Below are 115,343 nucleotides of genomic sequence, written 5' to 3' on the forward strand. Positions count from 1 at the left end.
AAATATAAATACAACTCTTTTTTATCCGAAAATTGAGAAGTGTAACTTTAGGGAATACCTGAGCTAAAGCTCATGCATAAGAACCACTAATCTCAATAAATTGAGAAGTGGTTCTAAAAAGTTAATGACTTAATGAGTACATCAATATGGGGTTTGAGTTTGGAAAGAGGGATACCTCCAAATCCGAGTATGAATTTTGCTGATTGTTCTGTCGGATCATATTTGGTGAAGGGTGTAATTTTTAGATTGTATTTCTCAGCATTTTTGAGGCATTGTTCTAGAGTTAAACCATTTGTAACTGTTAATGTAAAATGCATTCCAGCTAAGGCACCATCAATTTCTAGTTGGTTTTGAAAGGGTTTAAGTTCATTTAAAATAAATTTTAATTTTTCACTATAAACATTTCTCATTTTATTCAAATGTCTCTCGAAGCTTCCTGACTCCATAAAGTTTGCAACCATCTTTTGTATATGTGCAGGAACAGTATTGCCTTCTTTGTTAGGTAATATATTATAAAGCGCTAATAAATTTTGAGGCAGTACAAGATACGCAATTCTACAACTTGGAAATAAAGATTTAGAAAAGGTACTGATATAGATAACCTTATCTTGAGTATCTAAACTTTGTAATGCAGGAATAGGTTTACCAAAGTAACGAAACTCTGAATCATAATCATCTTCTATAATATATCTATCTTTACTTTGCTGTGCCCAATTTATAAGTTGCGTACGTTTTTTCAAATTCATTACATAGCCAGTAGGAAACTGATGTGATGGTGTGACATAGGCAATGTTGTTATCAAATTCATTAAAGTAATGCAATTCAATACCAGTTTGATTTACAGGTATTTGTTGATATTTAAATTGTTTTTTATCTAAGACTTGTTTAATTGGAGGATAGCTTGGATTTTCAATATAAAACTGAGCATCATTTAGGATATCAGTTAATAAATTAATGAGTTGCTCTGTGGATGACCCAATGATAATTTGGTCTGGATGACAAGATACACCACGACTATTAAATAAATAACGTGCAATTTCTTGTCTTAGTCCCCATTGTCCTTTAGGGTTTGTGTGCTGTAAGAGATTTAATTGATTGTCTTCAAAAGCGTCTCGTGCATATTTTCTAAATTGTTGCATTGGAAAGTACTCAGCGTCTATTTCTGATAAATTAAATGCAAAATCATATGTATGATTAACATTATTTTCGAAATAATCAGAATTAGATAGATTTGAAGTGTGTCTATTTCTATTAATAATAGGTAAGGTTTCTATGTCTGATACAAAATAGCCAGAACGCGGTTTAGAATATATGTAACCCTCATCTAATAGAAATTGGTATGCATGCTCAATTGTTGTATTACTGACTGAAAGATGTTCGCTTAGCGCACGTTTTGAAGGGAATTTATCCCCAGAATTATATTGTCCTTCGATGATTTGTCTTTTTAAATTTTCATATAAATCAATATAGAGATGTTTTTTAGCCATTTTATTCTGACCCCTTAAATTATTTTGAAATTGTCCCTTTTTAAATACCAGTTTATCTTTTAAAATGAATTTAATCAACTAAGTAAAGGGGTAAAATAAATATGTCTAAAGTTACTGGATCCGAAAGAGTTAAAAGAGGAATGGCAGAAATGCAAAAGGGCGGCGTTATCATGGACGTTGTTAATGCAGAACAAGCTAAGATTGCTGAAGAAGCAGGAGCTGTTGCTGTAATGGCATTAGAACGTGTACCATCTGACATAAGAGCAGCTGGCGGTGTTGCAAGAATGGCCAATCCTAAAATCGTAGAGGAAGTTATGAATGCAGTGTCTATACCTGTAATGGCTAAAGGACGTATCGGCCATATTACTGAAGCACGTGTTTTAGAATCGATGGGTGTTGACTATATTGATGAGTCAGAAGTATTGACGCCGGCTGATGAAGAATACCATTTACGTAAAGATACTTTTACAGTTCCATTTGTATGTGGTTGTCGTAATTTAGGTGAAGCTGCGAGACGTATTGGTGAAGGTGCTGCGATGTTACGTACCAAAGGTGAACCAGGTACAGGTAATATTGTAGAAGCTGTGAGACATATGCGTCAAGTCAATTCAGAAGTAAGTCGTTTAACTGTTATGAATGATGATGAAATTATGACTGAGGCTAAAAATATCGGTGCTCCATATGAAGTATTAAAAGGTATAAAAGAAAATGGACGTTTACCAGTTGTTAATTTTGCTGCTGGCGGTGTGGCAACACCTCAAGATGCAGCATTAATGATGGAATTAGGAGCAGATGGCGTATTCGTAGGGTCTGGTATCTTTAAATCAGAAGATCCTGAAAAATTTGCGAAAGCAATTGTACAAGCGACAACGCATTATCAAGATTATGAATTAATTGGCCGTTTAGCTAAAGAACTTGGTTCTGCTATGAAAGGTTTAGATATCAATGAATTATCATTAGAAGATCGTATGCAAGAGCGTGGATGGTAATATGAAAATTGGTGTTTTAGCATTACAAGGTGCTGTCAGAGAACATATACGTCATATTGAACTTAGTGGTCATGAAGGCTTAGCAGTTAAACGCGTGGAACAACTAAATGAAATTGACGGTTTAATATTACCTGGTGGAGAATCAACGACTTTACGTCGCTTGATGAATCTATATGGCTTTAAAGAGGCATTACAACAATCTACATTACCTATGTTTGGTACCTGTGCTGGACTTATTGTAATGGCTAAGCATATTGCTGGAGAAGAAGGGTATTTAGACAAATTAAATATCACCGTCGAAAGAAATTCGTTTGGTAGACAAGTAGATAGCTTCGAAAGTGAACTAGATGTTAAGGGGATTGCTAAGGATATTGAAGGTGTGTTTATTAGAGCCCCACATATTGCCGAAATACATGAAGGTGTAGAATTACTTAGTACAGTTGGTGAAAAAATCGTTGCTGTGCAAGAAGGTCAGTATTTAGGTGTATCATTCCATCCAGAGTTGACTGATGATTATAGAGTGACACAGTATTTTATAGATCATATTGTAAAATCAGCGCTCACTGAAACAGTGTAATCAAGATTCAGAAGTACTTGAATGTATGGTATATGTATAAGGGGACTTTAGTTTAATATACTTTGATGCATACTTTTAATAGTAAACATAAACAGAGCATGTAAGGTTTATAAACCTTACATGCTCTGTTTTGTATTAAATAAAGAATCCAGCAATTGCTGCTGAAATAAATGAAACGAGTGTAGCACCGAACAATAGTTTTAAACCAAAGCGTGCGACCATATCGCCTTTTTCATTGTTAAGTGACTTAATTGCCCCCGAAATAATACCGATTGAACTGAAGTTTGCAAATGAAACTACGAACACTGAAATAACGCCTTTTGCGTGATCACTCATATCTTTAACAGTGCTAAGACTTTGCATAGCCACAAATTCATTTGATAATAATTTCGTTGCCATAATTGAACCTGCTTGTACCGCATCGTTCCAAGGTATCCCAATTAAGAATGCAAATGGTGCAAATACAAAACCGATAAGCGTTTGGAAATCCCAAGTAATGCTTCCTCCCGAAAGGCCTGTAAAAATAGCACTTACTACGCCATTAAGTAATGCGATAATGGCAATGTAACCTATTAACATTGCCCCGACAATGATTGCGACTTTAAATCCATCTAAAATGTATTCGCCTAACATTTCGAAGAAAGATTGTTTCCCAGATTCACTTTCTTCAACAATTAACTTATCTTCTTTTGCTTCTACTTTATAAGGATTAATGATAGAAGCGATAATAAAGCCACCAAAGAGATTTAAAGCTACTGCTGTCACGACATAACGAGGTTCAATTAACGTGAAGTATGCACCAATAATTGAAGCAGAAACAGTAGACATAGCCGAAGCAGTTAATGTGTAAAGACGTTGTCTTGGTATATGTGCTAATTCTTTTTTCAATGAAATGAACACTTCTGATTGTCCCAAAATAACTGCTGCAACAGCATTGTATGATTCTAAACGGCCCATGCCGTTAATTTTAGATATTGCTAAACCTAATACATTGATAATCCATGGAAGAATACGTGTATATTGTAAGATACCAATTAACGCTGAAATGAAAACAATTGGTAGTAATACATTAAAGAAAAACGGTGGGTTTTTCGGATCGACAAATTCAAATCCGCCAAACACAAAATTTACACCTTCTGCTGCTTTTGCTAACAAATAATTAAATCCTTCTGAAATTCCACCAATGACAGTGATACCAAATTTTGTTTTTAGCAAAATAAAGGCAAAAACAAGCTGTATTACGAGTAAAAGACCTACGTATTGCCAGCGAATATTTTTTCTGTCGGAACTAAAAAGAAACGCTAGGCCGAGAAATACTGCAATACCGATCAAACCTATGATAATATGCATAATTACTTCATCCCTTTTATTTTTTCTTAATACCTATAATACAACAAATTAAGGACGTCTAACATCCATAATTAAAAATTTTTGAAACATATTGGTTGAAAAAGGTCAAAGTTGGTCATATAATATAGTCAAAGAAGGTCAAAAGAGGTGATAATCATGCACAACATGTCTGACATCATAGAACAGTACATTAAGAAATTATTTGAAGACGCCAATGAAGACGTTGTAGAAATTCAGCGTGCAAATATAGCACAACGCTTTGACTGTGTGCCTTCACAATTGAATTATGTAATTAAAACACGATTTACAAATGAACATGGCTACGAGATTGAAAGTAAAAGAGGTGGCGGTGGCTATATTAGAATCACGAAAATTGAAAATAGAGACGAAACAGGTTACATTAATCACTTACTTCAACTTATAGGACCATCAATATCTCAGCAACAAGCGTACTATATTATAGATGGTTTACTGGATAAAGAATATATCAACGAAAGAGAAGCGAAAATGATTTCGGCTGTGATTGATAGAGAAACATTAAAAATGGATGTATTATCGAGAGATATTATACGGGCTAATATTTTAAAAAGATTATTGCCTGTAATAAATTATTATTAAAAAGTGAGGTGTTTAGTCGTGCTATGCGAAAATTGTCATTTAAACGAAGCAGAAGTAAAAGTAGCTGTGAAAGGACAAGAAGGCGTTAATGAAAAATGGGTCTGTCCAACATGTGCGCAAGGAGGTAACCCTTGGACACAGAATCAACATATACAGTCCCAAGATGACATTGAAGGTGCTTTTGTTGTAAAACAAATATTACAGCACTTAGCTGCTAAACATGGTATTGATTTTGATGAAATTGCTTTTAAAGAAGAAAAAAGATGTCCTACTTGCCGCATGACTTTGAAAGATATTGCACATGTCGGTAAATTTGGATGTGCAGATTGCTATGCTACATTTAAAGATGACATTATCGATATTGTACGACGCGTGCAAGGTGGCCAAATTGAGCACATTGGTAAGACACCTCGATCTTCATATAGAAAGTTAGCTTTAAAAAAGAAAATCGAAGAAAAAACAACACATTTAAACCAACTTATAGAAGATCAAAACTTTGAAGAGGCAGCCGTTGTTCGAGACGAAATCAAAGCATTAAAAGAAGACAGCGAGGTGAGTAGTGATGAGTGAAAATAATATCAGCGCATATATGAGTGAATGGATGCGCGATAAAGATGAAAGCCCAATCGTAATGTCTTCAAGAATACGATTAGCTAGAAATTTAGAAAATCATGTTCATCCGCTCATGTTTCCGTCCGAGCAAGAAGGTTTTAGAGTAATTAACGAGGTTCAAGATGCACTTCCAGATTTGTTTATACAACGTTTAGACACTATGGATCAACAAAGCAAATACAAACTGGTAGCCAAACATCTTATCAGCCCAGAACTTATTAGACAACCTGCTTCTGCAGTGTTATTAAATGAAGATGAATCTTTAAGCCTCATGGTCAATGAAGAAGATCATATTCGTATACAAGCAATGGGCAATGATTTATCATTACAAACCTTATTTGAAAAAGCTTCTACATTAGATGATACTTTAGATAGTGAGTTAGACATTAGCTTTGATGAACATTTAGGTTATTTAACGACGTGTCCAACTAATATTGGTACAGGAATGCGAGCGAGTGTGATGTTACATTTACCTGGTCTAACAATTATGAAGCGTATGAATCGTATTGCTCAAACAATTAACCGATTTGGTTTTACAATAAGGGGTATATATGGTGAAGGATCGCAAGTTTATGGTCATATATATCAAATTTCAAATCAACTGACTTTAGGTAAAACGGAAGAAAATATTATAGAAAGTTTAACCGAAGTTGTTCAGCAAATTATTAACGAAGAAATGCAAATTCGTGAACGTTTAAATGAACACAATCATACCGAAACGTTAGACAGAGTATATCGTTCGTTAGGAATATTAAAATATAGTAGACTAATATCTATGGAGGAAGCTTCTCTGAGGTTAAGTGAAGTTAAACTTGGCATTGATTTAGGCTATATTGAATTAGAAGATTTCAAATTTAATGAGTTGATGATTGCGATACAGTCACCATTCTTATTAGATGATGAAGATGAAAGAGTAGTAAATGAAAAAAGAGCAGATATTTTAAGAGAACATATAAATTAGGAGGTCATGCTATTATGCTATTTGGTAGACTGACAGAACGTGCACAGCGCGTACTAGCACATGCTCAAGAAGAAGCAATTCGCTTAAATCATTCAAATATTGGAACAGAACATTTACTTTTAGGATTGATGAAAGAACCTGAAGGTATTGCAGCAAAAGTATTAGAGCAATTCGATATTACAGAAGAAAAAGTAGTAGAAGAAGTAGAAAAGTTAATCGGTCATGGACAAGAGCAAATGGGTGCATTACATTACACACCTAGAGCGAAGAAAGTAATCGAATTATCAATGGATGAAGCAAGAAAATTACATCATAATTTTGTAGGTACAGAACACATTTTACTTGGCTTGATTCGTGAAAATGAAGGCGTAGCTGCACGTGTATTTGCTAATTTAGATTTAAATATCACCAAAGCACGCGCACAAGTAGTTAAAGCTTTAGGCAGTCCTGAAATGAGTAATAAAAATGCGCAAGCGAATAAATCAAATAACACACCAACATTAGATGGTCTTGCACGTGATTTAACTGTTATTGCAAAAGATGGCACGTTAGATCCTGTGATTGGTAGAGACAAAGAGATCACTAGAGTTATTGAAGTATTAAGCCGTCGTACTAAGAACAACCCAGTGTTAATCGGTGAACCTGGTGTAGGTAAAACTGCAATTGCAGAAGGTTTAGCTCAGTCAATTGTGAACAATGAAGTGCCTGAAACGTTAAAAGGTAAACGTGTGATGTCACTTGATATGGGTACAGTAGTAGCTGGAACTAAATATCGAGGCGAATTTGAAGAACGTCTTAAAAAAGTAATGGAAGAAATCCATCAAGCAGGAAATGTGATTCTATTTATTGATGAATTACACACATTAGTAGGTGCTGGTGGAGCTGAAGGTGCTATTGATGCATCCAATATTTTAAAACCAGCGCTTGCACGTGGAGAATTACAATGTATCGGTGCAACAACTTTAGATGAATATCGTAAGAACATTGAAAAAGACGCTGCGTTAGAACGTCGTTTCCAACCCGTTCAAGTTGCTGAACCAACAGTTGAAGATACTATTGAAATTTTAAAAGGGTTGCGTGACCGTTATGAGGCACATCACCGTATTAATATTTCTGATCAAGCATTAATTTCAGCTGCAAAATTAAGTGACCGTTATGTATCAGATCGTTTCTTACCTGATAAAGCTATCGATTTAATTGATGAAGCTAGTTCTAAAGTGAGATTGAAAAGTCATACAACACCGCCAAACTTGAAAGAAATCGAACAAGAAATCGAACAAGTTAAAAATGAAAAAGATGCTGCAGTACATGCACAAGAATTTGAAAATGCAGCTAACCTTCGTGATAAACAAACTAAATTAGAAAAACAATACGAAGAAGCAAATGACAAATGGAAGAACGCGAAAAACGGTGAAAATACTTCTTTATCTGAAGATGATATCGGTGAAGTTATTGCAGGATGGACTGGTATACCATTAACTAAAATTAATGAAACAGAATCAGATCGTCTACTTAATTTAGAAGATACACTTCATCATAGAGTCATTGGTCAACAAGCTGCGGTAACTTCAATAAGTAAAGCAGTAAGACGTGCACGTGCTGGATTAAAAGATCCTAAGCGCCCAATTGGCAGCTTTATTTTCTTAGGTCCTACAGGTGTAGGTAAAACTGAATTAGCACGTGCTTTAGCAGAATCTATGTTTGGTGAAGATGATGCAATGATTCGTGTTGATATGAGTGAATTCATGGAAAAACATGCAGTCAGTCGTTTAGTTGGTGCCCCTCCAGGCTATGTAGGTCATGATGATGGTGGACAATTAACTGAAAAAGTAAGACGTAAACCATATTCAGTAATCTTATTTGATGAAATTGAAAAAGCGCATCCCGATGTCTTTAATATACTTTTACAAGTATTAGATGATGGGCATTTGACTGATACGAAAGGACGTCGTGTTGATTTCCGTAATACTGTAATTATTATGACATCAAATGTTGGTGCACAAGAGTTACAAGATCAGCGTTTTGCAGGATTTGGTGGAGCTTCAGAAGGCGAAGACTACGAAACAATCCGTAAAACAATGATGAAAGAATTGAAAAATGCTTTCCGCCCTGAATTCTTAAACCGTGTAGACGATATCATTGTATTCCACAAACTTTCTAAAGATGAATTGAAAGAAATTGTTACAATGATGGTTAATAAACTTACTAAACGTTTATCTGAGCAAGATATAAACATCGAGGTTTCAGAAGCGGCTAAAGAAAAAATTGCAGAAGAAGGCTATGACCCAGAATATGGTGCTAGACCATTAATTCGTGCAATTCAAAAAACAGTAGAAGATAACTTGAGTGAATTAATTTTAGATGGTAACCAAATCGAGGGCAAAGCAGTTAAAATTGATCATGATGGTAAAGAATATAAATATGATATTCAAGAAAGACAAGCACCATCAAAAGATAAAGAAATAACAGAATCATAATATTAAAATATGTGAAAAAGTGCGCTTCTCAAATGTATAAAATTCATTTGGGGAGCGTATTTTATTATGCGTATTTTGAGAATAATTATTTAGAAAATGTGTATGTTAGTGTGCTATTAATATGTACACTTTATAAAGAAGAGTATGCTATATTTCCCGGTAAATATATATAATATTGTTGGTACTATTAAGGAAAGCGTGATATTTTATTTAAATAGTTATTGTAGATAGTCATACATCAACAAAGTGCAAATATATCTCACGATAAAAGCGCGTAAATTAAAAACAAAAATAATATGTACATGATTAAAATTTGTTTTTAATCAAAGAGAAGTATAAAATAGATTTGTTCAAAGAAAGATGGAGGTGCAATTTTGGCCAAAAAGAAAGTGATTTTCGAATGTATGGCTTGTGGTTATCAGTCACCAAAATGGATGGGAAAATGTCCAAACTGTGGTGGTTGGAATCAAATGGAAGAAGTTGTCGAGCAAAAGACAGCGAGTCCGAAGCACGGCGTACGAACTCGCGATAATGTTTCTAAAGTGCAGAAGTTAAATGACATCAAACAAGAAACTACACCGCGTGTTAAGAGTAAGTCAGATGAATTTAATCGCGTGTTAGGTGGCGGGATTGTGAATGGTTCATTAGTCTTGATTGGTGGAGACCCTGGTATAGGGAAATCCACATTATTACTACAAATTTGTGCAGCGTTATCGCAGTCACATAATGTTTTATACATCACTGGTGAAGAATCATTAAACCAAACGAAATTGAGAGCAGAAAGATTGGATGAGGATTCAAGTCAGTTAAATGTGTTTGCTGAAACAGATTTGGAAATTATACATGAAACCGTAAAACAATTAAAACCAGATTTGCTTGTTGTCGATTCTATCCAAACTATATTTCATCCTGAAATTAACTCAGCGCCTGGTTCCGTTTCGCAAGTCAGAGAAAGCACCCAAAGCCTTATGAATATTGCTAAGCAAATGAATATCGCAACATTTATTGTCGGGCATGTTACAAAAGAAGGTCAAATTGCTGGTCCGCGCTTATTAGAACACATGGTTGATACTGTTCTTTATTTTGAAGGCGATGAGCATCATGCCTATCGTATTTTAAGAGCGGTAAAAAACCGTTTTGGTTCTACAAATGAAATGGGTATTTTTGAAATGAAGCAAAGTGGATTAAAAGGCGTTGCAAACCCTTCTGAAATGTTTTTAGAAGAACGTTCAACTAACGTGCCAGGTTCTACAATTGTTTCTACTATGGAAGGTACGAGACCGTTATTGATAGAAGTACAAGCGTTAGTCACTCCTACTACTTTTAATAATCCACGACGTATGGCTACAGGTATTGATCATAATCGCTTGAGTTTACTCATGGCTGTATTAGAAAAGAAAGAAAATTATTTACTTCAACAGCAAGATGCTTATATTAAAGTTGCTGGCGGTGTAAGATTAACCGAACCTGCAGTCGACTTAGGAATCGTTGTAGCCACAGCTTCAAGCTTTAAAGATCAAGCCGTAGATGGTTTAGACTGCTTTATCGGTGAGGTCGGTCTGACCGGCGAAGTAAGACGTGTATCACGTATTGAACAACGTGTACAAGAGGCGGCAAAATTAGGTTTTAAACGTGTCATTATTCCAGAAACAAATATAGGCGGTTGGCAATTCCCAAGCGATATTAAAGTTATAGGTGTCAAAAGTGTAAACGACGCTTTGAGATACGCTTTAGCTAAATAATAAGGCATATAATAAATTTAAGAGCTTACAGATGACTCAAGTTAAGTCTGGCTAGTTTGCTTGAGAAGGGAGAATTAAAACTTGAATATGTTAAGACTCATTGTAATCTTGTGCTATATTATTTTAGGTGCAAGTTTAGGTGTATATTTCATCCCTGAAATCACAATTGATGCTGGTTTAGCTGACTATACACTATTAACGAATAACTATTTCAATGGTCTACTAGGGATTTTAATATTCTTTTTAATCTTTGGATGGTTTATAAAAAGAGCAACTTTAGCATTTAAAGAATTAGAACAAACAATTATGCGTCAAAGTGCTGTAGAAATTTTATTTGCTACAATTGGGCTGATTATTGGTTTGCTTATTTCTGTTATGATATCTTTCATTTTTCAAATAATCGGCAACACTGTATTAAATCACTTTGTACCCATTATAATTACAATTATTCTAGGTTATCTAGGATTCCAATTTGGCTTACGCAAGCGTGATGAAATGTTGCTATTTTTACCAGAAAATATGGCGCGCTCAATGTCTATTAATGCTAGAAATGCAGTGCCTAAAATTATCGATACAAGTGCTATTATAGATGGTCGTATTTTAGATATTATTGAATGCGGATTTATTGATGGAGAGATATTGATTCCGCAAGGTGTTATTAACGAATTACAAGTTGTTGCAGATGCGAATGATAGTGTGAAACGTGAAAAAGGTCAGCGTGGGTTAGATATTTTAAATGAACTTTATGATACAAATCACCCTACGAGAATTATACATCCGACTAAGTCACATAGCGACATTGACGCAATGTTAATTAAGTTAGCGCAACACTATAGAGCGCACATTATTACCACAGACTTTAATCTTAATAAAGTGTGCCATGTGCAAGGGATTCAAGCACTAAATGTTAATGATTTATCTGAAGCTATTAAACCGTCTGTACACCAAGGTGATCGTTTTAGTCTATTACTTACGAAAATGGGTAAAGAATCGGGACAAGCTGTAGGATACTTGGATGATGGGACAATGGTAGTAGTGGATAACGCTAAGAAACATATTGGGGAGCATATTGATATTGAAGTTATCAGCTTATTACAAACTTCATCAGGAAGAATTATTTTTGCTAAAAAGCTAAACTAGATGAGTTATTAAGGTTTCAAATGAATTGGTTACTATAAATTCATTTGAAACCTTTTTATTATTGAGAAAGAGTGAATTTAAGCACAGTGATATCATAATAGGCCTTAAAGTGCTACAATAGATAGCGAAATTGTATTACTATATGATGTGTTGAAATCATAAAATGAAGTGTTAATAGATTGTATAGTAGTGCTTTAAAAAAATATAAGCTATGGTATTATTAATAGGCGGCAAGATAACAACTTTATGAAGCGTTAGTACTAAATTTATTATAAATTTTCAATGTTTTATGTTAAAAATCATTTAACTTAACAAACCAGAATATGTAATGAGTTTCAAAACGCAATATGCTATTAAAATTACTAATAATATTATTAAACAGGAGTGAACATAATGAGTGATCGTGTAAGAGTTAGATATGCACCAAGTCCAACAGGCTACTTGCATATTGGTAATGCAAGAACTGCATTATTCAACTATTTATTTGCTAAACATTATGATGGGGATTTCGTAATTCGCATTGAAGATACGGATAGTAAGCGTAATTTAACGGATGGTGAGTCTTCTCAATTTGAAAATTTAAAATGGTTAGGTATTGAATGGGATGAATCTATCGATAAAGATAAAGGTTATGGTCCATACCGTCAGTCTGAACGTGCTGAAATATATAATCCGTTAATTCAACAATTATTAGATGAAGATAAAGCTTATAAATGTTATATGACTGAAGACGAATTAGAAGAAGAACGCCAACAACAAATTGAACGTGGAGAAATGCCTCGTTATGGCGGTAAACATGCACACTTAACAGAAGAAGAACGCCAACAGTTTGAAGCTGAAGGACGTCAACCTTCGATCCGTTTCCGTGTCCCTAAAGATACTACATTCTCATTTGACGACATGGTTAAAGGTGAAATTTCATTTGATTCAAATAACATTGGTGATTGGGTTATTGTTAAAAAAGATGGCATTCCAACGTATAACTTCGCAGTAGCAATTGACGATCATTATATGGAAATTTCGGATGTTATTCGTGGAGATGACCATATTTCGAACACGCCAAAACAATTGATGATTTTTGAAACATTTGGTTGGGAAGTGCCAAGATTCGCGCACATGTCACTTATTGTTAACGAAGAACGTAAAAAGCTAAGTAAACGTGATGGACAAATCTTACAATTTATCGAGCAATATCGCGATTTAGGATACTTACCAGAAGCTTTATTTAATTTCATTACGCTATTAGGGTGGTCACCAGAGGGTGAAGATGAAATTTATTCTCAAGAAGAATTTATTAAAATCTTTGATGAAAAACGTTTATCAAAATCACCAGCGTTTTTCGACAAACAAAAATTAGCATGGGTTAACAACCAATATATGAAACAAAAAGATACTGAAACGGTATTTGATTTAGCATTACCACATCTTATTAAAGCAGAACTACTTCCTGAAAATCCTAGTGAAGCAGAATTAGAGTGGGGTCGTAAACTAGTTGCACTGTATCAAAAAGAGATGAGTTATGCTGGAGAAATTGTTCCACTTTCAGAGTTATTCTTCCGTGATGAACAAATATTAGGAGAAGATGAGCAAGAAGTCATTGAAGGTGAGCAAGTACCTGAACTAATGACGCACCTGTATAGCAAACTAGAAGCGCTTGAACCATTTGAAGCGGCAGAAATTAAGAAAACAATTAAAGAAGTTCAAAAAGAAACAGGTATTAAAGGTAAGCAATTATTTATGCCGATACGTGTTGCTGTTACTGGCCAAATGCATGGGCCAGAACTACCTAATACTATCGAAGTATTAGGCAAAGACAAAGTGTTGTCACGTTTGAAAAAATACGTTTAAATAATTTCGGTATGTAACGTAAAAGTATTGGGGAGTTAATACTTGAAAAATTACAACAAACCACCTATTATTAAAACTGAAAATAGCAAAGGATTAGTAGGTAATGGATTGTGTCAAGAGAGTGTGCGGATGCTGTGAGCACACCACAGAAATTACGGAATGCACCTTTGTATGAATATCAATTAAATAACTTTGATGAGTGAATATGAGTTGGGAAGCAATGATTAAATCATAGATATGGTTTATAGTGAGGACTTGTATATAAAAATAAGAGTGGAACCGTGCAAAAGCGCCTCTAACAAGTGAGTTAGGGGCGCTTTTTTTAATAGGGAGGTAGCAACCTTGTTTAAGATTTTGAAAAGAGTAAAAGATGATGTAAATATGGTGTTCGAACAAGATCCAGCCGCACGTACGACATTGGAAGTTATTACTTCATATGCAGGCATACATGCAGTGTGGAGCCACCTCATCGCACACGAATTATATAAAAAAAAGAAATATGTTCTAGCGAGGTTGATTTCTCAAGTCACTCGCTTTTTCACTGGAATTGAAATACATCCAGGTGCTCAGGTTGGTAGACGTTTATTTATTGATCATGGTATGGGTGTAGTTATTGGGGAAACGTGTAGAATTGGAGATAATGTCACAATTTATCAAGGTGTCACATTAGGTGGTACGGGTAAAGAAAAAGGTAAACGTCATCCTGACATTGGCGACAATGTTTTAATCGCTGCTGGTGCCAAAGTATTAGGCAATATTAAAATTGAATCTGACGTAAATATAGGCGCTAATTCTGTAGTATTAAGTTCAGTACCAAGCTATTCTACTGTAGTTGGCATACCAGGTCATATTGTTAAACAAGATGGCAGACGCATAGGTAAAACATTTGACCACCGCAATTTACCAGATCCGCTTTTCGAGCAATTAAAAGAATTAGAGAAACAACTTGAGAAAACAAGAAATGGAGAGATACAAGATGATTACATTATATAATACGCTAACACGTCAAAAAGAGACGTTTGAGCCTATTGAACCAGGAAAGGTTAAAATGTATGTTTGTGGACCTACTGTGTACAATTACATTCATATAGGTAACGCAAGACCAGCTATCAATTACGACGTAGTAAGAAGATACTTTGAATATCAAGGTTACGAAGTGATCTTTGTATCAAATTTCACAGATGTTGATGATAAATTAATCAAACGTTCTAAAGAATTAAATGAATCTGTATCAGATATTGCCGATAGATATATTGAAGCATTTTATGAAGATGTTGGCGCACTAAATGTAAAGAAAGCAACTTCTAATCCACGTGTAATGAATCATATGGATGACATTATTAAGTTTATTGAGGATTTAGTAAATGAAGGTAATGCGTATGAAAGTGGCGGAGATGTTTATTTTAGAACACGTAAATTTAAAGAATACGGCAAGTTAAGTCATCAATCTTTGAATGATTTAAAAGTCGGTGCACGTATAGAACAAGGCGAACAGAAAGAAGATGCATTAGATTTCACGTTATGGAAAAAGGCGAAGCCGGGTGAAATCAGTTGGGATAGTCCATTTGGTGAAGGTAGACCTGGATGGCATATCGAATGTTCAGTAATGGCTTATCATGAATTAGGAGCAACGATTGATATTCATGCAGGTGGTGCTGACTTACAATTCCCACACCATGAAAATGAAATTGCGCAATCAGAAGCACACAACCACGCTCCGTTTGCTCATTATTGGATGCATAATGGCTTTATCAATATTGATAATGAAAAAATGAGTAAATCATTAGGTAACTTTGTATTAGTTCATGACATCATTAAGCAGATAGATCCAGATGTTTTACGTTTCTTTATGATTAGTGTGCATTATAGAAGTCCAATCAACTATAATGTGGAATTAGTTGAAGCAGCAAAAAGTGGCTTAGAGCGTATACGTAACAGTTATAAAGCGATTGAAGATCGTGAAGCAATTGCGACAGATATTGCAGAACAATCAGCATATATCGATGACATTAATGCTGTATTAGAACAATTTGAAACTGTCATGGATGATGATTTTAATACTGCTAATGCTATAACTGCATGGTATGATTTAGCGAAATTAGCTAATAAATATGTGTTAGAGAACACAACATCTACAGAAGTGATAAGTCGTTTCAAAGAAGTATACAAAATTTTCAGTGATGTACTAGGTGTGCCATTAAAAGGCAAAGAAAGTGACGTTCTGTTAGATGCAGATATCGAAGCGCTTATAGAAGAAAGAAATAATGCTAGAAAGCAAAAAGATTTTGCACGAGCTGACGAAATCCGTGATGAACTAAAAGCGCAGAATATCATTTTAGAAGATACGGCACAAGGCGTGAGATTTAAACGTGGTTAATATGGATAATAAATTATTAAACCCTTTGACATTAGCATATATGGGCGATGCTGTATTAGATCAACATGTAAGAGAATATATCGTGTTGAAGCTAAAGGCGAAACCTAATCGATTACACCAAGAAGCGAAGCGCTATGTTTCAGCTAAAAGCCAGGCACAAACACTTGAATATCTTATGGAGCACAATTGGTTCAGTGAAAGTGAACAGGATATTGTTAGACGTGGTAGAAATGCTAAAAGTTATACCAAAGCTAAAAATACAGACATACAAACATATAGAAAAAGTTCAGGGCTAGAAGCGGTCATTGGATTCTTATATTTAGAAAAAGAGTACGACCGCCTATCAGCGTTGTTAGAGACTATTATACAAAATGTAAATGAGAGGAAGTGATCCTGTGGAAGATATAGTTATAGTTGGTCGTCATGCAGTAAAAGAGGCGATTGTCTCAGGGCATACTATTAATAAAATTTTAATACAAGATACTATTAAAAAGGGACAAATAAATGAAATTTTAAAATTGGCAAATAGTCATAAAATCATCGTTCAATCAGTACCAAAATCAAAAATAGATAATTTGTCAGATGCGCCACATCAAGGCATCGCGGCGTATATTGCCCCGTATGAATATACGGAATTTGATGATTTTTTAGCTTCACAAAAGACGAAAGACGACTTGTCCACGGTCTTGATATTAGATGGCTTAGAAGATCCTCATAATTTGGGGTCTATTTTGAGAACTGCAGATGCTTCTGGTGTCGATGGAGTGATTATACCTAAAAGACGTTCAGTAGCGCTGACGCAAACAGTTGTTAAAGCTTCCACTGGTGCAATTGAACATGTGCCAGTTATTCGGGTAACTAACCTTGCTCAAACTATTGAAGAATTAAAAGACAACGGGTACTGGATAGTTGGTACAGAAGCGGAAAATGCTACAGATTATAGAGAAATGGATGCGGCAATGCCTCTAGCGATAGTTATAGGAAGTGAAGGGCAAGGCATGAGTCGTTTAGTTAAAGATAAATGCGATTTCTATATTAAAATTCCAATGGTTGGACATGTGAATAGCCTTAACGCTTCTGTAGCTGCTAGCTTAATGATGTACGAAGTATATCGTAAACGTCACCAGATTGGAGATAAGACATGAAAGATCGTTACTTAATCATTGATGGTTATAATATGATTGGACAGTCGCAGGAGCTCAGTCGCATAGCTAAAGATAATCTTGAAGAAGCGCGCGATCAATTACTTACTGCAATCGCAAACTACAATGCTGTTATAGCAGATGAAGTTGTTTGCGTATTTGATGCTTATGAGCAATCCGGCGCTCATTCAGAATATATGTACCATGGGGTTAAAACGATATTTACGAAAGAAAAAGAAACTGCCGACAGTTACATTGAACGATATGTTTATGATTTATATGATAAACATACGCGACACATAACGGTTGTAACGAGTGATATGAGTGAGCAACATGCAATATTTGGCGCGGGGGCTTACCGTGTTTCTTCAAGAGAAATGTGGAGAGATTTGAGAGAAAATGAAATATCAGTATCAAAAGAGCTAGATGGTTTTAATGAACAAAAACCACGTACACGCATAGAACTGTCAAATGAGATACTTGAAGAATTTGAAAAATTAAGACGCGGTAACAATCATAAACACTAGTATTGAAGTCTTGATTTTTGGTGTGCAACTATGTATCCTATGTTTACTTTTAAGGAAAGGATACAAGTCATGTTTGAAAGTTTACACAACAACGAACTTACCTCACAAACACCATGCGATTTTAAAAATACACAAGTAACACTTAAAATGATTGAGCCTGTCTTACCTATGATAAAGCAAAGGCTAAATCATTTTACTATTCATCCGAATGATAAAGAAGATTTGTGTCAAGAAGTGCTATTAAAATTATTAAGAATACTGAGTGATTTTGATTTCACTAAAAGTACGCCATTTGAGCATTATGTGAATCGAATTATTACAACGGTAAAAAACGACTATCTTCGTAAAAAAGTGTACACACAGCAACGACATGAATTATTAGTGAACGAGTTCAAAGTTAAGTATCAATATGCGACAACTATATATTTAACAGAACAACAGATTATAGCTGATGAAATTTCTAATGACTTATACCGTGGGTTAGAAAAGTTGACTGAACTTGAACAAAGTGTGATGATTTATATTTTTAGAGAATATAAACCACAAGAAATCGCCCAAATATTAAATGTAAAAATCAAAGTAGTTTACAATACGATACAGCGTTGTAAAATGAAAATAAGACATTATTTGAAGTGATACACACATCCACGAAACATGAAAAACGACGTACTATGATTACAAAACAGTGTACTTTACTATACGAGCGAAGATTGACAATTGACTTCAAAGTTATGTATAGTAGATTGGTATTATAATGAGTAAGGTGAAGACAAATGAAAAAAGTACCAATGAATTGTGAAGTGTGTGGCAGTAGAAATTACAATATTCCGAAACAAAGCAATCTTACATCGAGATTGGAATTAAAAAAATACTGTCCGAGATGTAATGCACATACGTTGCATAAGGAATCGAAGTAATTAAGACGACATATTTAGTGTGATCGGTTGAGTAAATATATCATTCCAACTAAGTTGAGAGTATTGTATTTGCTTGATTTGTTGTATGGAATAAGCAAATAAGGAATAACGAAATAATACGGAGGTCTTGTTAATGGCTAAAAAAGAAAATTTCTTCCAAGGCGTTAAGTCAGAAATGGAAAAGACAAGTTGGCCAACGAAAGAAGAATTGTTTAAATACACAGTCATTGTTGTAGCTACGGTAGTATTTTTCTTAGTATTCTTCTATGCCTTAGACTTAGGAATTGGTAGAATTATAGAGTTAATTAAATAGTTAGGAGTGACGACATGTCTGAAGAAGTTGGCGCAAAGCGTTGGTATGCTGTGCATACTTATTCTGGTTATGAGAATAAAGTTAAAAAGAATTTAGAAAAACGTGTTGAATCTATGAATATGACTGAACAAATATTCAGAGTTGTAATACCTGAAGAGGAAGAGACACAAGTTAAAGATGGTAAGTCTAAAACTTTAACTAAAAAAACATTCCCTGGTTACGTCTTGGTTGAATTAGTAATGACTGACGAATCATGGTATATAGTAAGAAATACACCTGGTGTTACTGGATTTGTTGGCTCAGCAGGCGCTGGTTCTAAACCTAATCCACTACTTCCTGATGAGGCACGTTTCATCCTTAAACAAATGGGCATGAAAGAAAAAACTATTGATGTTCAACTAGATTTAGGTGAACAAGTTAGAATTAAATCAGGTCCTTTTGCAAATCAAGTAGGCGAAATTCAAGAAATTGAAGTAGAAAAATTCAAACTTACAGTTCTTGTAGACATGTTTGGTAGAGAAACGCCAGTAGAAGTTGAATTTGATCAAGTAGAAAAATTATAATAATAAAAAGGAAATAAAAATATAATATTAGTTCGAAAATAACAAATCAACTATTGATTTATAACTCGAATTAGTGTTATAATACTGTGGTCGCGCTTTTAGAGCGTTCATTTCGTCACGAAATGTAGAAGAGTGGGAGGGCAAAACTTAGTCCTGTGACCACATCACGATATCAAGGAGGTGCACATCGTGGCTAAAAAAGTAGAAAAAGTAGTTAAATTACAAATTCCTGCAGGTAAAGCGAACCCAGCACCACCAGTTGGACCAGCATTAGGTCAAGCAGGTGTGAATATTATGGGATTCTGTAAGGAATTCAACGCACGTACACAAGAAGACGCAGGTTTAATCATTCCGGTAGAAATCAGTGTTTATGAAGATCGTTCATTTACATTTATTACAAAAACACCACCGGCTCCAGTATTACTTAAAAAAGCAGCAGGCGTTGAAAAAGGTTCAGGCGAACCTAATAAAAACAAAGTTGCTTCAGTAACTAAAGATCAAGTACGTGAAATTGCAAACCAAAAAATGCAAGATTTAAATGCTGCAGACGAAGAAGCAGCTATGCGTATTATCGAAGGTACTGCACGTAGTATGGGAATCACAGTTCAATAATTATAACAGTAATGAAATCATAGATAGACGAAGTAGCAGATGACGGAAATGACAAACATGATGACAGCGTTCAATATTGTCGTAGTATGAGGGGAAATGTCATTTATTTAGGATTTATTCCTATGATAAAATACAATTTTATACCTCACTGTCATCTGCTCTTAACTTGTGAAAACAAGTAAACGTGGGAGGAAATTCCGCTAAAACCACTAAAGGAGGAACATGAAATGGCTAAAAAAAGCAAAAGATATCAAGAAGTAGCTAGTAAAATCGACCGCACAAAACAATATGATGTTGAAGAAGCAGTTGCACTAGCTAAAGAAACAAGCATTGCTAACTTTGACGCTTCAGTTGAAGTAGCATTCCGTTTAGGTATTGATACTCGTAAAAATGACCAACAAATCCGTGGAGCAGTAGTGCTTCCAAATGGTACTGGTAAATCACAACGTGTATTAGTATTCGCAAAAGGTGACAAAGCAGCTGAAGCAGAAGCAGCAGGTGCAGATTTTGTCGGTGAAGGTGAATATGTAGAAAAAATTCAACAAGGTTGGTTCGACTTTGATGTCGTAGTAGCTACACCAGATATGATGGGCGAAGTTGGTAAATTAGGTAGAGTATTAGGACCTAAAGGTTTAATGCCAAACCCTAAAACTGGAACAGTTACAATGGACGTTAAAAAAGCTGTTGAAGAAATTAAAGCTGGTAAAGTTGAGTACCGTGCTGAAAAATCAGGTATTGTTCACGCGTCAATTGGTAAAACATCATTTGATACAGACAAACTTGTTGAAAACTTCAGAACGTTACAAGACGTTTTATTAAAAGCGAAACCATCATCAGCTAAAGGTACTTACTTCAAATCCGTTACTGTTACAACAACAATGGGTCCTGGAGTTAAAGTTGATACTTCAAGTTTCAAACTTTAATTTTTTAAAAATTAAAACTAAAGACTGAAGATTTAATGCTTCAGTCTTTAAATAAAATATTGACATAATACATGAGACCAGTTATATTGGTTAATGTATTATTTTACCTAAGACAGTAGGAGTTAGAAATAACTTAAAAAGTAAAATCCTGCCGAGGCTAAAATTGACTTGAACGTGAAGATTTCAGATCTTTCAAGCACTTTTTGCCACGGGTAGAAAGTGCTTTTTTTATTGAGCGTTGAGCATATAGTTTACACTGCATGGCAATGTTTCAAGATTAAAAGCACCAAATTAAAATCAATGGAGGTGTCTAAATGTCTGCTATCATCGATGCAAAAAAACAAGAAGTTGATATTATTGCTGAACAACTTAAAAACTCAGTATCTACAGTTATCGTTGACTATCGTGGTCTTAGCGTTGCTGAAGTAACTGAATTACGTTCACAATTACGTGAAGCTGGTGTTGAGTATAAAGTATACAAAAACACAATGGTTCGCCGTGCAGCTGAAAAAGCTGGTATTGACGGATTAGATGAATTCTTAGTAGGTCCTACAGCGGTTGCAACATCAAGTGAAGATGTTGTTGCTCCAGCAAAAGTTATTGCAGGATTTGCAAAAGAACATCAAGCTTTAGAAATTAAAGTTGGTGTTATGGAAGGCAGTGCTATCTCAGCAGAAGAAGTTAATACTGTTGGTACATTACCATCACATGACGGTCTTGTTTCTATGCTTTTATCAGTATTACAAGCTCCAGTACGCAATTTCGCTTATGCGGTTAAAGCTGTTGGAGAAGAAAAAGAACAAAACGAAGAAAGCGCTGAATAATTGCGCGTAACTATTAAAAATTAATGGAGGAATATTAAAATGGCTAATCATGAACAAATCATTGAAGCAATTAAAGAAATGTCAGTTTTAGAATTAAACGACTTAGTAAAAGCAATTGAAGAAGAATTTGGTGTAACTGCAGCAGCTCCAGTAGCAGCAGCAGGTGCAGCTGGCGGCGCAGACGCAGCAGCAGAACAAACTGAATTCGATGTTGAATTAACTTCAGCTGGATCTTCTAAAATCAAAGTTGTTAAAGCAGTTAAAGAAGCAACTGGTTTAGGATTAAAAGACGCTAAAGAATTAGTAGACGGAGCTCCTAAAGTAGTTAAAGAAGGTTTATCTAAAGAAGATGCTGAAGCACTTAAAGAACAATTAGAAGAAGTTGGCGCTACAGTAGAATTAAAATAATTCTTGCTGGCTAACAGTTAATAATTATATATTGAAGGTTATTTAAGTGATTTAACACATTAACTGCTTCGGTACGTTAATCTTAAGTCGAGAATACCTGAAATCTTTGAGAAATGAAAACCCCGTTATCACTATAACGGGGTTTTATCTTATTTGATCTATATCTAGTAAAGCAAGTCCTAGTTTTATAACTATTTTACTTATCAAATTGGGTATAGTATTAATCTGAAACGAATAAGATTAAAAGAGGTGTAGTCATGAGTCACTATTATGATGAGAATCCTGAAGTAGAAAGTGATGAGTCGCTTTTTACATACTCCTACGATAACCATAATTTAGAACTAATATCAGATGCGGGTGTATTTTCGAAAGGGAAAATAGACTTTGGGTCCGATTTATTAGTGAAAACTTTTTTGAAAACATATCCCCCAGGTCCTACGAAAAATATCATAGATGTTGGTTGTGGCTATGGTCCTATTGGTTTAATGATTGCTAAAGTTTCCCCACATCACGAAGTAATGATGGTTGATATTAACCAACGTGCATTATCATTATCTAGAAAAAACAAAAAAAAGAACCGAATAGAAAATGTGGAAATCAAAGAAAGTGATGGTTTATCACAGGTAGAAGATAAAGCTTATGATTTTGTGCTTACTAATCCACCGATTAGAGCAGGAAAAACAGTTGTTCATAGCATTTTAGTAGATGCTTATGAAAAGTTGAAAGATGGTGGTGCACTTTGTGTTGTAATTCAAAAAAAACAAGGTATGCCGTCTGCAAAACAAAAAATGCAAGACACATTTAATAACGTGGAAGTATTAGAAAAAAGTAAAGGCTATTACATTTTAAGAAGTGTAAAAGGTTGAATTAAGTGCTGGCTTCTGATATAGTTATAGAATGTAAAAATTTATGTTCAATAAGTGTGTACTTTTACGTACGAATTAACATAGTATATAAGATAGAATTGAAAATGGTGTCATCAGGTGTGCTACCGTTTTCTTTTTGTCTAATTATATTTGGTATTTCAGTAAAAGTAAACACACAATTTTTGAGGGGTGAATCTGTTTGGCAGGTCAATTTGTCCAATATGGAAGACATCGTAAACGTAGAAACTATGCGAGAATTTCAGAGGTATTAGAATTACCGAATTTAATTGAGATTCAGACTAAGTCTTACGATTGGTTCTTAGAAGAAGGTTTATTAGAAATGTTTAGAGACATTTCTCCGATTGAAGATTTCACAGGCAATCTTTCTTTAGAGTTTGTAGATTATAGACTCGGAGAACCGAAATATGATTTAGAAGAATCGAAAAACCGTGATACAACGTATGCTGCGCCTTTACGTGTGAAAGTACGTCTAATCATCAAAGAAACTGGCGAAGTGAAAGAGCAAGAAGTGTTTATGGGTGATTTCCCATTAATGACAGATACAGGTACATTCGTAATTAACGGTGCTGAACGTGTTATCGTATCACAATTAGTTCGTTCACCATCCGTATACTTCAATGAAAAACTAGATAAAAACGGTCGTACAAACTTCGATGCAACAATCATTCCTAACCGTGGTGCATGGTTAGAATATGAAACTGATGCTAAAGATGTTGTTTATGTACGTATTGATAGAACAAGAAAATTACCATTAACTGTATTGTTACGTGCTTTAGGTTTCTCTACTGATCAAGAAATTGTTGATTTATTAGGTGAAAGTGAATATTTACGTAATACATTAGAAAAAGATGGTACAGAAACTACTGATCAAGCATTATTAGAAATCTATGAGCGTTTACGCCCTGGTGAACCACCTACAGTTGAAAATGCTAAAAGTCTTTTATATTCACGTTTCTTTGATCCGAAACGTTATGACTTAGCAAGTGTAGGTCGTTATAAAGCTAATAAAAAACTTCATTTAAAACATCGCTTATTTAATCAAAAATTAGCAGAACCTATTGTTAATACTGAGACAGGCGAAATTGTTGCAGAAGAAGGTACAGTCCTAGACCGTCGTAACTTAGATGAAATTATGGACGTATTAGAAGCTAATGCTAACAGTGAAGTGTTTGAGTTAGAAGGCAGTGTTATTGACGAACCTGTTGAAATACAATCAATTAAAGTTTACGTTCCGAATGACGAAGAAGAACGTACAACAACAGTGATTGGTAATGCGCTTCCAGATACAGAAGTGAAATGCATTACACCAGCAGATATCATTGCGTCTATGTCTTACTTCTTTAACTTATTAAGCGGTATTGGCTTTACAGATGATATTGACCATTTAGGTAACCGTCGTTTACGTTCAGTAGGTGAATTGTTACAAAATCAATTCCGTATTGGTTTATCAAGAATGGAACGTGTTGTACGTGAAAGAATGTCAATTCAAGATACAGAATCAATCACGCCACAACAATTAATCAATATTCGTCCTGTTATTGCATCAATCAAAGAATTCTTTGGTAGTTCTCAATTATCACAATTCATGGACCAAGCGAATCCATTAGCTGAGTTAACACATAAACGTCGTTTATCAGCATTAGGACCGGGTGGTTTAACACGTGAACGTGCCCAAATGGAAGTACGTGACGTTCACTACTCTCACTATGGCCGTATGTGTCCAATTGAAACACCAGAGGGACCAAACATTGGACTTATCAACTCTTTATCAAGTTATGCGCGTGTAAATGAATTTGGTTTCATTGAAACACCATACCGTAAAGTTGATCTTGAAACGCATTCCATCACAGACAAAATTGATTACTTAACTGCTGACGAAGAAGACAGCTATGTAGTAGCACAAGCAAACTCTGTTTTAGATGAAAATGGTCGTTTCGTAGATGATGAAGTTGTATGTCGTTTCCGTGGTAATAATACTGTTATGGCTAAAGAAAAAATGGATTATATGGATGTATCGCCTAAACAAGTTGTTTCAGCTGCGACAGCATGTATTCCTTTCTTAGAAAATGATGACTCTAACCGTGCTTTAATGGGTGCAAACATGCAACGTCAAGCGGTGCCATTGATGAACCCAGAATCACCTTTTGTAGGTACTGGAATGGAACACGTGGCAGCACGTGATTCTGGTGCAGCAGTAGTAGTTAAACGCAAAGGCCGTGTTGAACACGTTGAATCTAATGAAATCCTTGTTCGTCAACTTATTGAAGAAGACGGTCAAGAATATGAAGGCGAATTGGATCGTTATCCATTAGCGAAATTCAAACGTTCAAATACTGGTACTTGTTATAACCAAAGACCAATTGTAAGTGCTGGAGACGTAGTGACTAAAGGCGAAATTTTAGCTGATGGTCCGTCTATGGAACTTGGTGAAATGGCTCTAGGTAGAAACGTAGTTGTTGGTTTCATGACTTGGGACGGTTATAACTATGAGGATGCTGTAATCATGAGTGAGCGCTTAGTTAAGGATGATGTTTATACTTCTATTCATATCGAAGAATATGAATCTGAAGCACGTGATACTAAACTAGGGCCTGAAGAAATTACTCGTGATATCCCTAATGTTTCAGATAGTGCACTTAAAAACTTGGATGACCGTGGTATTATATACGTCGGTGCCGAAGTTAATGATGGCGATATCTTAGTTGGTAAAGTAACACCTAAAGGTGTAACTGAATTAACTGCAGAAGAACGTTTATTACACGCAATCTTCGGTGAAAAAGCTCGTGAAGTTCGCGATACATCATTACGTGTACCACATGGTGCAGGCGGAATTGTTCTAGATGTTAAAGTCTTTAACCGTGAAGAAGGAGACGATACATTATCTCCAGGTGTTAACCAACTCGTACGTGTATATATTGTTCAAAAACGTAAAATACACGTTGGTGACAAAATGTGTGGTCGTCATGGTAACAAAGGTGTCATTTCTAAGATTGTTCCAGAAGAAGATATGCCTTATTTACCAGACGGTACACCAATTGACATCATGTTGAATCCACTTGGTGTTCCATCACGTATGAATATCGGACAAGTATTAGAGCTACACTTAGGTATGGCTGCTAAGAACTTAGGTATTCATGTAGCATCACCAGTATTTGATGGTGCCAGTGATGAAGATGTATGGTCAACTATTGAAGAAGCTGGTATGGCTCGTGATGGTAAGACAGTATTATATGACGGTCGTACGGGTGAACCATTCGATAACCGAATTTCAGTCGGCGTTATGTACATGCTGAAACTTGCACACATGGTTGATGATAAATTACATGCACGTTCAACTGGACCATACTCACTTGTTACGCAACAACCACTTGGTGGTAAAGCACAATTTGGTGGACAACGTTTCGGTGAGATGGAAGTATGGGCGCTTGAAGCTTACGGTGCCGCATATACACTTCAAGAAATCTTAACTTATAAATCTGATGATACAGTAGGTCGTGTTAAGACATACGAAGCTATTGTTAAAGGTGAAAATATTGCTAAGCCTGGCGTTCCAGAATCATTCAGAGTATTGATGAAAGAATTACAAAGTTTAGGATTAGACGTTAAGATTATGGACGAGCATGACAATGAAATTGACATGCACGATACAGAAGAAGAAGAAGTTGTTGAACGTAAAGTAGATCTTCAACAAAAAGAAGCTCCAGAATCACAAAAAGAAATCACTGACTAATCGCATTTAAGTTTATAAGGGTATAAACCAAATTGAGGTGTGTTACATGACTGTAATCATCTCAATATTGGTTATTCCATTTATTGATATAGAGCAATCAATCAATTTGCACAGCTAATCTAAATTGAAGGAGGTAGGCTCCTTGATTGATGTAAATAATTTCCATTATATGAAAATAGGACTTGCTTCACCTGAAAAAATCCGTTCATGGTCTTTTGGTGAGGTTAAAAAGCCAGAAACAATTAACTATCGTACTTTAAAACCAGAAAAAGATGGTCTTTTCTGTGAAAGAATATTCGGACCTACAAAAGATTGGGAATGTAGTTGTGGTAAATACAAACGTGTACGTTATAAAGGTATGGTTTGTGACAGATGTGGAGTTGAGGTAACTAAATCTAAAGTGCGCCGTGAAAGAATGGGCCACATTGAATTAGCTGCACCAGTATCACACATTTGGTACTTCAAAGGTATTCCAAGTCGTATGGGTCTATTATTAGATATGTCTCCAAGAGCATTAGAAGAAGTTATTTATTTCGCTTCTTATGTTGTGGTTAAGCCAGGTCCAACTGGATTAGAACAAAAGACATTGTTATCTGAAGCAGAATTCAGAGACTATTACGACAAGTTCCCAGGCCAATTCACGGCTAAAATGGGTGCTGAAGGTATTAAAGAATTACTTGAAGAAATAGACTTAGATGCTGAACTTAAATCACTACGTGATGAGTTAGAGTCAGCAACAGGTCAAAGACTTACTCGTGCAATCAAACGTTTAGAGGTAGTTGAGTCATTCAGACATTCTGGAAATAATCCAGCGTGGATGATTTTAGATGTACTTCCAATTATCCCGCCTGAAATCAGACCAATGGTTCAGTTAGATGGTGGACGTTTTGCTACAAGTGATTTAAATGATTTATATCGTCGTGTTATTAACCGTAACAATCGTTTAAAACGTTTATTAGACTTAGGTGCTCCTGGCATCATAGTTCAAAATGAAAAACGTATGTTACAAGAAGCTGTTGATGCACTTATCGATAATGGTCGTCGTGGCCGTCCGGTAACAGGACCAGGTAACCGTCCGTTAAAATCACTTTCACATATGTTAAAAGGTAAACAAGGACGTTTCCGTCAAAACTTATTAGGTAAACGTGTTGACTACTCAGGTCGTTCAGTTATTGCAGTTGGACCGAGCTTGAAAATGTATCAATGTGGTCTACCTAAAGAAATGGCGCTTGAATTGTTCAAACCTTTCATTATGAAAGAACTTGTACAACGTGAAATTGCTACTAACATTAAAAATGCTAAGAGTAAGATAGAGCGTATGGATGATGAAGTTTGGGATGTATTAGAAGATGTTATTCGTGAGCACCCAGTACTTTTAAACCGTGCACCTACACTTCACAGATTAGGTATCCAAGCATTTGAACCAACATTAGTTGAAGGGCGTGCAATACGTCTACACCCACTTGTAACAACAGCTTACAACGCGGACTTTGATGGTGACCAAATGGCTGTCCATGTACCGTTATCTAAAGAAGCGCAAGCTGAAGCACGTATGTTAATGTTAGCTGCACAAAACATCTTGAACCCTAAAGATGGTAAACCAGTTGTTACACCATCACAAGATATGGTACTTGGTAACTATTACCTTACTTTAGAGCGTAAAGATTCAGTCAATACTGGTACAATTTACAATGATACGAACGAAGTATTAAAAGCTTATGCCAATGGTTATGTTCACTTACATTCTCGTATTGGTGTTCATGCTGGTTCATTCAACAATCCAACGTTCACTGAAGAGCAAAACAAAAAGATCTTATTAACTTCTGTTGGTAAAGTGATATTCAATGAAATCATTCCAGATTCATTTGCTTATATTAACGAACCAACTCAAGCTAATTTAGAAGGCGTAACACCTGATAAATATTTTATTACTGCTACTGAACTTGGGGAAGATGGATTGAAAGCCTACTTCGATCAAGCGCCGTTAATTGAACCATTTAATAAAAAATTCTTAGGTAATATCATTGCTGAAGTATTTAACCGTTTCAGCATTACAGATACTTCTATGATGTTAGACAGAATGAAAGACTTAGGTTTCAAATTCTCATCTAAAGCAGGTATCACTGTTGGTGTATCTGATATCGTGGTTTTACCAGATAAAAAAGATATCTTAGATGAGCATGAAAAAATTGTTGATAATATAACTAAACAATTTAACCGTGGTTTAATCACTGAATTTGAACGTTATAACGCAGTAGTTGAAACTTGGACAGCTGCTAAAGATCAAATTCAAGGTGAATTAATGCAATCACTTGATAAAACCAACCCAATCTTTATGATGAGTGATTCCGGTGCCCGTGGTAACGCATCTAACTTTACACAGTTAGCTGGTATGCGTGGACTAATGGCAGCACCATCAGGTAAGATTATAGAATTACCAATCACATCTTCTTTCCGTGAAGGTTTAACGGTATTAGAGTACTTCATCTCTACCCATGGTGCGCGTAAAGGACTTGCCGATACAGCACTTAAAACTGCCGATTCTGGTTACCTTACTCGTCGTCTTGTTGATGTTGCACAAGATGTTATCGTACGTGAAGAAGATTGTGGAACTGACCGTGGTTTATTAGTTTCTGATATCAAAGAGGGTACAGAAATGATTGAGCCATTTATCGAGCGTATCGAAGGTCGTTATTCTAAAGAAACAGTTCGTCATCCAGAAACTGATGAAATTATCATCAAACCAGATGAATTAATTACTGCAGAAATAGCGAAACAAATTACGGATGCTGGTTTTGAACAAATGTATATCCGCTCAGCATTTACATGTAATACACGTCATGGTGTATGTGAAAAATGTTATGGTAAAAACCTTGCAACTGGTGAAAAAGTTGAAGTTGGTGAAGCAGTTGGTACAATTGCTGCCCAATCAATTGGTGAACCAGGTACACAGCTTACAATGCGTACATTCCATACAGGTGGTGTAGCAGGTAGTGATATCACACAAGGTCTTCCACGTATCCAAGAGATTTTCGAAGCACGTAACCCTAAAGGTCAAGCAGTGATTACTGAAATCGAAGGTGTCGTAGATGACATCAAACTTGCGAAAGACCGTCAACAAGAAATCGTAATTAAAGGTGCAAATGAATCAAGATCATACCTTGCTTCAGGTACATCAAGATTGAAAGTTGAAATTGGTCAAAGCGTTGAACGCGGTGAAGTTCTAACTGAAGGTTCTATCGAGCCTAAGAACTATTTATCTGTTTCAGGTTTGAATGCAACAGAAAGTTATTTACTAAAAGAAGTACAAAAAGTTTACCGTATGCAAGGTGTAGAAATTGATGATAAACACGTTGAGGTTATGGTAAGACAAATGTTACGTAAAGTACGTATCATTGAAGCTGGAGATACTAAGTTACTTCCAGGTTCATTAGTAGATATTCATAACTTTACTGATGCAAACCGTGAAGCATTTAAAGAGCGTAAACGCCCTGCAACAGCTAAACCAGTATTATTAGGTATTACAAAAGCGTCTCTTGAAACAGAAAGTTTCTTATCAGCAGCTTCGTTCCAAGAAACAACACGTGTACTTACTGATGCTGCAATTAAAGGTAAGCGTGATGACTTACTCGGTCTTAAAGAGAATGTTATCATCGGTAAATTAATTCCAGCTGGTACTGGTATGAGACGTTATAGCGACGTTAAATACGATAAAAAAGCACCTGAACAAACAGTTACTGAAGAAGTTCAAACAACTGAAGTATAATTTTAGTAAGTGCTCAAACAATGTGATCGAAATAATATATTTCGGTCACTTGTTTTTTTAATTTTTTTCAAAAATAATAGCAATAGAAGTTGACTCAAAGGTAACTAAGATGTTATTATTGTTAAGGTTGATGCAAGCAGAGCTTTGGAGGATATTTTGATGTCTAATGAAAAAGTTGCACGCTTTAACAAACAACATCATGTTATTGGTCTTAAACAAACGCTTAAAGCTTTGAATAAAGATCAAGTTACATCATTGATTATCGCTGAGGACGTTGAAGTTCATTTATTGACTCGCGTGTTAAGCCAAATCAATCACAAACCCATACCTGTTTCATTTTTCGAAAGCAAGAAAGCTTTAGGAGAATATGTAGGTATAAACGTTAGTGCAACAATTGTTGCATTATTGAAATGAGATTAGTAAGAATTGTTCTTACTAAATTTTATTTACCCTTAAAATGAACCACCTGGATGTGTGGGATTATAAATCAAGAGAGGAGGAACATTCAATGCCAACTATTAATCAATTGGTACGTAAACCAAGACAAAGCAAATCAAAAAAATCTGATTCACCAGCATTAAACAGAAATTTCAATAGTAAACAGAAGAAATTTACTACTTTGAATTCTCCACAAAAACGTGGCGTTTGTACTCGTGTAGGTACAATGACACCTAAAAAACCTAACTCAGCGTTACGTAAATATGCTCGTGTACGTTTGTCTAACAATATCGAAATCAATGCGTATATCCCTGGTATCGGACATAATTTACAAGAACACAGTGTTGTACTTGTACGTGGTGGACGTGTAAAAGATTTACCTGGTGTACGTTACCACATCGTACGTGGTGCACTTGATACTTCAGGTGTTGATGGACGTAGACAAGGTCGTTCATTATACGGAACTAAAAGACCTAAAAAATAAGGTTAAGATTGCGTAAATTTTCGCATTGAAAATTGAAAATATATTATAATAGGAAGGGAGGATTTACATTATGCCTCGTAAAGGATCAGTACCAAAAAGAGACGTATTACCAGATCCAATTCATAACTCAAAATTAGTTACAAAATTGATTAACAAAATCATGTTAGATGGTAAACGTGGAACAGCTCAAAGAATTCTTTATTCTGCCTTCGACCTAGTTCAAGAACGTAGTGGTCGTGAAGCTGTAGAAGTATTTGAAGAAGCTATCGACAACATCATGCCTGTATTAGAAGTTAAAGCTCGCCGTGTAGGTGGTTCTAACTATCAAGTACCAGTTGAAGTTCGTCCAGAACGTCGTACAACATTAGGTCTTCGTTGGTTAGTTAACTATGCGCGTCTTCGTGGTGAAAAAACTATGGAAGAACGTTTAGCTAACGAAATCTTAGATGCAGCTAACAACACTGGTGGTGCAGTTAAGAAACGTGAAGACACTCACAAAATGGCTGAAGCAAATAAAGCATTCGCTCACTATCGTTGGTAGGATAGAAGCTTTCTCCCTGAGCATGTTCCGTATTGGTAGATTACTATCATTGGCGCATGTTTAGGGTATCGCCATATTTATAGTATTTATTCGCAGTTATACTGGAAGGAGAAAAATACATGGCTAGAGATTTTAGTTTAGAAAGAACTCGTAATATTGGTATCATGGCTCATATCGACGCTGGTAAAACAACTACGACTGAACGTATTCTTTACTACACTGGACGTATCCACAAAATTGGTGAAACTCATGAAGGAGCTTCACAAATGGACTGGATGGAACAGGAGCAAGACCGTGGTATTACAATTACTTCTGCCGCTACTACAGCGCAGTGGGATGACCACCGTGTAAACATCATTGATACACCAGGACACGTAGACTTCACTGTTGAAGTTGAACGTTCATTACGTGTACTTGATGGTGCGGTAACAGTACTTGATGCACAATCAGGTGTTGAGCCTCAAACTGAAACAGTTTGGCGTCAAGCAACAACTTATGGTGTACCTCGTATCGTATTCGTAAACAAAATGGACAAATTAGGTGCTAACTTTGAGTATTCAGTAAGTACTATTCATGACCGTTTACAAGCGAATGCACAACCAATCCAATTACCAATTGGTGCGGAAGACGAGTTTGAAGCAATCATCGACTTAGTTGAAATGAAATGTTTCAAATACACAAATGACTTAGGAACTGAAATTGAAGAAATTGAAATTCCTGAAGATCATAAAGAAAGAGCTGAAGAAGCTCGTTCAGCATTAATTGAAGCTGTAGCTGAATCTAATGATGAATTAATGGAAAAATATCTTGGTGACGAAGCAATTAGTATTGATGAATTGAAAAATGCTATTCGTCAAGCAACTAACGACGTAGAATTCTACCCAGTTCTTGTTGGTACTGCTTTCAAAAACAAAGGTGTTCAATTAATGCTTAATGCAGTAATTGACTACTTACCATCACCATTAGATGTTAAACCAATTATTGGTCATCGTGCTGAAAACCCAGAAGAAGAAGTTATCGCAAAAGCTGATGACAATGCTGAGTTCGCTGCTTTAGCGTTCAAAGTTATGACTGACCCTTATGTTGGTAAATTAACATTCTTCCGTGTTTATTCAGGTACATTATCATCAGGTTCATATGTTAAGAACTCAACGAAAGGTAAACGTGAACGTGTAGGTCGTTTACTACAAATGCACGCTAACTCTCGTCAAGAGCTTGATACAGTATATGCAGGAGATATCGCAGCTGCGGTAGGTCTTAAAGATACTGGAACAGGTGATACTTTATGTGGTGAGAAAAATGACATTATCTTGGAATCTATGGATTTCCCAGAGCCTGTTATTCACTTATCTGTTGAACCAAAATCTAAAGCCGACCAAGATAAAATGACTACAGCGTTAGTTAAATTACAAGAAGAAGACCCAACTTTCCATGCACACACAGACGATGAAACTGGACAAGTTATCATTGGTGGTATGGGTGAGCTTCACTTGGATATCTTAGTAGACCGTATGAAGAAAGAATTTAACGTTGAATGTAATGTTGGTGCTCCAATGGTTTCATACCGTGAAACATTCAAGCAATCAGCTCAAGTTCAAGGTAAATTCGCTCGTCAATCTGGTGGTCGTGGTCAGTATGGTGACGTTAAAATTGAATTCTCACCTAATGAAACAGGTGGCGGTTTCGAATTCGAAAACGCTATCGTTGGTGGTGTAGTTCCTCGTGAATACATTCCATCAGTTGAAGCAGGTCTTAAAGATTCAATGGAAAACGGTGTATTAGCTGGTTACCCATTAATTGATGTTAAAGCTAAACTTTATGATGGTTCATACCATGATGTCGATTCATCAGAAATGGCCTTCAAAGTTGCAGCATCATTAGCACTTAAAGAAGCAGCTAAAAAATGTGAACCAGTTATCTTAGAACCAATGATGAAAGTAACAATCGAAATGCCTGAAGAGTACATGGGTGACATCATGGGTGACGTAACATCTCGTCGTGGACGTGTTGATGGTATGGAACCTCGTGGTAATGCACAAGTTGTAAATGCTTTTGTACCACTTTCAGAAATGTTCGGTTATGCTACATCATTACGTTCTAACACTCAAGGTCGCGGTACGTATACTATGTACTTTGATCACTATGCTGAAGTTCCAAAATCAATTGCTGAAGAAATTGTTAAGAAAAACAGTGGAAATAAAGGCGAATAATTAAACTTGTGTCGTACGACATCTGTCTGTACAATACATTTAAAGCTTAGTTATGTAGCTTACAGTTTATCAATTGATTTTTTGGGAAAAATGCATTATAAAGGTACTATATGGTCCTTTATTCCAAAAAATGAAAGATCTTCTCATGATGGTGAGAAACTGTCATGAGAGATAAATTCAAAAATTAATTTTCTAACAGAATAGGAGAGATTTTATAATGGCTAAAGAAAAATTTGATCGCTCAAAAGAACATGCCAATATTGGTACTATCGGTCACGTTGACCATGGTAAAACGACTTTAACAGCTGCAATTGCAACTGTATTAGCAAAACATGGTGACTCACTTGCTCAATCATATGACATGATTGACAACGCTCCAGAAGAAAAAGAACGTGGTATTACAATTAATACTTCACACATTGAGTATACAACTGAAAAACGTCACTATGCTCACGTAGACTGCCCAGGACACGCTGACTATGTTAAAAACATGATCACTGGTGCTGCTCAAATGGACGGAGCTATCTTAGTAGTATCTGCTGCAGATGGTCCAATGCCACAAACTCGTGAACACATTCTTTTATCACGTAACGTTGGTGTTCCAGCATTAGTAGTATTCTTAAACAAAGTTGACATGGTTGACGATGAAGAATTATTAGAATTAGTAGAAATGGAAGTTCGTGACTTATTAAGCGAATATGACTTCCCAGGTGACGATGTACCTGTAATCTCTGGTTCTGCATTAAAAGCTTTAGAAGGCGACGCTGACTATGAGCAAAAAATCTTAGACTTAATGCAAGCTGTTGATGATTTCATCCCAACACCAGAACGTGATTCTGACAAACCATTCATGATGCCAGTTGAGGACGTATTCTCAATCACTGGTCGTGGTACTGTTGCTACAGGCCGTGTTGAACGTGGTCAAATCAAAGTCGGTGAAGAAATCGAAATTATCGGTATCACTGAAGAATCAAGTAAAACAACTGTTACTGGTGTAGAAATGTTCCGTAAATTACTAGACTACGCTGAAGCTGGTGACAACATTGGTGCGTTATTACGTGGGGTTTCACGTGACGATGTACAACGTGGTCAAGTTTTAGCTGCTCCTGGTACTATTACACCACATACAAAATTCAAATCTGAAGTTTACGTTTTATCAAAAGATGAAGGTGGACGTCATACTCCATTCTTCACTAACTACCGCCCACAATTCTATTTCCGTACTACTGATGTAACTGGTGTTGTAAGTTTACCAGAAGGTACTGAAATGGTTATGCCTGGCGATAACGTTGAAATGGAAGTTGAATTAATTTCACCAATCGCTATTGAAGATGGTACTCGTTTCTCTATCCGTGAGGGTGGACGTACTGTTGGATCAGGCGTTGTAACTGAAATCATTAAATAATCTCTATTCTAAATAGAATTTTTGGAGTCTCCTTTGGGGGACTCCTTTTTTTATAGGGCACCTTATCTCTATAGAACTCTGCTTTAATAAAATGAGAGTTCTATAGAGGTTAGGTGCCCTTAATGCAATAGCAAAGGCTATTGTAAACCCAAGCCAAAAAACTATAGAACTTAGTTTTAATAATGAAATAGCGAAAGCAATATGTAAGTTTAAAACAAGGATGTTAGGTCATCTTTACAGATGAGTGATTAAAATAACTTGAATAAAAAAGCAAAGCACTCATTGAGTGCTTTGCTTTTTTAAATTAAAATATGATGAAATTTTTATTGTTTAGGTTCTATAAAAACGTTCTCTAATTCTAATATTTTTAAAAATTCACTTACTGCATATTTCATCGCTTTTTCATCAATATCAAACTTAGGACTATGGTGAGGATAGTCTGTGCCTTTTTCTGAATTGCCACAACCCGTTAAAAAGAACGCGCCTGGACGTACTTTCAAATAATGTGAAAAGTCTTCACCAACCATCATTAGTTCTGATTCATTGTAGCGAAGGTTAATATCATTCGCTGCTTGTTTAATGACATCTGAACAATAAGGATTATTGTTTACAGGTAAGTAACCTTTAATATAGTCCATAGAATATGTGATATCATTTGCGAGTGATAAGCCTTGTAATATTTTATCGAGTTTCGTCATAACGTGATTTTGAATTTCTGTATCAAATGTACGCACAGTACCTCTACAAATTGCTGAATCTGGTATAACATTATCTGCAGAGCCTGCTTGAATCATACCAAAACTTACTACTGCTTGTTTTACAGGGTCAATCGTACGTGAAACGATTTTTTGTGCACTCATAATAAATTCAGCCATAATTACGACCGGATCGATGGTTTCATGAGGTTTTGCACCGTGTCCGCCCTTACCATGTATGGTAATGTTAAATTCATCTGGTGATGCCATCATTGGGCCTGAGCGGGAATAAATCGTACCAGTTGGATAACCGCTCCACAGGTGATTACCATATATTCTATCTACATCTTGCAAACAGCCGTCATCAATCATTTCTTGTGAGCCACCAGGCATAATTTCTTCACCATATTGGAATATAAGTACTACATTGCCATTTAGTGATTGTAAGTGGGATTCTATAATTTCTGCGACGCCAAGTAAGATAGCAGTATGACCATCATGTCCACAAGCATGCATTACACCAGCATTTTTAGATTTGTATGAAACATCATTCAATTCATCAATAGGTAGTGCATCAAAATCAGCACGTAAAGCGATTGTTGGTCCATCGCCACGACCTGTAAAAGTTGCTACTATTCCATTGCGTCCAACAGGCGAGCGCACTTCGCATGACAATTGACTCAATTGATTCATAATGTAGTCGTGTGTATGATGTTCTTCAAATGATAATTCAGGATATTGATGTAAATAACGGCGTACTTGCACCATTGTATTTTCTTTGTCATTTGCTAGTTGAAACCAATCAAACAACGTCAACCCTTCTTCCTTATACTTTTTAATTAGTATACCATTTAAAATTACTTAACTGTAGAGACAAATCGGATTCTTAAATAGAATCAAAGGAAAGGCTTTCTTCTCAAATGTTATTCTACTTTCCTCAAATATCAAAATAGGTTATGATTAGATTAAACACAAAGACAATTCAAAGGGGGACTTGCAGTGGTTCAATCACTACATGGCTTTTTAGATGAAAATATTCAATATTTAAAAGATAACGGTTTATATAATGAAATTGATACGATTGAAGGCGCAAATAGCGCTGAAATTAAAATCAACGGGAAAAGTTATATTAACTTGTCATCAAATAATTATTTAGGACTAGCAACAGATGAAGATTTAAAGCAAGCTGCTAAAGACGCAATTGATACGCATGGTGTAGGCGCAGGTGCAGTACGCTCAATTAATGGTACTTTAGATTTACATGATGAATTAGAAGAAACACTTGCGAAATTTAAAGGTACAGAAGCAGCAGTAGCGTATCAATCAGGTTTTAATTGTAATATGGCCGCAATTTCTGCGGTAATGAATAAAAATGATGCTATTCTTTCTGATGAACTTAACCATGCTTCAATTATTGATGGGTGCCGTTTATCTAAAGCAAAAATTATTCGTGTGAATCATTCTGATATGGAAGATTTGAGAGCTAAAGCAAAAGCAGCAGTAGAATCAGGTGAATATAATAAAGTTATGTATATCACAGATGGTGTATTTAGTATGGATGGAGATATTGCTAAATTACCAGAAATCGTTGAAATTGCTGAAGAATTTGGTTTGATAACATATGTAGATGATGCACATGGTTCAGGTGTTATGGGTAACGGTGCAGGCACTGTAAAACACTTTGGTTTACAAGATAAAATTGATTTCCAAATTGGTACTTTATCTAAAGCAATTGGTGTTGTTGGAGGTTATGTAGCAGGTACACAATCATTAATTGATTGGTTAAAAGCCCAATCAAGACCGTTCTTATTTTCAACATCATTAGCTCCTGGAGATACTAAAGCTATTACAGAAGCAGTTAAAAAATTAATGGCTTCTACAGAGTTACATGATAAACTTTGGGAAAATGGCAATTATTTAAAAGCTGGACTAAAATCATTAGGGTTTGATATCGGTAACTCAGAATCACCAATCACGCCTGTTATTATTGGTGATGAGAAAGAAACTCAAGAATTTAGCCGTCGCTTAAAAGATGAAGGCGTATACGTGAAATCTATCGTATTCCCAACAGTTCCTAAAGGCACAGGGCGCGTGCGTAACATGCCAACTGCAGCGCATACGAAAGAAATGTTAGATCAAGCTATCACTGCTTTTGAAAGAGTTGGAAAAGAGTTAGGTACAATATAAGCATAGAGCATATAATGCTTATATGAAAAGACCAATTTAAATACAAAAAAGTTCGAGGCTTAACTGTCTTCGGGCTTTTTTTCATAATAGTGGGAGTGTATTAATGACGAAATTCATTATTATTAGAGGTAATTCTGGCAGTGGCAAGACGGTTATTGCAAGAAATTTACGCAATGTAGTAGGAGGACGTGTCTTATTAATAGAGCAAGATATGGTTCGCAGACACATGTTAAATGTGCGTGATAGACCAAACAATATGGCTATTCAATTAATTGAGACAATAACTTTATACGGTTTTATACATTGTGATTATGTGATTTTAGAAGGGATTCTAAATAAGAAAAAATATGGAGATATGTTAAGGGGATTAATAGAATATGAAGGTATAGAAACATATGCTTACTATTTTGATTTGTCTTTCAAAGAAACTGTACGCAGGCATCTAATGAAAAAAGAAACTGATTTTGATGAAGAAAAACTGGCTGAGTGGTTTGTTGCTAACGACTTTTTAGGCTTAAATCATGAAAAAGTTATTACATCAGAAATGAGTGAAGAGGATATTATCTTGAAAATTCAAAATGATATAAAAATAAATAGTAAAAACGATAAACAAAAACCATGAGGCATAAAATGGCCAACATGGTTTTGAAAGTATGAATGCCTAACCTAGATATAGCATGCTTGATAATGACTTAGTTATGATACACTAACTAGCTTGTTAACTTTTTGCGTTTGTTTTTTAAGTCTTCTTGTTTTTCTTTATTTTGCATAAATGGAATAGCAAACCATAAGATATGAATCATGATTGCTAAAATCAGCAGTATAATTGGTATAAATATTTCGATGATGCTAATATCAACAACAAATGAAATGATTATAAACGCTGCAATAGAAGGCAGGGCACATACAACAACTACAGTTAATAGCACAAACTGCATGATTTGAGTAGCCGTTGTACTATAAATATCAAGTACTAAAATCCCAATATAAAAAAGTGTAATTAATACCAGTAATACAACAACCCAATTTGTAGATAAACCACTTTGACTTTCGATATGCTTTTGGTAAGGTGTTAAAATAGGCAAAATAAATAATATCATCGTTGATAACCATGCTAAAATTCCGAAAAAGGTGAAGAGTAATTTAGATGTATTACTATTCATAGTAACAACCTCCTTAATATAAAAAATCCGCTCATCCTACGTTTAATAGAGGTGATTTTATGCTAAAGGCAAAATCTAAATAAAGAAGTACGAGCTTCAAATGATAATGCTTTCATATAATATATATACCCATATACATAAATTTAACGCAAAGCGGAACAAGACGTATAAATACATAAAATATAGCTATGTAAAATTCTACGAAGAGAGATGAAGGATATGTTAAAGCCTATAATTTACTAATAAATGGTGTTATAGTTTGTATAATAAGTTTGTGCTTGAAGGGGATTTTAAATGACTAAAAATTTAAGGTTGCATTTCACTACACAACGTCTTATCATTAGACCGTTGGAAGAAAATGATTACGAATCATGGCTTGGTGGTTTTGTAAACCGTAAGCCATCGCAACACAAACATGACAGAGGTCACATTGATATGTCCGAAGCAACAGAGCCGTGGTTTGCTGCGCTTGTAGAACGTCAACGACAAGAGATTAAAGCAGACGATTTATACATCTTTGGTATATTTGATAAAGTATCAAAGCAGCATATAGGCATGTTAGATATTAAGAACTTGAGCAGAGATAACTTTCAATGGGGCGAAATGGGATACTTTATACACAATCAATTTTGGCGCCAAGGATATGCTTTTGAAGCATTAACAGAATTAGTTAAACAAGCACGAGATACTTTGCAATTTCATAGGATTGAAGCGCATATCAATTTAGATAATCCACAGTCGTTACATTTAATAGAGAAATTAGGCTTTCAATTTGAATGTATACGAAAAGGATTTATATTTGAAAATGGTTCGTGGACGGATCAATATGTATACTATCTTAATACACACAACAATACATTAAATGAGTATTTGTAAAGGAAAGGAGTGTCAACATGGTTGAATTTAGAGAATTAACAATGGGTGACGAATCGTTATATTGTGATTATATGGGTGAGTGGATTGATCACGATGAAAAAATAGTTCCTGCTATAACAAACATTACTAAGTATAATGATTTTGAAGAATTAGTACATGAATTAGCAGATAATAAATCACATGATGAAACCGTGGATAATACGACGTTATTTTTAATCGATGATGATGAAATCATTGGTGCTGCAAATATTCGTCATAATTTAAATGACAAACTAAAAACAGTAGGCGGCCATGTTGGCTACGGCATTCGAAAGAAATATCGTGGCAAAGGTTACGGTAATAAACTTTTAAAAAAATCACTAGACTATCTATCAAGAATAGGTGTTCAAGAAGCATTAGTCACATGTGATAAAGAGAATGAAGCTTCAGTAGCAGTAATTAAGCATAATGGTGGAGAAGAAATTGAGCCATCTACATTAGAAGATGGTACAGTAATACGCCGTTTCCAAATTGAAATAGCTTAAATCATTGATAGCAATGCTTATGATGGCGTTAACATGATATAAAGATTGTGACATAAAGTACTGCACTTAAAAAGCACACCTCCCTTTAAAAGGGAGGTGTGCTTTTTTATGGTTATTTTCAAAGTAGAGCGATTTTGAGAATGTGTTTGAGCATTTACTCTCTTAGTTAAAAGACTCAAGTCTTGTAATCCTTGATACTATTCCTCGATTGGCACATTATCAGCAAAATAGATAGTGATACATCGTCCTAACCACTTTTGTGGAAATAAGCAAAAGTATGATTTAAAGAATTCAATTCCGTTTTCAAGTATAATCAGATTTAGTACTAGGTATTAAAAACTTAAGATGAAACGAGGGTTATTATGTCGAAAGTAATAGAAGATATAAATATGGCGTTTGATGGTTTAAATGATGGTATGACAGTATTAGCTGGGGGGTTTGGCTTATGTGGCATACCTGAACATGCGATAGAAGCGATACGTATGAAAGGTACGAAATACCTTACTGTTGTTAGTAATAACTGTGGCGTAGATGATTTTGGTTTAGGACGTTTATTAGAGAAACAACAGATTAATAAAATGATAAGTTCTTATGTAGGTGAAAATAAAATATTTGAACAACAATTAATAAATGGAACGTTAGATGTAGAGTTAACGCCTCAAGGAACTTTAGCTGAAAAATTACGTGCGGGTGGTGCAGGTATTCCGGCCTTTTATACACAAACTGGTGTGGGAACGCTTATTGCTGAAGGCAAAGAAGCACGTGAATTTGATGGTGAAATGTATATTATGGAACGGGCTATTAAGGGAGATTTTGGAATAGTTAAAGCACAGAAGGCAGACACTTTTGGTAATTTAGTATTTGAAAAAACAGCACGCAATTTCAATCCATTATGTGCGATGGCTGCTAAAACTACAGTAGTTGAAGTTGAAGAATTAGTGGAATTAGGCGATATTGATCCAGATGAAGTACATATGTCAGGTGTATATGTAGACTATATCTATTTAGGAGAAAAATTTGAAAAAAGAATTGAAAAGCGTACGGTTAAGGAGGATGTTCATGGATAAACATATAAAGCGTAAAAATATTATTCAGCGTGCAGCACAAGAGATTAAAAGTAATATGGTAATTAATTTAGGTATTGGAATGCCCACTCTTGTAGCTAATGAGATGAACGACCATGTAGAAAATGTATTCTTTCAATCTGAAAATGGTTTGTTAGGTATCGGTCCATATCCTACTGATGCAGAAGTAGATCCAAACCTTATTAATGCAGGAAAAGAAACTGTAACAGCAGCGAAAGGCGCTTCTTATTTTGATAATGCTGAATCCTTTGCTATGATTCGTGGCGGACATATTGATTTAGCTATTTTAGGTGGAATGGAAGTATCAGAAACAGCAGATTTAGCTAATTACATGATTCCAGGTAAATTAGTTAAGGGTATGGGAGGCGCTATGGATTTAGTTGTTGGAGCCAAGAAAGTTGTAGTAATCATGGATCATATGAATAAGCATGGTGATTCTAAAATTAAATCGCAATGTGAACTTCCTCTAACAGGAGTAGGCGTAGTAAACACACTAATTACAGATTTAGCTGTATTTCAATTTGAAAATAGCGTGATGAAGCTTGTAGAATTACAACCTGGTGTAACGTTAGAACAAGTTGAAGCACATACAAATGCACGCTTTGAAAATCATTTAAAGTAGGTGGAATAATGGTAGAAGATAAGGTAATGATTATGACTGGAGCTGCAAGTGGGATAGGTTTAGGGATAGCAAAAGCCTTTTTAAATAAAGGTGCAAAAGTAGTCTTAGCGGATCTAGATAAAGATAAGTTAAACCAAGAAGTAGCGCAATTAAAGATACAAGGCTTTGATTGTATAGCTATAGAAGTTGACGTTACAGAGGAAAATGAAATGGCACAAATGATAGAAGAAACAATGAGGCACTATGGCCGTTTAGATATACTATTTAATAATGCTGGTTTACAACATGTGACTCCTATCGAATCATTTTCTACAGAAAAATTTCGACAAATGGTTGATATCATGCTTACTGGCAGCTTTATCGGGACAAAACATGTTTTACCTATTATGAAAGAACAAGGATATGGTCGAATATTAAATATGTCATCTATTAATGGAGTCATCGGTTTCGCTGGCAAAGCTGCTTATAATAGTGCAAAACATGGAATCATTGGATTGACGAAAGTAGCAGCACTGGAAACAGCAACAGAAGGCATTACTGTTAATGCCCTTTGTCCAGGATACATCGATACACCACTTGTACGCAATCAGATGGAAGATTTGGCCAGCCATAGAGGCGTGTCTTCTGAACAGGTATTAGAAGAAGTATTATTTCCATTAATCCCACAAAAACAACTCATCGACATACAAGATGTTGCAGACTATGCGTTATTCTTATGTAGTGATGGCGCAAAAAGTGTGACAGGGCAAGCAATCTTAATTGACGGTGGTTATACAGCTCAATAATGAACGCATAGAATAATTATGAACAGACAATCATAAGTGAACTTAAAGTATGTTATGGCTGATATGTTTAAAGAAACTAATGATGAATAGAGGTGCTACTTATGCTATTTATAGATGAAAAGGAACAAGCTGCTTTATTAAATATGGAAGAAGTTGTCGAAGTAGTTGCAGAATCATTACGCGCATATTCAGAAGGTAAGACGGATACGCCTTTGAGATATGTTTTACCATTTAACGAAGCAAATCGTTATTTAGTCATGCCGGCCTTATCAGATGAATTAAAAGTTGTAGGATTAAAAACAGTAACAGTTGCGCCTAATAATGCTAAATCAGGTAAAAATACCATAGTAGGTTCTGTCATTTTATCAGATTATGAAACAGGAGAAACTTTAGCGGTGCTTGAAGGTTCTTATCTAACTAAAATTCGAACAGGGGCTATTACAGGCGTAGCAACGCAATATCTCGCACGCCAAAATGCCGAAACATTATGTGTGATAGGCACTGGCGATCAAGCCCAAGGCATAATAAAAGCAGTATTAGCGGTCAGAGATATTAAACGTATCCAATTTTATAATCGCACATATGAAAAGGCAATTCGTTTTGCGAAGCAAGTTCAAAGCGAATATACAAATATAGATGTAGAGGTATTTGATCATGTTGATAAAGCTATTGAGCATGCAGATGTGATTGTTACTGCGACGAATGCTACGCACCCCGTATTTAATCGCGCATTAGAACCAGGGGTCCATGTTAACGCTGTTGGATCATTTAAACCTGACATGCAAGAGTTGCCATCACATGCGATTGCCAAGGCAGATAAAGTCATAGTTGAAGCGGTAGATGTAGCAATGGAAGAAACAGGTGACCTCATTACACCAGTGTCAGAAGGTATATTCACTAAAGCAGATTTACATGGGGAATTAGGAAATATTGTAGCATCTAAAATAGAAGGGCGTTTAACTGAATCAGAAATCACTGTATTTAAATCAGTAGGTGTAGCGATTGTAGACATTGCAGTTGCCAATTATTTCTATCAAAAAGTGCTAGAACAACAAAAGTAAATATAAAACATAGGTTAGGGCTTATTTAAAAAGTCCTAACGTTTTTTTGAATTTAAGGATAAATAAAAATATGTTGAAAATAGATAGTAACATTATATTTTTTAAATAAAAAATAGCTATTGAAATTGATAAGTAGCGTAGTAATATAGTGTTAAGATGTAAAAATGAATAGGAGTGATATGTTTGAATAAAATCACAAAATATACAGCAGTATTAACATTAGCTAGTGCTATGACTTTCGCGTCCACATCAACTGCTCAAGCAACTACTGAGGTGCTAACACAAGCATCTCAACAAACACCACAACAGGTAAATCTGGGTTCTGAAAATATTATGGCAGTGGCATGGTATCAAAATTCGGCAGAGGCTAAAGCCCTTTACTTACAAGGCTATAATAATGCAAAGACTAATTTAGATGAAGCACTCAAAAAACATAAAGGAAAAGAAAAGTTAGCCATTGCACTTGATATTGATGAAACAGTCTTAGATAATTCACCATATCAAGGATACGCAGCATTACATAATCAACCTTATCCTGAAGGTTGGCATGAATGGATTCAATCCGCTCAAGCTAAGCCTGTATACGGAGCGAAATCATTTTTAGAATATGCAGATAAGAAAGGCATTGATATTTACTATATTTCTGATAGAGATAAAGAAAAAGATTTTAAAGCGACGAAACATAACCTTAAATCAGAAGGTTTGCCACAAGCTAGTGATAAACATATTATGCTTAAAGATAAAAATGATGAAAATAAAGCATCACGAAGAGAAGCGGTTAAAAAGGACCATAGATTGATCATGTTATTTGGAGATAATTTATTAGACTTTGATGATCCTAAGCAGCCGACGCAACTATCCCGAGAAGCATTAGTAAACAAACATAGTAAAGATTTCGGTAAGAAATATATTATTTTCCCAAATCCAATGTATGGTAGTTGGGAGTCTACACTTTATGAAAATGATTTTAGCAAGTCAGATACATATAAAGATCAATTACGCAGACAATCAATACAATATTTTGATCCTGACACAAAAGACGTTAAGCAGGATAAATAATTTAAAGCTAAAAAGAGGGAGCGTAAGCCCTCTTTTTTATTTAGTCTATGTATAGCTATATCATATAGGTTGTGTTATTTTTAAATTATTAGTAAGTTATTGTTTTTATAAAGGGGGACATAGCATGAAATCTATATTACTTATAGGGCAGTCTAATATGGCTGGACGTGGGTTTATTGATAACGTGAAGCCGATTATTGATGAGCGAATTCAAGTATTGAAAAATGGTCGATGGCAAATGATGGATGAACCTATTCATAGTGATCGTACAGTAGCAGGTATTGGACCGGCAGCTTCTTTTGCCAAATTATGGTTAGATGAACACCCAGAGGAAACGATTGGATTAATTCCATGTGCAGATGGTGGGACATCTATAGACGATTGGGCAGAGGAACAACCCTTAACTAGACATGCAATTTCAGAAGCAAAGTTTGCGATGGAAACAAGTGAACTTATAGGAATATTATGGCATCAAGGTGAAAGTGATAGTATGGATGGTAAGTATCAAGATTATGCCCCTAAACTTAGCCGATTAATACAACATTTCAGAGATAGATTAAATGTACCAACTGTACCTTTTGTCATGGGATTATTAGGCGATTATTTAGGGCGTGAAGGTTTTGGTCAAAGTGCTACAGAATTTGCACAAATTAACGCGCAAATTATAGCTGTAGCGACAAAACAGTCTAATTGTTATTACGTAACAGGAGAGCAATTGTTAGCCAATGCTGATGGTATACATATTAACGCGCAATCTCAACGATTATTAGGCATGAGATATTTCGTAGCCTTTTCGAAAGAACGAGATGTGACTGTACCATTGCCAGAAGAAGCATACGCAGAGCAACTTTTATATAAACATGAATATACTAAAAATGAAAAGATGTATCAGCTTGTTGCTGAATTTTCTCAAAATAAAATATCCTTTGAAACGTTTGGGGAACGTATGACAAAATTACAGCAAACGTAGTTAGAGATATAGTTTACAGATATATTGCTTATGTGGAAGTCATTTAATAAAGTGAAGAATTTTTAAGAGGAAATAAATACTAAATATGGATAAAAATGATTCTAAGACCTCCACTAAAGTACAGGTCTTAGAATCACTAGGGGATATTATTTAGATAGATCTAATAAAACTAATGAAGTCATCTAAAACATGATATAACTGGTACTGAAATAAGCCTTTCAAAATCATCAGCAAATGTGATTTATTGAAAGGCTTATTTTTGAGTAATCGAATAGGTCAAATTAGAAGATAGGGCCATGCGTGATTTTTGTTAATGTCTCGTTAATTGTAAATATCTTAGCATTGACTTCGTTTACACCTATTGATGCGAGACGCTTAGAATGCATTGTCAGATAGTTTTGAGCATCGTTCTCAGTTTCAAATGCATAGATACCACCAGCCTCTTTGCTATATTCATTTTCGGTCCATATTTTCCATAAAAAACCAGGTTCTTTATTAATGGACTTAGCTAAATCTGAAAATTGATGAGCCATTTCTTCACTAAAAGGTCCTTCCATAGAAAAATCTACTTGTAAAATATATATCAAAATAAACATCCTTCCTAAAAAATGATATAATCATCAATTTTAGAGTAAATTATATTTTAAATCAATAAAGCGGTTTCATATAAACGATGTAATAAGATAAGAAAAACTTGCAATTGTCCTAAATAGGAGTATGATTAAGATGAAATATTACACAACTATATTTAGTTATCAAATCCCCCAAAAAATAGCTATTTCCATGAATTTGTTAAAATTATATTGAATCTAGTTATTTTACCAAGATAATTAAAGTACAAAGTAAGTGTAATGACAATAAGCATGTGGACTGTATGAGATAAGTAGATTTTGTCGGATACATTAAAGGGGAATGAAATATTTTCATAATAAAAGTAACATATTTGTAGATAATGAGCGCATTAAATAAGCTGTTTTTATAGTCAATAGGGATACTACAAAATGGGGAGTGATTTACTATGAACAAAATTGTTAAAGTATTGTCTTCAACAGCCATTGTATCAGCACTTGTCGTAGGTTCTTCCGCAGCATATGTATCAACGAATGGTCATGAGGCGCAAGCGGAGCAAAAAGTAAATAAAGAAGCAACTTGGGGTTACGGTAAGAGTGGTATGAGTCTGAAAGCAGAAATTCCGTGGTATAAATATGAAGGTTATACAACTTATAATGCAGCATTTACACAAGATTATAATTTTGTAAGAGCATTAAAATACGATAATGTCACAATGAATGGTTATAAAGTAGATCAAGACGCTAAAAAAGAATTCGATCATACTAAGGAACTATATGATACTTCAGTCAGTTTTAATAGTGATGATGAAGTAGTACAAATCACTTTCTTTACTAAACCTAATACTGTATCCAAAGCAACATTTAAGGATGCACACAGTTCAAATAAAATCATCGAAGAAGGTAAACTCGGTAATGAAGACGGCACATATGTAACTTATGAGACAAATGATGGCAATTACACAGCATTCTTTAATCCAAAAGGAAATTTGATGGAAGTAACAATTGCTTAATAAGTGAAGCGACAAAAAGTGAATAGCAATGCTTGAACCTCCACTATTGATCATAGTTAATGTGGAGGTTTTGCTATGATAAAAAAGACATAACATTCATTGTAATCTATCGTAGTGATAACTATAATGAATTTAAATCAAGAAATTATTTTTGAAGGAAATAAAATAAAAGGGGATGTACCATGAAAAAAATATTATATAGTGCATTAATTTGTTTATCCGTTGCTACTTTAAGTACTAAAGTTGCTTCAGCCAATGAATTCGATCAGTTGGAAAAAGAAAATAGCACGACAGTAGGGGTCTATGGGATTAATACTGAAAGCGGAAAAGAAATTAAGCATCATTCGGATGAAAGGTTTGGATATGCATCTACATTTAAAGCGATAGCTAGCGGCGTCTTATTAAATAATTATACTGAGAAAGAAATAAATAAAAAAATACAAATTCAGCAAAAAGATATTGTGGCATATTCACCAGTAACGGAAAAATATGTAGGGAAGCAAATGACTCTTAAAGCATTAATAGAAGCAGCGATGTTAAAAAGTGATAATACTGCTAATAATTATATTATAGGAGAGATAGGTGGCATTTCGTCCTTTAAAGCAGCTTTACAACATTTGGGTGACCATGTCTCAGACCCGCAACGACTGGAACCTAACCTAAACAACTATGACCCGACAAATACGGCAGATACAACAACACCAAGAGCGGCAGCCCACACATTAAATGAATTGTTAACAAGTAATCAAATGGATACTAAAAATTTAAAATTACTTAAACGTGTGATGATAGAGAATGAGACGGGAGACCAATTAATTAAAGCTGGTGTGCCTAATCACTACTTAGTAGGAGATAAAAGTGGGCAAGGCACAACCTATGCGACTCGAAATGATATTGCATTTATTTATCCTAAAAAAGGCGATAAACCTATCATCCTCGCAGTATATACTAAAAAAGATGATAAAGAAGGAACACCAGACGATAAAGTCATAGCAAAAGCAGCACAAATTGCGATTAAACAAATAGAATAAATTGTTAGCTGCATAATATGATTACATTTGAACACGCACTACTTAAAATTCGATTTGAAGATTATGGAGTAATTCTGAGGAGCATCATATGGAAATAAAACAAATGAAATATTTTGTAGAAGTCGTTAAAAACGGTGGAATGACTCAAGCTTCAGAACACTTATTTATAGCACAATCTACAATCAGTAAAAATATTAAAAGTATAGAAGATGAATTTAATATTACGTTATTTGATCGAAGTAAAAAACGTATTGTCTTGACAGATGTAGGACGTGTTTTTTATGAAAAATGTCAAAAAGCCATGGCAGCGCTCGATGATTTGTCTCTTGAGATGGGTGACGTTACCAATCTGGAAAGAGGGCATATTCGAATAGGTATCTCTGCTATTATGAATGTCAGGTTATTTACTGAAAGCCTAAACCAATTTCATCATAGATTTCCGAATGTTACTTATGAAGTGATTGAAGGTGGTGGTAAAGCAGTGGAATTTTATTTGAATAATGATGAAATCGATGTAGGTATCACGACATTGCCAGTTGATGATGACATATATCATGCCATTCCATTGTACAAAGAAAATTTACTGCTTGTTGTAGCTAAAAATACTGAATTAGCAAGTCATACATCTGTGTATCTCGGTGATTTAAAGAGAGAAAGTTTCGTTATGTTTCATGATGATTATTATTTAAAAGATCAAATTATAGAAAGTTGTAGAAAAGTGGGGTTTCATCCTAAAACTGTAGCTAAGATGTCTCAAATCACTTTCATAGAAAACATGATACGTGATGGCATAGGCGTGAGTATACTACCGGAAAGTATCGTGAACGTATTGAGTGAAGATGTTGTTGGTGTTCCGCTTCATGGAGCAGATGTATCGTGGAATTTAGGCGTGATTTGGAAGAAGGAAAGTTATATTAATTATGTCACTGATGAATGGATTAAATTCTTAAATGACATAAGACGATAGCATGGATATGAAAATTATAGAGCTTCGAAGTATTCCTCTGAGGAATTTAAAATATTCCAACTATGTATTTTAATCATACAATATACAGTAATATAATAGATAATGTAGAGGGTTATGAGTGCTGATGCATTGTCATTAGATATTGATGAAGTAAGTATTTCGAGGCATATTAATATCATAGTAGAGTAAATACGTGTGTTTATATCGCAAACATAAGTTAACTATCAGGACTCATAACTGAAACATTTGAATGATACTAAAGGAGTCTTTTAGAGAAGAAGCAATATATTTAGAAATACGCACAGGTTAGAGATGGTGCATTGAACCTTTGCGCGTTGATGATATATTGATAACCTCAGAGCTATAGATGAATCATGATTATAGGTAGTAACACTATATAAGCCTTGAAAGTCAGTTGGCTATGAGTGAAAGACAATAATTAAATGATTCTATGTAATGTTTTTAAATACTTATAAATCAAGTAGAACAATAAGATATTAGACTAACCCTCTAGATAAATATCTCTCTCAAATAAAGCGACTATAACTACACCGTCCAATGTAGTTATAGTCGCTTTGTTGAATTGTAAACAAGTGTATAATGTGATTAGTGCGTATCTTGTAATGTAGGATGTAAATGGTAAGTCTGTTCTGTTGGTAAGTCATTAATGACTTTATCTAAAGTATCCACAATGGCTTGCGCTATAACACTTGTTGGTACACCAATTGCGTGAACAGGGTAATCCAATTTTTTTATTTGAGGTATATTGTCATATGAGTAAATGATTGGTCGTTGTGTTGTGCCCATCGCATTAATTGTACCTACTGTAATGTCATAGCTCCCACAAATAACGCCTGGTGCAAGTGTGTCGTGTTGTAGGAATTTTTTAATCGATGCTTCAGCTTCTATGGCGTTTAAGCCGTTTGAAGCAATAATCCTATGGTTGATATTTTGTTGCTTACAATATTGCAAAACGGCATCTTTTTTAGCGATTTGGCGCACATCTGTAGTATCAACCGCGCCAATATAATCAATTTGTTGTACACCATGCGCTAATAAACGTTTAATAGCCATAATCATCGCTTCAGCGTGATTGACATTAATGATGGGATAAGGTGTTACTCTATCTACACCATAAGCGACAACAGGTATATTATTGTAAATTTCAGGTGGCAAATTTGTATGATCTCCTTCATCAAAAATAACAATACCATCGCAGCCGAATTCTACAAATTTCTTTGATGCAACTGACACATCATCAATAGATACAAACATGACATAACCTAAGGCTTTAATAGCATGATTGATCTCTGATATTAGATGTGTTACGGCTACACGATCTACAGAAGGCCATATTAATCCAATGGTACCACTTTTCTTAGAAACAAGCGCTCTTGCAGATTGATTGGCAATATAATTCATTTCTAGTGCCTTTTGTTGAATCATTTGTTTCGTTTCAGGTTTAACGAGTTGAGAATTTTTCAATGCTTTACTGACTGTGGAATAGCTGACACCACAGGCTTCGGCAACATCTTTTAAAGTCACAGCCATAAAACTTCTCCTTGATATTAATTGATTTAATTTAGAATTAATTATACCATAGTGATAAGTCATACAATATTTTTTTGACTAAAAATAACAACGTTGTTATTTTTAAAAATGTAATTAGATACTACTATAACTCATAAGGGGATGAAGATATGAAATCCACGAAAGTCTTGAAAATGATTCATGAAGGTCAGCATATTGCAGTTATGCGTACAGATCATGCTGAATCATTCTTAGATATTGCTAATATCATTATCGACCAGGGGCTTAATATTATTGAAGTTACCCTAACAACGCCAGACGCGATGCATATCATTGCACAATTATCGAAAAGAGAAGATGCTTTAATAGGTGTAGGCACTGTACTTGATAGCGTATCTGCGAGAACAGCTATATTAAACGGCGCTAAGTTTATTGTCAGTCCTTCCTTTGATGAAGAAACAGCAAAAATCGCTAATTTATATGATGTACCCTATATTCCTGGCTGTATGACAGTTAAAGAAATGGTTGAATCGTTACAATTTGGTTGTAAAGTATTGAAATTGTTCCCAGCAACACAGTTTTCACCTAATGCGCTTAAAGACTTTAAGGGGCCATTACCTCAAATTGAAATTATACCAACAGGCGGTATTGGCAAAAATAACCATAAAGCATGGTTAGATGCGGGTAGCTTTGCTGTAGGAATAGGAAGTGAAATCACTAAAATTTATACACAAGAAGGAAAATTAGCATTAGAACAATATATTTCAGGATTGAAAAGTGAGGTATAACAATGACAATATATGGATTTGGTGAAATATTATTACGCTATACGCCACCGCAGTATGAACAATTAAAAGATGCACACAACTTTAGTGTGAAGGTGGGTGGTACAGAGCTGAATGCACTCGTAACATTGGCCCAATTTGGTCATCAAACTGAAATCGTTACAGTATTACCCCCTCATGCATTGGGAAATATTGCTTCACAAAAAATAGTTCAATCAAATGTTGGTGCGCAATTTGTAAAAAAAATGGACGGACGTATAGGAACTTACTACATGGAAGAAAGTTTTGGTTTCAGAAGTGGCAATATAATTTATGATCGCGAAAATTCTACCTTTGCCCAACACGGGGACTTAGCATTAAACGAATTAAATAGGAATATACAAAGTGGTGATCATTTTGTATTTACAGGTGTTACACTTGCAGTAAATGAGAGTTTTCGTAATCAAATTGTACAAATACTTACAACATTAAAACAACAAGGTGTTTTCATTGTCTTTGATATTAACTATAGAAGTAATTTATGGTCAAAATCCGAAGCAGTATCAGTTATTCAATCAGTGTTACCGTTAGTTGATATATTATTTTTCGGGGAAAAAGACGCTACACATTTATTAGAAATTAATTCAATGGATGATGATATTAAAGTTTGTGCGAAAACAATCCAAGATCAATATGAGATACCAATCATCGCTTCTAGTAATAGGGACATTGAAGAGAGTACGCTCCAAGGTATTATATTATCTGATGAAAATTACATTCAAGGACAAGCATATACTTATACAGTACTTAATCGCATAGGTGCAGGCGATGCATTTATGGCAGGGGTCTTACACGGTTTAATTCATCGATGGGGGTTGAAAGAAACGATAGACTTTGCGACAAAATGTTCTGTAATGCAACATACAACAACTGAAGATGCGTTGTCTGTTAGTGAAAATGATGTGTTAAAATTATCCTCACATTTTGGGGAATTAAAACGATAAAGTGATGGCATAAAATAGTGTAGAAGATAGAAAAAATTTTTTGGTATATTTTGTAAGCGCATACACTACCGAAGAAAGTAGCACCTAATAAATTTTAAAATAAGTAATAGTAAGGAGAAAAATTATGGCGTTAATTAATGATAATTTTTTATTGAACAGTAAAACAGCTATTAAATTGTATAAAAAAGTAAAAGAGATACCGATTTGTGATTTTCACTGTCATTTAGACCCAAAAGAAATTTATGAAAATAAAAATTATGATAATATCACACAATTATGGTTAGGAGGAGATCATTATAAGTGGCGTCTAATGAGAGCATACGGTATTGAAGAGGATTATATTACTGGAAATGCAGACGATTATGATAAATTTAAAGCATTTATGCAAATGTTACCTTATGCTGCTAGTAATCCGATGTACCATTGGTGTTCGCTAGAATTAAAACGTTATTTTAATCAAGATACAAATCTAGATCAAGTAAATATTAAAAAGCTATATAAATCTTTGAATCGCACATTAGCAAAGTCGACACATACACCACAAGCATTGATTAAGCGGAGTAATGTTTCTGTAGTATGTACCACTGACGATCCATGTGATGAATTGAAATACCATCAATTGTTAAATCAAGATAAAAAAGTAACATTTAAAGTGTGTCCTACATTTAGGCCAGATAGTTATATATTTTTAAACGACACATCCGTTAAGGATAAAGTTGAACAACTAGACAAGGTAACAGATTGTACGATTAATAATTTAGAAAGCTATATTAATGCACTTAAATCACGAGTATATTATTTTGACAGACAGGGTGCTAAAAGTGCTGATCAGAGTTTTGAAAAAATCCCATTAATGATCATGACAAGTGAAAAAGCGAACCAAGCCTTTGAAGATTTAGTAAATGGACAAAGCATATCAGAAACACAGCAATACGAACTTGCAGGATACATTTTAACAGAAATTAGTAAAGTCTATAAAGAACTAGACTGGGTTGTACAATTCCATTTAGGACCAATTAGAAATAATAATTCGAAAATGTTTCAACTCGTTGGTGCAGATAGTGGTTTTGATAGTGTTGGTGAGCAGTTGAGTGCGAAAGCATTAAACGCAATGTTAAACCATCTTGAACACCATCGCGCATTATCTAACACCATTATTTATCCTAATAATGGTAACGACCATTTGATGGTTCAAGCGACTGCAGGTAATTTTACAAATAGTGAACATAAAATTCAATTAGGTGCAGCATGGTGGTTTAATGATACTAAAGAGGGCATGGAACAACATCTCATAGATTATGGAAATATAGGATTGTTGTCACAATTCGTAGGTATGTTAACAGACTCGCGAAGCATGATTTCCTATACGCGACATGAATATTTCAGAAGAATATTATGTAATTTTATTGGAAGTAAAATTGAAAAAGGTGAAATTGCATTGTCTGAAGATACAGTAGAAGCAATGCTGAAAAATATTTGTTATAACAATGCCTTAAATTTATTCAAAATTGAAGGCATTAAGGAGGTATAAATATGGAATTATCATTTCGTTGGTATGGCGTAGATGACCCAGTAACATTAGCATATATTAAACAAATACCTGATATGAAACACATCGTCTCAGCGATATATGATGTGCCAGTTGGAGAGGTTTGGACAAAATCCAAGATTGCGCAATTAAAAGCAACTATAGAAACAAGTGGATTAAAATTTGAAGTCGTAGAAAGCTTACCTGTTAGTGAATCAATTAAATTAGGCACACCACAGCGTGATGTACTTATAGAAAACTATAAAACATCTTTAGCTAATTTAGCAGCGCATGGTATAAAAACTGTGACATATAATTTTATGCCTGTATTTGATTGGACTCGATCCCAATTAGATTATCGATTTGCTGATGGTTCAAATACATTAATTTATAAGCATGACCAAATTAAAGACATTGACCCATTAACTACTGATTTAAATTTACCTGGCTGGGATGAAAGTTATACACGTGAAGAGATGAATCAGCTTATTTCCGCGTATCGTGAAATGTCTGATGATCAATTATGGGATAACTTAAAATATTTCTTAGAAGGTGTCTTACCAACAGCAATTGAACATGATATTAATTTAGCTATACATCCAGACGATCCACCGTGGTCTATTTTTGGAATTCCACGTATTATAAAAAATAAAGAAAGTTATCATCGTTTGTTATCAATTAATAAAGACACACATAATGGTATTTGTTTCTGTACAGGTTCACTTGGATCACTTGCAGAAAATGATTTACCAGCAATGATTAGAACGTTTGGAGACTATATTCATTTTGTACACATGCGTAATGTGAGGCGATTAGATGAATATTCATTTGTAGAAACAGGCCACTTATCTAAAGATGGTTCTGTTGATATGAAGGCGGTGGCAGAAGCATTAAGAGATATTCATTTTAAAGGAACAATTAGACCAGACCACGGTCGTATGATTTGGGGAGAAACTGGAAAAGCTGGCTACGGATTATTTGATAGAGCGTTAGGTGCAACATATATAAATGGTTTAATTGAAGGAGTGAGTAAATCATGACGTTACAATTTAAAGATGTGAATGTAGTGATCACTGGTGCGACTGGCGTTATAGGTTCTACGTTTGTGAGGGCGCTAGTTGCTAAAGGTGCCAATGTGGGTATCTTAGGACGCTCTGAAGACAAAATGATTCAACTACAAGATGAAATTGATAAAGATAGAATACAAACGGTTAGGTTAGTAGCAGATGTTTTAGATAAGACAGCACTCGTTCAAGCTAAAGCGAACTTTAATGATAAGTTTGGTAAAGTCACAGTTCTTATTAATGGTGCCGGTGGTAATGATGCAAATGCGACTACTAATGACGAAACGTATGATGAAACGGGAGATCATACTTTCTTTGATTTGACTGAAGAGGGTGTTGATAAAGTATTTAAATTAAACTACTCAGGCACATTTTTGCCAGCACAAATCTTTGGTAAAGATGTCGTAGAATCTGAAAAGGGTACAATCATTAACATATCTTCAATGAATGCATTCACACCGCTAACGAAGATACCAGCTTATAGTGGTGCTAAGGCTTCAGTAAGCAATTTCACACAATGGTTAAGCACGTATTTTGCTGGTAAAATACGGGTAAATGCCATTGCTCCTGGTTTTTTTGAAACAAACCAAAACAAAGCGTTATTAAGAAATAAAGATGGCTCTTATTCAGCGCGAGCCGCCAAAATTCTATCGCAAACGCCTATGAATCGATTTGGTGAACCTGAAGAAATTTTAGGTACTTTATATTGGCTGATGGATTATGATATGAGCGGGTTTGTCACAGGCATTGTAGTACCAGTAGATGGTGGATTTTCATCATATTCAGGTGTATAAGCCACCATTAGCTTTGGGCTAGTTGATATTGATTTATAAATAATGCCTCACATAACATAAATGAATGAGACAGTGATAAATAGCTGGCAGTGACTTAATTTGGGCAAGACTCGAAAAGATGAACTGTCGGCTATTATTTATATATCTTGATACAACTTGTCAACCTGTTAATGATGCCTGAAATAAAGCATATTTAAAGCAATCATTATTTGGAACTATGTGTATATTGGATTTAGTGGATACCGTGGTTTGTTATATCAATGATGGACAACTCAATAGTGTTTGGCGAAACGTGATACAACGTTACTTGACTATGCTTAGTATTATCCATAAGGATCTAGAATGCTTTCGCTTGTTTAAGCAACTCTATTTTTGAGATAATATTAATCAATATTTAAGAAAGCGTTTTCTATAAGCCGTGGAGTTGGAGTGATAAGATGACTTTTAGTATAGGTGTAGATTTTGGTACGAGTTCGGGACGCGTGTTTCTTGTAAATACTGAAAATGGGGAAATTATAAGTAAATATATTAAAAGGTATTCACATGGGGTAATTGAAGGAGAACTAAATGGAAGGGAATTACCATCGAGTTATGCATTACAAAATGCCAATGATTATATGGAAGTAATTGAAGCGGGCATTCCAATAATTTTAGAAGAAGCAAATATCGCACCTTCTGAAATTGTCGGTATAGGCATTGATTTTACTTCATCTACAGTTATGTTTGTTGATGAACATATGGAACCAATACATAACAAATTAGAATTTCAAAATCATCCCCATGCTTATGTGAAATTATGGAAACATCATGGTGCGCAAGCAGAAGCTGATTTGTTATTTCAAACAGCATTAGCGGAAAAAAAGCGATGGTTAGGTTACTATGGTTTCAATGTAAGCAGTGAATGGATGATACCTAAAATAATGGAAGTGAATAATAAAGCACCAGAAATCATGGCTGAGACAGCTGATATTATGGAGGCTGGTGATTGGATAGTAAATAAGTTAACAAATCAAAATATTAGGTCTAATTGTGGTTTAGGATTTAAAGCGTTTTGGGAAGAAAAATCAGGATTTCATTATGATTTATTCGACAAAGTGGATGATAAACTTTCTGAAATTATAAGATCAAAAGTCGATGCTACTATCATCAATATAGGAGAGTCTGCAGGTACAATTAGTGAAACGATGGCTCGAAAATTGGGGCTTTCTCCAGATACCCAAGTCAGTCCATTTATAATTGATGCACATTCGAGTTTATTAGGTATTGGCTCAACTCAAGAAAAAGAGATGACTATGGTTATGGGAACGAGTACATGTCACCTTATGCTAAGTAAAACGCAACATAAAGTACCGGGTATTTCAGGATCAGTTAAAGGTGGTATTATACCAGAATTATATGCATATGAAGCAGGGCAAACAGCTGTCGGAGATTTATTTGAATATGTAGCCGAACAAGCACCATATGAATACGTCATAGAGGCAAATAGACGCGGTATTTCTATATTGGAATTTTTAACTGAGAAAGCAGAGAGATTATATCCTGGAGAAAGTGGTCTCATCGCATTAGACTGGCATAATGGAAATCGCAGTGTATTAAGCGATAGTCATTTAAAAGGTTGCTTATTTGGAATAGGATTACAGACAAAACATGAAGAAATTTATCGAGCATACATGGAAGCAACTGCTTTTGGAACAAAGATAATTATGAATCAATACCAAGAGTGGAATATGGAAGTCGATCGTGTTTTTGCTTGTGGTGGTATTCCAAAAAAGAATAAATTACTTATGGATATCTACGCGAATGTATTAAATAAGTCGATTACTATTATGGATAGTGAATATGCGCCTGCTATTGGTGCTGCTATTTTAGGCGCGATAAGCGGCGGTACATATCGCACGTTTAATCAAGCGATTGATGCAATGAAAGAGCCAGTTTTATATACAGTAGAGCCAGAACAACAAAAAGTAAGTCGCTATGAACAACTATTTTCTGCTTATAAAGAACTTCATGACTTGCATGGCTATAAAAAAGTACGCATTATGCGTAACGTGAATCAATTAAAGTGAAAGTGTAAAAATACAGATTATTAACAATAAGCTTATGGTCTAAATATTCATTTGAACATGGACTATTATCACGATTTAAGATATTAAAATTAAAAGTAAGTGAACTATGCTAAAACAGCGCAGTTTCACTTACTTTTAATTTATGGTTTGTATTTATAATACTAGGGACTTAGTTTTTTAAATTAAGTAAAAATTAGGGTTAGGAAATCATCATATTTAAGGAATCAACGAGACTGTATAAACCTAAGAATGATACTACTAAAACAACGAACCCGCCTATAATATTGAGCCATATTGTATTGACATAATGACCCATTAAATTCTTTTTATTGATAATAATAAAGATGAGTATAGCTATTACAGGTAATATAATACCATTTAGCGCTTGTGCCACAAGTAATACTTGAAGTGGCTCGAAACCTAAAGCAGATGTGATGATTCCGATAATAATAATTATAGTGAATACATATTTATATTTTTTACTTTCCATGCCACCTTTCCATCCTAATAAACTACTGATTGTGGCAGCAGCTCCAGTCGGAGAAGCAATTGCGGAAGATAATCCTGCTGCAAATAGACCAATACTAATTGTCACAGGTGCAGCATCTCCGAGGACAGGCTTTAAAGGCCCGGCAAGTTGTATGACACTTGTGATTTCTTTTCCATGCATGAGTGTCGCGGCTGCAATTAAGATTGCAGCTGAAATAATACCGCCTATGGTAATTGAAATAATTGTGTCCCATCTCGCAAACTTTAATGCTTTGATATCACCAAAACGTTCATGCACAGCTGTTGAGTGTATAAAAAAATTATATGGAACTACTGTTGTTCCGATTAAGGCAATGACTGTAATAATAGAGCCATTTGGAATTGTAGGGACGAAGATACCTTTTAGAATACCTAAGATATCGGGTTTAATGACAACCATTGTGGTTATAAATATGACTCCCATGACGACCATAAGAAAAATCATAATTTTTTCTAAGAAACGATAATTTCCAAATAGACCAATAAGTAAAATGATTACACCAATAATTGGCGCAACAATATTTTCGGGTATATTAAGTAAATAGGAGGCACCAAGAGATGTACCAATCAAATCTCCGCTAATATATGCAGCACAACCTATCGTAACAGCAATTAAAGTGAACCATACAATCATCAGTTTACCAATTTTATTTGAAAATAATTCTTGAATCGCTTCACCTAACCCTTCACGTGTCACAAGAGATAAACGAATAATCATTTCTTGAAGTACAATTGTGGCAATGATTGAAAAGACCACAGCCCACAGCAGACTATATCCAAATCCGGCGCCACCTTGAGACATTGTAGTGACTGTACCGGGGCCAATGAATGAAGCAGTGATAATCATACCAGGACCAATTGATTTTAAAATCTTTCCTGCATTTTTAAACATGCCAACCACTCCTTGGGTTATTTGATGTTATTGAGATAATCGACGTGGCCAGCAAGTACATACAAGACTGCTGTAGATACAAAGTGTGCAGAATTTTGATTTGGATCTTTCATTGGATAGACTTCTACATAATCCATACCACAAAGACCTAGAGATGCAAATTCGTAAATCATTGTTAGTAATTCATAAGAAGTTATACCATTGCCATCGACCGGTCCACCCGGATTAAAAGCGAAGTCTAGCACATCACTACATATAGTTAAATATACAACATCAACTTCCTCACTTGCTTGATTATAGATATCACGGGAAAATTGTTTTAAATCTTTTGCATTACGAATATCGTTAATGGTTAATGTAACAGCACCAGATGCTTGTGCGAAACGACCAGTTTCAGGTTTGTTTCTAGGACCATGAATGCCTGTATGAATAATACTTTCATTACGTACACCTTCAGTTTCATAGAGTCTCATAAATGGCGTATTACGTGCATAAGTTTCACCTTCATAATCTGGCATGTTGTCATAGTGAGCATCTAAATGAATAATACCGACTTTTTTACCTGTTTCAGTTAAGGACTTGAGAATAGGATAAGTCACCCCGTGTTCTCCACCCAATCCTACTAAAAATTTATTACTTTCCCATAATGGTTTAGTGAAGTCAGCTATATTGTCATAGCTTTGTTTATTGTCATGCGCAACAAACGGCACATCGCCTACATCGCCAATAGTTAAATGTTCACTGATATCAATATGATTGAGTTCAGGTAAATACTGACTATAACGCGCTGAAGATACTCTGATTTGTTTAGGGCCAAGTTCGACACCTGTATAATCACCCCAAGTGCTTTCTCCTTCAAATGGAGCACCATAAACAATGACATCTGTATCGAGTGTGTTAGATTGTGCTAAGTTTTTACTATTTAAAAAGCATGGTACATTACCGTAAATATTATTTTTCATTATGTAAATCATCCCCTTTATTGTAAATAATTATATAGAGTAATCTTTAGTATTTCAAATAAATCTGAAAATTCTAATATTTAATATAATAATATGATAGAAAAATTAGTTATAATTTTAGGGAAAGTTAGAAGCTCTAAATTGTATTTTTAGGGATATCGTCAATAGTTTTTTTCATAGAAAGGGTGTATTCTATAAAAAAACCAAACGCTTTTTAACGTTTGGTTTTCTAAGTTTTGAGCGGTATTCGTATAAATCATTCTAATCATTTGTGCGAGTGTTTTAGTTATAAGGTTATGCCCACCCACGAAAACGAGAAGCTTCAGCTGTACGTTTAATACCTATCACGTAAGCAGCTAAGCGCATATCTATTTTTCTGTCATGTGCTAAATCATATATATTATTAAAGGCATCAACCATTTTATGACGTAGTTTAGTATTTACTTCTTCTTCGGACCAATAATAGCCTTGGTTATTTTGCACCCATTCAAAGTATGATACAGTAACACCACCAGCACTAGCGAGAACATCAGGGATTAATAATATACCACGTTCATTTAAAATACGTGTGGCTTCCTGAGTTGTAGGGCCGTTCGCCGCTTCTGCAATAATATTAGCTTTAATATCATTGGCATTGTCAGCAGTAATTTGATTTGATAATGCAGCCGGTACAAGAATATCACAATCTAGTTTTAGTAAATCCTTATTAGAAATAACGTCATCAAATAAATGTGTTACTCGACCATGTTGTTCTTTAAGTTCGATTAAATGGTCTATATCTAAACCATTTGAATCGTAAAGGGCGCCATAACTTTCGGAAATTGCAACAATCTTTGCGCCCATATCGTGTAGAATTTTAGCGATAAAGCTACCCGCATTCCCAAATCCTTGAATGACGACACGAGAATTATTAATAGAAATATTTCGACGTTTTGTAGCTTCTTCGATAGTAATGACTGCACCAAGTGCAGTAGCACGGTTACGACCTAATGAGCCACCTAAAGCTAATGGTTTACCAGTAATGAATGCGAACGCGTTTGAGCGATTAATCATACTATATTCATCCATCATCCATGACATAATTTGGGGATTGGTATAGACATCTGGTGCCGGTATATCGCTTGAAGGACCTACAAATTGCGATATGGCTCTAACATAAGCGCGCGATAAACGTTCAAGTTCTTGGTTACTCATTTGTCTAGGATCACAAATAATACCGCCTTTACCGCCACCATAAGGTAAATTTGCAATGCCACATTTTAAAGTCATCCACATTGAAAGGGCCTTGACCTCTTCTTTAGTGACATCTGGGTGAAAACGAATGCCACCTTTAGTAGGTCCGACCGCGTGATTATGTTGTGCGCGATAACCTGTAAAGGTTTGCATAGTTCCATCATCCATACGGATAGGGATTCGTACTTCTAAAAAGCGTAAGGGTTCTTTAATTAATTCATACATACCTTCCTCGAATCCTAATTTATTTAAAGCTTCCTTAGTAATCTGTTGTGTTGAAGATACTAAGTTATTATGATCTACCATAGTTATTCTCCTTAATGCGTAATTATTATATATGTACTTACTATTAGAATGTTATCTTTATTGAGAATTAAAATCAATAAAGAAATCTAATTTTTATAAATATTTCGAAAATTCAGACTTGTAAACAACGATTATATTATAGACGTAAACTATATACACCAAGGGATTAAGGTTGATTATAATATTGTTATCATAAAAATGTAAAATGTATGAAATTATCGAATAATGAATATATATAAGTTTTGTATTTTTAGAAAGCGTTATATAAATCTTTGAAATACATTTGACTAATGTACATTTTAATAACTGATACCTTAACTTTATTAAAGTATCTTCTGTAGTAGTCATTTATTTACTATTGACTAAATTTTCAGAAATAAATAGAATGATTAATTATACTCAAATTTTTTATAAGTATTGAGTGCTTAAAGATGAGGAGAAGAGATATATGGAACAAACAACGTTTAAACGTGCCATGAAACAACGTCATCTAATGCTATTGAGCTTTGGTGGCGTAATTGGTACAGGCCTATTTTTAAGTTCTGGATACACATTGCAACAAGCAGGGCCGTTGGGGACGGTCTTATCTTATGTTATTGGTTCTATTTTAGTCTACCTAGTCATGTTATGTTTAGGGCAATTAGCGATAAAACACCCAGTGACAGGAGGGTTTCATGTATACGCTAGTAAATACATACATCCTGCAGTTGGTTACATCGTTGCATGGTTCTATTGGTTAACATGGACAGTAGCACTGGGGTCTGAATTTACAGCTGTCGGTTTGTTGATGCAAAAATGGCTTCCAGATATACCTGTATACATATTTGCAACTATAGCAATTATTTTAGTATTAGTATTTAATATTATATCGACACGTTTTTATGCAGAAGTCGAATTTTATTTCTCACTAGTTAAAGTAATCGCAATTATAGTGTTTATCCTTCTAGGTATTTTAGTCATTATAGGATTGATTCACTATACTGGATATCAAGGTTTACATACAATTACGCAACGATATACAAACCCTACGTTCCCACATGGACTAGGCTCTGTATTTTTAACAATGTTGGCGGTCAATTATGCTTTTAGTGGTACGGAATTGATTGGTATAGCAGCGGGGGAAGCTGAAGAACCTGAAAAAGTTATACCGAAAGCAATTAGAGCAACTTTATGGCGCTTGATTGTCTTCTTTATAGGAACAATCATTATTATTTCTATTTTAATTCCTAGTTATCAAGTTAAATCATTAAAAAGTCCTTTTGTAGTTATTTTTCAAGAAATGGGTATCCCGTATGCTGGTGACATTATGAACATAGTTATCATCACTGCTTTGCTTTCTGCTGCCAATTCAGGTTTGTATGCAGCAAGTAGAATGATTTGGAGTTTATCCAATGAAGGTATGTTCCCAAAATGGTTTGGTCATCTCAATAAATATCAAATGCCAATTAGAGCAACATTATTTAGTATGATTGGTGGTTTGTTAGCATTATTATCAAGTGTATATGTAGCAGATTCATTGTACGTAGTCCTCGTGTCGATAGCTGGATTAGCAGTTGTGATTGTCTGGATGAGTATCTGTGTTTCATATTTTAATGCTAAAAGAATAGATCAAAGTTTGAAAATACACCAAGCTGTTCCTATTATCGGTTTTACGCTGTGTCTTGTTTCATGTATCGGTATGATTTTTGACCCGAATCAAGCCCCTGCGTTATACTTTGGTTTACCATTTGCAGTACTTGCTTTAGCCTATTACTATATTAAATATAATAAAAAAGGAGACGCATAAATGCGCTTATTAGAAAAATTAACTGCACAACGTCCTATTATATTAGACGGTGGTCTTGCTACCACATTAGAACAAGCAGGTTGTAATTTAAACTCATCTTTATGGTCGAGTGAAGTATTGCGACATCAACCAAACAAAATTCAACAAGCCCACAGTGCTTTTACAGAAGCAGGCGCTGATATTATATTAACAAGTACATATCAAGCCAGTTATGATACTTTTTCAGATATTGGTTTAAAGGTAGAAGAAATTGAACAATTATTTTCAACTGCTGTGGAAGAAGTTAACAAGGCCACATATGATAATCAGGTTGTAGTAGGTAGCTTAGGGCCTTATGGGTCATATTTAAGTGATGGTTCTGAATATACGGGGAACTATGAGCGAACTCAAGAAGATTACTATCATTTTCATAAGGCAAGAATCGATGCACTGATCTCTAGGGGGATTAATGATTTTGTATTTGAAACTGTGCCAAATTTTAGTGAAATTAAAGCGATAGCCGAATACATTATTCCTCGTTATAGTAATACACAAACGTTTTGGTTATCAGTGACTGTTGACGAACAAGGGGATTTGTCAGATGGCACAGCATTTGAAACATTATGCGAATATATGACACATCATAGCCAAACGCTCCCTATATTTGGCATTAATTGCTCAACAGTAGAAGGTATTAATCAAGCTATGAATAAAGGTCTAAAGGACTTGTCACAAACTATTGCACTATATCCAAATGGTGGTGCGCATTATGATGCAGAAACTAAGCAGTGGGAAAATGAAGGGAATAGTAGTCAAATTATAGACCAATTACCTAGTTGGATTGAACAGGGTGTTAGAATTGTGGGCGGTTGTTGTCAGACAACGCCAGAAGATATTAAAGCGATTAAAACATTACTTATTGAAAAATAGCGAGAGTCAGAAAAGCATAGTCTCATAAAAAGGAACACCTACTAGAAAGTAGGTGTTCCTTTTTGAATTGTTGTACTTAGCACTCAATTAGCGTTGTGATTGTGCGCGTGGTATTTTATATTTTTTTGAAAACTCTTTAAAAGTAATGAAACGTTTATGACTTTCATCATACAATTTAAACTTCAATGAAGATAGACTTTCGATAAGTGTAATTGAAGTTGCATGATGCAATGGTTTAACATTTTCATGTGTAGCTTCTAAAGCATAGTTAGGAATTCTAGGATTTAGATGATGTACGTGATGATATCCTATATTTCCAGTAACCCATTGAATAAATTTTGGTAATTTATAATAAGAGCTACCATCTATTGCTGCTTTAACATAATCCCACTCAGAAGCTTCTTCGAAATAAGAATCTTCGAAGGTATGTTGGATATAAAATAACCATATACCGAGCATGCCAGAAATAAATACCATAGGTGCAATCATAGCGAAAAATTGCCCTGGGCCTAAAATAAATATAAGACCACCATGTAATATAATTAAGAAAATATTATTGAGGTATGTGTTTAGACGTTCATTCCATTTAGCATCTTTTGAATTAAAACGATTTGACACAAAGACTAAGAAAAATGGGCCAATTACAAACATCACAAAAGGATTACGATAAACCCTGTAAGATAAACGTGTAAACTTAGATGAAGCTTGGTATTCTTCAACAGTCATTACCCAAATATCACCGATGCCACGTTTTTCTAAGTTACCACTACCCGCGTGGTGTATGAGATGTTCTCTACGCCATTTTCTGTATGGAAAGAATGTGAGGAATCCAGTAATATTTCCTAGTAAATCATTGTGCTTTTGTTTTTTTAAATAAGATCCATGACATGCATCGTGAAAAATAATAAATGTTCTAATTAAAAATATTGAAGCAAAAATACTACAAATGATTGCTAATGACCAATGTACGTTGTATAAAAGGCCGCCCAAAACAATGAGTGCAAAAAGAGGTAGTAATGTATTTATAATTTGAATTGTACTTTTTGTATAACTTGTCTTCGCGAATGGCTTAACCATTTTGTGTAATAATTTCTTTTTATCTTTTTCCATATTCACCAAACTTTCTTTACTTAAAAAGTCAAAAGGATCATTTCAGACTTTTAAGCATTTAATTTATTGTATATAATTCCCGTGTCGATTACAAATATTTGCAAGAAAAGTTTGAATAATTTAAATGAATATATAATGGTTATTGAATCTATCAGCTACTTTAAGAATAAAATAAATTATTTCACTTTATTTACTGTATGATAGTTGAACAATTCTAAATTGAACGCAACTTAAAATGTTTTAATGTATTAAGGTATTCATACGGCTAAGTTAATACAATTATTTCTGTATTTCTGTATTTGTAATTATGGTCTTATTTATTACATCAAATATGCATATAGGCGTAGTGGTATCACCACTACGGTTTATCTTTTTAAGTATTGCTTATGTAAAGTAAAAAAATAACTCAAAAATTCCAAATAATTTCAAAAGAAAATGGGTAGAATATAATAAAGAAAGTCAGGAATAGTCATCGGAGTGTTAAAAGCACAACTTCATGATATTTCTGGCTTATTTTTATGAGATATAAGGAGTGGTATGTAAATGATGAAAGTAGAATATGATAAAGATCATAATGGGGTTTACCAAACGCTCATAGTATCTATAAATAAGACAGCGTCAAATATTTTCAATTATCTAAGTACAACAGAAGGGATACAACAATGGTTTCCACAATTAGAAATATGCGAAAGAAAAAAAGATGGCAAAATTTTATTTCATTTAGATGGTGAAGAATATAAAGAAATGTACATTACTGATTTTGAGCATAATAAAGAGATTGGTTATACTTGGGATCTTGGACAAGTAAAATTTGATCTGAATCAGGATGAAGCAACAACTGAGCTCATATTCAAGGAATTTTTACCATATGAGTTTCTACATATTGGACTGGATTTTGCTGGGTGGCAATTTCAAATGGAAAAACTAAAAGCGCTTATAGAAAATAATGAGAAATTGGCCCAACAACCAGCTGATTTTGATTATAAGAAAGTTAAAATAGAAAAAATATTACATTTAAAATAAATAACATTATATTAAAACTAGACATTAGTAATCGACCTTGATAGAATATACAAAGATTGTACACACAAAGTATACATAAAAGCGCTTTCATGTTATGATGTATGTGAAAATACGCTTTTTGTCCACGTGTAAAAAACGTTACGATTTCTGTAATACACAAGGGAGATAGAAATATGAAAAAAATTATGATTACTGGTGCCTTAGGACAAATTGGTACAGAACTAGTTGTTAAATGTAGAGCATTATATGGAAATGACAATGTATTAGCGACAGATATTAGAGAACCTGAAGCGGACTCAGCTATAGCGAATGGACCATTTGAAATACTAGATGTTACAGATAAAACACGTATGTATGAATTGGTAGAATCATTTAAACCAGACACGTTTATGCATATGGCTGCGCTATTATCAGCAACTGCTGAAAAAAATCCATTATTTGCTTGGGACTTAAATATGGGGGGACTTATGAATGCATTGGAGGCTGCACGTGAATTTAATTTACAATTTTTCACACCAAGTTCAATTGGTGCTTTCGGACCTTCCACACCTAAAGTAAACACACCACAAGTCACGATTCAACGTCCAACATCTATGTATGGTGTGAATAAAGTTGCAGGCGAATTATTATGCCAATACTATTTTGAAAAATTCAATGTCGACACCCGTAGTGTGAGATTCCCAGGTTTAATCTCGCACATTAAAGAACCAGGCGGTGGGACAACAGATTATGCTGTAGATATTTACTTTAAAGCAGTAAGAGAAGGGCGCTATGCAAGTTTCATCGATAAGAATACATTTATGGATATGATGTATATGGAAGATGCAATTGATGCAATTATTCAATTGATGGAAGCAGATGGCGTTAAATTGATTAATCGTAACGCGTATAATTTAAGTGCTATGAGTATAGAACCAGAAATGGTCAAAGAAGCAATTCAAGAATATTATCCAGAATTTGAATTAGACTATGAAGTGGATAGCGTACGACAAGCCATTGCGGATAGTTGGCCAAATAGTATCGATGTAAGTTGTGCTAGAGCAGAATGGGGCTTTAATCCACAATATGATTTAAACAAAATGACTAAAGTGATGTTAGAAGCGATTGAAGACAAAGAAAAAGTACAGTCATAATATCAATATATTAAATAGCTGACTAATCATAAATAAAAAATCTGTCTAACTTTTAAATGTTAGACAGATTTTTATACATTTATATGAGCATTATATTTTATAGAAGAGCATGTAATTATAAAAGCTTAAATAGGAATAGTATTGCTTAAATTAATTGGAGCATTGTTCAATAGTAGTAAATTGTATTGTTGATATATTTTAAATTGTTTGAAAATTATTGAACAGAAGTTCTCATATTGGTATAATTTAATATAAATACTTAAAATTGCATTGGGAGGAAATCATCATGTCAGAAAAAATTGAATTTGAACAACGTGAAAACCTAAAAGAGAAACCGGATCCAACTGATTTAGGTTTCGGAAAATATTTCACAGATTATATGCTAAGTTTCGACTATGATATTGACCAAGGATGGCATGATTTAAAAATTGTACCTTATGGTCCGATTGAAATTTCTCCAGCAGCACAAGCTATCCATTATGGCCAGTCTGTATTCGAAGGGTTAAAGGCTTATAAACATAATGATGAAATTGATTTATTCCGCCCATCTGAAAACTTTAAACGTATAAACCATTCACTAGCACGTTTAGATATGCCACAAGTAGATGAAGAACAAATCTTAGAAGGATTGAAACAACTTGTTGATATCGAACGCGATTGGGTACCAGAAGGTGAAGGCCAATCTCTCTATATAAGACCATATGTTTTTGCTACAGAAGGTATTTTAGGCGTTCGTCCATCTGCTTCATATAAACTATTAATTATTTTATCGCCATCAGGATCATACTATGGTGGTGCATCATTAACACCAACGAAAATCTACGTTGAAGATGAATATGTACGTGCAGTTCGTGGAGGTGTTGGTCACGCGAAAGTTGCTGGGAACTATGCGGCGAGTTTACTTGCTCAAACAAATGCAGCTGCCCAAGGTTACGACCAAGTATTATGGTTAGATGGTGTGGAACAGAAATATGTAGAAGAAGTAGGTAGTATGAATATCTTCTTCGTAGAGAATGGCAAACTTGTCACACCAGAATTGAATGGTAGTATCTTGCCTGGTATTACACGTAAGACTATCATTGAATTAGCAAAAGAATTAGGATATGAAGTTGAAGAACGTCGTGTATCTATTGATGAACTAATTGAAGCACATAACACAGGCGCCCTTACAGAAGTGTTTGGTACAGGTACTGCTGCGGTTATATCTCCAGTAGGTCAATTGAAATACGGTGGCACTGAAATCGTAATTAACAATAATGAAACTGGTGAAGTTACTCAAAAATTATATGATAATTATGTTGGTATCCAAAGTGGTAAACTTGAAGACCCTCAAGGATGGAGAGTTGTAGTACCTAGATATTAATTGGATATTTTATACAAAAAAGCTTCAACCATTATGTGATGGTTGAAGTTTTTTTGATATTTGGAATTGATAAAACAAATAGGATAAAGTACTGCTTAAGAGCAATTTAATGATACGAATATTGCCTAAATATTGAAATTAAATGACTTTCAGTTCCATTATTTGTTTCGCTTTACTAGTTTATATTAAAATATAATATGGTGATAAATCTAATAGATAGTTAATACATAGGAGCTGTGCGAACAATGAAGTGGATTTTATTTGATAAAGATGGAACATTAATATATTTTGATCGTAGTTGGATGAAGATTGGTTTACAGTTAGTAGATGACTTTATGACAACTTATCAAGAAGATATCAAGGATGTTGAAGCAGGATATACGCATTTAGGCATTATAGATGGGGAGATACAGCCTGGTACAATTATGGCCTCAGGTGCATTAGATGAAATGGTGCAAGCATTTTGCGAAATTGCTAATCAAGATGTTACCAAATGGGCACAAAATAGAAGTCAAACACTCGTTGATAATCGAATTCCTGAAAATGTTGTTGTAGAAGGCATTGATGAAACATTAGCAACATTGAAAAATCAAGGTTATAAAATGGGTATCGTTACAAGTGACTCTAACAAAGGCGTACAACAATTTTTAGAAGCTACAAATTTTAGTCAGTTTTTTGATGTTATTATTTCTACTGAAGCTGATGCTGTTGAAAAACCAAATCCAGAAGTGTTAAATCCATTATTTAATAATTATAAAGTAGCTCCACGCGATGTAACGATTGTAGGTGATACTGCAAATGATATACAAACAGGGATAAATGCCAATTTAGGTCTATCTATTGCAGTATTGACTGGTGTTGGTTTAGAACACGAATTTGATAAAGCTGATCACGTTGTCGCAACTGCGAATGATGTTATAGGTATATTAAATTAATAGGCGGCGCGCTCAAATTATGTCATAATATACATAACGTATATTATGATTTTTTTATATTTAATAATAGCATTGAGGTGATCAAATGATAGATGGTAAATATGCAACTTATCAGGGAGACACATATAAAGTAGTTGAGATTATTAGCAATGAAGTGGTGTTAGTAACTGAGGATGCCGAAGCACTAGAAAAAGGTTTTGAAGCACAAACGACAAACACATCTGCACACACATTATATTTCAAGCGTGTTGCAAGAGATGATTTAGACGAACTATACGCATTGTATCAAGAAGCAAGATATGAAGGTGCTATTTTTGACTTATATCAAGATACAGAAGGTCAACTCTATATAGGCACGGAAGATCAAGATAAGGCAAGTACATTTGGTTTAGAACAAACCGATGAAGATTATTATAGTAAATATGTAACAGATGATGAGATAGAAAAGATTATTTATCGTAGTCACATTGAGTAGATATTAAATCATTAAATACAATAAGAGTCCTATCAGAATTTAATGTTCTAATAGGACTCTGCTAAAGAGTGTGGATAATTCGAGATTTTTTGATTAGTCAAAGTGACTAACGTTGGTCGACCTTGCGATAAGCTTCAATAATACGACTGATTTTATCAATGATAGGATCTAATGAGTCTGGATCATCATGTAAATCATATTCATTAATATTAACACGTACAACAGGACATGCATTGAATTCACTAATCCAGTCATCGTAGCGTTTGAATAATTTCTTCCAATATTCAGGCTCAGTTTCAATTTCCATCTGGCGACCGCGTTGGTTTATACGATCAATCACTTCATCATAGTCACACTCTAAATAGATTAAGACGTCTGGTTTTGGAAAATAAGGTGTCATAACCATCGCATTAAATAATTCTGAGTATGTTTTGAAGTCTTCAGGCGTCATCGTGCCTTGTTCTTCATGCATTTTTGCAAAGATATCGACATCTTCGTAAATAGAACGATCTTGTACAAAGCCGCCACCGTATTCAAACATACGTTTTTGTTCTTTGAAGCGTTCTGCTAAGAAGTAAACTTGTAAATGAAAACTCCATCGCTCAAAATCATTATAAAATTTATCTAAATAGGGATTGTGGTCAACGTTTTCAAATGATGTTCTAAAGTTTAAACGGTCGGCTAAAGCACTTGTTAAGGTTGATTTACCTACACCAACTGTGCCAGCAATCGTAATCACAGCATCTTGAGGGATACCATATTTATTCATGAATTTTTCCTCCAATTAGGGATTGTAATAAATTTAAAATATATTGATAATCATCATTATGTTTTACAAAATCAAGATGGGTTGTATCGATGCGCATGACGCGTTCACCATCATTTTTTAATGACTGGTAATAAGCGTTGTAATCACGTTTTAAATTTAGTAAGTAATTATCTTCAATTTGATGTTCAAAACTACGATTACGGTGTGCAATACGCGCTTTTAAAACTTCTAAATCTGCATCTAAAAAAATGATGATATTGGGCATTTCTAAATCTTCGGTTAAAATATCATAGATTCTTGAAAATTTATTATATTCTGTATGTGTGAGTGTATTGTGTGCAAAAATTTTATTTTTATAAATGTGATAATCGCTTACAATACCTGAATGCAAGGTTGCAATATCTTGAAATTGTTTGTAACGATTACATAAAAAGAACATTTCCGTTTGAAAACTCCATTTAGAAATATCTTCATAAAAATCAGATAAAAAAGGATTTTCATTAACAATTTCTTTTTCGTGATAGTAGTTGTAAGATTGACTAAGTTTATCTGCTAGAGAAGACTTGCCGACACCAATCGGGCCTTCTACAGCTATAAAAGGTTTTTTCATATTTACCGCTCCAATGTTAAAATAGACAATAAGTATTGTACCATATGTGAGGTGTGAGACACATGACAAGAGATCAATTTTATATGAAAATTGCGATTGCTGAAGCTGAAAAGGCAGGGGCCATTGGTGAAGTACCGATTGGGGCAGTCATAGTTAAAGAGGAAGAAGTAATTGTTCGAGCGCATAATTTGCGTGAATCACTGCAAGACCCAACGGCACATGCTGAACATATAGCAATTCAAAAAGCAGCGGCTTTGTGTGGAAATTGGAGATTAGAAGATTGTACATTATATGTCACATTAGAACCTTGTGTGATGTGTGCAGGATCAGTTGTTATGAGTCGGATTCCACATGTAGTATACGGCGCTAAAGATCCAAAAGGTGGATGTGCAGGAAGCCTGATGGACCTCTTACAAGAATCTAGATTCAATCATCGTGCAACAGTAAAAACAGGTGTTTTAGAAGAAGAATGTGGACAATTATTAAAAAATTTCTTCAAAAATATTAGGAAAAATAAAAAAATCAATCAAACAGCGGATAATACAAATGAGTGAACATTTGGTAGAATATGAATATGTTACAAAATTATGGCAAATGAGAATGATGTGTAATTCAATTTGTATTATTGATCATAGTAGGAAATGAGGAGAACGAATGATTAACTTAATTGCGACAGATATGGATGGTACTTTATTAAATGCAGCACATGAAATATCAGAAGAAAATATTCAAGCAATCCAATATGCACAATCTCAAGGAATTACTGTAGTTATAGCTACAGGTCGTGCTTTTTATGAAGCCAACACGCCGATTAACCAAACAGATTTAAAAGTGCCGTATATATGTTTGAATGGTGCTGAAGTCAGAGACGAATCATTTAATATCATGAGTACATCTAATTTAAACCGTGAGCTTATCAATAGAGTTACAAATGAACTTGCTAGCGAAAACGTTTATTATCAAATTTATACCAACTTAGGTATCTATACAGAAAATCCTCAACGAGATTTAGATATATATATTGATATTGCAGAACGTGCAGGTCAAACAGCAGATGTAGAAAAAATAAAAAGCGGTATTCAAAAACGTATAGATAATGGCACTTTAAAAGTTGTAGATAACTATGACAAAATAGAAAATACACCAGGCGAAATCGTTATGAAAATACTTGCTTTTGACAGTGATTTAACAAAAATTGATCGTATGAGTAAAAAATTAGCAGAATCAGAAAGTCTTGCGATTTCTTCATCATCAAGAGGCAATATTGAAATTACACATGCGGATGCACAAAAAGGCATTGCATTAACAACCATTGCAGAGCGTCTTAATATTGATATGACAAATGTTATGGCAATAGGCGATAATTTGAACGATATATCTATGCTAGAACGTGTTGGTTATTCTGTAGCAATGGACAATGCGACTTCAGAAGTTAAAGAAGTTTCAAAATATGTAACAGATACAAATGAACAAAGTGGTGTAGGGAAAGCCATTATGAAATTACTTAAAGAAAATAATGAATAATAATATGAGGTGAATGAATAAATGAAAGGCTTAATAATCGTAGGTAGTGCGAAAATCGGTTCGCATACAACTGCATTAGCACATTTTTTAAAAGGGCATTTCGAAGAACATGAATTTGAAGCGGAGATTTTTGATTTAGCTGAACGTCCCATCCATCAATTAGATGTTTCAGGTGCGTCCCATCCTAGTGAGACCTATAAAGAAAATATTGAAGCATTACAAACTAAAGCTAGAGAAGCAGACTTCTTTGTTATTGGTACGCCAAACTATCATGGCTCTTACTCCGGTATTATAAAAAATGCTTTAGACCACTTAACAATGGATGACTTCAAGATGAAGCCAGTAGGTCTTGTTTGTAATAGTGGTGGTATCGTAAGTTCAGAACCACTATCTCATTTACGTCTTATCGTTCGTACATTGCTTGGAATTGCTGTTCCAACACAAATTGCTACGCACGATACAGATTATAATAAATTAGAAGATGGTACTTTATATTTAGATAACAATGAATTCCAATTACGCTCAAAATTATTCGTAGACCAAATCATTTCATTTGTGAAAAATAGCCCATACGAACATCTAAAATAAAGTTTTTTGTCCAATGACGAGAAATAATTAAAGACTGGAAAATCCCTAGTACATATTGTAAGGGGTTTTCCAGTTTTTATTTATGAAGAATCAATTTTATTTAAGCGTTAATGATTGAATTTACGATAACATGGTATTGTTCTATTGTGGCTTTAATTTTAATTAGATTTATATCAAACAAGTAAATGCAGCGTTCGTCTTGGATACCTCTCGATTTGTTAAAGAAACCAAGTTCTATGAGGTGGTTAAGCTGTGTAGAAATAGGTGTGTGTGTTAATTTTAATGCTTGCCTGAGTAAGGATAAATCAACTTTTTCTTTATCAAGCATAAGTAATTTATCTAAAATTATTATTTCTGAAAAATTGAGACTTAAATTTTGTTTTATAACTTTTTTTATTAAAAGTCTTTTTTCTTCATAAGCTATTGTATTCATGTTTATCACCTCAGTAAATTTATAACTTAACTTGAATTTGTTTAAGTATTTGTTGTTGACGTAAAGTCAAAGCGTTTATATTTTCATATTTAAAAAGTTTGAATATTTTTTTATTAGGAATATTTCCTGTAATAGTTTGAAAATGATATACATAGCCCTCGTAAGACTGAAATTGATATTTTTTCCAAATTGTTTCTAGTAATAATCCCTCTAATAAATCACAAATTGAAAAATAAATTTTTGAAGCAATAATGTAGTTTGAAAGTGTGCAGTGCATCATTATGGAAAACTCACGAGATAAATAGCTAGGTTGTACAAAAAATGTGTTAGCAATATGCTGACAAGTTAGTTGATATTGATTATTGTCATTAATATATGCTGTGACATTTTTGATTAAAGTCAAAGTATTATCATCAGTTGATGCCGGGTCCATTTCATATAGAACTTTAATATGATTTAACATATTTAATTGCTTTGCTGTTTGAATATTAGAGTCATTTATAATAGAAAAGATAATATCAATAAAATTTGACTTTAGATAAGCTGCATCAACTGTATTTAATAATTTTTTAATTGTTGATTGATTCATCGACGTGTTGTAAACATAGTAATTATTTATAGATAAACATAAAAGAGTGCCTTCAAAGGATAATACGCTGATAGCATCACTATCATAAACATAAAATAGATATCCTGAGGTAAGTTGTTGAAAATTCATATTGCGTAGTAAGGTCATTGTGCCTTCTAATAATAGGTAAATATTTAAAAAATGGTTTGTTTGTAGACGATGGATAGGAGAAGTTGCGTTGTTATATATATTTAAACGATAATCAAGCATAATTATTCACCACAAGTATAAATGTTGTAATTAACGGTAATTTATAATAATAAGTTTAATATAAATTTTACATACATAACACTAGCAAATTTTAATATTTAATATGCAAAATTTTAAAAAATAAAAGGTTTCTAAAGCAATTATGTAGGATATTTTAACGAAATTTAAAAAATAATGAAGCTAACTGCAAAAGTATGAATAATGAGTTAGCAATTTGCAAAAAAAGAGTGTTAACAAGACATCTAGTAGATTCATGTTAACACTTTGAATAATTATTTTCTGTATTTTAATTTTGCAAACGCATCATGTTGATGAATAGATTCTTCGTTTCGACATTCGATGTCAAAGCCTTCTATCCATTCAAAGCCGACTAAATCAGCAGCTATCAAACGGATAAGGTCTTCTACAAATCTTGGGTTTTCATAGGCACGTTCTGTAACGCTCTTTTCATCTGGGCGTTTTAAAATTGGATATAAAATAGAGCTGGCATTTGCTTCCATAGCATCTAAAATTGTATCTTTATAATCGTCAGTTAATGCAACGTTTTTATTAATATATGCTTTAACAGTGACGATACCGCGTTGATTATGTGCAGAATACTCACTTATTTCTTTCGAACAAGGGCATAATGTTGTAACAGCAGCTTCAATAGTAATCTCTTTTCGCGTTACATCTTTTTTATCAATTGCTAAACCATACGTAACATCTGCATGGCCAACTGCTTTGATTTGAGTCACTGGACTATAGCGATCATAGAACCACTTTGCAGATACATCTAGTCCTGCAGCATTTTGATTCATACTGTCTTGTAAGCTACGTAATAATTGATAAAGTGTGTCGAAATTCAACTCAATACCATTATTATAGTGTTTTTCAACACTTTCTAAGATACGGCTCATATTAATGCCTTTTTCATCTTGATTTAAACTGGTAGAGAAACTAAAGTTACCAGCAGTTTGAAATCGATCTAAAAGTACTGGGTATACTAAGTTTTTAATTCCAACTTCTTCTATTTCAAATAAGAAGTCTTTATGTGTGCTTTGTAAATCTTTCATTTTTTCTTTTATTGTTGGTTTAGTACCATCGATAGGGTCCACGGAACCAAAATGCTTCCAACGGCCCTCTCGTGTAGATAAGTCAAATTCAGTCATGCTATTGCCTCCACTTAAGATTCAAAGTTATAAGTCCAATAAGGTTCTACTTCTAAGAAGCTGTGTACTTTCTCGCCAGGGACATCAGGTGTTGCAAGTTGTTCTAAGAATGGACCTGTTTGAGATGCATGAGCTTCAAATGCGCGTAGTTTAACCTCTTTATAATCACTGATCTCATTTAGAATGTCAGGTTCACCTAATTTTTCAGGTGCGTCATTGCTAAATGCTACAAGTTGTAAACGTGGTCTTTCTGATTCAGGCATACGACCAACAGTTCTTACGACCGCTTCTGCAGTCGCTTCGTGGTCTGGATGAACAGCGAATTGTGGGTAGAAAGAAATAATCACAGATGGATTTAATTCATCTATAAGAGATTTTACCATTGCATCCATTTCGTCATGGGGTTCAAATTCTACTGTTTTATCACGTAAACCCATTTTACGTAAATCAGTAATACCAATTGCTTCCATTGCATTTTCTAATTCTTTTTCTCGAATATTAGGTAACGATTCACGTGTTGCAAATGGCGGGTTACCTAAATTGCGGCCCATTTGTCCGAGTGTTAAGCATGCGTATGTGACTGGAATACCGTTGTCAATATATCTTGCTAAAGTTCCTGCAGATGAGAACGATTCATCATCTGGATGTGGAAATATTACTAAAACTTGGCTTTCCTCTGCCATGATTCGCCCTCCTTATACTTGAAACGGTTGCGTACTAATTTCTAGAGCAGCAGCAAGTTGACCTTCATAGTTAAAACCTGCTAATAGAAATTCACCGTTATCATTAACTTCATAGTGCGTTAATCCTTGAACATAGACCCAACCATTATCTTTAAGTTTAAGTCCTACACGATAAGGGTCTTTGTTACCACCTTTAAGTTGTGCATGTTCGTAAGTAACTTGGATGTTTCTTAAAAAAGTTCCTGCATTAAATACACGTTGGTCAAAGTGTGCAGCGTATGCACCGTTTGTGGTTTCGACATGTAAGTATACAGGCTGATTTGCATATGAAGAAAGTAAATCTTGTACTTTTTCCGTATTTATTTGTTCCAAAATTTTGCCTCCTTGCTTTCATAACCTAACACTACAAAATTCAATTATAGTCATTGCTTTACGCAATTATTTTAGAATATATAAGTCTACCTTATAGTTTAAACTGACTTGTATACATTTTCTACCAGTAATGTGAATTTTATATATAACAAGCGCAATTTATTTTAAGATTATTTATCTATTCTACTAAAAACCACACCAGAAATGTATAACTCTGCTCAATTATTTATAAAAGAATTTATATTTAGCTTAAAATGATTAGGGAAATCTATTTCTGTCAAATATATCATAGACACATATAATGAATATATGTAAGTAGTATGACATACTAAAAATATAGAAATGCTTTTATTACATGTTTAGGGGGCAGAAATAATGAATATAACTAATTTAGGTACAAGAGACTATGCATCTTTTTATGTAGCCTGTGAATTATATAAACAAATAACACAGCATCCCCATAGTAAATTAGGGTTAGCTACTGGAGGTACGATGATAGAAGTTTATCGTTTTTTGGTAGAGTTACTTTCTCGTAATAATATAGATGTTTCTGGAATTGAAACATTTAATTTAGATGAATATGTTGGGTTGGTTGATAATCATGAAGAAAGTTACCATTATTATATGAATGAAAATCTATTCAAACGTTATCCTCATTTTAATGCCTCCCTTATACATTTACCTAATGGCAATGCTGAATGTCTAGATGAAGAGGCACAAAGGTACGAAACGCTTATCAATCAACAAGGACCTGTTGATATTCAAATTTTAGGCATAGGTGAAAATGGACATATTGGTTTTAATGAGCCAGGCACAGATATAAATAGTCGGACGCACATCGTGGACTTAACTTATAGTACGATCAAAGCTAATAGCCGTTACTTTGAAGATGAGGCAGAAGTTCCGAAACAAGCTATTTCCATGGGCTTATCAACTATAATGCAGGCAAAGAAAATTATTTTGTTAGCTTTTGGTGAAAAAAAGAGCGTAGCAATTAAAAAGTTATTACAAACTAAGTCAGATTCCCAATTTCCAGCATCTATATTACACACACACCCTAATGTCGAAGTATATGTCGATGATGCATCAGCACAACAACTATAAATTCGTTTAATATAACGCACTTTGGGTAAACATTTTGTGTGAAAGTATTTGATGTTTCATGATGCAATATGGGTTATTAAGTTATTAATGATACATTAATTCAAGAAGGGATGATCATATTGGAATTACAACTTGCAATTGACTTATTAAATAAAGAAGAGGCAGCAGAACTTGCCAATAAGGTTAAAGATTATGTTGATATTGTAGAAATTGGCACGCCAATCGTTATTAATGAAGGATTACCTGCAGTACAATATTTAGATGATAACATTGAAGGCGTTAAAGTATTAGCAGATTTGAAAATTATGGATGCAGCAGATTATGAAGTTAGTCAGGCAATAAAATATGGTGCTGACGTTATAACAATTTTAGGTGTGGCTGAAGATGCTTCAATAAAAGGTGCAGTAGAAGAAGCACATAAAAATGGTAAAGAATTATTAGTAGACATGATTGCAGTACAAGATTTAAAACAACGTGCTAAAGAATTGGATGCCTTAGGCGCAGATTATATTGCGGTTCATACTGGATATGATTTACAAGCAGAAGGAGAATCCCCACTAGAAAGTTTACGCCAAGTTAAATCAGTAATTACGAATTCTAAAGTTGCAGTAATTGGTGGTATCAAACCAGATACAATTGAAGAAGTTGTTGCAGAGAATCCTGATTTAGTTGTAGTAGGTGGCGGTATCGCCAATGCCGATGATCCTGTTGAAGCAGCAAAACAGTGTAAAGCTGCGATTGAAGGAAAATAATATGAGTGAAATTACAAATTATCGTTTAATCTTAGATGAATTGGATCATACATTGTCTCACGTTAGAGATAGTGAAGCGCAAGCGTTTTTAACTCAAGTGGTTAATGCAAACCAAGTATTTGTCTCAGGAAAAGGGCGTTCAGGTTTCGTTGCAAACAGTTTTGCAATGCGTCTGAACCAGTTAGGTAAGTATGCGCATGTTGTTGGAGAATCTACTACACCTTCAATTACTGAGAATGATATATTTATAATTATTTCAGGATCGGGTTCTACGGAGCATTTAAAATTATTAGCGGATAAAGCGAAATCTATAGGTGCTGAGGTCGTATTATTAACGACGAATCCAGCATCAGCCATTGGTCAACTTGCTAGTTCTATTATTGAATTGCCTGCAGGTACCAAGTATGATGCTGAAGGTTCAACACAACCATTAGGTAGTTTGTTTGAACAAGCGGCGCAAATATTTTTAGATAGCATTGTGTTAGACTTAATGTCTGAACTCAATATTGATGAAGAAACAATGCAACAAAACCACGCAAATTTAGAATAGGTGGTTATATCTCAAAGCATTAACAATATTTATATTGTTAATGCTTTTTAAATACATAGAATCGGAATAGTTACCCAATTTTACTTTGTTAATAACTTATAGGCGAATGCATGAGCTATTGTTAATAGTTTCTGTAGAAAAAAAGGGAATATTATTGAAGTAGTCACCACCAAATTAAGAAGATATTTTAATTTAGTAATGTTAATATAAAATATATAAAAGTTTACAAAATGGTGTGATTAGATGTTAGAACTGTTAAATAAAATGAGACAACATGCACGGGTGCAACCCAGCCAGTGTGCATTAAAATTTGAACAATCTGCTGTGAGTTATCAAACATTAGAACAAAATGTTCAGCAGTGCGCGCAATCGTTATATGAAATTCCGAGACAGAGTTATGTAGCATTAATTATAGAAGATCCGTTACAAACAATTACTTATTATTTAGCTTTGTTAGAAAAGGACTGTATTCCGTGTTTATTAGATTATAGGTGGTCGCAACAACAAATAGATACTTTAATAAGCTATTATGGAATGTCTTTTATTATTGATAGTAATAATCAAGTTATCAAGATGATGAAGCAAGATAGTAAATTAATTAAGCAAGATGCGACATTATTACATGTTGGATTTACATCCGGAACAACCGGTTTGCCAAAAGCCTATTACCGTAACGAGCTTTCATGGATTTATTCATTTGAACAGAATGACAAGCTCTTTGATACAACGGTAGATGTGATAGTTGCACCAGGGCCTTTGTCTCATTCGTTATCTTTATACGCATGTATCTATGCATTGTATAGTGGGAGAACATTTATAGGACAAACGCACTTTGATGCGACTAATTTATTACATTCTATACAGCTTCTTAAGTGTAAGCATGTGGCTATGTTTTTAGTACCTACAATGTTAGAAGCATACACTGCGCATCGTACAGTGATATATCAGCGGCATTATATTTTTACAACGGGGGATAAGCTCCAATATAAAATTAGAAATAGAGTAGAACAACTTCTACCTAATGCTAGTTTAATAGAGTTTTTTGGTACCTCTGAAGCAAGTTTTATTAGCTATAATTACCATGATAAAGCTCCTCTTTATTCCGTAGGCATGCCTTTTGAGAATGTGAATATCCAATTAATCAATCGAGATGAAAAGGGGGTAGGTTTATTAAATATTCAAAGTAATATGGCGTTCAGTGGTTATGTTGGTGACGAAGATTCAGAAAAAGAATGGATAGAAACCGGAGACTTTGCTTCACTTGATAAACAAGGATATTTATTTTTACACGGTCGCAAATATGACCGTATGATTATTGGCGGAAGCAATGTTTATCCTACTGAAGTTGAACGTGTGGCGCAATCCTATGAATATTTTGATGAGGTGTTAGTTATTGGAGTACCTCATGCAAAATTTGGAGAAATTTCAGTTTTACTTTACACAGGTGATATAAAGGTATCATACCGAGCATGTAAAACCTTTTTATCAAAGCATTTAGCACGGTATCAAATACCATCGAAACTAATTAAAGTAGATAAAATGGAATACACACAAAGTGGTAAAATCGCACGTAAGCAAATGAAACAGCGCTATTTAGAAGGAGGATTTAACTCATGAAAGAAGCGGTTATCGTAGCAGCTAAAAGAACGGCTTTCGGTAAATATGGAGGAATGGTTAAACATTTAGAACCTGAACAATTATTAAAACCTTTGTTTAACCATTTCAAAGATGTGCATCCACAGGTTATGTTAGCGATAGATGATGTCATTTTGGGAAATGTTACTGGCAACGGAGGAAATATAGCGAGGAAGTCATTACTAGAAGCTGGATTAAATCAACAAATTCCTGGCGTGACAATTGATAGACAGTGTGGTTCAGGGTTAGATGCTGTTATTCATGCCTGTCGGATGATTCAAGCAGGTGCAGGTACAATATTCATAGCAGGTGGTGTTGAGAGTATCAGTCGCGCACCGTGGAAAATTAAAAGGCCACAATCTATATATGAGACATATTTACCTGAGTTCTATGAGAGAGCTTCCTTTGCTCCAGAGGGACAAGACCCATCAATGATAGAAGCGGCAGAGAAAGTAGCTCATGTATATCAAGTGCCACGAGAAGCACAGGATGATTATGCCTGGAAAAGTCATAGAAAAGCTATAGCAGCATATGAAAATCAAACTATTTCTCGAGAGATACTGCCTTTTAATGTCAATGGCAAAGTGTTTAACAAAGATGAAAGTATAAAACCTAAATTAACTCAGCGGACTTTATCTCGTTTGAAACCGATGTTACCTAATGGAACAATCACAGTGGGAAATTGCTGTATGAAGAATGATGGCGCGGTCTTACTAATGGTGATGGAAAAGGAAACTGCTCATGATTATGGATTTAAGTCAGGTTTAGATTTTATAGACAGTAGTACAGTCGGTGTTGATCCAACATTATTAGGTATAGGACCTGTACCAGCAGTTTCGAAATTATTGAAAAGGCAAAACTATGCAATAGAGGATATCGATGCATTCGAGTTAAATGAAGCTTTTGCCTCTCAAGTAATAGCAAGTCAGCATGCACTAAACATACCAGAAGTGAAACTAAACATCTATGGTGGTGCAATTGCCACAGGGCATCCCTATGGTGCAAGTGGTGCAGCGTTAGTAACAAGATTATTTTACATGGAACAACACCATAGAACAATTGCAACGATGGGCATTGGAGGGGGAATGGGTAATGCAACCTTATTTGAACGATGGTCATGAAGTATTAGAAATTATGTTTGATGAAATAGAAGTACAAACATATAATCATTTGTTTAAGATTCAACCATCAACTATAGTTCCATCTTTATTTTGCGCACGATTGTGGTCAGAATTTCAACTGTTCCAACCGTTTTTACGTCAAAACATATTGTTGAGGGAAACTAAAATTGACCAAAGGGCAACAGTTCATATAAACGAAAAGTACAATGCCCACATGTATTTTTTAGGAAAACAAAAAGTGCGTCAATTTATGAAATATACCTTTAAATTAGAAATAAATAAAAATAAAGAAAATTGTATTTCTATTACACAAATATTTTTGGAGGATATTTCAAATGATGCAAATTACCCCCTATGAAGTGAAAACATATTTACAACTTATAAAAGATGAAAATCCAATACATAATCATATAGTACCTGGACAAATGATAGTGCAAATCGTTTTTGCAAAGCTGAAATTAAATTGGAGTGCTTATAAAATAAAGTACATTGAAAGTGTTGAAGTAAGTGAGTTTATTCATTTTGAGTATATTGAAAATGAGAAGGTAATTGTTTCGGATCTTGATAAGAGGGTAAAAATCCACATCCTTAAAAATTAAATGACAGCGTATTTTTATATAGTGTTGATTTATTAAAAAAAGTAAATGTGATTACTTTTTTCTTTTTTATTCTAATTTATTGCTTTTTGAATAGAAATAATAAAATAAAAAAATAGAAAATTGTATTCAATTTGACAAAATAAATTAACTACGTATAATAATATAACATGTTAAAGGAGTGACATGTTCATGGATTATGACAAGGATTTTGATAAAAGTAACATAAATAAGGTGGATCCTAAAGCTGCTAAAAAGACTGTGTTTGCTACAGGTATTGGCAATGCTATGGAATGGTTTGACTTTGGCCTATATTCTTATTTAGCAGTTATACTCGGACAAAACTTTTTCAGTTCGGTAGAAAATGATCAACTCAAAACAATTTTTACATTTGCGACATTTGCAATTGCGTTCCTACTTAGACCAGTAGGTGGGATTATCTTTGGTATGATTGGAGATAAATACGGTAGGAAAGTAGTATTAACCACAACAATTATTATGATGGCATTCTCAACGCTACTCATTGGTTTATTACCTACATATGATCAAATTGGTGTTTGGGCCCCAATATTACTCTTACTTGGTAGAGTATTACAAGGATTCTCAACAGGTGGAGAATATGCAGGCGCAATGGTGTATGTAGCAGAGTCTACGCCAGATAAAAAACGAAATACGCTTGGTTCTGGCCTTGAAATAGGAACATTATCAGGTTATATAGCAGCATCAGTATTAAGTGGTTTATTATTCTATTTCTTAAGTGATGACCAAATGGCATCATGGGGTTGGAGAATTCCATTTATACTTGGTTTATTCTTAGGTATTTTTGGTTTCTATTTAAGAAGAAAACTAGAAGAATCACCAGTTTATGAAAATGAAATAGCAACTAAAACAAAGAGAGACAACGTAGGTTTCTTAACAATTGTAAGATATTATTATAAAGATATATTGGTATGTTTCGTAGCAGTAGCCTTCTTTAATTGTACAAACTATATGGTAACGTCTTATATGCCGTCGTATTTACAAGAAATTGTAAACCTTGATAGTACAACAGTTTCTTTACTTATTACATTGGTTATGGCTGTAATGATACCATTAGCATTAATGTTTGGTAGAATTGCTGATAAAATAGGTGAGAAAAAAGTATTTTTAATTGGTTTAATTGGTACAGCAGTATTTAGTGTAATCTCATTCTCATTATTCCAATCTTCATCATTAGTGTTAATTTGTGTAGGAATCTTTATCTTAGGCTTTTTCTTATCAACTTATGAAGCGACTATGCCGGGTTCATTACCTACAATGTTCTACACACATATTAGATATAGAACATTAGCTGTGACTTTTAATGTATCCGTATCATTATTTGGTGGTACAACACCATTAATTGCTTCTTCATTAGTAGCTAAGACAGGTGATCCATTATCTCCTGCGTATTACTTGGCAGCAATTAGTGTGATAGGTATTATAGTCATTTCATTGTTACATGTGAGTACTTCAGGTAAATCACTCAAAGGTTCTTATCCAAATGTAGAAACTGATAAAGAAGCTGAGTATTATGCAAATAATCCTGATAAAGCTATGTGGTGGGCAAAAGATAAGCGCGTATAATTAAAATAAAGCATAAAATGTGTTCTCGACTCGAACTTAGTTCGAGTCTTTTTTTATTTTTAAAATAATAGAATGTTGATGAACACGGTGATTTTTATGTTATGTAACCATAATAAATGTTTTTTGCATATAAAAAAGAGTGACGCATGAATTAGAATAGCTTCGAGGTTGCTCTCCAAGCCAAAACAAAGGGGACAATCTTTGTCTAATTCATGTGTCACTCATAAGGGGTGAGTGTTTATAAGGATGTGTTATTCAAAGTAATAGATAAGGGGACGGCCTATCTATACTTTGATTTGTTACCTTTTTAAGTTCTTATCGGGAGTTATTTGTATATCGTTTCTTCTAATTTTTTATTGCAATAGGACTTCTGTTGTCTCTTCGATGGATTGAAAATGCTTTTAATAACTCAATTTCATGTTATCAATATCATCTTCAAGTAGAGAGAGTAACTTATATAATTCGTTTTTGCTGAAGTTTTCATCGAATTTAACAGTTATCGCTTTGAAAGTTTTGGTGATAATTTCATATATGGGGTTACCATTTTCAAAAGCCTGTTTGTAGATAATCATGTTGTAATTCCCTCCTTTATCTCTCTACACTTATTATACTAATACATATATTAATCAATCACATGGGGCTTCCGTATCAACTTCATATCCGACTATCGTAGGACGAAGTAGTGAAATATTGAGAGAACAGTAAATTTCATAGCACGCATAGTAAATAATACAAAAGACGAAGCATTTAATTAGCTATTATATAAAATACACATTGCATATTTTGTAATATAGATGTAACATTGTAATTGAATAGTAATATTACTCTAAAAAGAAATGGAGTGGTGCTTTATGAACAAGATTGCTAAAGTAATGTTAGCAACTAGTATGGTATTCGGAACTGCACTTGGAGTAAGCATTACAGAAGGAAGTATCTCTCAGAATGAAGCGACTGCAACTACGACGCAATCCTCCTTTAGTTATTATGGATATACAGCAGATGGCGGCAAATTTGTGTTAAGTCAATCTTTTTATAATGGGTTAAATTCAGGGAATGTTACATTTAATGGTATTAAAGTAAACAGTCAATATGTAGCTCAGCCATCAGTTAAAATCATTAATGATCAAATTTTCCAACAAGTACATGGCGATAAAGCAAATTCAGTTGAATTTGATTTACAAGAGCATGCAGTTAGTTTAGAAGAAATGAGAGTGCAATTTGGAGCGAATTTCACATATCAGCCACCAATTCATGGTGAAAAGGTAAGTGCATCAGATGGCTTATATGAATATCAGGTTGGCGAGGGAAATATTATTTTTCATATGACTAATGGTTATGTGAAAAGTGTTACAGTATCTTAGAAGGTGAGCGAATGTAAAACCCCCACACTATATCAAATTACAGTGTGGGGGTTTACTATTAAATAATACGAGCAGAAGTCTATGTTTTCGCTTGTATCAACATATTAAAGTGAGATTATTATTTTTAAACTTCAGTCACTTCAATGTCAATATGTTCAATACGGTTGTATGCCCCGTGATCAACAGGTCCTACAAAATCATTCATTTTCCAACCATTTTTAATAGCAGATGCGACAAATGCTTTGGCTGCAATGACAGCTTCTTTTGGTGATTTTCCATTTGCCAAGTAAGCCGTAGTAGCAGCTGCAAAAGTACAACCAGCACCATGATTATAACTTTGTTGGAACATGTCTGTTGATAATTGATAGAATTGTGAGCCATCAAAATAAAGATCATATGATTTATCTTGATCTAGGGCTTTTCCACCTTTAATAATGACATGTTGTGCACCTTGTTTATGTATAACTTCAGCGGCTTTTTTCATGTCTTCAATAGTGTGTAGTGTTCCTAAGTTTGAAAGCTGTCCTGCTTCAAATAGATTGGGTGTTACGACAGTTGCTTTTGGTAATAAATGTTCAATCATCGCATCTGTATTTCCAGGATTCAATACTTCATTTTCCCCTTTACAGACCATAACAGGATCAACGACAAAGTAATTAGCACCGGACTCGATATATGCTTCACCAGCACGTTTAATGATTTCTTGCGTTCCTAACATACCTGTCTTTACAGCATCTGGACCGATTGAAATTGCTGTTTCTAATTGTTTCTCGAATACATCAAATGGAATTGGAGTCACATCGTGAGACCAAGTTGCCTTATCCATTGTAACGATTGAGGTAAGTGCTACAATGCCGTATGTGTTTAGCTCTTGAAAAGTTTTTAAATCTGCTTGCATACCTGCACCAGCGCTCGTATCTGAACCAGCAATTGTTAATGTTTTTTTCAATGCCATGAATCTTCACTCCCTAAATATCTTTTAATATATCATATCACGTTTGTCGAGTATTCTAAATATGTAGTTATTGTTATATAAGCGTTAAAATAAGACCTTGAAATTAATTTTTTGATAGGATAATTGGAAGGTTTGTATGCCATATGACTAGAACGCATGAGTGCATAAGAACCACTAATCTCAATAAATTGAGAAGTGTAAAAAGGAATACGTGAGCCAAGGCTCATGCATAAGAACCACTAATCTCAATAAATTGAGAAGTGGTTCTAACTTACGTAATTGGGATATGTTAATATATTAAATGAGGTGAGACGCATATGGAATGGTCAGATGTTTTTCATGAAATTACCACGAAACATGATTTTAGTGCTATGCATGATTTTCTAGAAAAAGAATATACGACAGAAATCATATATCCAGATAGAGATAATATATATCAGGCTTTTGATCTAACACCATTTGAGCATGTGAAGGTTGTCATATTAGGTCAAGATCCCTATCATGGGCCAAATCAAGCGCATGGTTTAGCATTTTCAGTACAACCAGATGCCAAATTTCCACCTTCACTCAAAAATATGTATAAAGAGCTTGAAGATGATTTAGGTTGTAAAAGGACTACGCCTCATTTACAAGATTGGGCTCAAGAAGGGGTCTTGTTGCTGAATACAGTACTTACCGTTCGCCAAGGTGAGGCGCATTCACATAAAAATATTGGTTGGGAAACCTTTACTGATGAAGTAATAACAGCTGTTTCTAAGAAGTTATCCAATGTTGTGTTCATTTTATGGGGAAAACCCGCACAGCAGAAAATTAAATTAATTGATACTGCGAAACATCATGTTATTCAGTCACCGCACCCCAGTCCATTATCTGCTTATCGAGGTTTCTTTGGTTCTAAACCATATTCACAAACGAATATGTACTTGCAAGAAAAGGGGATGACTCCTATAAATTGGTGTGAAAGTGAGGAATAAAAATGGAAAAAGAGAAAATTATACAATTGATTGAACAAGAACTAGTGCAAGCAGATGAAGCACATAACAGTGTAGAGTTTGAAAAGCATATGTATGCCATTCACACACTTACCGGTCTTATTACACATACGTCAAATCAAACTTATAAAGATAATAATATGTCTTCAGTATCTAACTCATTCAAATCGACATCTCAAAGCAATATGGATAATCCAGTGTCTCAAACAAAGCAAAATCATCACGGAATATCTGCTGAAGAGCTTCGCGCAATGGGTGGGAATGTAACGTCACAAGCACAACCGCATACAGTTTCAGATACCTCACTTTCATCTAATAAGTTAGTAACTGATGATGAAATAGGAAATGGCGATTCAATTTTTGATTTTTAAATTTGGAAGGATGTAATTTAATATGATGAAAGTGTTTATAATATTAGGTGCACTAAATGCAATGATGGCAGTAGGAACAGGAGCCTTCGGTGCACATGGATTAGAAAATAAATTATCAGAGAAATATATGTCAGTTTGGGAAAAGGCAACTACTTATCAAATGTATCATGGTCTAGGGTTAATAGCTCTTGGCATAATTAGTGGTACTACTTCTATCAATGTTAATTGGTCAGGCTGGTTATTATTCTTTGGTATTGTATTTTTCAGTGGCTCTCTCTATATTTTAGCATTAACACAAATTCGTATACTTGGTGCCGTTACACCAATCGGAGGGGTTTTATTTATCGTTGGTTGGTTAATGCTCGTCATCGGAACGTTTAAATTATAAAAATATAATTGTTTAAGAAATCGCCTTGGGGTTATAATACAACCCTGAGGTGAATTTTATTTATGAGTGAAAATAACAATCAAGTCGATAGAGGCGATTTAAAGCAAAACTTATCTGAAAAATTTGTGTGGGCAATTGCTTATGGTTCATGCATAGGATGGGGAGCATTTATTCTACCTGGTGACTGGATAGGACAATCTGGTCCTATATCTGCAGCAATAGGTATTGTCATTGGTGCTTTATTAATGATACTTATCGCAGTAAGTTATGGTGCATTAGTTGAACGTTTTCCAGTTTCTGGTGGCGCATTTGCATTTAGTTTTTTAGGTTTTGGAAGATACGTAAGTTTCTTTTCTTCCTGGTTTTTAACGTTTGGGTACATTTGTGTTGTAGCGTTAAACGCAACAGCATTTAGTTTATTAATCAAATTTTTATTGCCGGATCTTTTGGAGACTGGCAAGCTTTACACGATTGCAGGATGGGACGTTTATATTACTGAAATACTTATTGCATCAGTTTTATTAATCGTCTTTATGTTCATTGCTATTAAAGGCTCTAGTGTGTCGGGATCATTGCAGTTTTACTTCTGTGTGGCAATGGTTATTACAATCTTACTATTGTTTTTCGGATCATTTTTTGGCAGTAATTTTTCTTTAGAACATTTACAGCCGTTAACAAATGAAAAGCAAGGTTGGTTTACCTCCATTATTATGATTGTGGCAGTGGCGCCATGGGCATATGTTGGTTTTGACAATATTCCTCAAACAGCAGAAGAATTTGATTTTTCACCTAATAAGACTTTTAAATTAATCGTTTATAGTTTGTTTGCTGCAGCACTTACTTATGTATTGATGATACTTTATACAAGTTGGTTAAGTACTTCTTCTACAAGCTTAAATGGTAATTTATGGTTAACTGGTGCAGTAACACAAGATGCTTTTGGTTATATCGGTTTAGCTGTATTAGCTATCGCAATAATAATGGGAATATTTACAGGATTAAATGGATTCTTAATGAGTTCTAGTCGCTTGCTATTTTCAATGGGGCGTTCAGGCATCATGCCTTCGATATTCAGTAAGTTACATAAGAAATATAAAACGCCATATGTGGCAATTATTTTCTTAGTGGTTATTACGTTAATTGCACCATGGTTAGGACGTACAGCATTAACATGGATTGTTGACATGTCTTCGACAGGCGTATCTATTGCATACTTTATTACTTGTTTATCAGCAGCTAAACTTTTTAGTTATAAAAAATCGAGTAACACATATGGTCCAGTATACAAGACATTTGCAATCATAGGCACAATTGTATCATTTGTATTCTTACTCCTACTTTTAGTTCCTGGTTCGCCAGCTTCACTTTCGGCGCCGTCTTACATTGCGTTAGGTGGTTGGTTAGTGATAGGTCTTATATTCTTTGTAGTACGTTATCCGAAGTTGAAAAAAATGGATAATGATAAACTGAGCAGACTTATTTTGAATCGAACAGAAGATGAAGTGGAAATATTAATCAATGAAAATAAAGGAGATAAAGCATAGTATTTAAGATTTCCAGAGTTTAAAACATGTTATTTACATGTGATGGTTATAACTTGTGCTATTTTTAAAAGCCAACAAAGTTCATATACTTTGTTGGCTTTTAATTCGTATATTGTTTTACCAGATATGTAGAGCTGTCATGATGCTTCCTATTAGGAATGTGTAGTAGGTATAAATATGATTGAGAATGTTAGAGAAAGTGTAGCTACTATAGTAACAGCAATATGCTAGATTCAATGCACAATTCTTGGTGCATATCACAGAGGATTTTTAAATATCAATAAGTACTTGTTTAAGAAATGCAAATCAAAAAGCGATTCAGTCCGCTAAGGGTTGAGTCGCTTTTTGGTTTGCATTAAATAAAGCGTTGTATTTTAAATTCGTTTTTTTCGTTTTGTATTCCCAGAAATAATGAGCTTTGAAATCTGATCGGCAAAAAGTAAACCTAATGCAATTGCACCAGCGATTAACATTACTTCTAATATGGTATTAATTGCTTTACTGAACTGCAATATTATAAGGTTTTTAGTGGCATCGAATGCCAGGCCACCTGGTACAAGTGGAATAATCCCTGGTATCATAAATAGAATTACGGGTTCCTTTTTTAATCGGGCCATAATGTGGCTTAAAAGTCCAAGTGCCAGACTGCCAAAAAAACTTGAGTATATGGTGTGTAATTGAAAGGCTTCGAAAAAAAGTGTATATATCATCCAACCACAAGCGCCTACAATGCCAACTGTATTATACAATCGTTTCGGCACATCAAATATGACACCGAAGAATAATGAAGCCGTATAACTAAATAATAAATTTAATATCCAAAACATAGGCATTGCTCCTAAAAAATAATGAGTATCGTACCAACGCCAGCCCCGATTCCGAAAGCAGTCACTAGAGCTTCTAAAGATTTAGTAGTAAACATTAACATATGACCAGCAAATAAATCTTGAATCGCATTTGTAATTAATACACCAGGTACAATAGGCATTACTGCCGCTATAATAATCGTTGATATCGAACCACCTGGTATGAAATAATGACCAGTTACAGCAAACAGTCCGATGACAAGAGCACCCATGAATTCGGGTATGAATTGTGTGTGTAATTTGCGATCTAATATTTCGACAACAATATAGCCAAAGGAACCAGCCACAAGGGTTGAAATTACGTCGACGAAATGACCAGCTTGTAAATATAAAAAGCTGATTGAAATGATTGCAGAAGCTATAAATTTGAAAAGTAAATCATGGTTTATACTTTGTTCCGTGTGAATCTGAGTTAGTTCTTGATAAGCATCTTCAAGAGAAAGGTTACCTAAGGATAATTGTCGAGAAACTTCATTTGTTCTTGAAATTCTATGGAGGTTAGTATCTCTCGTTTTTATCCTGAAAATTCTCGGGTATGACTCGTTGTGCAACACAAAATTTATGACTGTGTTTGTAACAAAGCTATGACTCTCTGTATAGCCTAACGTAGTTGAAATGCGTGTCATTGTATCTTCAACACGGGAGGCTTCGGCACCAGATTCAAGTAAAATTCTCCCAGCAAGTACGATAACATCTTTAATTAATCGTTCATCATAACCTTCTATATTTTGAGTGTATGTTGTCATTTAATCACCAATAATAAAGTATTTAACTAACGCAATGCTTAATGGAAACATTGGGTGGGAATAAGTTATTGAATTATTATTTTTCATTGTAACACTTTATTATTACGAATTGGCGTATTAATTTATGAGTAAAGTATTTGAAAAATAAATTTTGTACAATTCTAGGAAGTCATTTATGTTTCAAATGTTTCAAATAGGTTAATATAATATTAGTTAACTGTTACAGACATATATTGAGTAGCGACAATATAACAGTTAATAATGAAGTAGTGATTTAAAGTTCTCCCAGACACACTACATAAAAAGGCCCCTTATATTTGAATAAGGGTGCCTTTTTATATTTATACGCATTCACATTAATGAATTATTAAGCATCAGCACAATAAATGTTATCTCTATAATCAATAGCATATATTATAAAAACAAAAAACTGCCAACAAGGTGATGGACCTTGTCGACAGTTATAAGTAATACAATCAATATAAGCAGCTATTACTGACAGTAAATTATACTGAAAAAAGACTTTGTAAATTTTCTTTTGTAATGATATGGCCAACATAAAAACTTCCAAAGTCGCCATATCTTGCAGTAGTTTCATCAAATCTCATTTGATATACAATTTTTTTGAATTGTAATGGATCTTCTGCAAATAGGGTAACGCCCCATTCATAGTCATCGAAACCGACTGAACCAGTGATGAATTGCTTGATTTTTCCAGCATATTGACGACCAATTTTACCATGGTTATACATAAGCTCTTGTCGTTCTTCTAATGAAAGCATGTACCAGTTATATGTTTCGTTACGACGCTTATCCATTGGATAGAAGCATATATATTCAGATTGTGGTAATTCTGGATAGAGTCTTGGTTTAATATGCGGGTTTTCGTATGGATCTTCATCTGATTTTCCGGCAAGATAGTTACCCAATTCAATAATGGATACAAATGAATATGTTGGAATTAAGAAATCCGTAATTTTTAATTTATTAAATTCATTTTCAAAAGCATTTAAGTCTTTCAGTTCAGGACGTAATGCCCATAAAAGAATATCAGCTTTTTGACCTGTAATATTATAAAGTGCGTGATCGCCAACGTGATTTGTGCGTGCCTGTTCATGCTTATTTAAAAATGATTGTAACTCTTCTACGAGAGATTGTCGTTCTTCTTCTGGAACTAAACGTAGGCTAGACCAATCAATAGCATATAATAAATGTAAACTATACCAACCGTCTAATGTTTCTGGTGCTTGTGGCATTTGAATCGCTCCTTTAAAGTTTCTTTGTCTTTACAACAAAATTCTACCATAAAGGCAAGAAGATAACATAAGCAAATGATTACAAATTGGTGACATGGAATTCTATAAAAAAATGACGTATAATAGTGATGGAAAATAAATAGATTTAAAAATTCGAGGAGGCCATTATGTCTTTATTAGATGTATTACAAGAAAAACTTTCAGGTGAAAATGTAAAAATCGTATTACCTGAAGGTGAAGATGAACGTGTATTAACAGCAGCAACTCAATTACAAGCTACAGATTATGTTACGCCTGTGCTATTAGGTAACGAATCTAATGTGAAGGCTTTAGCTAGTGAAAAAGGATTGGATATTTCTGAGTTAGAAATTATAGATCCAGAAACAAGTGAGTTAACGCAAGAATTAGTGACAGCTTTTGTTGAGCGCCGTAAAGGTAAAGCGACTGAAGCACAAGCACAAGAAATGTTGAAAAATGTAAACTATTTCGGTACGATGCTTGTTTATACAGGTAAAGCTGATGGTCTAGTAAGTGGCGCAGCGCACTCTACAGGAGACACAGTGCGTCCAGCATTACAAATTATTAAAACAAAACCAGGTGTAACTAAAACCTCTGGTATCTTCTTTATGATTAAAGGAGACGAGCAATACATCTTTGGTGATTGTGCAATCAATCCTACGCTTGAAGCACAAGATTTAGCTGAAATTGCAGTAGAAAGTGCTAAATCTGCGAAAAGCTTTGGCATGACACCTCGTGTTGCAATGTTAAGTTTTTCAACAAAAGGTTCTGCAAAATCAGACGATGTTGAAAAAGTATCAACTGCAGTAGGCTTAGCGCAAGAAAAAATTGCAGCTGACAACATTGAAGACGTTATTGTTGATGGAGAATTCCAATTTGACGCAGCAATTGTGCCCGAAGTTGCTAAGAAAAAAGCACCTGACGCTAAGATTCAAGGGGATGCAAATGTATTTATCTTCCCAAGCTTAGAAGCGGGTAATATTGGATACAAAATTGCACAACGTCTTGGAGGTTACGATGCAGTAGGACCAGTATTACAAGGACTTAATTCACCAGTGAATGATTTATCTCGTGGTTGTTCTATAGAAGACGTGTATAACTTATCAATCATAACTGCTGCTCAAGCATTACAATAATGGATTTAGCAAGTAAATATTTTAGTGGTATAGATTGGCGTTATATTGACCACTCATCTGGATTAGCACCGATGCAGTCATTTGCATTTGATGATACATTTTCAGAAAGTGTGGGCAATGATTTATCTAGTAATGTGGTACGTACGTGGATACACCAACATACTGTTATTTTGGGTATACATGACTCACGTTTACCATTTTTACAGGATGGCATACGTTACCTAACTGAAACACGTGGGTATAATGCGATTGTAAGAAATTCCGGTGGGCTTGGCGTTGTATTAGATCAAGGGATACTTAATATTTCACTTATTTTTAAAGGGAAAAATGAAATTACAATTGATGAAGCATTTACAGTAATGTATTTATTAATAGCTAAAATGTTTGAAGACGAAGATGTGGAAATTGAAACACATGAGATAGAACAATCTTATTGTCCAGGGAAATTTGATTTAAGTATTAATGGTAAAAAATTTGCTGGCATTTCTCAGCGACGTGTTCGTGGTGGTATTGCTGTTCAAGTGTACCTTTGCGTAGAAGGTGACGGTAGTGAACGTGCGGCTATGATGAGAGCTTTTTACCAACACGCACTAAAAGGACAAGAAACAAAATTCAAATATCCTAATATAGATCCGCTATGTATGGCTTCACTTGAAACGTTGTTAGGTAGAACAATTACCGTACAAGATGTGATGTTCCAATTATTATATGCACTCAAAGATTTAGGCGGACGTTTAAATATGGAGCCTATTACAGATGATGAATGGGCGAGTTATGAAGGCTATTTTGAAAAAATGATAGAGCGTAACGCAAAAATTAATCGTAAAATGGAATAATATGAATAAAACGCAGGTCGATACTTTGTTTAACAAATATCGATTTGCGTTTTTTATTAAATATAGCGATATATAGAATATGCTTACACTTAAAGCAAGCTATATAAAGCTCAAAGCATTTAATATTTTGCCATAGTTACGCTCTGAATAGCGTATGATATAGAAAGTGATTAAAATTTTGAAAAAATTTTTCAGGAAATTAAGAGTGATAATTATGCATTAATTAAGAAATTTTCCTGGTTGGTTTTTGCTAATTGTTGAATTATAGAAGGTAAAAAAGTAATATAGTGAAAGTGTAGTTAAAAATACGTTTATGAATAAATTCATTGAAATTCAACTTAACTTTTTGAATATAAGACCGCAGAGTTTTATAATGGGAACGTATTGATTATAATTAGTAGCAGGTGTTAACTTTTTTATAACTTTAAATACTATGAATAATTATAATAATAGAAGAAATAACTATGACTTGAGATGTATAGCATTATATGCAAAATATGAGATAATATATAATGATAAAAATGAAATTCAGCTAAACATCTATATATTTATACCAGCATAGACAGCAAGTATATATACTTAAAATAAATGTGTAGTAGATTGTCGAATAATTGAAATAAGCGTAAAATTTCCTGGGAAATTATTACGGTAGCATAATTATATGCGAAGTAACGTAAATTAAGATTTCGTCTAAAATGATGTGTGAAGTACATAAAATATAAATTTAAAGAATATACTAAAGGTGATTGAGAATATGGCACAACATGGATACGGGGAAGCGAATGGTAAAGTAATATTAATTGGAGAGCATGCGGTGACTTTCGGAGAACCAGCAATTGCCATTCCTTTTACAACTGGAAGAGTGAGAGCGACTATAGATGCTATTGAAGATTCACATTCTTCATACATAAGTAGTGATGTTTATGATGGCGAGCTAGAATACGCACCTGAACATTTGAAGGCTGTCATTACACGTTTTATAGAAAAGTACAATATAGCAACGCCAATTAAAGTTTCAATTGATACGAATTTGCCAGCTTCTAGAGGTTTAGGGTCTAGTGCAGCAATGGCAGTAGCATTTGTACGTGCAAGTTTTGACTATTTGAATAAACCTTTATCAGATGAAACACTGATAGAGGAAGCTAACTGGGCAGAGCGTATTGCGCATGGTAAGCCAAGTGGTATCGATACGCAAACTATTGTTTCAAATAAACCAGTGTGGTTTCAGCAGGGTGAAGTAACCATGTTAAAACCTTTGGAATTAAATGGATATATGGTTGTAATTGATACAGGTGTACGTGGTTCTACAAAACAAGCTGTAGAAGATGTTCATAATTTATGTAAAGAAGACGAAATGTATCTGCAATATGTGGAACACATTGGAAAACTTGTCTTTGAAGCAAGTGATGCAATCGAGCACCATAACTTTGAAAAATTAGCTACAATCTTCAATCTGTGCCAAGATAATTTAAGAACTTTAACAGTAAGCCATGATAAAATTGAAACATTACTTGAAGCAAGTATAAAACAAGGTGCAATCGCTGGAAAACTAACAGGCGGTGGACGTGGTGGTAGCATGATTGTACTTGCTATAAATTTAGAAATTGCTGAAAAAATCGCACAAAGCGCACAGAGCTTAGGCGCACATCATACATGGATTGAATATTTAGGAGGTTAATGACATTGGTTAATAGTGGTAAAGCACGTGCGCATACAAATATTGCATTGATTAAATATTGGGGGAAAGCGGATGAAACTTACATTATTCCAATGAATAATAGTTTATCTGTGACATTAGATCGCTTTTATACAGAAACAAAAGTTACATTTGATGAACGCTATACAAAAGATACACTTATTTTAAATGGAGAAGCTGTAAATGAAAGTGAAGCGACTAAAATAAACAAATTCATGAATATCGTGCGAGAACAAGGTGGCACTTCAATGTATGCATATATTGAAAGTGATAATTTTGTTCCCACAGCAGCAGGTTTAGCATCTTCAGCAAGTGCATACGCTGCATTAGCAGCAGCCTGTAATGAAGCTTTAAATTTAGAATTAACAGATAAAGATTTATCTAGACTCGCACGTAGGGGCTCTGGATCGGCATCTAGAAGTATTTTTGGTGGTTTTGTGGAATGGGAAAAAGGGCATAATGATAAGACATCATACAGTTTTCCTATTGAGGCAGACCATTGGGAAGATGATTTAGCGATGATTTTTGTTGTGATAAATAATAAGTCGAAAAAAGTTTCAAGCCGCACCGGTATGTCTTTAACACGTGATACATCACGTTTCTATCAATATTGGTTAGATCATGTAGATGAAGATATAACGGCAGTTAAACATGCAATCAAACAAAAAGATTTTGCGCAATTAGGTGAAGTGATTGAAGCAAATGGTTTAAGAATGCATGCTACGAATTTAGGAGCACAACCACCATTTACTTATATGGTAAGTGATAGTTATCAAGTGATGGAAATTGTTCATCAATGTCGAGAAGCTGGCTACCCTTGTTACTTTACAATGGATGCTGGACCCAATGTTAAAATACTAGTGGAAAAGAAAAATCAAAAAGCTGTAATAGATGCGCTACATAAATCATTCGATGAAGAACAAGTGATTGCAAGTGATATCACACGTACAGGCGTTGAAATTATTGAATAAGGAAGAGATAAAATGATTCAAGTAAAAGCACCAGGAAAGCTTTATATTGCAGGTGAATACGCGGTTACTGAACCTGGATATAAATCTGTGTTAATTGCAGTAGACCGTTTTGTAACAGCTTCAATAGAAGAATCAAATGCAATCCATGGCACTATACATTCTAAGACTTTACATCATGAGCCTGTAACATTTCAAAGAAATGAAGACAAAATTGTAGTCTCAGATGTACATGCAGCCAAACAGTTAAAATATGTAATTACAGCAATAGAAGTATTTGAACAATATGTTCGTAGTAACCAGATTCATCTAAAACATTTTAATTTAACGATTGATAGTAATTTAGACGATGCAAACGGTCATAAATATGGTTTGGGTTCAAGTGCAGCAGTCTTAGTATCAGTTGTTAAAGTGTTAAATGAATTTTATGATACGCATTTGTCGAATCTCTATATCTATAAACTTGCTGTTATCGCTAATATGAAACTACAAAGCTTAAGCTCATGCGGAGATATTGCTGTAAGTGTCTATACAGGTTGGTTAGCATATAGCACCTTTGATCATGAATGGGTCTCACAACAAATAGAAGATACTTCAGTAAATGAAGTGCTAAAGAAAAATTGGCCAGGTCTTCATATTGAACCTTTGCAGGCACCTGAGAACATGGAAGTACTTATTGGTTGGACTGGTTCTCCAGCTTCATCTCATCATCTTGTGAGTGAAGTTAAACGTTTGAAGTCAGATCCTACATTTTATGGTAAATTCTTGGAACGATCACATGCATGTGTCGAAAAGTTGATTCATGCGTTTAAAACGAATCATATTAAAGGTGTACAGCAAATGATCCGCTTGAATCGTGAAATTATACAATCTATGGATAAAGAGGCTACGATTGATATAGAAACATCACATTTAAAAGTGTTGTGTTCAGTTGCTGAAAAATATGGTGGCGCAGCTAAAACGTCTGGTGCAGGCGGCGGCGATTGTGGTATCACAATTATCAATAGTGATATTAATAAGCGCTTGATTTATGATGAATGGATAGAAAACGAAGTAAAACCACTAGAATTTAATATATATAACGGACAATAATAAGGAAACAGTATTCTAGTAGCAATATTAGAATACTGTTTTTTTGGTTTTAAAAAGCGTTGAAATTATTTATGAGAACAAAGTAGTGAAAGACTGGAAAATTTACCATTTAGTGAAAAAGAAATCATTCCTCGATATCTTTTCTCTAAATGTTGAGCGAACATTGAACTAGAAGTGAATTAGGCATATTATCACTTTAAGAAAGCGTTTTCAAAATACCGAACGAAAAGGTGATTTTATGAATATAGCACGTAAATTTGGAGGAGCAATACGTAGATTTGGTGGTGCAATGATTGTGCCAGTTTTATTGTTTCCTTTCTTTGGTATTATCATTGGTATCGCAACACTTTTTAAAAATGAGGCAATTATGGGAAAATTGGCTGATAGCCATAGTTTGTGGTATCAAATATGGTCGTTAATTGAAAATGGTGGTTGGACATTATTTGAAAATATTGAACTTATTTTTGTGATTGGATTACCGATATCGCTTGCTAAAAAATCAGCAGGACATGCTGTCATGTCATCCGTAGTTACTTATTTAATGTTTAATTATTTTATTAATGGCATATTAAGCACATGGGGACCTACTTTTGGCGTTGATTTTAAAGGTAGTGCAGGTGAAGGAACAGGAATCACAGAATTAGCAGGTATTAAAACTTTAGATACGAATATTATAGGTGCACTTATCATTTCAGGGATTGCGATTTGGCTGCATAATCGATATTATGATAAAAAATTACCGGAATCTGTGGGTATTTTTCAAGGATCGCCATTTGTTATAATGATTGCTTTCTTTTGTATGATTCCGTTAGCGTTTCTGACAAGCTGGGGATGGCCAATTGTACAAGGTTGGATTGCATCATTACAAGTATTTTTAGCCTCATCTGGTTATATTGGTGTATGGTTATTCCATTTTTTAGAAAGAATATTAATTCCAACAGGACTACATCACTTTATTTATACGCCATTTGAATATGGTCCAGCTGTTGTGAACGGAGGTGTTAAATCTTATTGGATTTCTCATCTTACTGAATACTCTAAAACGACTAAGCCATTAAAAGAAATCTATCCAGGTGGTGGTTTCTTACTACAAGGAAATATTAAAATGTTTGGTTCTATTGGTATTGCGCTAGCGATATATTCTACGGCGAAAGCACATAAAAAGAAAGAAGTCGGCGCGCTATTAATTGCAGCAACATTAACAGCAGTTTTTGCAGGTATAACAGAACCTTTAGAATTTACCTTTATTTTTGTAGCACCATTTTTATTTTTAATTCATGCTATATTAGGTGCGACAATGGTTACAATTATGAATATGTTCGGATTAGTAGGAAATTTAGGAGGCGGTTTTATTGAAATAGCCGCTACGAATTGGATTCCACTATTTGGGACACATTGGGGGACATATATCGCTCAGTTTGTAATAGGTATTCTTTTCATATTTATATATTATTATCTATTTAGATGGATTATATTGAAATTTGATATACCGATGCCGGGTAGAGAAAAAGAAGATATCGACACAAAATTGTATACGAAAAAAGACTATAAATCGAATAAGAAACATAATAATGAAAATCAACAAACATCAGAAAATGAATACGTTGAAAAGGCAAATGTGTATTTAGAAGGTTTGGGCGGTAAGCGTAATATCATCGATGTAACAAATTGTGCGACAAGGTTACGTGTTACTGTAAAAGATCCTGAAAAGGTCAAAAATGACAGTTACTTTAAAACATCTGGCGGCGCACATGGTTTGGTAAAGAGTGGTCAGAATGTTCAAGTGATTGTCGGCTTATCTGTATCACAAGTTCGTGAAGCATTTGAACAACTTATAAATAAAGACACTTAGCATTTATTCATAAGTTGTAAATAATTTTTCCGATATAAAACAACACAAGACCTTATGTTGAAGAAATTTTATAGTTATGGTAGGATCTTGCGATAAAGTCAAAAACAACATAATAAGGTGTGAAACTAAAATACTCAGTTTTATTAAAAAATTGAATTGGTGCACTATTAACATATATATTGAAAGCTGCATTTTTAGCAATATAATTATCATGTAACGTTGTGATAGACACATAACGAAATTCACGTGATTTGATTAATTGTATAGGTTCTTTTAAATTTTTAGTTTCACCTGAAAGAGAAATAATAAATAATAAATCATCAGCGTTCATTTGATTGATAGCTAATTTAAATTCTGTTTCATCATTAAGCACAATAGACTTTTTAGAAATGGACAACATATGACGTTGTGCTTCACGTGCCACATTTTGTTGGGCCATGCCAGTGCCAAAGATATAGATGAATGGCGCTGCTTCTATTAATTGATTAAGCGGTTTGTAATCGAACATTTCGAGATGTTCTACAGTTCTTTGAATATCTTCAATAATAGGATCGATGCCTACTGGATGAGAAGGTGGTACATTACTTTCCATTTTCAAGTAAAATTTGAAGTCACTATATCCTTCGAATCCAAGTTTTTTAACTAGCCTGTGGATTGTAGAAATTGAGGTATGTGTTTTTAAACTTAAGTCGTGAATTTTCATATTTGAAATTTGATCGTTGTATTGGTGTATGACATTGATAATATGTAAATCATTTTCTGTTAAATGTTCAAAGTGTTTATTTATGAGTTGATCCAGTATCATATGAAATGAGGCCACCTATCCATTGGAAAATTTTCCGAATTTTGAAAATACATTCTAATCTTAATATATAATTTCTAAATACGTCAAACTTATTGGTGTTTTTAACATTATATTTTACTATGAATGAAAGGTATAAAAAAGTTTATAAAATATTTTTTGTAAGCGTTTTCTTTTATTGGTAATTAAAAAGGGGATGAAATCATGAAGTTAAAAGTAGGAATCATTGGTTGTGGCGGTATTGCTAATGGTAAACATTTACCAAGTTTAAAAAAATTAACTGAAGTATCTGTGGTAGCTTTTTGTGATATAGACATTAACAAAGCAAAAGAGGCAGCTGAAAATTATGGTGTGGAAAATGCACGAGTATATGAAGATTACAATGATTTATTACATGATGATAGTATTGACGTCATTCATGTGTGTACGCCTAATAATACACATAAAGACATAACTGTTGCAGCATTAGATGCTGGAAAACATGTCATGTGTGAAAAACCTATGGCTAAAACTTCCAAAGAAGCAAGAAGTATGATTGAAGCTGCGAAACGTAACAATAGAAAACTAACTATAGGTTATCAAAATAGATTTAGAGCTGATAGTCAATATTTACATGAAGTGACGCAGCAAGGTGAGCTTGGGGAAATCTATTATAGTAAGGCACATGCAATTCGTAGACGTGCTGTTCCTACATGGGGCGTATTTTTAGATGAAGAAAAACAAGGTGGCGGCCCATTAATAGATATTGGAACACATGCTTTAGATTTAACGTTATGGATGATGGATAATTATGAAGCAGAATCTGTTATGGGTTCGACTTTCCATAAATTAGGCAAAAAAGAAAATGCTGCAAATGCATGGGGACCATGGGACCCTGAACATTTTACTGTTGAAGATTCAGCATTCGGATTTATTAAGATGAAAAATGGTGCAACAATTGTATTAGAGGCGAGTTGGGCGTTAAATTCCTTAGATGTAGATGAAGCTAAATGCTCTTTATCTGGGACAGATGGTGGTGCAGATATGAAAGAGGGCTTAAGAATTCACGGTGAAAATCTAGGAACATTATACACTTCGAAAATTGAAGTTGATAATGAAGGAGTGGATTTCTACGATAGTGAAAAGATTGATGAAGCTGAAGAAGAAGCCCGTTCATGGATTCAAAGCATCATTCACGATACGGAACCTGTCGTTAAACCACAAGAGGCTTTTGTAGTAACACAGATATTAGAAGCTATTTATGAATCAGCGCAATCTGGAAAAGCAGTTTATCTTAATGATAATGCATAAAAGTGAGGAGAAAATATATGAATATTACAATATGGAATGAATATCGTCATGAAAGAGAAAATGTTGAAGTAAAAAAAGTTTATCCTGAAGGTATTCATCACGCGCTTGCTTCTTTTTTAAAAGAAATACATCATGTGGAAACGGCAACTTTAGATGAAGTAGAACATGGGTTAACTGAACAATTACTAGAGCAAACAGACGTTTTAATTTGGTGGGGACATAAAGCACATGAAGAAGTAGATGAATCAGTTGTAAAAAGAGTAAAATCACGTGTATTAGATGGTATGGGTCTTGTAGTTTTACATTCTGCTCATTTTTCTAAAATCTTTAAGTCATTAATGGGAACTACGTGTGATTTGAAATGGCGAGAAGCAGATGAAAAAGAACGATTATGGGTGGTTGACCCTACACACCCTATTGTTGAAGGTATAGATAGTTACATTGAATTAGAACAAGAAGAGATGTATGGTGAACATTTTGATATACCTGTTCCTGATGAGACGGTGCTCATTAGCTGGTTTGAAGGTGGAGAAGTATTCCGAAGTGGTGTGACTTTCAAGAGAGGTAATGGCAAGATATTTTATTTTAGACCAGGTCATGAAAGTTATCCGACATACTATAATAAACAAGTACAACAAATTATTAAAAATGGTGTGAAGTGGGCGTGTAATAATCAAACGCCGAAACATCAATATGGAAATGCTCAACCATTAGAAAAAATAGAAGAGAAATAGGTTGGGGAGGTTTGATACTATGGATAAGTTGAAAGTAGGTATTATTGGTTGTGGTGGCATCGCACGTCAGAGACATATACCATCTTTTCAAAATTTGAGCCATTTAGTTGAAATCGTTGCAGTTCAAGATATCAACTCGACATTGGCGCAAAATACTGCTCGAGATTTTCATATTGAGCACACATTTGAGCGATATGAAACGTTATTTGAATATGTGGATGCTGTGGCCATTTGTACACCAAATAAGTTTCATGCAGAGATAAGTATTGCAGCATTAAATGCAGGTGTGCATGTATTTTGTGAAAAACCTATGGCTATGAATCAGTTAGAGTGTGAACAAATGATAGAAGCATCAACACGTGCTGGAAAACTGCTTGCAATAGGATATCATTACCGTTTTACAGATGCGGCTATTACTGCCAAAAATGCTATAGACGATAAAGTTGTTGGTGAGGCATTGGTAATGCGAGTGCAAGCGTTACGAAGAAGAAAAGTACCAGGATGGGGCGTTTTTACGAATAAATCTTTACAAGGCGGTGGCAGTTTAATTGACTATGGCTGTCATTTATTAGATTTATCATTGTGGTTGTTAGGTGATGTTGAACCAGTAGAAGTAATGGGTAAGACCTACAATAGACTCAGTAAGATACCTAACCAGATTAACGACTGGGGGGCGTTCGATAATGAATTGTTTGATGTTGATGATCATGTCACAAGTTTTATTACTTTTGAAGATAAATCTTCCATGCAGTTTGAATGTTCATGGTCGGCCAATATTAAAGAAGATACAAAACAATTGAGTATTTCTGGTGTAGATGGCGGGATCAGTCTATATCCTTTTGAAATTTACCAGCCGAGATTCGGCACATTTTTTACTGAACAAGCAACTGCTGAGCATGATGAGGAGATAGCTGCGCAAAGACAAGCACTTAATTTTGTGAAAAGTTGTCTTGGTCAAGCGTCATTAGTTGTACAACCAATGCAAGCACAAAAAATAAATGTTTTAATAGATGCAATATATAAAAGTGATGAATTGGGTCATAGTATTCGATTGTAATATGATTAAAATAAAGGGGCGTTGGATATGAAAATAGGCGTGTTTTCAGTTTTATTTCAAGATAAAAATTTTGAGGAAATGTTAGATTATGTTGCGCGTGCTGGTGTTGATATGATTGAAGTTGGTACAGGTGGCAATCCAGGAAATCACTTTTGTCCATTAGAGGCATTGTTATCAGATGAAAATAAGCGCAACAAATTTTTAGAAACGATTCAGCAAAGAGGATTAAGTATTAGTGCGTTGAGTTGTCACAATAACCCGATATCACCTAATTTAGAAGAGGCACAACGCGACCATGATACGTTATTTAAAACGATTAAATTAGCTTCTTTACTAAAGATTCCAGTAGTTAATACATTTTCTGGAGTAGCAGGATCAGATGAAACAGCTAAACTGCCGAATTGGCCAGTCACACCATGGCCCACAGATTATTCTAAGATTTTAGAATGGCAATGGGAAGAAAAGTTAATACCATATTGGAAAAAAGCAGCAGATTATGCAAAAGCACACAACGTGAAGATTGGTATTGAGCTTCATGCGGGTTTTTTAGTACATACACCTTATACTTTGTTGAAATTGAGAGAAGCAACGAATGATGCTATTGGCGCTAACTTGGATCCGAGTCACTTATGGTGGCAAGGTATTGATCCGGTGGCTGCTATAAAAATATTAGGCCGTGAAAATGCCATTCATCATTTTCATGCAAAAGACACATATATTGATCAAGAAAATGTGAATATGTATGGCTTAACAGACATGCAACCCTATGGTAATGTACAGACTCGAGCTTGGACATTCCGTACGGTAGGTTATGGTCATAGTCCACAAGTGTGGGGGGAAATGATTAGCGCACTTAGAATTAACGGTTATGATTATGTAGTAAGTATAGAACATGAAGATCCTATCATGTCGATAGAAGAAGGATTTAATAAAGCCGTGAGTAATTTAAAAGCAGTGAATATAGAACAAGCTTCACCAGAACTATGGTGGACATAAAATACCAATATGATTCAAGCAAATTATAGTATGGGTAATGCGCATATTATAATTTGCTTTTTTAATTTATGAATACACATTGTGCGAACACAAATAGGTGAACTATTGCATTACATACTTAATTTAGAACTTGAAATTTTTACTGAAAAGAGTAAAATAAGTAGAGTTGAAATTGGTAAATATAAGGCTCACAATACATTGAATATATCGATATATGTCTATATTATTAAAACAGAAACTTAACGTTGTAAGACTTAAATTAGTATTCTATTTAGAAAGGTGGAGACGTAGTTGCAAAATAAATTTTTGATTTGTGATGATTGTCAGGGTGTTAATTGTAAATCGTTGGAAAAAAAATTAACAAAGCTAGATCCTGAAGCAGAAATTGAAATTGGTTGTCAGTCTTATTGTGGCCCTGGTAGACGAAAAACATTTGCGTTTGTGAACAATCGTCCGCTAGCTGCACTGACTGAAGAAGAACTTATGGACAAAGTAGTCAAGCAACTACAGAAACCTAGAGATCCAGAAGAAGAAGAACGTTTAAGAGAACGCAATGAAGAACGTAAGCGTCGTAAAGAAGAGCAAGATAAAAAGCTCAAAGAGAAGTTAGCACGTCGAAAAAATACGAACTAAACACCAAAAGAGACGCTTATATAAGTAGCTTATTTAAAATAAAGGCACTTCTGTTTAAAACAGAGGTGTATTTTTTTAATGCAGAATTATTTAATGATATGAGATTATAAGCATTTCACTGTCAGTGTTCATGGGAATTATCACATTGTTATAAACTAAGTGCTATGGAAAACATGCAATAAGAGAAGTGAGCGAGTACTATATTAGATTTTTTATAGACTTCTTTTACCAATGAATGGATAAAAGAAGTTTGACAATGTGATTTTTGTAAATTACGAGGAATAATTAAAAAACGTTTTATAGGCAATATATTTATCATATTAGTAAAATAATGCTAAATTTTATATAGATTATTTGTTTAGGGATAAATTATAATGTTTTTATATAAAAATATTATGATAAAGGACTATTAAAATGGTTTGAATGGGGTAAACATAAAAGTGAAGTTTGCAAAAAAGAGTGATTCAAGCGCTATATGTTTAATCGAGATAATTTTAAACCAACAATTTTTACAGGGAGCTGAGACAATGACTAAAAAAGTACAACTAGGAAAATCAGATGTATATGTATCACCAATTGCGCTAGGTACAAATGCAGTAGGTGGACATAATTTATATAATGATTTAGATGAAGAACAAGGTAAAGAAACTGTTCGTACGGCGGTTAGGAATGGTATTACATTATTGGATACTGCTTTTATATACGGTCCAGAGCGTTCTGAAGAATTAGTAGGAGAAACAGTGAAAGAATTTTCGAGAGATGAGTATGCTATTGCTACAAAGGGTGCACACTATTTTGATGAAGATGGTAATGTACATTTATCCAATAATCCTGAGTTTTTAAAAGAACAAGTTGAGCAAAGTCTAAAACGTCTTCAGCTAGATTATATTGATTTGTATTATATACATTTTCCTGATGAATCTACGCCTAAAAATGAAGCGGTAGCAGCACTTAAGGAACTTAAAGATGAAGGCAAGATTAAAGCGATTGGTGTATCGAATTTTAATTTAGACCAATTAAAAGAAGCAAATAAAGATGGTTATGTAGATGTGGTACAAATGGAATATAACTTGTTGAATCGTGAAAATGAACATATTTTCAAATATGCTGTAGAAAACCAAATTACATTTATTCCATATTTCCCATTAGTATCAGGAATTTTAGCTGGTAAATATACAGAGCATAGTACATTTAATGATTTACGAGCTGAAAATCCTGAGTTCCAAGGTGAAAAATTTAAAGAAAATCTAGAAAAAGTAGAACAATTGAGAGATATTGCAGATAATCATAAAGTAGATGTGGCACATATTGTATTGGCATTTTATTTAACTAGACCATCTTTAGATGTAGTAATTCCTGGAGCTAAACGTTCTGATCAAGTTGTTGATAATTTAACAACACTTGATGTTAAGTTAACAGATGACGAAATAGAGAAAATCGAACAAATATTTCCAGTAAAATAGGCGCAAGAAGTAGATGAACCAAGTGCGTTTGTCTACTTTTTATATATTATATACAAATGTATATCTGTATTCGAAACAAATAAATAAAATTATAAATGTATTTTTAATCTACTATTTAATAATCTTACCGTTTAGTGTAGGATTATTAATTAAGTTTAGTAGATTGATAAAAATGTAATTTTTTAAATTTTGAATGAGTATATCATTAAAAAGGTAGTAGAAGGAGATTAATATGATCACAGTTTTATTCGGGGGCAGTCGACCAGATGGAAATACTGCTCATTTAACTAAGATGGCCATAGAAGGATACGACTACGAATGGATAGATTTAACAGAATATCAATTGAATCCGGTTAGAGATGTAAGGCATGATAATACGCTTATAGAATCTTATCAAGATGATTATAAAATGATTATTGATAAAGTGTTAGCAAGTGATACTGTCATTATCGCTTCTCCAATTTATTGGTATAGTTTATCTGCCTCTATGAAGGCGTTCATTGATCATTGGTCTGAAACATTAATGGATCCTAAATATAAAGATTTCAAAGCACAAATGTCTAAAAAAGATTTTAGATTGATTATTGTTGGTGGCGATTGCCCTAAAGTAAAAGCGAAACCATGTATTACACAGGTTAAATATAGTTTGGAGTTTTTAGGGGCAAGTTTAGCTGGTTATATTATTGGAACTGCTGAAAAACCAGGTGACATTGAAAAAGACATTTATGCACTGAAAAGAGCGGAAGAATGGCAACAAACATTAAGTAATAAATAAATATATGGTTGAAAGTTTGAGCGATGATTTTTATTGTTCAAACTTTTTTTATCTAATCAGATAAAGTATTTTGAACACTAGAATTATGATATAATATAGCTATTATTACCTATCGTAAATAAGGGGAGAGCATCATGCATAAAGTTAGAAAAGCAACGCCAGAAGATGTTGTTGGCATCAGAGATGTAGCAACGAAAGCTTGGTATAACACATATCTAAACATCTATGCAGCTAAGACAGTCAATGAATTGTTAGCTGCTTCATATAATGAGCAACATCTGTTGAAACGATTAGAAGATCAATTGTTTTTAGTTGTTGAAGAAGATGATGAAATCATAGGATTCGCAAACTTTATAAATGGAACTGAGTTATATTTGTCTGCACATTACGTTAGACCTTCATGGAAACATAATGGTTACGGCTCAAACCTATTAAGTGAAGGGTTGAGTTATTTTAAAAATGAATATGACGATATTTATTTAGAAGTCGATAATAAAAATGACGATGCTGTATCATTCTATGAACAAAAAGGTTTTGAAAAAGTGCGTTCATATACTCATGTAATGTATGGTGAAGCTATGGACTTAGCATTGATGCGTAAATCGTTAAAATGATATGCCAAGTATAGTGGTGAACTAGGAGGACTAAATTGACATTTACAAGTTATGCTACACAGAAGTTACCTGAAGAAAAAGTATTTAAAGATCCGATTCATAGATATATTCATGTTAAAGACCAAGTCATTTGGGATTTAATCAAGACAAAGGAATTTCAACGATTAAGACGCATTAAACAATTGGGTACTTTATATTTATCATTTCATACAGCAGAGCATAGTCGATTTGGGCATTCTCTAGGAGTATATGAAATTGTGCGTAGATTGATTGATGACTCTTTTGATGGAAGAGAAGCTTGGAATAATGAAGATAGACCATTAGCGCTATGCGCCGCGCTCTTACATGATTTAGGACATGGACCTTTTTCACATAGTTTTGAAAAGATATTTAATACTGATCATGAGGCATTTACACAAGCTATCATTACTGGAGAGACAGAAGTAAATGAGGTGCTGCGCCGTGTTTCTGATGATTTTCCGGAACAAGTGGCAGAAGTTATTAATAAAACACACGATAATAAGTTAGTGATTTCCATGATATCGTCACAAATTGATGCAGACAGAATGGATTATTTGCAACGAGATGCTTATTTTACAGGCGTTTCTTACGGTCAATTTGATATGGAACGTATTTTAAGATTAATGCGTCCTTCTAAAGATGAAGTGTTAATTAAAGAAAGTGGTATGCATGCGGTAGAGAACTTTATTATGAGTCGCTATCAAATGTATTGGCAAATCTATTTTCATCCTGTAAGTAGGGGCGGAGAGGTATTACTTAATAGTTGTTTGAAACGCGCTAAGCAACTATACGATGAAGGTTATATATTTAAAATGCAGCCTAACGATTTTATCCCATTCTTTGAAGGAACCATGACAATTGAACAATACGTTGATTTGGATGAAGTCGTTGTATTATATTACTTAAAAGCATGGGTTAATGAAGAAGATGAAATATTAAGCGATTTAGCGCGTCGTTTTATCAACCGTGATTTATTTAAACACATGCCATTTGATGGTTCTATCATAACAATCACTGAATTGAATGACTTATTCATACAAGCAGGTATAGATCCTAATTATTACTTTGTGAGTGAATCATTTACTGATTTACCTTATGATTATGATCGTCCAGGTTCAAACAGACAGCCAATCCATTTGTTGAGACGCAATGGTAAGATTAGAGAAATTAGTAGTCAATCACTTGTGATTTCCAGTATTACAGGAATAAACAGAGAAGATTATAAACTGTATTATCCGAAAGAACTTATTACTGAAATAGAAGATGATCATGTGCGTAATGCGATTATTAGTATATTAAATGAATTAAATTAATAATAATTGCGAACCACAGTCTTGTTGATAATTTAGTGATTTGAGTTTTATGGTATAAAAATTGTAAAATACAATTAACTGTATGATGAATAAATCAGAGTTTTAAAGTGTATTTATGAGTATAGTTAACGTAAACTAAAGAGTTTGAAATTACAGGAGGTGCTTTCTAGTGGCTGAAAATAAAGGATTTAAGTTTAATATAGTAAAAAATGATCCGCTAGATGGACATAAAGGTACGAATATTGGTTCAATTAGTTTAGATAATGTCGCTCCCGTATTTATTGATGTTGAGAATAAGGAAGCTTTTATAGATATTGGTGGAATGCATGCGCGTGCTAGCGTTGAAAAAGGCGTAAAATGGATCAAAGAAAAAGACGTAGTAGAAGGTGAAGGTGCAAAAGCATACTGGCTTTGTTGGGTTACTACTGAAAGAGGAGAAAATGGTCCATACTATGCGGGGGTAACAGGGTGCTATTTATTGGTAAATAAAAGTATTCGTAGAGGGTATAAAAGTATGCCTGAACATGTAAATATGATGGATAAATCGATGAAACATCAAATAGAAATTGACCATATAGGTGAAGCAAACAAGGCAGTTTTAAGAGATTTCTTGAAAACACATGATATAAATATGTGGAACAATTCTGACGAAGCATTGCACAAAGTATTGGAAAGTAAATAAGTACCACTGAAGAAACCAAGTGCTAAATATTAAGTATTTTGGTTTCTTTTTATTTTATAGTAGCCATGTGTACAGACTAGAATGAAAAGAAAGCTGTAAACATTAAAGCCATGGTGTTAAAATTATTTTAGCAACTGTAATGCACATTTCAAGTATGCTATAATGATGTGTATTATTTTAAAGATTAGGGTGAAACGTACATTGGAAAACAATGTTGAAATCCATACAAAACAAGTGGTAAAACAAAAAGATCATAAAGAAAAATTTTCATTAAATACACAAGGCTCTTGGCAAAAACGTAAAGCAGAGTTTATACGTTATCAGGAACAAATCGAAGAGGCGACTGTAAATGTTACAGTTAAAATCGAAGCGACTGGTGTGAAAATTATTCGTAATGGAGAAATAAAAATGAACCTTCATTTTGTAGAAGGTGAGGATACCATTACTTTATATGAAATTAGTGGTGGTCGCATACCATTAACCGTACGTACACATTCCATTTTGCACTTTGTAACAGATGATGGGGGAAAATTAAAAGTACATTATGATTTAATTCAAGATGAAGAGAAGATGGGTTCTTATCAATATGAAATAACTTATAAGGAGACACCGTAAATGAATATAATTGACCAGGTGAAACAGACGTTAATCGAAGAAATTTATAAAAGTATTCAGCAAGCACAACTTGTGGATGTAAGTGAAGTTCCAGAAATAAAAATTGAAATTCCAAAAGATAATAAAAATGGAGACTATTCAACAAACATTGCAATGGTCTTAACCAAAATAGCGAAACGTAATCCTCGTGAAATTGCTCAAGCAATTGTAGATAATTTGGATACATCTAAAGCAAAAGTAGAAAAAATAGATATTGCTGGTCCAGGGTTTATTAATTTCTATTTAGATAATACGTATTTAACAGCTATTATATCTGAAGCAATTGAAAAAGATGAAAAATTTGGACATGTAGAAGAAGCTAATGGTCAAAATGTCTTATTGGAATATGTGTCAGCAAATCCAACAGGTGATTTACATATTGGTCATGCGCGTAATGCAGCTGTAGGTGATACGTTAGCGAACATTTTAGAAGCGGCAGGTTATCATGTAACAAGAGAGTATTATATTAATGATGCAGGTAATCAAATTACTAAATTAGCACGTTCTATTGAGGCGCGTTATTTTGAAGCACTAGGTGATACGGCATATAAAATGCCAGAAGATGGTTATCACGGTAAAGATATTATTAATATTGGTAAAGATTTAGCTACTAAACAACCTGAATTAAAAGACCTTTCCGAAGACGAACGCATAAAAACATTTAGACAACTTGGTGTTGATTATGAAATGGGTAAATTAAGAACAGATTTATCTGATTTTAATACACATTATGATAATTGGTTTAGCGAAACTTCACTATACGAAAAAGGTGAAATTCAAGTAGTTTTAGATAAAATGGCAGAACTTGGTTACACATATGAACAAGATGGTGCGACATGGTTACGTACTACAGAATTTAATGATGACAAAGATAGAGTGTTAATTAAAAAAGATGGTAATTACACTTACTTCTTACCAGACATTGCTTATCATTTTGACAAGATTCAACGTGGTAATGATATTTTGATTAACTTATTTGGTGCAGATCATCATGGTTATATAAATCGTTTGAAAGCTTCAATGGAAACATTTGGTGTTGATAGCGATCGTCTTGAAATACAAATCATGCAAATGGTACGTTTAATGAAAGATGGCGAAGAAGTTAAGATGAGTAAACGTACAGGGAATGCGATTACTTTACGTGAAATCATGGACGAAGTTGGCGTAGATGCAGCACGTTATTTCTTAACTATGCGTAGTCCAGATACGCACTTTGATTTTGATATGGAACTTGCTAAGCAAGAATCTCAAGACAACCCAGTGTACTATGCACAATATGGGCATGCGCGTATTTGTTCTATTTTAAATCAAGCAAAAGAAAGAGGAATTACACCTTCAACTGATGCAGATTATGCGCTTATTACCAATGATAAAGCCATTGATTTATTAAAGAAAGTTGCGGAATTTGAAAAGACAATCGAAAGCGCAGCAGAGCATAGAGCGCCACACAGAATTACAAATTATATTCAAGATTTGGCAGCACATTTCCACAGATTCTATAATGCTGAAAAAGTATTAACAGATGATGTTGAGAAGACAAAAGCGTTAATTGCTTTAATTGACGCAGTTAAAATTACTTTACGCAACGCATTACATTTAGTAGGTGTTAATGCACCAGAAGCTATGTAAATAATAAAGCAGTTTAAATTGCATGCTTAATAGAGCTCGCGATAGATTTGTTAACACTGTTGGATGCACCTCCAAACCATGTTAACAAATCATTGCAGCTCTTTTTTTTATTTCATACTATAATGATGAGAACGGTGTTTATTTTAAGTGAATAGGAGTTGAGTTAAATTATGCTAGATACCTACACCTTATATCGCAAGTTATATGAGCACATGGGACCACAAAGTTGGTGGCCAGCAGAATCTAAAATAGAAATAATTTTGGGGGCGATATTGGTCCAAAATACAAACTGGAGAAATGCGGATTACGCCATTCAAACATTAAAAAAGAAGACGCAATTACAAGTGCAAAACATTTTGAAATTAGAGATAGAAGAACTTCAAACATTGATA

General features: G+C 34.2%; 114 protein-coding genes and 1 other annotated feature (1 of these 115 running past the window's edge). Of the genes, 91 read left to right on the top strand and 23 right to left on the bottom strand.

Annotated elements, in window-relative coordinates:
- Nucleotides 1–113: 113 nt before the first annotated feature.
- Nucleotides 114–1,487, bottom strand: coding sequence for a MocR-like pyridoxine biosynthesis transcription factor PdxR (gene pdxR / locus BK821_RS04920; RefSeq protein WP_046837683.1), 1,374 nt, complete (start codon nt 1,485–1,487; stop codon nt 114–116).
- 101 nt (nt 1,488–1,588) lie between these two features.
- On the opposite strand from pdxR, the gene pdxS reads away from it, so the two are divergent.
- Nucleotides 1,589–2,476 carry a pyridoxal 5'-phosphate synthase lyase subunit PdxS gene (pdxS, locus tag BK821_RS04925; RefSeq protein WP_046837684.1) on the top strand — a complete coding sequence of 296 codons (888 nt, stop codon included), beginning with the start codon at nt 1,589–1,591 and terminating at the stop codon, nt 2,474–2,476.
- Between the two features lies 1 nt (nt 2,477).
- Nucleotides 2,478–3,053 carry a pyridoxal 5'-phosphate synthase glutaminase subunit PdxT gene (gene pdxT / locus BK821_RS04930; protein WP_069824878.1) on the top strand — a complete coding sequence of 192 codons (576 nt, stop codon included), beginning with the start codon at nt 2,478–2,480 and terminating at the stop codon, nt 3,051–3,053.
- 135 nt (nt 3,054–3,188) lie between these two features.
- Here pdxT and BK821_RS04935 read toward each other — a convergent pair whose 3' ends face one another.
- The gene (locus BK821_RS04935; protein ID WP_071331360.1) at nt 3,189–4,403 is read right to left on the bottom strand and encodes a NupC/NupG family nucleoside CNT transporter; all 1,215 of its coding nucleotides are present in this window, start codon (nt 4,401–4,403) and stop codon (nt 3,189–3,191) included.
- A gap of 156 nt (nt 4,404–4,559) precedes the next feature.
- On the opposite strand from BK821_RS04935, the gene BK821_RS04940 reads away from it, so the two are divergent.
- The 28 genes from BK821_RS04940 to tuf all read left to right on the top strand — a co-directional run bounded on the left by BK821_RS04940 (nt 4,560) and on the right by tuf (nt 35,868).
- A complete protein-coding gene (locus tag BK821_RS04940) occupies nt 4,560–5,021 on the top strand; it encodes a CtsR family transcriptional regulator (protein ID WP_046837687.1) in 462 nt (153 codons plus the stop codon).
- Between the two features lie 18 nt (nt 5,022–5,039).
- A complete protein-coding gene (locus BK821_RS04945; RefSeq protein ID WP_046837688.1) occupies nt 5,040–5,591 on the top strand; it encodes a UvrB/UvrC motif-containing protein in 552 nt (183 codons plus the stop codon).
- Nucleotides 5,584–6,594 (top strand): protein arginine kinase, encoded by a 1,011-nt coding sequence (locus BK821_RS04950; RefSeq protein WP_046837689.1) that lies wholly within the window; start codon nt 5,584–5,586, stop codon nt 6,592–6,594. Before BK821_RS04945 ends, BK821_RS04950 begins: the two co-directional genes overlap by 8 nt.
- 14 nt (nt 6,595–6,608) lie before the next feature.
- Nucleotides 6,609–9,071: an ATP-dependent Clp protease ATP-binding subunit gene (locus tag BK821_RS04955; protein ID WP_071331361.1), complete on the top strand. Its 2,463-nt coding sequence runs from the start codon at nt 6,609–6,611 to the stop codon at nt 9,069–9,071.
- A gap of 374 nt (nt 9,072–9,445) precedes the next feature.
- Nucleotides 9,446–10,813 carry a DNA repair protein RadA gene (gene radA, locus BK821_RS04960; protein ID WP_046837691.1) on the top strand — a complete coding sequence of 456 codons (1,368 nt, stop codon included), beginning with the start codon at nt 9,446–9,448 and terminating at the stop codon, nt 10,811–10,813.
- 81 nt (nt 10,814–10,894) lie between these two features.
- On the top strand, nt 10,895–11,953 hold the full coding sequence (locus BK821_RS04965; RefSeq protein ID WP_046837692.1) for a PIN/TRAM domain-containing protein: 1,059 nt from the start codon (nt 10,895–10,897) through the stop codon (nt 11,951–11,953).
- A gap of 393 nt (nt 11,954–12,346) precedes the next feature.
- Complete coding sequence (gene gltX, locus BK821_RS04970; RefSeq protein ID WP_071331362.1) at nt 12,347–13,801, top strand: glutamate--tRNA ligase; 1,455 nt, start codon at nt 12,347–12,349, stop codon at nt 13,799–13,801.
- Between the two features lie 351 nt (nt 13,802–14,152).
- Nucleotides 14,153–14,794: a serine O-acetyltransferase gene (gene cysE / locus BK821_RS04975; protein ID WP_046837763.1), complete on the top strand. Its 642-nt coding sequence runs from the start codon at nt 14,153–14,155 to the stop codon at nt 14,792–14,794.
- Complete coding sequence (gene cysS, locus BK821_RS04980) at nt 14,778–16,178, top strand: cysteine--tRNA ligase (RefSeq protein ID WP_071331363.1); 1,401 nt, start codon at nt 14,778–14,780, stop codon at nt 16,176–16,178. Before cysE ends, cysS begins: the two co-directional genes overlap by 17 nt.
- A gap of 1 nt (nt 16,179) precedes the next feature.
- Nucleotides 16,180–16,569: a Mini-ribonuclease 3 gene (locus BK821_RS04985; protein ID WP_046837695.1), complete on the top strand. Its 390-nt coding sequence runs from the start codon at nt 16,180–16,182 to the stop codon at nt 16,567–16,569.
- 4 nt (nt 16,570–16,573) lie between these two features.
- Nucleotides 16,574–17,323, top strand: coding sequence for a 23S rRNA (guanosine(2251)-2'-O)-methyltransferase RlmB (gene rlmB, locus BK821_RS04990; RefSeq protein WP_071331364.1), 750 nt, complete (start codon nt 16,574–16,576; stop codon nt 17,321–17,323).
- On the top strand, nt 17,320–17,847 hold the full coding sequence (locus tag BK821_RS04995; RefSeq protein ID WP_046837697.1) for an NYN domain-containing protein: 528 nt from the start codon (nt 17,320–17,322) through the stop codon (nt 17,845–17,847). Before rlmB ends, BK821_RS04995 begins: the two co-directional genes overlap by 4 nt.
- 69 nt (nt 17,848–17,916) lie before the next feature.
- The gene (locus tag BK821_RS05000; protein ID WP_071331569.1) at nt 17,917–18,483 is read left to right on the top strand and encodes a sigma-70 family RNA polymerase sigma factor; all 567 of its coding nucleotides are present in this window, start codon (nt 17,917–17,919) and stop codon (nt 18,481–18,483) included.
- 137 nt (nt 18,484–18,620) lie between these two features.
- Nucleotides 18,621–18,764: a 50S ribosomal protein L33 gene (gene rpmG / locus BK821_RS13215; protein WP_073505020.1), complete on the top strand. Its 144-nt coding sequence runs from the start codon at nt 18,621–18,623 to the stop codon at nt 18,762–18,764.
- Nucleotides 18,765–18,897: 133 nt separating this feature from the next.
- Nucleotides 18,898–19,077, top strand: a complete 180-nt coding sequence (gene secE / locus BK821_RS05005) for a preprotein translocase subunit SecE (RefSeq protein WP_002484168.1) — start codon at nt 18,898–18,900, stop codon at nt 19,075–19,077.
- 14 nt (nt 19,078–19,091) lie between these two features.
- A complete protein-coding gene (gene nusG / locus BK821_RS05010) occupies nt 19,092–19,640 on the top strand; it encodes a transcription termination/antitermination protein NusG (protein ID WP_046837698.1) in 549 nt (182 codons plus the stop codon).
- A gap of 189 nt (nt 19,641–19,829) precedes the next feature.
- Nucleotides 19,830–20,252, top strand: coding sequence for a 50S ribosomal protein L11 (rplK, locus tag BK821_RS05015; RefSeq protein ID WP_046837699.1), 423 nt, complete (start codon nt 19,830–19,832; stop codon nt 20,250–20,252).
- A 227-nt stretch (nt 20,253–20,479) separates the two neighbouring features.
- On the top strand, nt 20,480–21,175 hold the full coding sequence (gene rplA / locus BK821_RS05020; RefSeq protein WP_046837700.1) for a 50S ribosomal protein L1: 696 nt from the start codon (nt 20,480–20,482) through the stop codon (nt 21,173–21,175).
- 88 nt (nt 21,176–21,263) lie between these two features.
- Nucleotides 21,264–21,413, top strand: a sequence feature (ribosomal protein L10 leader region).
- A 76-nt stretch (nt 21,414–21,489) separates the two neighbouring features.
- The gene (gene rplJ / locus BK821_RS05025; RefSeq protein WP_046837701.1) at nt 21,490–21,999 is read left to right on the top strand and encodes a 50S ribosomal protein L10; all 510 of its coding nucleotides are present in this window, start codon (nt 21,490–21,492) and stop codon (nt 21,997–21,999) included.
- A 39-nt stretch (nt 22,000–22,038) separates the two neighbouring features.
- Nucleotides 22,039–22,407 (top strand): 50S ribosomal protein L7/L12, encoded by a 369-nt coding sequence (gene rplL / locus BK821_RS05030; RefSeq protein ID WP_046837702.1) that lies wholly within the window; start codon nt 22,039–22,041, stop codon nt 22,405–22,407.
- Nucleotides 22,408–22,664: 257 nt separating this feature from the next.
- Nucleotides 22,665–23,273 (top strand): class I SAM-dependent methyltransferase, encoded by a 609-nt coding sequence (locus tag BK821_RS05035; protein WP_046837703.1) that lies wholly within the window; start codon nt 22,665–22,667, stop codon nt 23,271–23,273.
- 199 nt (nt 23,274–23,472) lie between these two features.
- Entirely contained in the window at nt 23,473–27,024 is a 3,552-nt protein-coding gene (gene rpoB, locus BK821_RS05040; RefSeq protein WP_046837704.1) for a DNA-directed RNA polymerase subunit beta, read from the top strand.
- 169 nt (nt 27,025–27,193) lie between these two features.
- Nucleotides 27,194–30,790 carry a DNA-directed RNA polymerase subunit beta' gene (gene rpoC, locus BK821_RS05045; protein ID WP_177165130.1) on the top strand — a complete coding sequence of 1,199 codons (3,597 nt, stop codon included), beginning with the start codon at nt 27,194–27,196 and terminating at the stop codon, nt 30,788–30,790.
- Nucleotides 30,791–30,949: 159 nt separating this feature from the next.
- On the top strand, nt 30,950–31,204 hold the full coding sequence (locus BK821_RS05050) for a ribosomal L7Ae/L30e/S12e/Gadd45 family protein (RefSeq protein ID WP_046837706.1): 255 nt from the start codon (nt 30,950–30,952) through the stop codon (nt 31,202–31,204).
- 94 nt (nt 31,205–31,298) lie between these two features.
- Nucleotides 31,299–31,712, top strand: coding sequence for a 30S ribosomal protein S12 (rpsL, locus tag BK821_RS05055; protein WP_046837707.1), 414 nt, complete (start codon nt 31,299–31,301; stop codon nt 31,710–31,712).
- Between the two features lie 70 nt (nt 31,713–31,782).
- The gene (gene rpsG / locus BK821_RS05060) at nt 31,783–32,253 is read left to right on the top strand and encodes a 30S ribosomal protein S7 (RefSeq protein ID WP_042737969.1); all 471 of its coding nucleotides are present in this window, start codon (nt 31,783–31,785) and stop codon (nt 32,251–32,253) included.
- Nucleotides 32,254–32,372: 119 nt separating this feature from the next.
- A complete protein-coding gene (gene fusA / locus BK821_RS05065; protein ID WP_046837708.1) occupies nt 32,373–34,463 on the top strand; it encodes an elongation factor G in 2,091 nt (696 codons plus the stop codon).
- Between the two features lie 217 nt (nt 34,464–34,680).
- Nucleotides 34,681–35,868, top strand: a complete 1,188-nt coding sequence (tuf, locus tag BK821_RS05070; RefSeq protein WP_046837709.1) for an elongation factor Tu — start codon at nt 34,681–34,683, stop codon at nt 35,866–35,868.
- A 323-nt stretch (nt 35,869–36,191) separates the two neighbouring features.
- Here tuf and BK821_RS05075 read toward each other — a convergent pair whose 3' ends face one another.
- Entirely contained in the window at nt 36,192–37,373 is a 1,182-nt protein-coding gene (locus BK821_RS05075) for a M20 family metallopeptidase (protein WP_046837710.1), read from the bottom strand.
- A 189-nt stretch (nt 37,374–37,562) separates the two neighbouring features.
- Here BK821_RS05075 and BK821_RS05080 point away from each other — a divergent pair, with 189 nt between their 5' ends.
- Nucleotides 37,563–38,750, top strand: coding sequence for a glycine C-acetyltransferase (locus BK821_RS05080; RefSeq protein WP_046837711.1), 1,188 nt, complete (start codon nt 37,563–37,565; stop codon nt 38,748–38,750).
- A 103-nt stretch (nt 38,751–38,853) separates the two neighbouring features.
- Nucleotides 38,854–39,372: a P-loop NTPase family protein gene (locus BK821_RS05085; RefSeq protein ID WP_046837712.1), complete on the top strand. Its 519-nt coding sequence runs from the start codon at nt 38,854–38,856 to the stop codon at nt 39,370–39,372.
- Nucleotides 39,373–39,460: 88 nt separating this feature from the next.
- Here BK821_RS05085 and BK821_RS05090 read toward each other — a convergent pair whose 3' ends face one another.
- Nucleotides 39,461–39,913 (bottom strand): hypothetical protein, encoded by a 453-nt coding sequence (locus tag BK821_RS05090; RefSeq protein ID WP_071331366.1) that lies wholly within the window; start codon nt 39,911–39,913, stop codon nt 39,461–39,463.
- Between the two features lie 294 nt (nt 39,914–40,207).
- Between BK821_RS05090 and BK821_RS05095 the strand changes: the two genes are divergently transcribed.
- The 8 genes from BK821_RS05095 (at nt 40,208) to BK821_RS05130 (ending at nt 46,895) form a co-directional block, all read left to right on the top strand.
- Entirely contained in the window at nt 40,208–40,789 is a 582-nt protein-coding gene (locus BK821_RS05095) for a GNAT family N-acetyltransferase (RefSeq protein WP_046837714.1), read from the top strand.
- Between the two features lie 17 nt (nt 40,790–40,806).
- Nucleotides 40,807–41,313, top strand: coding sequence for a GNAT family N-acetyltransferase (locus tag BK821_RS05100; protein WP_071331367.1), 507 nt, complete (start codon nt 40,807–40,809; stop codon nt 41,311–41,313).
- Between the two features lie 362 nt (nt 41,314–41,675).
- The gene (locus BK821_RS05105; RefSeq protein WP_046837716.1) at nt 41,676–42,380 is read left to right on the top strand and encodes a CoA transferase subunit A; all 705 of its coding nucleotides are present in this window, start codon (nt 41,676–41,678) and stop codon (nt 42,378–42,380) included.
- Entirely contained in the window at nt 42,373–43,020 is a 648-nt protein-coding gene (locus tag BK821_RS05110) for a 3-oxoacid CoA-transferase subunit B (protein ID WP_071331368.1), read from the top strand. The genes BK821_RS05105 and BK821_RS05110 overlap by 8 nt, the downstream gene beginning before the upstream one ends.
- Nucleotides 43,021–43,028: 8 nt before the next feature.
- Nucleotides 43,029–43,805: a 3-hydroxybutyrate dehydrogenase gene (locus tag BK821_RS05115; RefSeq protein WP_071331369.1), complete on the top strand. Its 777-nt coding sequence runs from the start codon at nt 43,029–43,031 to the stop codon at nt 43,803–43,805.
- Nucleotides 43,806–43,906: 101 nt separating this feature from the next.
- Nucleotides 43,907–44,866, top strand: coding sequence for an ornithine cyclodeaminase family protein (locus BK821_RS05120; protein WP_071331370.1), 960 nt, complete (start codon nt 43,907–43,909; stop codon nt 44,864–44,866).
- Between the two features lie 183 nt (nt 44,867–45,049).
- On the top strand, nt 45,050–45,925 hold the full coding sequence (locus BK821_RS05125; RefSeq protein WP_071331371.1) for a 5'-nucleotidase, lipoprotein e(P4) family: 876 nt from the start codon (nt 45,050–45,052) through the stop codon (nt 45,923–45,925).
- Between the two features lie 124 nt (nt 45,926–46,049).
- Nucleotides 46,050–46,895: a sialate O-acetylesterase gene (locus BK821_RS05130; RefSeq protein ID WP_046837721.1), complete on the top strand. Its 846-nt coding sequence runs from the start codon at nt 46,050–46,052 to the stop codon at nt 46,893–46,895.
- Nucleotides 46,896–47,176: 281 nt separating this feature from the next.
- Here the strand turns inward: BK821_RS05130 and BK821_RS05135 are convergent, their stop codons facing one another.
- Nucleotides 47,177–47,482, bottom strand: a complete 306-nt coding sequence (locus tag BK821_RS05135) for a monooxygenase (RefSeq protein WP_046837722.1) — start codon at nt 47,480–47,482, stop codon at nt 47,177–47,179.
- 431 nt (nt 47,483–47,913) lie between these two features.
- Between BK821_RS05135 and isaB (BK821_RS05140) the strand changes: the two genes are divergently transcribed.
- The 3 genes from isaB (BK821_RS05140) (at nt 47,914) to cidR (ending at nt 50,475) form a co-directional block, all read left to right on the top strand.
- The gene (gene isaB, locus BK821_RS05140; RefSeq protein ID WP_046837723.1) at nt 47,914–48,477 is read left to right on the top strand and encodes an immunodominant staphylococcal antigen IsaB family protein; all 564 of its coding nucleotides are present in this window, start codon (nt 47,914–47,916) and stop codon (nt 48,475–48,477) included.
- Nucleotides 48,478–48,659: 182 nt separating this feature from the next.
- A complete protein-coding gene (bla, locus tag BK821_RS05145) occupies nt 48,660–49,508 on the top strand; it encodes a class A beta-lactamase (protein WP_046837724.1) in 849 nt (282 codons plus the stop codon).
- An 88-nt stretch (nt 49,509–49,596) separates the two neighbouring features.
- Nucleotides 49,597–50,475: a cidABC operon transcriptional activator CidR gene (gene cidR / locus BK821_RS05150; RefSeq protein WP_046837725.1), complete on the top strand. Its 879-nt coding sequence runs from the start codon at nt 49,597–49,599 to the stop codon at nt 50,473–50,475.
- A gap of 606 nt (nt 50,476–51,081) precedes the next feature.
- Here cidR and BK821_RS05155 read toward each other — a convergent pair.
- Nucleotides 51,082–52,026, bottom strand: a complete 945-nt coding sequence (locus BK821_RS05155) for a LacI family DNA-binding transcriptional regulator (RefSeq protein ID WP_046837726.1) — start codon at nt 52,024–52,026, stop codon at nt 51,082–51,084.
- A 149-nt stretch (nt 52,027–52,175) separates the two neighbouring features.
- Between BK821_RS05155 and eda the strand changes: the two genes are divergently transcribed.
- The 6 genes from eda to BK821_RS05185 all read left to right on the top strand — a co-directional run bounded on the left by eda (nt 52,176) and on the right by BK821_RS05185 (nt 59,225).
- Nucleotides 52,176–52,793, top strand: a complete 618-nt coding sequence (gene eda / locus BK821_RS05160; protein ID WP_046837727.1) for a bifunctional 4-hydroxy-2-oxoglutarate aldolase/2-dehydro-3-deoxy-phosphogluconate aldolase — start codon at nt 52,176–52,178, stop codon at nt 52,791–52,793.
- Between the two features lie 2 nt (nt 52,794–52,795).
- Nucleotides 52,796–53,773, top strand: a complete 978-nt coding sequence (locus BK821_RS05165) for a sugar kinase (RefSeq protein ID WP_071331372.1) — start codon at nt 52,796–52,798, stop codon at nt 53,771–53,773.
- Between the two features lie 124 nt (nt 53,774–53,897).
- A complete protein-coding gene (uxaC, locus tag BK821_RS05170; protein ID WP_071331373.1) occupies nt 53,898–55,304 on the top strand; it encodes a glucuronate isomerase in 1,407 nt (468 codons plus the stop codon).
- A gap of 2 nt (nt 55,305–55,306) precedes the next feature.
- Nucleotides 55,307–56,341, top strand: coding sequence for a mannonate dehydratase (locus BK821_RS05175; RefSeq protein WP_046837730.1), 1,035 nt, complete (start codon nt 55,307–55,309; stop codon nt 56,339–56,341).
- Nucleotides 56,338–57,159 (top strand): SDR family oxidoreductase, encoded by an 822-nt coding sequence (locus BK821_RS05180; protein WP_046837731.1) that lies wholly within the window; start codon nt 56,338–56,340, stop codon nt 57,157–57,159. Before BK821_RS05175 ends, BK821_RS05180 begins: the two co-directional genes overlap by 4 nt.
- Before the next feature lie 437 nt (nt 57,160–57,596).
- Entirely contained in the window at nt 57,597–59,225 is a 1,629-nt protein-coding gene (locus BK821_RS05185; protein WP_071331374.1) for a ribulokinase, read from the top strand.
- A 199-nt stretch (nt 59,226–59,424) separates the two neighbouring features.
- Here BK821_RS05185 and BK821_RS05190 read toward each other — a convergent pair whose 3' ends face one another.
- From BK821_RS05190 to BK821_RS05200, 3 genes are all read right to left on the bottom strand, one after another.
- Nucleotides 59,425–60,645 (bottom strand): Nramp family divalent metal transporter, encoded by a 1,221-nt coding sequence (locus BK821_RS05190; protein WP_046837733.1) that lies wholly within the window; start codon nt 60,643–60,645, stop codon nt 59,425–59,427.
- 17 nt (nt 60,646–60,662) lie between these two features.
- Nucleotides 60,663–61,607 carry an agmatinase family protein gene (locus BK821_RS05195; RefSeq protein WP_046837734.1) on the bottom strand — a complete coding sequence of 315 codons (945 nt, stop codon included), beginning with the start codon at nt 61,605–61,607 and terminating at the stop codon, nt 60,663–60,665.
- Nucleotides 61,608–61,901: 294 nt separating this feature from the next.
- Nucleotides 61,902–63,146 carry a Glu/Leu/Phe/Val family dehydrogenase gene (locus BK821_RS05200; protein ID WP_046837735.1) on the bottom strand — a complete coding sequence of 415 codons (1,245 nt, stop codon included), beginning with the start codon at nt 63,144–63,146 and terminating at the stop codon, nt 61,902–61,904.
- A gap of 448 nt (nt 63,147–63,594) precedes the next feature.
- On the opposite strand from BK821_RS05200, the gene BK821_RS05205 reads away from it, so the two are divergent.
- Both BK821_RS05205 and mmuM read left to right on the top strand, forming a co-directional pair.
- A complete protein-coding gene (locus tag BK821_RS05205; RefSeq protein ID WP_071331375.1) occupies nt 63,595–64,932 on the top strand; it encodes an amino acid permease in 1,338 nt (445 codons plus the stop codon).
- Entirely contained in the window at nt 64,933–65,841 is a 909-nt protein-coding gene (gene mmuM, locus BK821_RS05210; protein ID WP_046837737.1) for a homocysteine S-methyltransferase, read from the top strand.
- A gap of 87 nt (nt 65,842–65,928) precedes the next feature.
- On the opposite strand, the gene BK821_RS05215 is transcribed toward mmuM, so the two are convergent.
- Nucleotides 65,929–66,951 (bottom strand): fatty acid desaturase, encoded by a 1,023-nt coding sequence (locus BK821_RS05215; RefSeq protein ID WP_046837738.1) that lies wholly within the window; start codon nt 66,949–66,951, stop codon nt 65,929–65,931.
- Nucleotides 66,952–67,494: 543 nt separating this feature from the next.
- Between BK821_RS05215 and BK821_RS05220 the strand changes: the two genes are divergently transcribed.
- The 5 genes from BK821_RS05220 (at nt 67,495) to BK821_RS05240 (ending at nt 71,880) form a co-directional block, all read left to right on the top strand.
- Nucleotides 67,495–67,974 (top strand): SRPBCC domain-containing protein, encoded by a 480-nt coding sequence (locus BK821_RS05220; RefSeq protein ID WP_256201622.1) that lies wholly within the window; start codon nt 67,495–67,497, stop codon nt 67,972–67,974.
- Between the two features lie 173 nt (nt 67,975–68,147).
- A complete protein-coding gene (locus BK821_RS05225; RefSeq protein ID WP_046837739.1) occupies nt 68,148–69,107 on the top strand; it encodes an NAD-dependent epimerase/dehydratase family protein in 960 nt (319 codons plus the stop codon).
- 286 nt (nt 69,108–69,393) lie between these two features.
- The gene (locus tag BK821_RS05230) at nt 69,394–70,470 is read left to right on the top strand and encodes a branched-chain amino acid aminotransferase (protein WP_046837740.1); all 1,077 of its coding nucleotides are present in this window, start codon (nt 69,394–69,396) and stop codon (nt 70,468–70,470) included.
- Nucleotides 70,471–70,715: 245 nt separating this feature from the next.
- Complete coding sequence (locus BK821_RS05235) at nt 70,716–71,405, top strand: HAD family hydrolase (RefSeq protein ID WP_071331376.1); 690 nt, start codon at nt 70,716–70,718, stop codon at nt 71,403–71,405.
- An 85-nt stretch (nt 71,406–71,490) separates the two neighbouring features.
- The gene (locus tag BK821_RS05240) at nt 71,491–71,880 is read left to right on the top strand and encodes a hypothetical protein (protein WP_046837742.1); all 390 of its coding nucleotides are present in this window, start codon (nt 71,491–71,493) and stop codon (nt 71,878–71,880) included.
- Between the two features lie 106 nt (nt 71,881–71,986).
- On the opposite strand, the gene BK821_RS05245 is transcribed toward BK821_RS05240, so the two are convergent.
- Together BK821_RS05245 and BK821_RS05250 are read right to left on the bottom strand one after the other, a co-directional pair.
- On the bottom strand, nt 71,987–72,649 hold the full coding sequence (locus tag BK821_RS05245; protein WP_046837743.1) for a deoxynucleoside kinase: 663 nt from the start codon (nt 72,647–72,649) through the stop codon (nt 71,987–71,989).
- Nucleotides 72,642–73,259: a deoxynucleoside kinase gene (locus tag BK821_RS05250; protein ID WP_046837744.1), complete on the bottom strand. Its 618-nt coding sequence runs from the start codon at nt 73,257–73,259 to the stop codon at nt 72,642–72,644. Before BK821_RS05250 ends, BK821_RS05245 begins: the two co-directional genes overlap by 8 nt.
- Before the next feature lie 62 nt (nt 73,260–73,321).
- Between BK821_RS05250 and tadA the strand changes: the two genes are divergently transcribed.
- The 3 genes from tadA (at nt 73,322) to BK821_RS05265 (ending at nt 75,371) form a co-directional block, all read left to right on the top strand.
- A complete protein-coding gene (gene tadA, locus BK821_RS05255) occupies nt 73,322–73,813 on the top strand; it encodes a tRNA adenosine(34) deaminase TadA (protein ID WP_046837745.1) in 492 nt (163 codons plus the stop codon).
- A gap of 100 nt (nt 73,814–73,913) precedes the next feature.
- Nucleotides 73,914–74,783, top strand: coding sequence for an HAD family hydrolase (locus tag BK821_RS05260; RefSeq protein WP_071331377.1), 870 nt, complete (start codon nt 73,914–73,916; stop codon nt 74,781–74,783).
- Nucleotides 74,784–74,804: 21 nt separating this feature from the next.
- Nucleotides 74,805–75,371 carry an NADPH-dependent FMN reductase gene (locus BK821_RS05265; protein ID WP_071331378.1) on the top strand — a complete coding sequence of 189 codons (567 nt, stop codon included), beginning with the start codon at nt 74,805–74,807 and terminating at the stop codon, nt 75,369–75,371.
- Nucleotides 75,372–75,471: 100 nt separating this feature from the next.
- Here the strand turns inward: BK821_RS05265 and BK821_RS05270 are convergent, their stop codons facing one another.
- From BK821_RS05270 to BK821_RS05290, 5 genes are all read right to left on the bottom strand, one after another.
- Nucleotides 75,472–75,804 carry a transcriptional regulator, SarA/Rot family gene (locus tag BK821_RS05270; RefSeq protein ID WP_046837748.1) on the bottom strand — a complete coding sequence of 111 codons (333 nt, stop codon included), beginning with the start codon at nt 75,802–75,804 and terminating at the stop codon, nt 75,472–75,474.
- A gap of 19 nt (nt 75,805–75,823) precedes the next feature.
- Nucleotides 75,824–76,642, bottom strand: coding sequence for a transposase (locus BK821_RS05275; protein ID WP_071331379.1), 819 nt, complete (start codon nt 76,640–76,642; stop codon nt 75,824–75,826).
- Nucleotides 76,643–76,914: 272 nt separating this feature from the next.
- Nucleotides 76,915–77,793 (bottom strand): GTP cyclohydrolase FolE2, encoded by an 879-nt coding sequence (gene folE2, locus BK821_RS05280; RefSeq protein WP_046837749.1) that lies wholly within the window; start codon nt 77,791–77,793, stop codon nt 76,915–76,917.
- Nucleotides 77,794–77,807: 14 nt separating this feature from the next.
- Nucleotides 77,808–78,476: a bacillithiol biosynthesis deacetylase BshB2 gene (gene bshB2 / locus BK821_RS05285; RefSeq protein WP_046837750.1), complete on the bottom strand. Its 669-nt coding sequence runs from the start codon at nt 78,474–78,476 to the stop codon at nt 77,808–77,810.
- A 12-nt stretch (nt 78,477–78,488) separates the two neighbouring features.
- Nucleotides 78,489–78,848 (bottom strand): YojF family protein, encoded by a 360-nt coding sequence (locus tag BK821_RS05290; protein ID WP_046837751.1) that lies wholly within the window; start codon nt 78,846–78,848, stop codon nt 78,489–78,491.
- 375 nt (nt 78,849–79,223) lie between these two features.
- Here BK821_RS05290 and nagB point away from each other — a divergent pair, with 375 nt between their 5' ends.
- The 8 genes from nagB (at nt 79,224) to BK821_RS05330 (ending at nt 86,211) form a co-directional block, all read left to right on the top strand.
- Complete coding sequence (gene nagB, locus BK821_RS05295) at nt 79,224–79,952, top strand: glucosamine-6-phosphate deaminase (protein ID WP_046837752.1); 729 nt, start codon at nt 79,224–79,226, stop codon at nt 79,950–79,952.
- Between the two features lie 119 nt (nt 79,953–80,071).
- The gene (gene hxlA, locus BK821_RS05300; protein WP_046837753.1) at nt 80,072–80,704 is read left to right on the top strand and encodes a 3-hexulose-6-phosphate synthase; all 633 of its coding nucleotides are present in this window, start codon (nt 80,072–80,074) and stop codon (nt 80,702–80,704) included.
- A 1-nt stretch (nt 80,705) separates the two neighbouring features.
- A complete protein-coding gene (hxlB, locus tag BK821_RS05305; protein WP_046837754.1) occupies nt 80,706–81,254 on the top strand; it encodes a 6-phospho-3-hexuloisomerase in 549 nt (182 codons plus the stop codon).
- Nucleotides 81,255–81,497: 243 nt separating this feature from the next.
- A complete protein-coding gene (locus BK821_RS05310) occupies nt 81,498–82,871 on the top strand; it encodes an AMP-binding protein (RefSeq protein WP_046837755.1) in 1,374 nt (457 codons plus the stop codon).
- Entirely contained in the window at nt 82,868–84,010 is a 1,143-nt protein-coding gene (locus tag BK821_RS05315; protein WP_071331380.1) for a thiolase family protein, read from the top strand. The genes BK821_RS05310 and BK821_RS05315 overlap by 4 nt, the downstream gene beginning before the upstream one ends.
- Complete coding sequence (locus BK821_RS05320) at nt 83,982–84,368, top strand: hypothetical protein (RefSeq protein WP_071331381.1); 387 nt, start codon at nt 83,982–83,984, stop codon at nt 84,366–84,368. Before BK821_RS05315 ends, BK821_RS05320 begins: the two co-directional genes overlap by 29 nt.
- Nucleotides 84,346–84,609 carry a hypothetical protein gene (locus tag BK821_RS05325; RefSeq protein WP_071331382.1) on the top strand — a complete coding sequence of 88 codons (264 nt, stop codon included), beginning with the start codon at nt 84,346–84,348 and terminating at the stop codon, nt 84,607–84,609. Before BK821_RS05320 ends, BK821_RS05325 begins: the two co-directional genes overlap by 23 nt.
- A 189-nt stretch (nt 84,610–84,798) precedes the next feature.
- Nucleotides 84,799–86,211, top strand: coding sequence for an MFS transporter (locus BK821_RS05330; RefSeq protein WP_046837759.1), 1,413 nt, complete (start codon nt 84,799–84,801; stop codon nt 86,209–86,211).
- Between the two features lie 401 nt (nt 86,212–86,612).
- On the opposite strand, the gene vraX is transcribed toward BK821_RS05330, so the two are convergent.
- Nucleotides 86,613–86,783 carry a C1q-binding complement inhibitor VraX gene (vraX, locus tag BK821_RS13455; protein WP_046837760.1) on the bottom strand — a complete coding sequence of 57 codons (171 nt, stop codon included), beginning with the start codon at nt 86,781–86,783 and terminating at the stop codon, nt 86,613–86,615.
- Between the two features lie 279 nt (nt 86,784–87,062).
- Here vraX and isaB (BK821_RS05335) point away from each other — a divergent pair, with 279 nt between their 5' ends.
- Complete coding sequence (gene isaB, locus BK821_RS05335; protein WP_046837761.1) at nt 87,063–87,572, top strand: immunodominant staphylococcal antigen IsaB family protein; 510 nt, start codon at nt 87,063–87,065, stop codon at nt 87,570–87,572.
- Between the two features lie 124 nt (nt 87,573–87,696).
- Here the strand turns inward: isaB (BK821_RS05335) and thiD are convergent, their stop codons facing one another.
- Nucleotides 87,697–88,527 (bottom strand): bifunctional hydroxymethylpyrimidine kinase/phosphomethylpyrimidine kinase, encoded by an 831-nt coding sequence (thiD, locus tag BK821_RS05340; RefSeq protein WP_046837762.1) that lies wholly within the window; start codon nt 88,525–88,527, stop codon nt 87,697–87,699.
- Nucleotides 88,528–88,844: 317 nt separating this feature from the next.
- Here thiD and BK821_RS05345 point away from each other — a divergent pair, with 317 nt between their 5' ends.
- From BK821_RS05345 to BK821_RS05360, 4 genes are all read left to right on the top strand, one after another.
- Nucleotides 88,845–89,501: a uracil-DNA glycosylase gene (locus BK821_RS05345; protein ID WP_071331383.1), complete on the top strand. Its 657-nt coding sequence runs from the start codon at nt 88,845–88,847 to the stop codon at nt 89,499–89,501.
- Between the two features lie 2 nt (nt 89,502–89,503).
- Nucleotides 89,504–89,890, top strand: a complete 387-nt coding sequence (locus tag BK821_RS05350; protein ID WP_046837040.1) for a DUF5327 family protein — start codon at nt 89,504–89,506, stop codon at nt 89,888–89,890.
- Between the two features lie 25 nt (nt 89,891–89,915).
- The gene (locus BK821_RS05355) at nt 89,916–90,278 is read left to right on the top strand and encodes a DUF423 domain-containing protein (RefSeq protein WP_101117528.1); all 363 of its coding nucleotides are present in this window, start codon (nt 89,916–89,918) and stop codon (nt 90,276–90,278) included.
- A gap of 62 nt (nt 90,279–90,340) precedes the next feature.
- On the top strand, nt 90,341–91,822 hold the full coding sequence (locus BK821_RS05360) for an APC family permease (protein WP_046837042.1): 1,482 nt from the start codon (nt 90,341–90,343) through the stop codon (nt 91,820–91,822).
- A gap of 374 nt (nt 91,823–92,196) precedes the next feature.
- Here BK821_RS05360 and BK821_RS05365 read toward each other — a convergent pair whose 3' ends face one another.
- From BK821_RS05365 to hemQ, 3 genes are all read right to left on the bottom strand, one after another.
- Complete coding sequence (locus BK821_RS05365; RefSeq protein WP_046837043.1) at nt 92,197–92,649, bottom strand: threonine/serine exporter family protein; 453 nt, start codon at nt 92,647–92,649, stop codon at nt 92,197–92,199.
- Nucleotides 92,650–92,660: 11 nt separating this feature from the next.
- Nucleotides 92,661–93,434 carry a threonine/serine exporter family protein gene (locus BK821_RS05370; protein WP_046837044.1) on the bottom strand — a complete coding sequence of 258 codons (774 nt, stop codon included), beginning with the start codon at nt 93,432–93,434 and terminating at the stop codon, nt 92,661–92,663.
- A 506-nt stretch (nt 93,435–93,940) separates the two neighbouring features.
- On the bottom strand, nt 93,941–94,690 hold the full coding sequence (gene hemQ / locus BK821_RS05375; RefSeq protein WP_046837045.1) for a hydrogen peroxide-dependent heme synthase: 750 nt from the start codon (nt 94,688–94,690) through the stop codon (nt 93,941–93,943).
- Nucleotides 94,691–94,854: 164 nt separating this feature from the next.
- On the opposite strand from hemQ, the gene pta reads away from it, so the two are divergent.
- The 6 genes from pta (at nt 94,855) to BK821_RS05405 (ending at nt 102,288) form a co-directional block, all read left to right on the top strand.
- Nucleotides 94,855–95,844 (top strand): phosphate acetyltransferase, encoded by a 990-nt coding sequence (gene pta / locus BK821_RS05380; RefSeq protein WP_101116861.1) that lies wholly within the window; start codon nt 94,855–94,857, stop codon nt 95,842–95,844.
- On the top strand, nt 95,844–96,680 hold the full coding sequence (locus BK821_RS05385; RefSeq protein ID WP_046837047.1) for a lipoate--protein ligase family protein: 837 nt from the start codon (nt 95,844–95,846) through the stop codon (nt 96,678–96,680). Before pta ends, BK821_RS05385 begins: the two co-directional genes overlap by 1 nt.
- Before the next feature lie 754 nt (nt 96,681–97,434).
- On the top strand, nt 97,435–98,358 hold the full coding sequence (gene mvk / locus BK821_RS05390; protein WP_071331384.1) for a mevalonate kinase: 924 nt from the start codon (nt 97,435–97,437) through the stop codon (nt 98,356–98,358).
- A 5-nt stretch (nt 98,359–98,363) separates the two neighbouring features.
- Nucleotides 98,364–99,347, top strand: coding sequence for a diphosphomevalonate decarboxylase (gene mvaD / locus BK821_RS05395; protein ID WP_046837290.1), 984 nt, complete (start codon nt 98,364–98,366; stop codon nt 99,345–99,347).
- A gap of 12 nt (nt 99,348–99,359) precedes the next feature.
- The gene (locus tag BK821_RS05400; RefSeq protein ID WP_046837049.1) at nt 99,360–100,436 is read left to right on the top strand and encodes a phosphomevalonate kinase; all 1,077 of its coding nucleotides are present in this window, start codon (nt 99,360–99,362) and stop codon (nt 100,434–100,436) included.
- Nucleotides 100,437–100,674: 238 nt separating this feature from the next.
- Nucleotides 100,675–102,288: an alpha-glucoside-specific PTS transporter subunit IIBC gene (locus tag BK821_RS05405; protein WP_071331385.1), complete on the top strand. Its 1,614-nt coding sequence runs from the start codon at nt 100,675–100,677 to the stop codon at nt 102,286–102,288.
- A 52-nt stretch (nt 102,289–102,340) separates the two neighbouring features.
- Here BK821_RS05405 and BK821_RS05410 read toward each other — a convergent pair whose 3' ends face one another.
- A complete protein-coding gene (locus BK821_RS05410; protein WP_046837051.1) occupies nt 102,341–103,093 on the bottom strand; it encodes a MurR/RpiR family transcriptional regulator in 753 nt (250 codons plus the stop codon).
- A gap of 201 nt (nt 103,094–103,294) precedes the next feature.
- Between BK821_RS05410 and BK821_RS05415 the strand changes: the two genes are divergently transcribed.
- The 13 genes from BK821_RS05415 to BK821_RS05475 all read left to right on the top strand — a co-directional run.
- Complete coding sequence (locus tag BK821_RS05415; RefSeq protein ID WP_046837052.1) at nt 103,295–104,380, top strand: Gfo/Idh/MocA family protein; 1,086 nt, start codon at nt 103,295–103,297, stop codon at nt 104,378–104,380.
- A 17-nt stretch (nt 104,381–104,397) separates the two neighbouring features.
- Entirely contained in the window at nt 104,398–105,114 is a 717-nt protein-coding gene (locus BK821_RS05420) for a ThuA domain-containing protein (protein ID WP_071331386.1), read from the top strand.
- Nucleotides 105,115–105,133: 19 nt separating this feature from the next.
- Nucleotides 105,134–106,171, top strand: a complete 1,038-nt coding sequence (locus BK821_RS05425; RefSeq protein WP_071331387.1) for a Gfo/Idh/MocA family protein — start codon at nt 105,134–105,136, stop codon at nt 106,169–106,171.
- A gap of 27 nt (nt 106,172–106,198) precedes the next feature.
- The gene (locus tag BK821_RS05430; RefSeq protein WP_046837055.1) at nt 106,199–107,167 is read left to right on the top strand and encodes a sugar phosphate isomerase/epimerase family protein; all 969 of its coding nucleotides are present in this window, start codon (nt 106,199–106,201) and stop codon (nt 107,165–107,167) included.
- 291 nt (nt 107,168–107,458) lie between these two features.
- A complete protein-coding gene (locus BK821_RS05435; RefSeq protein WP_046837056.1) occupies nt 107,459–107,800 on the top strand; it encodes a YuzB family protein in 342 nt (113 codons plus the stop codon).
- Nucleotides 107,801–108,327: 527 nt separating this feature from the next.
- On the top strand, nt 108,328–109,263 hold the full coding sequence (locus BK821_RS05440) for an aldo/keto reductase (protein ID WP_046837057.1): 936 nt from the start codon (nt 108,328–108,330) through the stop codon (nt 109,261–109,263).
- Nucleotides 109,264–109,495: 232 nt separating this feature from the next.
- A complete protein-coding gene (locus BK821_RS05445; RefSeq protein WP_046837058.1) occupies nt 109,496–110,038 on the top strand; it encodes a flavodoxin family protein in 543 nt (180 codons plus the stop codon).
- 134 nt (nt 110,039–110,172) lie between these two features.
- A complete protein-coding gene (locus BK821_RS05450) occupies nt 110,173–110,652 on the top strand; it encodes a GNAT family N-acetyltransferase (RefSeq protein WP_046837059.1) in 480 nt (159 codons plus the stop codon).
- A 35-nt stretch (nt 110,653–110,687) separates the two neighbouring features.
- Nucleotides 110,688–111,986, top strand: coding sequence for an HD domain-containing protein (locus BK821_RS05455; protein ID WP_046837060.1), 1,299 nt, complete (start codon nt 110,688–110,690; stop codon nt 111,984–111,986).
- A gap of 169 nt (nt 111,987–112,155) precedes the next feature.
- Complete coding sequence (locus BK821_RS05460) at nt 112,156–112,668, top strand: YwhD family protein (RefSeq protein WP_071331388.1); 513 nt, start codon at nt 112,156–112,158, stop codon at nt 112,666–112,668.
- A gap of 165 nt (nt 112,669–112,833) precedes the next feature.
- Complete coding sequence (locus BK821_RS05465; RefSeq protein ID WP_371261092.1) at nt 112,834–113,283, top strand: YwiB family protein; 450 nt, start codon at nt 112,834–112,836, stop codon at nt 113,281–113,283.
- A complete protein-coding gene (gene argS / locus BK821_RS05470) occupies nt 113,284–114,951 on the top strand; it encodes an arginine--tRNA ligase (RefSeq protein WP_071331389.1) in 1,668 nt (555 codons plus the stop codon). It begins immediately after the preceding gene.
- Nucleotides 114,952–115,121: 170 nt separating this feature from the next.
- A protein-coding gene (locus BK821_RS05475) for an endonuclease III domain-containing protein (protein ID WP_071331390.1) crosses the window boundary here: on the top strand, nt 115,122–115,343 show its start. Its footprint extends 417 nt past the window's final position; 222 of the gene's 639 nt are visible here — the first part of the coding sequence; it begins with the start codon at nt 115,122–115,124; its stop codon lies beyond the right edge, outside the window.

The sequence above is a fragment of the Staphylococcus sp. LCT-H4 genome (assembly GCF_001866145.1).
GTDB classification, from domain to species: Bacteria; Bacillota; Bacilli; order Staphylococcales; family Staphylococcaceae; genus Staphylococcus; species Staphylococcus succinus.

What these genes read in the sequence shown, in the direction of transcription:
- BK821_RS05275 (WP_071331379.1), bottom strand. Translation starts at nt 76,642, where the DNA reads ATGCTTGATTATCGTTTAAATATATATAACAACGCAACTTCTCCTATC.
- nusG (WP_046837698.1), top strand. Translation starts at nt 19,092, where the DNA reads ATGTCTGAAGAAGTTGGCGCAAAGCGTTGGTATGCTGTGCATACTTAT.
- rpsG (WP_042737969.1), top strand. Translation starts at nt 31,783, where the DNA reads ATGCCTCGTAAAGGATCAGTACCAAAAAGAGACGTATTACCAGATCCA.
- BK821_RS05250 (WP_046837744.1), bottom strand. Translation starts at nt 73,259, where the DNA reads ATGAAAAAACCTTTTATAGCTGTAGAAGGCCCGATTGGTGTCGGCAAG.
- BK821_RS05110 (WP_071331368.1), top strand. Translation starts at nt 42,373, where the DNA reads ATGGATAAACATATAAAGCGTAAAAATATTATTCAGCGTGCAGCACAA.
- BK821_RS05100 (WP_071331367.1), top strand. Translation starts at nt 40,807, where the DNA reads ATGGTTGAATTTAGAGAATTAACAATGGGTGACGAATCGTTATATTGT.
- BK821_RS05410 (WP_046837051.1), bottom strand. Translation starts at nt 103,093, where the DNA reads ATGATACTGGATCAACTCATAAATAAACACTTTGAACATTTAACAGAA.
- pdxR (WP_046837683.1), bottom strand. Translation starts at nt 1,487, where the DNA reads ATGGCTAAAAAACATCTCTATATTGATTTATATGAAAATTTAAAAAGA.
- BK821_RS05205 (WP_071331375.1), top strand. Translation starts at nt 63,595, where the DNA reads ATGGAACAAACAACGTTTAAACGTGCCATGAAACAACGTCATCTAATG.
- rpsL (WP_046837707.1), top strand. Translation starts at nt 31,299, where the DNA reads ATGCCAACTATTAATCAATTGGTACGTAAACCAAGACAAAGCAAATCA.
- isaB (WP_046837723.1), top strand. Translation starts at nt 47,914, where the DNA reads ATGAACAAAATTGTTAAAGTATTGTCTTCAACAGCCATTGTATCAGCA.
- BK821_RS05420 (WP_071331386.1), top strand. Translation starts at nt 104,398, where the DNA reads ATGAATATTACAATATGGAATGAATATCGTCATGAAAGAGAAAATGTT.
- BK821_RS05115 (WP_071331369.1), top strand. Translation starts at nt 43,029, where the DNA reads ATGGTAGAAGATAAGGTAATGATTATGACTGGAGCTGCAAGTGGGATA.
- eda (WP_046837727.1), top strand. Translation starts at nt 52,176, where the DNA reads ATGAAATCCACGAAAGTCTTGAAAATGATTCATGAAGGTCAGCATATT.
- BK821_RS05450 (WP_046837059.1), top strand. Translation starts at nt 110,173, where the DNA reads ATGCATAAAGTTAGAAAAGCAACGCCAGAAGATGTTGTTGGCATCAGA.
- BK821_RS05180 (WP_046837731.1), top strand. Translation starts at nt 56,338, where the DNA reads ATGACGTTACAATTTAAAGATGTGAATGTAGTGATCACTGGTGCGACT.
- BK821_RS05465 (WP_371261092.1), top strand. Translation starts at nt 112,834, where the DNA reads ATGTGTATTATTTTAAAGATTAGGGTGAAACGTACATTGGAAAACAAT.
- fusA (WP_046837708.1), top strand. Translation starts at nt 32,373, where the DNA reads ATGGCTAGAGATTTTAGTTTAGAAAGAACTCGTAATATTGGTATCATG.
- argS (WP_071331389.1), top strand. Translation starts at nt 113,284, where the DNA reads ATGAATATAATTGACCAGGTGAAACAGACGTTAATCGAAGAAATTTAT.
- BK821_RS05095 (WP_046837714.1), top strand. Translation starts at nt 40,208, where the DNA reads ATGACTAAAAATTTAAGGTTGCATTTCACTACACAACGTCTTATCATT.
- BK821_RS05185 (WP_071331374.1), top strand. Translation starts at nt 57,597, where the DNA reads ATGACTTTTAGTATAGGTGTAGATTTTGGTACGAGTTCGGGACGCGTG.
- cysS (WP_071331363.1), top strand. Translation starts at nt 14,778, where the DNA reads ATGATTACATTATATAATACGCTAACACGTCAAAAAGAGACGTTTGAG.
- BK821_RS05050 (WP_046837706.1), top strand. Translation starts at nt 30,950, where the DNA reads ATGTCTAATGAAAAAGTTGCACGCTTTAACAAACAACATCATGTTATT.
- BK821_RS05120 (WP_071331370.1), top strand. Translation starts at nt 43,907, where the DNA reads ATGCTATTTATAGATGAAAAGGAACAAGCTGCTTTATTAAATATGGAA.
- tadA (WP_046837745.1), top strand. Translation starts at nt 73,322, where the DNA reads ATGACAAGAGATCAATTTTATATGAAAATTGCGATTGCTGAAGCTGAA.
- BK821_RS04955 (WP_071331361.1), top strand. Translation starts at nt 6,609, where the DNA reads ATGCTATTTGGTAGACTGACAGAACGTGCACAGCGCGTACTAGCACAT.
- thiD (WP_046837762.1), bottom strand. Translation starts at nt 88,527, where the DNA reads ATGGCATTGAAAAAAACATTAACAATTGCTGGTTCAGATACGAGCGCT.
- BK821_RS05360 (WP_046837042.1), top strand. Translation starts at nt 90,341, where the DNA reads ATGAGTGAAAATAACAATCAAGTCGATAGAGGCGATTTAAAGCAAAAC.
- BK821_RS05425 (WP_071331387.1), top strand. Translation starts at nt 105,134, where the DNA reads ATGGATAAGTTGAAAGTAGGTATTATTGGTTGTGGTGGCATCGCACGT.
- BK821_RS05265 (WP_071331378.1), top strand. Translation starts at nt 74,805, where the DNA reads ATGAAAGGCTTAATAATCGTAGGTAGTGCGAAAATCGGTTCGCATACA.
- BK821_RS05195 (WP_046837734.1), bottom strand. Translation starts at nt 61,607, where the DNA reads ATGAAAAATAATATTTACGGTAATGTACCATGCTTTTTAAATAGTAAA.
- hxlB (WP_046837754.1), top strand. Translation starts at nt 80,706, where the DNA reads ATGAGTGAAATTACAAATTATCGTTTAATCTTAGATGAATTGGATCAT.
- secE (WP_002484168.1), top strand. Translation starts at nt 18,898, where the DNA reads ATGGCTAAAAAAGAAAATTTCTTCCAAGGCGTTAAGTCAGAAATGGAA.
- BK821_RS05350 (WP_046837040.1), top strand. Translation starts at nt 89,504, where the DNA reads ATGGAAAAAGAGAAAATTATACAATTGATTGAACAAGAACTAGTGCAA.
- BK821_RS05155 (WP_046837726.1), bottom strand. Translation starts at nt 52,026, where the DNA reads ATGGCTGTGACTTTAAAAGATGTTGCCGAAGCCTGTGGTGTCAGCTAT.
- mmuM (WP_046837737.1), top strand. Translation starts at nt 64,933, where the DNA reads ATGCGCTTATTAGAAAAATTAACTGCACAACGTCCTATTATATTAGAC.
- BK821_RS05220 (WP_256201622.1), top strand. Translation starts at nt 67,495, where the DNA reads ATGATGAAAGTAGAATATGATAAAGATCATAATGGGGTTTACCAAACG.
- BK821_RS05240 (WP_046837742.1), top strand. Translation starts at nt 71,491, where the DNA reads ATGATAGATGGTAAATATGCAACTTATCAGGGAGACACATATAAAGTA.
- BK821_RS05260 (WP_071331377.1), top strand. Translation starts at nt 73,914, where the DNA reads ATGATTAACTTAATTGCGACAGATATGGATGGTACTTTATTAAATGCA.
- cidR (WP_046837725.1), top strand. Translation starts at nt 49,597, where the DNA reads ATGGAAATAAAACAAATGAAATATTTTGTAGAAGTCGTTAAAAACGGT.
- BK821_RS05035 (WP_046837703.1), top strand. Translation starts at nt 22,665, where the DNA reads ATGAGTCACTATTATGATGAGAATCCTGAAGTAGAAAGTGATGAGTCG.
- BK821_RS05385 (WP_046837047.1), top strand. Translation starts at nt 95,844, where the DNA reads ATGGATTTAGCAAGTAAATATTTTAGTGGTATAGATTGGCGTTATATT.
- BK821_RS05315 (WP_071331380.1), top strand. Translation starts at nt 82,868, where the DNA reads ATGAAAGAAGCGGTTATCGTAGCAGCTAAAAGAACGGCTTTCGGTAAA.
- BK821_RS05085 (WP_046837712.1), top strand. Translation starts at nt 38,854, where the DNA reads ATGACGAAATTCATTATTATTAGAGGTAATTCTGGCAGTGGCAAGACG.
- BK821_RS05235 (WP_071331376.1), top strand. Translation starts at nt 70,716, where the DNA reads ATGAAGTGGATTTTATTTGATAAAGATGGAACATTAATATATTTTGAT.
- BK821_RS05245 (WP_046837743.1), bottom strand. Translation starts at nt 72,649, where the DNA reads ATGAATAAATATGGTATCCCTCAAGATGCTGTGATTACGATTGCTGGC.
- bla (WP_046837724.1), top strand. Translation starts at nt 48,660, where the DNA reads ATGAAAAAAATATTATATAGTGCATTAATTTGTTTATCCGTTGCTACT.
- rpoC (WP_177165130.1), top strand. Translation starts at nt 27,194, where the DNA reads ATGAAAATAGGACTTGCTTCACCTGAAAAAATCCGTTCATGGTCTTTT.
- BK821_RS05405 (WP_071331385.1), top strand. Translation starts at nt 100,675, where the DNA reads ATGAATATAGCACGTAAATTTGGAGGAGCAATACGTAGATTTGGTGGT.
- BK821_RS05320 (WP_071331381.1), top strand. Translation starts at nt 83,982, where the DNA reads ATGCAACCTTATTTGAACGATGGTCATGAAGTATTAGAAATTATGTTT.
- pdxS (WP_046837684.1), top strand. Translation starts at nt 1,589, where the DNA reads ATGTCTAAAGTTACTGGATCCGAAAGAGTTAAAAGAGGAATGGCAGAA.
- BK821_RS05330 (WP_046837759.1), top strand. Translation starts at nt 84,799, where the DNA reads ATGGATTATGACAAGGATTTTGATAAAAGTAACATAAATAAGGTGGAT.
- BK821_RS05130 (WP_046837721.1), top strand. Translation starts at nt 46,050, where the DNA reads ATGAAATCTATATTACTTATAGGGCAGTCTAATATGGCTGGACGTGGG.
- mvk (WP_071331384.1), top strand. Translation starts at nt 97,435, where the DNA reads ATGGCACAACATGGATACGGGGAAGCGAATGGTAAAGTAATATTAATT.
- pdxT (WP_069824878.1), top strand. Translation starts at nt 2,478, where the DNA reads ATGAAAATTGGTGTTTTAGCATTACAAGGTGCTGTCAGAGAACATATA.
- rplJ (WP_046837701.1), top strand. Translation starts at nt 21,490, where the DNA reads ATGTCTGCTATCATCGATGCAAAAAAACAAGAAGTTGATATTATTGCT.
- uxaC (WP_071331373.1), top strand. Translation starts at nt 53,898, where the DNA reads ATGGCGTTAATTAATGATAATTTTTTATTGAACAGTAAAACAGCTATT.
- BK821_RS04940 (WP_046837687.1), top strand. Translation starts at nt 4,560, where the DNA reads ATGCACAACATGTCTGACATCATAGAACAGTACATTAAGAAATTATTT.
- BK821_RS05175 (WP_046837730.1), top strand. Translation starts at nt 55,307, where the DNA reads ATGGAATTATCATTTCGTTGGTATGGCGTAGATGACCCAGTAACATTA.
- rpmG (WP_073505020.1), top strand. Translation starts at nt 18,621, where the DNA reads ATGAAAAAAGTACCAATGAATTGTGAAGTGTGTGGCAGTAGAAATTAC.
- BK821_RS05355 (WP_101117528.1), top strand. Translation starts at nt 89,916, where the DNA reads ATGAAAGTGTTTATAATATTAGGTGCACTAAATGCAATGATGGCAGTA.
- BK821_RS04935 (WP_071331360.1), bottom strand. Translation starts at nt 4,403, where the DNA reads ATGCATATTATCATAGGTTTGATCGGTATTGCAGTATTTCTCGGCCTA.
- BK821_RS05445 (WP_046837058.1), top strand. Translation starts at nt 109,496, where the DNA reads ATGATCACAGTTTTATTCGGGGGCAGTCGACCAGATGGAAATACTGCT.
- BK821_RS05400 (WP_046837049.1), top strand. Translation starts at nt 99,360, where the DNA reads ATGATTCAAGTAAAAGCACCAGGAAAGCTTTATATTGCAGGTGAATAC.
- BK821_RS05440 (WP_046837057.1), top strand. Translation starts at nt 108,328, where the DNA reads ATGACTAAAAAAGTACAACTAGGAAAATCAGATGTATATGTATCACCA.
- tuf (WP_046837709.1), top strand. Translation starts at nt 34,681, where the DNA reads ATGGCTAAAGAAAAATTTGATCGCTCAAAAGAACATGCCAATATTGGT.
- vraX (WP_046837760.1), bottom strand. Translation starts at nt 86,783, where the DNA reads ATGATTATCTACAAACAGGCTTTTGAAAATGGTAACCCCATATATGAA.
- BK821_RS04985 (WP_046837695.1), top strand. Translation starts at nt 16,180, where the DNA reads ATGGATAATAAATTATTAAACCCTTTGACATTAGCATATATGGGCGAT.
- nagB (WP_046837752.1), top strand. Translation starts at nt 79,224, where the DNA reads ATGAATATAACTAATTTAGGTACAAGAGACTATGCATCTTTTTATGTA.
- bshB2 (WP_046837750.1), bottom strand. Translation starts at nt 78,476, where the DNA reads ATGGCAGAGGAAAGCCAAGTTTTAGTAATATTTCCACATCCAGATGAT.
- BK821_RS05310 (WP_046837755.1), top strand. Translation starts at nt 81,498, where the DNA reads ATGTTAGAACTGTTAAATAAAATGAGACAACATGCACGGGTGCAACCC.
- gltX (WP_071331362.1), top strand. Translation starts at nt 12,347, where the DNA reads ATGAGTGATCGTGTAAGAGTTAGATATGCACCAAGTCCAACAGGCTAC.
- BK821_RS05230 (WP_046837740.1), top strand. Translation starts at nt 69,394, where the DNA reads ATGTCAGAAAAAATTGAATTTGAACAACGTGAAAACCTAAAAGAGAAA.
- BK821_RS05225 (WP_046837739.1), top strand. Translation starts at nt 68,148, where the DNA reads ATGAAAAAAATTATGATTACTGGTGCCTTAGGACAAATTGGTACAGAA.
- BK821_RS05105 (WP_046837716.1), top strand. Translation starts at nt 41,676, where the DNA reads ATGTCGAAAGTAATAGAAGATATAAATATGGCGTTTGATGGTTTAAAT.
- BK821_RS05200 (WP_046837735.1), bottom strand. Translation starts at nt 63,146, where the DNA reads ATGGTAGATCATAATAACTTAGTATCTTCAACACAACAGATTACTAAG.
- folE2 (WP_046837749.1), bottom strand. Translation starts at nt 77,793, where the DNA reads ATGACTGAATTTGACTTATCTACACGAGAGGGCCGTTGGAAGCATTTT.
- BK821_RS04995 (WP_046837697.1), top strand. Translation starts at nt 17,320, where the DNA reads ATGAAAGATCGTTACTTAATCATTGATGGTTATAATATGATTGGACAG.
- BK821_RS05370 (WP_046837044.1), bottom strand. Translation starts at nt 93,434, where the DNA reads ATGACAACATACACTCAAAATATAGAAGGTTATGATGAACGATTAATT.
- BK821_RS05415 (WP_046837052.1), top strand. Translation starts at nt 103,295, where the DNA reads ATGAAGTTAAAAGTAGGAATCATTGGTTGTGGCGGTATTGCTAATGGT.
- BK821_RS05190 (WP_046837733.1), bottom strand. Translation starts at nt 60,645, where the DNA reads ATGTTTAAAAATGCAGGAAAGATTTTAAAATCAATTGGTCCTGGTATG.
- BK821_RS05215 (WP_046837738.1), bottom strand. Translation starts at nt 66,951, where the DNA reads ATGGAAAAAGATAAAAAGAAATTATTACACAAAATGGTTAAGCCATTC.
- BK821_RS05000 (WP_071331569.1), top strand. Translation starts at nt 17,917, where the DNA reads ATGTTTGAAAGTTTACACAACAACGAACTTACCTCACAAACACCATGC.
- BK821_RS05345 (WP_071331383.1), top strand. Translation starts at nt 88,845, where the DNA reads ATGGAATGGTCAGATGTTTTTCATGAAATTACCACGAAACATGATTTT.
- rplL (WP_046837702.1), top strand. Translation starts at nt 22,039, where the DNA reads ATGGCTAATCATGAACAAATCATTGAAGCAATTAAAGAAATGTCAGTT.
- BK821_RS05325 (WP_071331382.1), top strand. Translation starts at nt 84,346, where the DNA reads ATGATGCAAATTACCCCCTATGAAGTGAAAACATATTTACAACTTATA.
- BK821_RS04950 (WP_046837689.1), top strand. Translation starts at nt 5,584, where the DNA reads ATGAGTGAAAATAATATCAGCGCATATATGAGTGAATGGATGCGCGAT.
- BK821_RS05090 (WP_071331366.1), bottom strand. Translation starts at nt 39,913, where the DNA reads ATGAATAGTAATACATCTAAATTACTCTTCACCTTTTTCGGAATTTTA.
- rplA (WP_046837700.1), top strand. Translation starts at nt 20,480, where the DNA reads ATGGCTAAAAAAAGCAAAAGATATCAAGAAGTAGCTAGTAAAATCGAC.
- isaB (WP_046837761.1), top strand. Translation starts at nt 87,063, where the DNA reads ATGAACAAGATTGCTAAAGTAATGTTAGCAACTAGTATGGTATTCGGA.
- BK821_RS05270 (WP_046837748.1), bottom strand. Translation starts at nt 75,804, where the DNA reads ATGAATACAATAGCTTATGAAGAAAAAAGACTTTTAATAAAAAAAGTT.
- BK821_RS05365 (WP_046837043.1), bottom strand. Translation starts at nt 92,649, where the DNA reads ATGTTTTGGATATTAAATTTATTATTTAGTTATACGGCTTCATTATTC.
- hemQ (WP_046837045.1), bottom strand. Translation starts at nt 94,690, where the DNA reads ATGCCACAAGCACCAGAAACATTAGACGGTTGGTATAGTTTACATTTA.
- BK821_RS05165 (WP_071331372.1), top strand. Translation starts at nt 52,796, where the DNA reads ATGACAATATATGGATTTGGTGAAATATTATTACGCTATACGCCACCG.
- BK821_RS05430 (WP_046837055.1), top strand. Translation starts at nt 106,199, where the DNA reads ATGAAAATAGGCGTGTTTTCAGTTTTATTTCAAGATAAAAATTTTGAG.